This window comes from Neisseria lisongii (assembly GCF_028463985.1).
In the GTDB taxonomy this organism is placed as follows: domain Bacteria; phylum Pseudomonadota; class Gammaproteobacteria; order Burkholderiales; family Neisseriaceae; genus Neisseria; species Neisseria lisongii.
Genome location: NZ_CP116766.1, coordinates 1,148,473 through 1,262,055 on the forward strand (window position 1 = coordinate 1,148,473; position 113,583 = coordinate 1,262,055).

106 protein-coding genes, 5 tRNA genes, 3 rRNA genes, 1 pseudogene and 1 riboswitch (2 of these 116 cut by a window edge) are annotated in these 113,583 nt (G+C 51.9%); of the genes and pseudogenes, 48 read left to right on the forward strand and 67 right to left on the reverse strand.

What is annotated here, in order from left to right; genetic code table 11:
• Window positions 1–3,915, forward strand: partial view of a phosphoribosylformylglycinamidine synthase gene (gene purL / locus PJU73_RS05135; RefSeq protein WP_237090624.1) — the 3' portion only. It extends 18 nt beyond the left edge of the window; the window shows 3,915 of its 3,933 coding nt (coding positions 19–3,933); its start codon lies off the left edge, out of view; its stop codon occupies window positions 3,913–3,915.
• 162 nt (window positions 3,916–4,077) lie between these two features.
• The gene (locus tag PJU73_RS05140; protein WP_237090625.1) at window positions 4,078–4,653 is read left to right on the forward strand and encodes a hypothetical protein; all 576 of its coding nucleotides are present in this window, start codon (window positions 4,078–4,080) and stop codon (window positions 4,651–4,653) included.
• Window positions 4,654–4,715: 62 nt separating this feature from the next.
• Here the strand turns inward: PJU73_RS05140 and PJU73_RS05145 are convergent, their stop codons facing one another.
• On the reverse strand, window positions 4,716–5,075 hold the full coding sequence (locus PJU73_RS05145; protein ID WP_237090626.1) for a hypothetical protein: 360 nt from the start codon (window positions 5,073–5,075) through the stop codon (window positions 4,716–4,718).
• A 221-nt stretch (window positions 5,076–5,296) separates the two neighbouring features.
• Here PJU73_RS05145 and trxB point away from each other — a divergent pair, with 221 nt between their 5' ends.
• Window positions 5,297–6,244, forward strand: coding sequence for a thioredoxin-disulfide reductase (gene trxB / locus PJU73_RS05150; RefSeq protein WP_237090627.1), 948 nt, complete (start codon window positions 5,297–5,299; stop codon window positions 6,242–6,244).
• A 207-nt stretch (window positions 6,245–6,451) separates the two neighbouring features.
• On the opposite strand, the gene PJU73_RS05155 is transcribed toward trxB, so the two are convergent.
• Window positions 6,452–7,114 carry a murein hydrolase activator EnvC family protein gene (locus PJU73_RS05155; RefSeq protein ID WP_371871477.1) on the reverse strand — a complete coding sequence of 221 codons (663 nt, stop codon included), beginning with the start codon at window positions 7,112–7,114 and terminating at the stop codon, window positions 6,452–6,454.
• A 75-nt stretch (window positions 7,115–7,189) separates the two neighbouring features.
• Window positions 7,190–7,525, reverse strand: coding sequence for a DUF4298 domain-containing protein (locus tag PJU73_RS05160; RefSeq protein ID WP_237090628.1), 336 nt, complete (start codon window positions 7,523–7,525; stop codon window positions 7,190–7,192).
• Window positions 7,526–7,636: 111 nt separating this feature from the next.
• Here PJU73_RS05160 and PJU73_RS05165 point away from each other — a divergent pair, with 111 nt between their 5' ends.
• From PJU73_RS05165 to accD, 3 genes are all read left to right on the forward strand, one after another.
• Complete coding sequence (locus tag PJU73_RS05165; protein ID WP_237090629.1) at window positions 7,637–8,113, forward strand: FxsA family protein; 477 nt, start codon at window positions 7,637–7,639, stop codon at window positions 8,111–8,113.
• 216 nt (window positions 8,114–8,329) lie between these two features.
• Entirely contained in the window at window positions 8,330–9,115 is a 786-nt protein-coding gene (gene trpA, locus PJU73_RS05170) for a tryptophan synthase subunit alpha (protein ID WP_237090630.1), read from the forward strand.
• 38 nt (window positions 9,116–9,153) lie between these two features.
• Window positions 9,154–10,026, forward strand: coding sequence for an acetyl-CoA carboxylase, carboxyltransferase subunit beta (gene accD, locus PJU73_RS05175; RefSeq protein ID WP_237090631.1), 873 nt, complete (start codon window positions 9,154–9,156; stop codon window positions 10,024–10,026).
• A gap of 91 nt (window positions 10,027–10,117) precedes the next feature.
• On the opposite strand, the gene PJU73_RS05180 is transcribed toward accD, so the two are convergent.
• From PJU73_RS05180 to gloA, 6 genes are all read right to left on the reverse strand, one after another.
• Window positions 10,118–10,912, reverse strand: a complete 795-nt coding sequence (locus PJU73_RS05180; RefSeq protein ID WP_237090663.1) for a thiazole synthase — start codon at window positions 10,910–10,912, stop codon at window positions 10,118–10,120.
• Between the two features lie 14 nt (window positions 10,913–10,926).
• A complete protein-coding gene (gene thiS / locus PJU73_RS05185; protein WP_237090632.1) occupies window positions 10,927–11,121 on the reverse strand; it encodes a sulfur carrier protein ThiS in 195 nt (64 codons plus the stop codon).
• A gap of 95 nt (window positions 11,122–11,216) precedes the next feature.
• Entirely contained in the window at window positions 11,217–12,314 is a 1,098-nt protein-coding gene (locus PJU73_RS05190; RefSeq protein WP_237090633.1) for an FAD-dependent oxidoreductase, read from the reverse strand.
• 47 nt (window positions 12,315–12,361) lie between these two features.
• The gene (thiE, locus tag PJU73_RS05195; protein WP_237090634.1) at window positions 12,362–13,036 is read right to left on the reverse strand and encodes a thiamine phosphate synthase; all 675 of its coding nucleotides are present in this window, start codon (window positions 13,034–13,036) and stop codon (window positions 12,362–12,364) included.
• Window positions 13,037–13,211: 175 nt separating this feature from the next.
• A complete protein-coding gene (gene thiD, locus PJU73_RS05200) occupies window positions 13,212–14,069 on the reverse strand; it encodes a bifunctional hydroxymethylpyrimidine kinase/phosphomethylpyrimidine kinase (RefSeq protein ID WP_237090635.1) in 858 nt (285 codons plus the stop codon).
• Window positions 14,070–14,229: 160 nt separating this feature from the next.
• A riboswitch (TPP riboswitch) is annotated at window positions 14,230–14,328 on the reverse strand.
• Between the two features lie 135 nt (window positions 14,329–14,463).
• Window positions 14,464–14,880 carry a lactoylglutathione lyase gene (gene gloA, locus PJU73_RS05205; protein WP_237090636.1) on the reverse strand — a complete coding sequence of 139 codons (417 nt, stop codon included), beginning with the start codon at window positions 14,878–14,880 and terminating at the stop codon, window positions 14,464–14,466.
• A 904-nt stretch (window positions 14,881–15,784) separates the two neighbouring features.
• On the opposite strand from gloA, the gene PJU73_RS05210 reads away from it, so the two are divergent.
• The 3 genes from PJU73_RS05210 to PJU73_RS05220 all read left to right on the forward strand — a co-directional run bounded on the left by PJU73_RS05210 (window position 15,785) and on the right by PJU73_RS05220 (window position 17,826).
• Entirely contained in the window at window positions 15,785–17,080 is a 1,296-nt protein-coding gene (locus PJU73_RS05210) for an MFS transporter (protein ID WP_237090637.1), read from the forward strand.
• Between the two features lie 126 nt (window positions 17,081–17,206).
• Window positions 17,207–17,473 carry an AbrB/MazE/SpoVT family DNA-binding domain-containing protein gene (locus PJU73_RS05215; protein ID WP_237090638.1) on the forward strand — a complete coding sequence of 89 codons (267 nt, stop codon included), beginning with the start codon at window positions 17,207–17,209 and terminating at the stop codon, window positions 17,471–17,473.
• Entirely contained in the window at window positions 17,473–17,826 is a 354-nt protein-coding gene (locus PJU73_RS05220; protein WP_237090639.1) for a type II toxin-antitoxin system PemK/MazF family toxin, read from the forward strand. Before PJU73_RS05215 ends, PJU73_RS05220 begins: the two co-directional genes overlap by 1 nt.
• 130 nt (window positions 17,827–17,956) lie before the next feature.
• On the opposite strand, the gene secF is transcribed toward PJU73_RS05220, so the two are convergent.
• The 3 genes from secF to yajC all read right to left on the reverse strand — a co-directional run bounded on the left by secF (window position 17,957) and on the right by yajC (window position 21,152).
• A complete protein-coding gene (secF, locus tag PJU73_RS05225; RefSeq protein ID WP_237090640.1) occupies window positions 17,957–18,892 on the reverse strand; it encodes a protein translocase subunit SecF in 936 nt (311 codons plus the stop codon).
• Between the two features lie 3 nt (window positions 18,893–18,895).
• Window positions 18,896–20,752, reverse strand: coding sequence for a protein translocase subunit SecD (gene secD, locus PJU73_RS05230; RefSeq protein WP_237090641.1), 1,857 nt, complete (start codon window positions 20,750–20,752; stop codon window positions 18,896–18,898).
• Between the two features lie 148 nt (window positions 20,753–20,900).
• Window positions 20,901–21,152, reverse strand: coding sequence for a preprotein translocase subunit YajC (yajC, locus tag PJU73_RS05235; protein WP_307727534.1), 252 nt, complete (start codon window positions 21,150–21,152; stop codon window positions 20,901–20,903).
• Between the two features lie 218 nt (window positions 21,153–21,370).
• Between yajC and PJU73_RS05240 the strand changes: the two genes are divergently transcribed.
• The 4 genes from PJU73_RS05240 (at window position 21,371) to PJU73_RS05255 (ending at window position 25,807) form a co-directional block, all read left to right on the forward strand.
• Window positions 21,371–22,435, forward strand: a complete 1,065-nt coding sequence (locus PJU73_RS05240; protein WP_237090643.1) for a histone deacetylase family protein — start codon at window positions 21,371–21,373, stop codon at window positions 22,433–22,435.
• Between the two features lie 326 nt (window positions 22,436–22,761).
• Complete coding sequence (locus tag PJU73_RS05245; protein WP_237090644.1) at window positions 22,762–23,667, forward strand: DMT family transporter; 906 nt, start codon at window positions 22,762–22,764, stop codon at window positions 23,665–23,667.
• A 361-nt stretch (window positions 23,668–24,028) separates the two neighbouring features.
• On the forward strand, window positions 24,029–25,621 hold the full coding sequence (locus PJU73_RS05250; RefSeq protein WP_237090645.1) for a peptide chain release factor 3: 1,593 nt from the start codon (window positions 24,029–24,031) through the stop codon (window positions 25,619–25,621).
• A 45-nt stretch (window positions 25,622–25,666) separates the two neighbouring features.
• A complete protein-coding gene (locus PJU73_RS05255) occupies window positions 25,667–25,807 on the forward strand; it encodes a hypothetical protein (RefSeq protein WP_237090646.1) in 141 nt (46 codons plus the stop codon).
• On the opposite strand, the gene argH is transcribed toward PJU73_RS05255, so the two are convergent.
• Entirely contained in the window at window positions 25,801–27,183 is a 1,383-nt protein-coding gene (gene argH / locus PJU73_RS05260) for an argininosuccinate lyase (protein WP_237090647.1), read from the reverse strand. The two genes, PJU73_RS05255 and argH, sit on opposite strands and share 7 nt — an antisense overlap.
• Window positions 27,184–27,352: 169 nt before the next feature.
• Complete coding sequence (locus PJU73_RS05265) at window positions 27,353–28,201, reverse strand: YicC/YloC family endoribonuclease (protein ID WP_237090664.1); 849 nt, start codon at window positions 28,199–28,201, stop codon at window positions 27,353–27,355.
• A gap of 276 nt (window positions 28,202–28,477) precedes the next feature.
• Between PJU73_RS05265 and PJU73_RS05270 the strand changes: the two genes are divergently transcribed.
• The 4 genes from PJU73_RS05270 to PJU73_RS05285 are packed head-to-tail and all read left to right on the forward strand — an operon-like array spanning window position 28,478 to window position 30,690.
• The gene (locus PJU73_RS05270; protein ID WP_237090648.1) at window positions 28,478–28,726 is read left to right on the forward strand and encodes a pentapeptide repeat-containing protein; all 249 of its coding nucleotides are present in this window, start codon (window positions 28,478–28,480) and stop codon (window positions 28,724–28,726) included.
• Window positions 28,727–28,763: 37 nt separating this feature from the next.
• Window positions 28,764–29,501 carry a ribonuclease PH gene (gene rph, locus PJU73_RS05275; protein WP_237090649.1) on the forward strand — a complete coding sequence of 246 codons (738 nt, stop codon included), beginning with the start codon at window positions 28,764–28,766 and terminating at the stop codon, window positions 29,499–29,501.
• Complete coding sequence (gene pnuC / locus PJU73_RS05280; RefSeq protein WP_237090650.1) at window positions 29,501–30,181, forward strand: nicotinamide riboside transporter PnuC; 681 nt, start codon at window positions 29,501–29,503, stop codon at window positions 30,179–30,181. Before rph ends, pnuC begins: the two co-directional genes overlap by 1 nt.
• The gene (locus PJU73_RS05285) at window positions 30,136–30,690 is read left to right on the forward strand and encodes an AAA family ATPase (protein ID WP_237090651.1); all 555 of its coding nucleotides are present in this window, start codon (window positions 30,136–30,138) and stop codon (window positions 30,688–30,690) included. Before pnuC ends, PJU73_RS05285 begins: the two co-directional genes overlap by 46 nt.
• A gap of 165 nt (window positions 30,691–30,855) precedes the next feature.
• Here PJU73_RS05285 and PJU73_RS05290 read toward each other — a convergent pair whose 3' ends face one another.
• Window positions 30,856–31,818, reverse strand: a complete 963-nt coding sequence (locus tag PJU73_RS05290; protein WP_443094070.1) for an IS110 family RNA-guided transposase — start codon at window positions 31,816–31,818, stop codon at window positions 30,856–30,858.
• Window positions 31,819–32,122: 304 nt separating this feature from the next.
• On the opposite strand from PJU73_RS05290, the gene PJU73_RS05295 reads away from it, so the two are divergent.
• Window positions 32,123–32,995, forward strand: coding sequence for a LysR family transcriptional regulator (locus tag PJU73_RS05295; protein WP_237091534.1), 873 nt, complete (start codon window positions 32,123–32,125; stop codon window positions 32,993–32,995).
• 76 nt (window positions 32,996–33,071) lie between these two features.
• Here the strand turns inward: PJU73_RS05295 and PJU73_RS05300 are convergent, their stop codons facing one another.
• The gene (locus PJU73_RS05300; RefSeq protein WP_237091533.1) at window positions 33,072–34,613 is read right to left on the reverse strand and encodes an RNA-directed DNA polymerase; all 1,542 of its coding nucleotides are present in this window, start codon (window positions 34,611–34,613) and stop codon (window positions 33,072–33,074) included.
• A complete protein-coding gene (locus PJU73_RS05305; RefSeq protein ID WP_237091532.1) occupies window positions 34,594–35,883 on the reverse strand; it encodes an ATP-binding protein in 1,290 nt (429 codons plus the stop codon). Before PJU73_RS05305 ends, PJU73_RS05300 begins: the two co-directional genes overlap by 20 nt.
• Before the next feature lie 294 nt (window positions 35,884–36,177).
• On the opposite strand from PJU73_RS05305, the gene PJU73_RS05310 reads away from it, so the two are divergent.
• The 4 genes from PJU73_RS05310 to PJU73_RS05325 all read left to right on the forward strand — a co-directional run bounded on the left by PJU73_RS05310 (window position 36,178) and on the right by PJU73_RS05325 (window position 39,728).
• Complete coding sequence (locus tag PJU73_RS05310; RefSeq protein ID WP_237091531.1) at window positions 36,178–37,395, forward strand: aspartate kinase; 1,218 nt, start codon at window positions 36,178–36,180, stop codon at window positions 37,393–37,395.
• Between the two features lie 68 nt (window positions 37,396–37,463).
• The gene (locus PJU73_RS05315; RefSeq protein ID WP_237091530.1) at window positions 37,464–38,177 is read left to right on the forward strand and encodes a phosphoglycolate phosphatase; all 714 of its coding nucleotides are present in this window, start codon (window positions 37,464–37,466) and stop codon (window positions 38,175–38,177) included.
• A gap of 94 nt (window positions 38,178–38,271) precedes the next feature.
• Window positions 38,272–38,739 (forward strand): recombination regulator RecX, encoded by a 468-nt coding sequence (gene recX, locus PJU73_RS05320; protein ID WP_237091539.1) that lies wholly within the window; start codon window positions 38,272–38,274, stop codon window positions 38,737–38,739.
• 245 nt (window positions 38,740–38,984) lie between these two features.
• A complete protein-coding gene (locus PJU73_RS05325) occupies window positions 38,985–39,728 on the forward strand; it encodes a pseudouridine synthase (protein ID WP_237091529.1) in 744 nt (247 codons plus the stop codon).
• A gap of 66 nt (window positions 39,729–39,794) precedes the next feature.
• Here PJU73_RS05325 and PJU73_RS05330 read toward each other — a convergent pair whose 3' ends face one another.
• Window positions 39,795–41,252 carry a TrkH family potassium uptake protein gene (locus PJU73_RS05330; protein ID WP_237091528.1) on the reverse strand — a complete coding sequence of 486 codons (1,458 nt, stop codon included), beginning with the start codon at window positions 41,250–41,252 and terminating at the stop codon, window positions 39,795–39,797.
• A gap of 352 nt (window positions 41,253–41,604) precedes the next feature.
• Between PJU73_RS05330 and PJU73_RS05335 the strand changes: the two genes are divergently transcribed.
• Window positions 41,605–41,880, forward strand: a complete 276-nt coding sequence (locus PJU73_RS05335; RefSeq protein WP_237091527.1) for a type B 50S ribosomal protein L31 — start codon at window positions 41,605–41,607, stop codon at window positions 41,878–41,880.
• Entirely contained in the window at window positions 41,880–42,005 is a 126-nt protein-coding gene (gene ykgO, locus PJU73_RS05340) for a type B 50S ribosomal protein L36 (protein WP_237091526.1), read from the forward strand. The genes PJU73_RS05335 and ykgO overlap by 1 nt, the downstream gene beginning before the upstream one ends.
• Before the next feature lie 111 nt (window positions 42,006–42,116).
• On the opposite strand, the gene PJU73_RS05345 is transcribed toward ykgO, so the two are convergent.
• From PJU73_RS05345 to PJU73_RS05400, 12 genes are all read right to left on the reverse strand, one after another.
• The gene (locus PJU73_RS05345) at window positions 42,117–42,548 is read right to left on the reverse strand and encodes a cyclophilin-like fold protein (protein WP_237091525.1); all 432 of its coding nucleotides are present in this window, start codon (window positions 42,546–42,548) and stop codon (window positions 42,117–42,119) included.
• A 9-nt stretch (window positions 42,549–42,557) separates the two neighbouring features.
• A complete protein-coding gene (locus tag PJU73_RS05350; RefSeq protein ID WP_237091524.1) occupies window positions 42,558–43,115 on the reverse strand; it encodes a sugar O-acetyltransferase in 558 nt (185 codons plus the stop codon).
• A gap of 86 nt (window positions 43,116–43,201) precedes the next feature.
• Complete coding sequence (gene greB, locus PJU73_RS05355) at window positions 43,202–43,693, reverse strand: transcription elongation factor GreB (protein ID WP_237091538.1); 492 nt, start codon at window positions 43,691–43,693, stop codon at window positions 43,202–43,204.
• 93 nt (window positions 43,694–43,786) lie between these two features.
• Window positions 43,787–45,322 carry an amidophosphoribosyltransferase gene (gene purF / locus PJU73_RS05360; protein WP_237091523.1) on the reverse strand — a complete coding sequence of 512 codons (1,536 nt, stop codon included), beginning with the start codon at window positions 45,320–45,322 and terminating at the stop codon, window positions 43,787–43,789.
• A 122-nt stretch (window positions 45,323–45,444) separates the two neighbouring features.
• A complete protein-coding gene (locus tag PJU73_RS05365) occupies window positions 45,445–45,951 on the reverse strand; it encodes a CvpA family protein (protein WP_237091522.1) in 507 nt (168 codons plus the stop codon).
• On the reverse strand, window positions 45,944–46,954 hold the full coding sequence (gene ftsN, locus PJU73_RS05370; RefSeq protein WP_237091521.1) for a cell division protein FtsN: 1,011 nt from the start codon (window positions 46,952–46,954) through the stop codon (window positions 45,944–45,946). The genes PJU73_RS05365 and ftsN overlap by 8 nt, the downstream gene beginning before the upstream one ends.
• 26 nt (window positions 46,955–46,980) lie before the next feature.
• A complete protein-coding gene (gene folC, locus PJU73_RS05375; RefSeq protein ID WP_237091520.1) occupies window positions 46,981–48,249 on the reverse strand; it encodes a bifunctional tetrahydrofolate synthase/dihydrofolate synthase in 1,269 nt (422 codons plus the stop codon).
• A gap of 131 nt (window positions 48,250–48,380) precedes the next feature.
• On the reverse strand, window positions 48,381–48,797 hold the full coding sequence (locus PJU73_RS05380) for a protein YgfX (RefSeq protein ID WP_237091519.1): 417 nt from the start codon (window positions 48,795–48,797) through the stop codon (window positions 48,381–48,383).
• Between the two features lie 2 nt (window positions 48,798–48,799).
• Window positions 48,800–49,159, reverse strand: coding sequence for a hypothetical protein (locus PJU73_RS05385; protein ID WP_237091518.1), 360 nt, complete (start codon window positions 49,157–49,159; stop codon window positions 48,800–48,802).
• Window positions 49,160–49,229: 70 nt separating this feature from the next.
• Entirely contained in the window at window positions 49,230–49,958 is a 729-nt protein-coding gene (locus tag PJU73_RS05390; protein WP_237091517.1) for an amino acid ABC transporter ATP-binding protein, read from the reverse strand.
• A 38-nt stretch (window positions 49,959–49,996) separates the two neighbouring features.
• On the reverse strand, window positions 49,997–50,776 hold the full coding sequence (rsmA, locus tag PJU73_RS05395) for a 16S rRNA (adenine(1518)-N(6)/adenine(1519)-N(6))-dimethyltransferase RsmA (protein ID WP_237091537.1): 780 nt from the start codon (window positions 50,774–50,776) through the stop codon (window positions 49,997–49,999).
• 99 nt (window positions 50,777–50,875) lie between these two features.
• Window positions 50,876–51,478: a Maf family protein gene (locus PJU73_RS05400; protein ID WP_237091516.1), complete on the reverse strand. Its 603-nt coding sequence runs from the start codon at window positions 51,476–51,478 to the stop codon at window positions 50,876–50,878.
• 143 nt (window positions 51,479–51,621) lie between these two features.
• On the opposite strand from PJU73_RS05400, the gene rnhA reads away from it, so the two are divergent.
• The 3 genes from rnhA to PJU73_RS05415 all read left to right on the forward strand — a co-directional run bounded on the left by rnhA (window position 51,622) and on the right by PJU73_RS05415 (window position 53,822).
• Entirely contained in the window at window positions 51,622–52,059 is a 438-nt protein-coding gene (gene rnhA / locus PJU73_RS05405) for a ribonuclease HI (RefSeq protein WP_237091515.1), read from the forward strand.
• 111 nt (window positions 52,060–52,170) lie between these two features.
• Window positions 52,171–52,593, forward strand: a complete 423-nt coding sequence (locus PJU73_RS05410; protein ID WP_237091514.1) for an HIT family protein — start codon at window positions 52,171–52,173, stop codon at window positions 52,591–52,593.
• Window positions 52,594–52,628: 35 nt separating this feature from the next.
• Window positions 52,629–53,822: an LD-carboxypeptidase gene (locus PJU73_RS05415; protein WP_237091513.1), complete on the forward strand. Its 1,194-nt coding sequence runs from the start codon at window positions 52,629–52,631 to the stop codon at window positions 53,820–53,822.
• Window positions 53,823–54,092: 270 nt separating this feature from the next.
• Here PJU73_RS05415 and PJU73_RS05420 read toward each other — a convergent pair whose 3' ends face one another.
• From PJU73_RS05420 to PJU73_RS05430, 3 genes are all read right to left on the reverse strand, one after another.
• Complete coding sequence (locus tag PJU73_RS05420) at window positions 54,093–55,475, reverse strand: TolC family protein (RefSeq protein ID WP_237091536.1); 1,383 nt, start codon at window positions 55,473–55,475, stop codon at window positions 54,093–54,095.
• 53 nt (window positions 55,476–55,528) lie between these two features.
• Window positions 55,529–57,463 (reverse strand): MacB family efflux pump subunit, encoded by a 1,935-nt coding sequence (locus PJU73_RS05425; protein WP_237091512.1) that lies wholly within the window; start codon window positions 57,461–57,463, stop codon window positions 55,529–55,531.
• Window positions 57,464–57,600: 137 nt separating this feature from the next.
• On the reverse strand, window positions 57,601–58,776 hold the full coding sequence (locus PJU73_RS05430) for an efflux RND transporter periplasmic adaptor subunit (RefSeq protein WP_237091511.1): 1,176 nt from the start codon (window positions 58,774–58,776) through the stop codon (window positions 57,601–57,603).
• 391 nt (window positions 58,777–59,167) lie between these two features.
• On the opposite strand from PJU73_RS05430, the gene PJU73_RS05435 reads away from it, so the two are divergent.
• Window positions 59,168–59,368, forward strand: a complete 201-nt coding sequence (locus tag PJU73_RS05435) for a hypothetical protein (RefSeq protein WP_237091510.1) — start codon at window positions 59,168–59,170, stop codon at window positions 59,366–59,368.
• Window positions 59,369–59,586: 218 nt separating this feature from the next.
• Complete coding sequence (locus PJU73_RS05440; protein ID WP_237091509.1) at window positions 59,587–60,045, forward strand: type IV pilin protein; 459 nt, start codon at window positions 59,587–59,589, stop codon at window positions 60,043–60,045.
• A 110-nt stretch (window positions 60,046–60,155) separates the two neighbouring features.
• On the opposite strand, the gene PJU73_RS05445 is transcribed toward PJU73_RS05440, so the two are convergent.
• Both PJU73_RS05445 and ybeY read right to left on the reverse strand, forming a co-directional pair.
• Window positions 60,156–60,998: a CorC family transporter gene (locus PJU73_RS05445; protein WP_237091508.1), complete on the reverse strand. Its 843-nt coding sequence runs from the start codon at window positions 60,996–60,998 to the stop codon at window positions 60,156–60,158.
• Window position 60,999: 1 nt separating this feature from the next.
• Window positions 61,000–61,509, reverse strand: coding sequence for an rRNA maturation RNase YbeY (ybeY, locus tag PJU73_RS05450; protein ID WP_237091507.1), 510 nt, complete (start codon window positions 61,507–61,509; stop codon window positions 61,000–61,002).
• A 157-nt stretch (window positions 61,510–61,666) separates the two neighbouring features.
• Between ybeY and hemC the strand changes: the two genes are divergently transcribed.
• A complete protein-coding gene (hemC, locus tag PJU73_RS05455) occupies window positions 61,667–62,602 on the forward strand; it encodes a hydroxymethylbilane synthase (protein WP_237091506.1) in 936 nt (311 codons plus the stop codon).
• A gap of 372 nt (window positions 62,603–62,974) precedes the next feature.
• Here hemC and pheA read toward each other — a convergent pair whose 3' ends face one another.
• Complete coding sequence (gene pheA, locus PJU73_RS05460) at window positions 62,975–64,078, reverse strand: prephenate dehydratase (protein ID WP_237091505.1); 1,104 nt, start codon at window positions 64,076–64,078, stop codon at window positions 62,975–62,977.
• Between the two features lie 165 nt (window positions 64,079–64,243).
• Window positions 64,244–65,473 carry a multidrug effflux MFS transporter gene (locus PJU73_RS05465; protein WP_237091504.1) on the reverse strand — a complete coding sequence of 410 codons (1,230 nt, stop codon included), beginning with the start codon at window positions 65,471–65,473 and terminating at the stop codon, window positions 64,244–64,246.
• 208 nt (window positions 65,474–65,681) lie between these two features.
• Here PJU73_RS05465 and PJU73_RS05470 point away from each other — a divergent pair, with 208 nt between their 5' ends.
• Entirely contained in the window at window positions 65,682–67,208 is a 1,527-nt protein-coding gene (locus tag PJU73_RS05470) for a helicase HerA-like domain-containing protein (protein WP_237091503.1), read from the forward strand.
• 536 nt (window positions 67,209–67,744) lie between these two features.
• A complete protein-coding gene (locus PJU73_RS05475) occupies window positions 67,745–68,029 on the forward strand; it encodes a hypothetical protein (protein WP_237091502.1) in 285 nt (94 codons plus the stop codon).
• A 63-nt stretch (window positions 68,030–68,092) separates the two neighbouring features.
• On the opposite strand, the gene recR is transcribed toward PJU73_RS05475, so the two are convergent.
• The 7 genes from recR to rnr form a co-directional block, all read right to left on the reverse strand.
• On the reverse strand, window positions 68,093–68,698 hold the full coding sequence (recR, locus tag PJU73_RS05480) for a recombination mediator RecR (protein ID WP_237091501.1): 606 nt from the start codon (window positions 68,696–68,698) through the stop codon (window positions 68,093–68,095).
• A gap of 98 nt (window positions 68,699–68,796) precedes the next feature.
• Window positions 68,797–70,629 carry a SurA N-terminal domain-containing protein gene (locus PJU73_RS05485; RefSeq protein WP_237091500.1) on the reverse strand — a complete coding sequence of 611 codons (1,833 nt, stop codon included), beginning with the start codon at window positions 70,627–70,629 and terminating at the stop codon, window positions 68,797–68,799.
• Window positions 70,630–70,774: 145 nt separating this feature from the next.
• Window positions 70,775–71,059 (reverse strand): PepSY domain-containing protein, encoded by a 285-nt coding sequence (locus PJU73_RS05490; RefSeq protein WP_237091499.1) that lies wholly within the window; start codon window positions 71,057–71,059, stop codon window positions 70,775–70,777.
• Window positions 71,060–71,290: 231 nt separating this feature from the next.
• On the reverse strand, window positions 71,291–71,638 hold the full coding sequence (locus tag PJU73_RS05495) for an arsenate reductase (protein ID WP_237091498.1): 348 nt from the start codon (window positions 71,636–71,638) through the stop codon (window positions 71,291–71,293).
• Between the two features lie 14 nt (window positions 71,639–71,652).
• Window positions 71,653–72,372 (reverse strand): tRNA (guanosine(46)-N7)-methyltransferase TrmB, encoded by a 720-nt coding sequence (trmB, locus tag PJU73_RS05500; RefSeq protein WP_237091497.1) that lies wholly within the window; start codon window positions 72,370–72,372, stop codon window positions 71,653–71,655.
• A gap of 167 nt (window positions 72,373–72,539) precedes the next feature.
• Window positions 72,540–73,544, reverse strand: coding sequence for a YeiH family putative sulfate export transporter (locus PJU73_RS05505; protein ID WP_237091535.1), 1,005 nt, complete (start codon window positions 73,542–73,544; stop codon window positions 72,540–72,542).
• A gap of 280 nt (window positions 73,545–73,824) precedes the next feature.
• Complete coding sequence (rnr, locus tag PJU73_RS05510) at window positions 73,825–76,266, reverse strand: ribonuclease R (RefSeq protein ID WP_237091496.1); 2,442 nt, start codon at window positions 76,264–76,266, stop codon at window positions 73,825–73,827.
• Window positions 76,267–76,362: 96 nt separating this feature from the next.
• Between rnr and PJU73_RS05515 the strand changes: the two genes are divergently transcribed.
• From PJU73_RS05515 to PJU73_RS05525, 3 genes are all read left to right on the forward strand, one after another.
• A tRNA-Leu gene (locus PJU73_RS05515) sits at window positions 76,363–76,449 on the forward strand.
• Window positions 76,450–76,472: 23 nt separating this feature from the next.
• Window positions 76,473–76,559, forward strand: a tRNA-Leu gene (locus tag PJU73_RS05520).
• A 190-nt stretch (window positions 76,560–76,749) separates the two neighbouring features.
• A tRNA-Ser gene (locus PJU73_RS05525) sits at window positions 76,750–76,840 on the forward strand.
• A gap of 583 nt (window positions 76,841–77,423) precedes the next feature.
• Here the strand turns inward: PJU73_RS05525 and PJU73_RS05530 are convergent.
• Both PJU73_RS05530 and PJU73_RS05535 read right to left on the reverse strand, forming a co-directional pair.
• Window positions 77,424–79,412, reverse strand: a complete 1,989-nt coding sequence (locus PJU73_RS05530) for a DNA topoisomerase IV subunit B (protein ID WP_237091495.1) — start codon at window positions 79,410–79,412, stop codon at window positions 77,424–77,426.
• A gap of 103 nt (window positions 79,413–79,515) precedes the next feature.
• Entirely contained in the window at window positions 79,516–80,064 is a 549-nt protein-coding gene (locus PJU73_RS05535; RefSeq protein WP_237091494.1) for an RNA pyrophosphohydrolase, read from the reverse strand.
• Window positions 80,065–80,536: 472 nt separating this feature from the next.
• Here PJU73_RS05535 and PJU73_RS05540 point away from each other — a divergent pair, with 472 nt between their 5' ends.
• Window positions 80,537–81,682, forward strand: a complete 1,146-nt coding sequence (locus PJU73_RS05540; RefSeq protein WP_237091493.1) for an extracellular solute-binding protein — start codon at window positions 80,537–80,539, stop codon at window positions 81,680–81,682.
• Between the two features lie 264 nt (window positions 81,683–81,946).
• On the opposite strand, the gene PJU73_RS05545 is transcribed toward PJU73_RS05540, so the two are convergent.
• The 6 genes from PJU73_RS05545 to PJU73_RS05570 all read right to left on the reverse strand — a co-directional run bounded on the left by PJU73_RS05545 (window position 81,947) and on the right by PJU73_RS05570 (window position 87,678).
• The gene (locus PJU73_RS05545) at window positions 81,947–82,234 is read right to left on the reverse strand and encodes a ComEA family DNA-binding protein (protein ID WP_237091492.1); all 288 of its coding nucleotides are present in this window, start codon (window positions 82,232–82,234) and stop codon (window positions 81,947–81,949) included.
• 158 nt (window positions 82,235–82,392) lie between these two features.
• Window positions 82,393–82,506, reverse strand: a 5S ribosomal RNA gene (gene rrf, locus PJU73_RS05550).
• A gap of 120 nt (window positions 82,507–82,626) precedes the next feature.
• Window positions 82,627–85,511: ribosomal RNA gene (locus tag PJU73_RS05555) — 23S ribosomal RNA — on the reverse strand.
• 374 nt (window positions 85,512–85,885) lie between these two features.
• Window positions 85,886–85,961: transfer RNA gene (locus tag PJU73_RS05560), tRNA-Ala, on the reverse strand.
• 5 nt (window positions 85,962–85,966) lie between these two features.
• A tRNA-Ile gene (locus PJU73_RS05565) sits at window positions 85,967–86,043 on the reverse strand.
• A 94-nt stretch (window positions 86,044–86,137) separates the two neighbouring features.
• Window positions 86,138–87,678: ribosomal RNA gene (locus PJU73_RS05570) — 16S ribosomal RNA — on the reverse strand.
• The 16S, 23S and 5S rRNA genes sit together here with 2 tRNA genes alongside, the layout of an rRNA operon.
• A gap of 630 nt (window positions 87,679–88,308) precedes the next feature.
• On the opposite strand from PJU73_RS05570, the gene thrB reads away from it, so the two are divergent.
• Window positions 88,309–89,235 carry a homoserine kinase gene (thrB, locus tag PJU73_RS05575; RefSeq protein ID WP_237091390.1) on the forward strand — a complete coding sequence of 309 codons (927 nt, stop codon included), beginning with the start codon at window positions 88,309–88,311 and terminating at the stop codon, window positions 89,233–89,235.
• Between the two features lie 72 nt (window positions 89,236–89,307).
• Here thrB and PJU73_RS05580 read toward each other — a convergent pair whose 3' ends face one another.
• Together PJU73_RS05580 and PJU73_RS05585 are read right to left on the reverse strand one after the other, a co-directional pair.
• Window positions 89,308–91,179 carry a lytic transglycosylase domain-containing protein gene (locus PJU73_RS05580; protein WP_371871503.1) on the reverse strand — a complete coding sequence of 624 codons (1,872 nt, stop codon included), beginning with the start codon at window positions 91,177–91,179 and terminating at the stop codon, window positions 89,308–89,310.
• A gap of 123 nt (window positions 91,180–91,302) precedes the next feature.
• Window positions 91,303–91,863 carry an adenine phosphoribosyltransferase gene (locus tag PJU73_RS05585; protein ID WP_237091391.1) on the reverse strand — a complete coding sequence of 187 codons (561 nt, stop codon included), beginning with the start codon at window positions 91,861–91,863 and terminating at the stop codon, window positions 91,303–91,305.
• Window positions 91,864–91,998: 135 nt separating this feature from the next.
• Here PJU73_RS05585 and gmk point away from each other — a divergent pair, with 135 nt between their 5' ends.
• From gmk to rpoD, 7 genes are all read left to right on the forward strand, one after another.
• A complete protein-coding gene (gene gmk / locus PJU73_RS05590) occupies window positions 91,999–92,616 on the forward strand; it encodes a guanylate kinase (protein ID WP_237091392.1) in 618 nt (205 codons plus the stop codon).
• A gap of 62 nt (window positions 92,617–92,678) precedes the next feature.
• The gene (gene rpoZ / locus PJU73_RS05595; RefSeq protein WP_237091393.1) at window positions 92,679–92,885 is read left to right on the forward strand and encodes a DNA-directed RNA polymerase subunit omega; all 207 of its coding nucleotides are present in this window, start codon (window positions 92,679–92,681) and stop codon (window positions 92,883–92,885) included.
• 23 nt (window positions 92,886–92,908) lie between these two features.
• Window positions 92,909–95,065 (forward strand): RelA/SpoT family protein, encoded by a 2,157-nt coding sequence (locus tag PJU73_RS05600; RefSeq protein WP_237091394.1) that lies wholly within the window; start codon window positions 92,909–92,911, stop codon window positions 95,063–95,065.
• 487 nt (window positions 95,066–95,552) lie between these two features.
• A complete protein-coding gene (rpsU, locus tag PJU73_RS05605; protein WP_003680926.1) occupies window positions 95,553–95,765 on the forward strand; it encodes a 30S ribosomal protein S21 in 213 nt (70 codons plus the stop codon).
• Window positions 95,766–95,897: 132 nt separating this feature from the next.
• Complete coding sequence (locus tag PJU73_RS05610) at window positions 95,898–96,344, forward strand: GatB/YqeY domain-containing protein (protein ID WP_237091395.1); 447 nt, start codon at window positions 95,898–95,900, stop codon at window positions 96,342–96,344.
• Between the two features lie 63 nt (window positions 96,345–96,407).
• Window positions 96,408–98,183, forward strand: coding sequence for a DNA primase (dnaG, locus tag PJU73_RS05615; RefSeq protein WP_237091396.1), 1,776 nt, complete (start codon window positions 96,408–96,410; stop codon window positions 98,181–98,183).
• A 200-nt stretch (window positions 98,184–98,383) separates the two neighbouring features.
• Window positions 98,384–100,333 carry an RNA polymerase sigma factor RpoD gene (gene rpoD, locus PJU73_RS05620; protein WP_237091397.1) on the forward strand — a complete coding sequence of 650 codons (1,950 nt, stop codon included), beginning with the start codon at window positions 98,384–98,386 and terminating at the stop codon, window positions 100,331–100,333.
• A gap of 237 nt (window positions 100,334–100,570) precedes the next feature.
• On the opposite strand, the gene PJU73_RS05625 is transcribed toward rpoD, so the two are convergent.
• A complete protein-coding gene (locus PJU73_RS05625; protein WP_237091437.1) occupies window positions 100,571–100,927 on the reverse strand; it encodes a winged helix-turn-helix transcriptional regulator in 357 nt (118 codons plus the stop codon).
• A gap of 168 nt (window positions 100,928–101,095) precedes the next feature.
• On the opposite strand from PJU73_RS05625, the pseudogene PJU73_RS05630 reads away from it, so the two are divergent.
• Window positions 101,096–101,256 (forward strand): annotated as a pseudogene (locus PJU73_RS05630) (pirin family protein); the annotation flags it as partial.
• A gap of 31 nt (window positions 101,257–101,287) precedes the next feature.
• Here PJU73_RS05630 and PJU73_RS05635 read toward each other — a convergent pair.
• A complete protein-coding gene (locus tag PJU73_RS05635; RefSeq protein WP_237091398.1) occupies window positions 101,288–102,949 on the reverse strand; it encodes an electron transfer flavoprotein-ubiquinone oxidoreductase in 1,662 nt (553 codons plus the stop codon).
• Window positions 102,950–102,964: 15 nt separating this feature from the next.
• On the opposite strand from PJU73_RS05635, the gene PJU73_RS05640 reads away from it, so the two are divergent.
• The gene (locus PJU73_RS05640; protein ID WP_237091399.1) at window positions 102,965–103,246 is read left to right on the forward strand and encodes a hypothetical protein; all 282 of its coding nucleotides are present in this window, start codon (window positions 102,965–102,967) and stop codon (window positions 103,244–103,246) included.
• Here PJU73_RS05640 and PJU73_RS05645 read toward each other — a convergent pair.
• The 7 genes from PJU73_RS05645 to PJU73_RS05675 all read right to left on the reverse strand — a co-directional run bounded on the left by PJU73_RS05645 (window position 103,215) and on the right by PJU73_RS05675 (window position 107,780).
• The gene (locus tag PJU73_RS05645) at window positions 103,215–104,171 is read right to left on the reverse strand and encodes a metal ABC transporter solute-binding protein, Zn/Mn family (protein WP_237091400.1); all 957 of its coding nucleotides are present in this window, start codon (window positions 104,169–104,171) and stop codon (window positions 103,215–103,217) included. The genes PJU73_RS05640 and PJU73_RS05645 overlap by 32 nt on opposite strands.
• 143 nt (window positions 104,172–104,314) lie before the next feature.
• Entirely contained in the window at window positions 104,315–105,190 is an 876-nt protein-coding gene (locus PJU73_RS05650) for a metal ABC transporter permease (RefSeq protein ID WP_237091401.1), read from the reverse strand.
• 98 nt (window positions 105,191–105,288) lie between these two features.
• A complete protein-coding gene (locus PJU73_RS05655; RefSeq protein ID WP_237091402.1) occupies window positions 105,289–106,014 on the reverse strand; it encodes a metal ABC transporter ATP-binding protein in 726 nt (241 codons plus the stop codon).
• Window positions 106,011–106,136, reverse strand: coding sequence for a hypothetical protein (locus tag PJU73_RS05660; RefSeq protein WP_255758773.1), 126 nt, complete (start codon window positions 106,134–106,136; stop codon window positions 106,011–106,013). The genes PJU73_RS05655 and PJU73_RS05660 overlap by 4 nt, the downstream gene beginning before the upstream one ends.
• 397 nt (window positions 106,137–106,533) lie before the next feature.
• Window positions 106,534–106,827 carry a hypothetical protein gene (locus tag PJU73_RS05665; protein WP_237091403.1) on the reverse strand — a complete coding sequence of 98 codons (294 nt, stop codon included), beginning with the start codon at window positions 106,825–106,827 and terminating at the stop codon, window positions 106,534–106,536.
• Window positions 106,824–107,219, reverse strand: a complete 396-nt coding sequence (locus PJU73_RS05670) for a phage holin family protein (protein ID WP_237091404.1) — start codon at window positions 107,217–107,219, stop codon at window positions 106,824–106,826. Before PJU73_RS05670 ends, PJU73_RS05665 begins: the two co-directional genes overlap by 4 nt.
• A 126-nt stretch (window positions 107,220–107,345) precedes the next feature.
• Window positions 107,346–107,780 carry an ElaB/YgaM/YqjD family protein gene (locus PJU73_RS05675; protein ID WP_237091405.1) on the reverse strand — a complete coding sequence of 145 codons (435 nt, stop codon included), beginning with the start codon at window positions 107,778–107,780 and terminating at the stop codon, window positions 107,346–107,348.
• A gap of 314 nt (window positions 107,781–108,094) precedes the next feature.
• Between PJU73_RS05675 and scpC the strand changes: the two genes are divergently transcribed.
• Window positions 108,095–109,621, forward strand: coding sequence for a succinyl-CoA:acetate CoA-transferase ScpC (gene scpC / locus PJU73_RS05680; RefSeq protein WP_237091406.1), 1,527 nt, complete (start codon window positions 108,095–108,097; stop codon window positions 109,619–109,621).
• A 167-nt stretch (window positions 109,622–109,788) separates the two neighbouring features.
• Here scpC and PJU73_RS05685 read toward each other — a convergent pair whose 3' ends face one another.
• The gene (locus tag PJU73_RS05685; protein ID WP_237091407.1) at window positions 109,789–110,286 is read right to left on the reverse strand and encodes a lipoprotein; all 498 of its coding nucleotides are present in this window, start codon (window positions 110,284–110,286) and stop codon (window positions 109,789–109,791) included.
• Window positions 110,287–110,505: 219 nt separating this feature from the next.
• Between PJU73_RS05685 and PJU73_RS05690 the strand changes: the two genes are divergently transcribed.
• Window positions 110,506–110,958, forward strand: a complete 453-nt coding sequence (locus PJU73_RS05690) for a PM0630 family protein (protein ID WP_237091408.1) — start codon at window positions 110,506–110,508, stop codon at window positions 110,956–110,958.
• Between the two features lie 120 nt (window positions 110,959–111,078).
• Here the strand turns inward: PJU73_RS05690 and guaA are convergent, their stop codons facing one another.
• The 3 genes from guaA to smpB all read right to left on the reverse strand — a co-directional run.
• A complete protein-coding gene (gene guaA, locus PJU73_RS05695) occupies window positions 111,079–112,644 on the reverse strand; it encodes a glutamine-hydrolyzing GMP synthase (RefSeq protein ID WP_237091409.1) in 1,566 nt (521 codons plus the stop codon).
• A 134-nt stretch (window positions 112,645–112,778) separates the two neighbouring features.
• Window positions 112,779–113,117 (reverse strand): hypothetical protein, encoded by a 339-nt coding sequence (locus PJU73_RS05700; RefSeq protein WP_237091438.1) that lies wholly within the window; start codon window positions 113,115–113,117, stop codon window positions 112,779–112,781.
• Between the two features lie 183 nt (window positions 113,118–113,300).
• Window positions 113,301–113,583 carry the 3' portion of an SsrA-binding protein SmpB gene (smpB, locus tag PJU73_RS05705; RefSeq protein WP_237091410.1) on the reverse strand. Its footprint extends 164 nt past the window's final position, so only the last 283 of its 447 coding nucleotides appear in the window; its start codon lies off the right edge, out of view; it ends in the stop codon at window positions 113,301–113,303.

The window sequence follows — 113,583 nt, forward strand, 5'->3', positions numbered from 1 at the left end:
TTACGCGGCGTTACCGCCCTGTCTGATTTCCGCATTGAAAAACTGCTGCAAAAAGCCGCCGCACTGGGCTTGCCGCCGGCGCAGCCGAAAAGCGAATTCTGGTATTTTGTCAGCAGCCCGAACCCGCTGAATCCGCAAACCGTAGAAAAACTGCAAGCCTTATTGGATGCCCGAAGTGTTGATGAAACGCCGAAAGCCCGCAACGGCTTGCATTTGTTTTTGATTACCCCCCGCATCGGCACTATTTCCCCTTGGGCATCCAAAGCCACCAACATCGCCGAAAACTGCGGCATTGCAGGCATTGAACGCATCGAACGGGGCATGGCGGTCTGGATTGAAGGCGAACTGAACAACGAACAATACCGCCAATGGGCATCGCTGCTGCACGACCGCATGACCGAAAGCGTTTTGCCCGATTTGGATTCGGCAGCGCAACTGTTCCGCCATATCGAACCGGAAACCTTCGGCAGCGTGGACATTTTAAACGGCGGCAAAGCAGCTTTAGAGCAAGCCAACACCGCCATGGGTTTGGCGCTCTCACCCGACGAAATCGATTATCTGGTAACCAATTATCAGGCGCTGAACCGCAATCCGAGCGATGTCGAACTGATGATGTTTGCCCAAGCCAACAGCGAACATTGCCGCCATAAAATTTTCAATGCCGATTTTATCCTCAACGGCGAACAGCAGCCGAAATCGCTGTTCGGCATGATTCGGGATACCCACAACGCCCATCCGGAAGGCACGGTGGTCGCCTATAAAGACAATTCTTCGGTAATCGAAGGGGCGAAAATCGAACGTTTCTACCCCGATTCGGCAGAAAACCAGGGCTACCGCTTCCACGAAGAAGACACGCACATCATCATGAAAGTGGAAACCCACAACCACCCGACCGCCATCGCCCCGTTTGCCGGTGCGGCGACGGGTGCAGGCGGCGAAATCCGTGATGAAGGTGCGACCGGCAAAGGTTCCCGCCCGAAAGCAGGTCTGACCGGCTTTACCGTTTCCAATTTGAATATCCCCGATTTGCAACAGCCTTGGGAACAGCCTTACGGCAAGCCCGACCACATTGCTTCGCCGCTGGATATTATGATTGAAGGTCCGATTGGCGGCGCAGCGTTCAACAACGAATTCGGCCGCCCCAACCTCTTGGGCTATTTCCGCACTTTTGAAGAAAAAGTGGACGGCCAAGTGCGGGGTTTCCACAAGCCGATTATGATTGCCGGCGGCTTGGGCAATATTCAGGCGCAGCAGACGCATAAAGACGAAATCCCCGAAGGCGCATTGTTAATCCAACTCGGTGGTCCGGGTATGCTGATTGGTCTCGGCGGCGGCGCTGCTTCCTCAATGGATACCGGCACCAACGACGCTTCGCTCGACTTCAACTCCGTGCAGCGGGGCAACCCCGAAATCGAACGCCGTGCGCAGGAAGTGATCGACCGCTGCTGGCAGCTTGGCGATCAAAACCCGATTATCTCGATTCACGACGTGGGTGCAGGCGGTTTATCCAATGCTTTCCCCGAATTGGTCAATGATGCCGGACGGGGTGCAAAATTCGCCCTGCGTTCCGTACCTTTGGAAGAACACGGCCTTACGCCGCTGCAAATCTGGTGCAACGAATCGCAAGAGCGTTATGTGTTGGCAATTTTGGAACAGGATTTAGACACCTTCCGCACCATCTGCGAGCGGGAACGCTGTCCGTTTGCCGTAGTCGGCACCGCCACCGACGACGGCCATCTGCAGGTGCGGGACGATTTGTTCGACAACAGTCCGGTTGATTTGCCGCTGAACGTGTTGCTCGGCAAACCGCCGAAAACCACCCGCAGCGACCAAACCGTGAAGCCGTCTGAAAACCACGTTTTCAATGCCGAAAACATCGACCTGAAAGAAGCGGCATACCGAGTATTGAGTTTGCCCGCCGTTGCCGCCAAAAACTTCCTGATTACCATCGGCGACCGCAGCGTGGGCGGCATGACCCACCGCGACCAAATGGTCGGCCGCTACCAAACGCCGGTTGCCGACTGCGCCGTAACCATGATGGGTTTCAACACCCACCAAGGCGAAGCGATGAGCATGGGCGAAAAACCCGCCCTCGCCCTGTCGGACGCACCGGCTTCCGGCCGCATGTGTATCGGCGAAGCCCTAACCAACATTGCCGCCGTCAATATCGGCGACATCGGCAACATCAAACTCTCCGCCAACTGGATGGCCGCCTGCGGCACGGCGGGCGAAGACGAAAAACTCTACCGCACCGTTGAAGCCGTTTCCCAAACCTGTCAGGCATTGGGCGTAAGCATTCCGGTGGGCAAAGACAGCCTGTCGATGAAAACCGTGTGGCAGGAACAAGGGGAACAAAAATCCGTTGTTTCGCCTTTGAGCCTGATTATTTCCGCCTTTGCGCCGGTGAAAGATGTCCGCAAAACCGTTACGCCGGAACTGAAAAATGTTGAAGACAGCATTTTATTGCTTGTCGATTTGAGCTTCGGCAAAGCCCGCATGGGCGGCTCGGCGCTGGCGCAGGTGTACAACCAAACCGGCGGTGCAGCCCCCGACATCGACGCAGGCCGTCTGAAAGCGTTTTACGATGTGATTCAGCAGCTGGTTGCCGAAGACAAACTCTTGGCATACCACGACCGCAGCGACGGCGGCCTGTTTGCCACGCTGGCGGAAATGGCCTTTGCCGCTCGAATCGGCATTCTCGCAGACCTCGACAGCCTGACCCAAGCCACAGCCGCCGCCAATCCCGAACTGCATGAACGCAAAGATTTGCTGTCCCGTGTTTTGTTTAACGAAGAACTGGGTGCCGCCATTCAAATCCGTCAGGCGGACTTGGCAAGCGTTACCGCCGCTTTTGCCGCACACGGTTTGGACGCAGCACTGCACACCGTCGGCAAACCCAATACCGGCAAGGAAGACGAATTTGCCGTCTGCAGCGGTTCGGGCAAATACTTCTTGGCGGAAAACATCATTGAAATGCAGAGCGTGTGGCAATCCACCAGCCACGCCATTCAAAAACTGCGCGACAATCCCGACTGCGCCGACAGCGAATTTGCCCAAATCGCCGACAAAAAACGCAGCGCCCTGTTTGCCGATTTGACCTTCGATGTCGATCAAGACATCGCCGCTCCGTTTATCAACAGCGGCGTGAAACCGAAAATCGCCGTATTGCGGGAACAAGGCGTAAACGGCCAGCTTGAAATGGCGGCGGCGTTTACCCGTGCCGGATTTGATGCCTACGATGTCCACATGAGCGACCTGATGGCCGGCCGTTTCAAACTCGACAGTTTCCAAATGCTCGCCGCCTGCGGCGGTTTCAGCTACGGCGACGTATTGGGTGCGGGCGAAGGCTGGGCGAAATCGATTCTGTTCCACCCCGCCCTGCGCGACCAGTTTGCCGCCTTCTTTGCCAACCCGAACACCCTCACTTTGGGCGTGTGCAACGGTTGCCAAATGGTCAGCAACCTTGCCGAAATCATTCCGGGCGCAGAAGCGTGGCCGAAGTTCAAACGCAACATCAGCGAACAGTTTGAAGCCCGTTTGAGCATGGTCAATGTGCCGAAATCGCCATCGCTGATTCTGGCGGAAATGCAAGGTTCGAGCCTGCCGGTGGTGGTCAGCCACGGCGAAGGCCGTGCCGATTTCGCCCTCAAAGGCGGCAATGTGCCGGATGATTTGAATATCGCCCTGCAATATGTGGACGGCACCAACCAAGTTACCCAAACTTATCCGTTCAACCCCAACGGCTCGCCGCAGGGCATTGCCGGCGTAACCAACTGCGACGGCCGCATCACCATTATGATGCCGCATCCGGAACGGGTGTACCGTGCCGCCCAGATGAGCTGGAAGCCCGAAGGCTGGAACGAGCTTTCCGGCTGGTACCGCCTGTTTGCCGGCGCACGCAAAGCCTTGGGCTAAACAGCGCTGCAAAACCATGCCGTCTGAAAATCCGGTTTTCAGACGGCATACTTGCACACCCGCCGCCTTGATAAAGCGGCAATCCGCCACTATATCAACGGCAACGGTCGCTTTCAGCCATAACAGCGGCCATTCAGTCCCATTTTTACCCACGGAAAAAATATGAAAAAAATCATTGTCCTGACCGTATTATCCACGTTCGCCCTCGCCGCCTGCAAAGACGAAACGCTGGCGCAACTGGAACAACAACAAAAACAAATCGAGCAGCTTCAACAACAACTGGCACAGCAAACCGGCGAACAGGCCGACAACACCGTTTATCAGCTCGCCCCCGAAGCCGTTGCCGAAACCATTCCCGCCGATGCACAGAAAAACGGCAACAACGGCCAACCGGTAACCGGTAGCGACGGCCAGCAATACATTTACGACCAAGCCACCGGAAGCTGGCTTCTGCAAAGTCTGGTCGGCGCAGCCGCAGGTGCCTTTATCGGCAACGCCTTGGCCAACAAATTCATGAAATCGCCGAACCAAGACACTCAGGTTGCCCGCCAAGCCCGCAACAATTATTACCAGTCGGCACGCCCGAACGCCCGCACCAGCCAGCAGCTCAACACCCGCAGCCTGCCTGCGCAAAACCGTGCCGCCGCCCAACCGAACTACCGCCCTTCGCAGGCAACCCAACCCAACTACCGCCGCAACACCCCCATCCGCCGCAGCGGTTTCGGCCGCCGCCGTTAAACGGGTAAAACAAGCCGTCTGAAAACCTGTTTTCAGACGGCCTGAAATAAACAATGAATTGATTAAAAATTGGCAATCTGCGCACGATTATTTCGGCACGCAACATTGGCAAGCGTTTTGCCGCCTTTGGTTACGGTAACGCCCAAATCTTCACCCCAATAGGCAATATTATAATCTACGCCTTTATGGGTCAGCGTTACGCCGCACTCATATTTCCCGCACATTGGTTGAACCTGCCTCTTGCTGTTGGTAAATACCAAATCCGGTTTGCCGGGAAAACCGTAGCTGTAACGGTAATGGCTGCCGCCATCCACCACCGCCAAGGTTTTACCGCTGTTGGTTACGCAGGAAAACGCCGTATGCTCCGCCAGCGCAGGTTGTGCCAAAATCAGTACCAAGACGGCAAAAATACTTTTTTTCATCTGAATCCTCCGTTTGATTCGGTTGCAATCATCTCCAAATTATAACGGTAGAACACCAGAGCGCCAGCTACTGACAGTAGGAAAAAACCCCGAAAAGTGGCCGCAACCGCCGCAGTCGGTTTGCAGTTGAACATTATCCCAATCACGCCGTTTTTCAGTACAATATCGTGAATACGCAATAGCCGTCTGAAAATGAGCAAACACCACAAAGGAAAGCTGTTATGAGCAACCATCACAAACTGATTATTTTAGGTTCCGGCCCTGCGGGTTACACCGCCGCCGTTTACGCCGCCCGTGCCAACCTCAATCCGGTGATTATCACCGGTATCCAGCAAGGCGGTCAGCTGATGACCACCACCGAAGTGGACAACTGGCCTGCCGATGCCGACGGCGTGCAGGGGCCCGAACTGATGGCACGTTTCCAAGCCCACGCCGAGCGTTTCGGTACAGAAATGATTTTCGACCAAATCCACACCGCCCAACTGCAGCAGCGCCCGTTCAAACTCATCGGCGATATGGGCGAATATACCTGCGATGCGCTGATTATCGCCACCGGCGCTTCCGCCAAATATCTGGGGCTGCCGAGTGAAGAAACCTTTGCCGGCAAAGGCGTATCCGCCTGCGCCACCTGCGACGGCTTTTTCTACCGCCAGCAAGATGTTGCCGTGGTCGGCGGCGGCAATACCGCAGTCGAAGAAGCACTGTATCTGGCGAACATCGCCAACACCGTTACCCTGATTCACCGCCGGGACACGTTCCGTGCCGAAAAAATCATGGTCGATAAATTGATGCAGCGTGTTGATGAAGGCAAAATCATCTTGAAAACCAACGCTGTATTGTCCGAAGTATTGGGCGACGACAGCGGCGTAACCGGCGCCCGCCTGCAACACAACGACGGCTCGGTTGAAGACCTTGCCGTCAAAGGCGTGTTTATCGCCATCGGCCACAAACCGAACACCGATATTTTCAAAGGCCAGCTCGATATGGACGAAACCGGCTATCTGATTACCAAAGGCGGTAACGGCGACAATGTCGGCGCAACCAATATCGAAGGCATTTGGGCCGCCGGAGACGTAAAAGACCACACCTACCGCCAAGCCATCACCAGCGCCGCCTCTGGCTGCCAAGCGGCACTCGATGCCGAGCGTTGGCTGGATCAGCAAAGCTGAAACGCTTGCAAGCGATATTGTTGAAATAAAACGAAGCCGTCTGAAAATTGGGTTTTCAGACGGCTTGCTTTTTGGGTTTAGGTTGGGTCTCGACCCTACATTGATTTAAATCACTTTGAAACATAAAGTTTTGCCGGGTTGCGCTTGTGCCTCGCTAACCACAGCCTACGACAGATGTTGTATGAAAAATTAAGTATTTTCGCTGTATCACCGCAAATACGGCATCGGATTGACTGCTTTGCCGTTTACCCGCACTTCAAAATGCAGTTTGACCCGATCGCTGTCGCTGCTGCCCATGGTAGCGACGGTTTGTCCGGCCCGCACGGTTTGGTTTTCGGCAACCAGCAGGCTGTCGTTGTGGGCGTAGGCGGTAATCAGCGACGGGCTGTGGCTGATGAGCAGCAGTTTGCCGTAGCCCCTTACGCCCTCGCCTGCGTATAAAACTTTGCCGTCGGCGGCGGCTTTGACGTTTTGCCCGCGTACGCCGATGATGTCTATGCCTTTGTTGCTGCTGCCGTTATATGATTGAACGACATGGTCGCCGCCGTTGTCCACCGGCCATTGCATTTTCTGCCGAACTGCTGCTGTATTGGTGTTGGCGGTATGGGCGGGGGTATGGCTGCGGGCATTCTGCACTTTCAAAACCTGCCCGACTTCGATTTTGGCGGCATCGCTCAAATGATTCCATTGCACCAAGGTCTGCACGCTTTGGCCGTAGCGTTTGGCAATGCGGTAGAGCGTATCGCCTGCCTGAACCCGATAATATCCGGCGGGTACGGCTTTGCTGCCCGGTGCATGGCTGCCGGAACAGGCGGCCAATGTAGCGGCAAACAGGGTGCAGATGATTTTTTGCAGGGCGGATTTCATCATGTGGTCGGTGTCCTTATGCGTCTTGCTGTTCAATCGGGCATAAGGATACCAAAGAGCCGACGGAAAGACCACTTTTCAGACGGCCTGCTGCGGCTCTTCGCTTTGCTGCGGATTGTGTTCCGTATTGTCTAAAATCTGCTGCAATTCGGTACGCAAACTGTGCTGCTCCGTCAGAGCATTCCACACGGCATCTTCCGATAAAACGCTGTAATTTCCTTGCGAATCAATGGTAAATTCATCGGCACGTTCGTACAGTGCCAACCATTCGGGCGAGCTGTAAAATGCGTCCAACTGTTTCATAATCTCTGCACCGCGCTGCCAGTCGGCGATGCTTTTTTCCAAGTGTGGTAGCAGTTTCTGCCATTCTCCGTATAAATCCTGCATTTTTTGAATATATTGTTGCGTATCCATATTGTTTGCCTCCGGTTTGGGTGGAAATTACCGATTTTGACACTTTTTTGCCTTGTCAGTCGGCGGATTTGGCTTTATTTTATAGTACCTGTTAATAATAAGGAACGGATTATGCAAGTTTTCGGTATCGGTTTTCTGGTGCTGCTGTTTTTTGAAATCATGTCGATTGTCTGGGTTGCCGACTGGCTCGGCGGCGGTTTGACGCTCTTGCTGATGGCGGCAAGTTTTGCTGCCGGTGTGATGATGTTGCGCCACACCGGCCTGTCGGGCATTTTGCTGGCGGGTGCAACGCTGCGCAGCGGTCAGAATATTTCGCTTTACCAAATGCTGTGGCCGATCCGTTATGCGCTGGCGGCGGTGTTGCTGATGAGTCCGGGCTTTATTTCTACCGTGATTGCCCTGCTTCTGCTGCTGCCGATTAAAGGCAAACCGGTTGCCGCCATGCAGCAGACACCGTTTCAAACGCAGCGTACAACCCGCAGCGGCACTCGGGATGATGATATTATCGAGGGCGAATACACGGTAACCCGCCCAAACGGCAAACCGCAGGACTATATCGAGCATCAATCTGACGAGCATTCACGGTAAAACACACTATCGTGAACCGCTGCAAGGCCGTCTGAAAACAAAATTTTTCAGACGGCCTGACTATTTCCGCTACGTCAATGCTATACTTACAGCTAAATCATTCAATTTACCATACGGTGCTGATTTGCCCTGTATGGTAAATTCATTACACCTTTCATATTTTTGAATTTCCGACAGACGGCAAACCGCCGCCCGTTATGCAAAAACGAGAAAAAGATGAGCAGAATACAGCAGACTTTTCAAAACCTGAACGGTAAAAAAGCCCTGATTTCCTACATTACCGCCGGTGATCCCGACCTGAACACTACGGTTGCACTGATGCACAGTCTGGTCAAAAACGGCACCGATATTCTGGAGCTGGGCATTCCCTTTTCCGACCCGATGGCCGACGGCCCGACCATCCAGCGTGCGGTAGAACGTGCCTTGGCCAACGGCGTTTCCCTGCGCGATGTATTGGATACGGTTCATACTTTCCGGGAACACGACACCGAAACGCCGGTCGTTTTGATGGGCTATCTCAATCCGGTTCACAAAATGGGCTATGCCGAATTTGCCGAAGCCGCCGCAAAAGCCGGTGTGGACGGCGTTTTGACCGTCGATTCCCCGATTGAAACCATCGCCCCGCTGCAAAACGAATTAAAAGCACACCATATCGACTGCATTTTCCTGATTGCCCCGACCACCACCGAAGAACGCATCAAAACCATCGCCGGTATGGCGGGCGGTTTCATCTATTACGTTTCCCTCAAAGGCGTAACCGGTGCGGCCAGCTTGGATACCGAAGCAGTTTCCCGTAAAATAGAGCTTTTACGTCAATATACCGATTTACCGATCGGCGTCGGCTTCGGCATCAGCAATGCCGAAAGCGCCAAAGCCATCAGCCAAGTGGCAGATGCCGTTATCGTCGGCAGCCGCTTGGTGCAGGAAATCGAAAACCACGCCGGCAACGAAGCCGAAGCCGTCGGTGCATTGGCAAAAACATTAAAAGACGCCATCAGCTGAACAAGGCCGTCTGAAAATCCCAGATTAAGGAGTTCTTCATGAGCTGGTTAGACAAAATCCTCCCACCGAAAATCAAAAACCGAGACAGCAGCGGCAGTGCGTCCAACGTACCCGCCGGCCTGTGGCACAAATGCCCCTCCTGCGCCGCCACCATCTACTCAACCGAGCTGGCGCAAAACGATATGGTCTGCCCCAAATGCAGCTACCACAACCCGCTGACCGCCCAAGACCGCCTCAACCTGCTGCTGGACGAAGGCTCCGGCGAACGCATCGGCAACCACATCAAACCGACCGACATCCTGAAATTCAAAGACAGCAAAAAATACCCCGACCGCCTGAGCGCCGCCCGTAAAACCACCGGCGAAGATGACGCACTGGTGGTAATGAAAGGCACGATAAACGGCCTGCCCGTTGTTGTCGCCGCCTTTGAATTCCGCTTTATCGGCGGCTCGATGGGTTCGGTTGTCGGCGAACGCTTCGTACAGGGCGTACGCCGAGCCGCCGCCGACAACTGCCCGTTTATCTGCGTGGCCGCTTCCGGCGGGGCCCGTATGCAGGAAGGCCTGAATTCGCTGATGCAGATGACCAAAACCAGCGCCTCGCTGCATTTGCTGTCTGAGAAAAAACTGCCGTTTATCTCCGTGCTGACCGACCCGACCATGGGCGGCGTTTCTGCCAGCTTCGCCTTTTTGGGCGACGTTGTCCTTGCCGAACCCAACGCCCTGATCGGCTTTGCCGGCCCTCGTGTAATCGAACAAACCGTACGCGAAACCCTGCCCGAAGGCTTCCAGCGTGCCGAATTCCTGCTGGAAAAAGGCGCAATCGACCAAATCGTGGACCGCCGTGAAATGAAACAGCGGATTACCGACTTAATCACCCTCTTGTGCCGCAAAAGCAAAATCAGTGCCTGAAACGGCTGAAAGACAATCTGTAAAATAAAGCCAAGCCGTCTGAAAACCGATTTTCAGACGGCTTGGCTTTATTCAATCCCAACCTTAATAATCAATAATCCTCGCTGTGCCAAAACGGCTGGCCGACTGTCGGCGTGCTGGCACGGGTTTGGCTACTGGGTACCATCGGTTCGGCGGCGAAGGCGGTGCGACCGGCGGCGGTGGCTTGGGCAAATGCCTGTGCCATCAAAACCGGATTGCCGCTGCGGGAAACGGCGCTGTTGAGTAATACGCCGTCGTAGCCCCATTCCATCACGGCGGCGGCGTGCGACGGCAATCCCAAACCGGCATCAATCAACAGCGGCACATCGGGCAGGCGTTCCCGCAATACTTTCAGGGCATACTCATGCACCACGCCCAAACCTGTGCCGATGGGTGCCGCCCACGGCATTAGGGCTTGGCAACCTGCGTCCAGCAGGCGGCGGCAGGCAATCAGGTCTTCGGTGCAATACGGCAATACTTTGAAGCCGTCCCGAATCAGGATTTCGGCGGCTTCGCACAGTTGGAACACATCGGGCTGCAAAGTAGCATCGTCGCCGATTAATTCGAGCTTGATCCAGTCGGTTTCAAACACTTCCCGTGCCATTTGGGCGGTGGTTACGGCTTCCTGCACGCTCAAACAACCGGCGGTATTGGGCAACAGCGGTATCTGCCATTGGCGCAGCAGCGCCCACAAACCTTCGCCGTGGGCGGCATCCATTGCGCCCTGCCGCCGCAGGGCAACGGTAATCATCGCCGGTTTCGCCGCCTGCACGCTTTGGTGCAGAATGTCCAAAGTCGGGTAGCCTGCCGTTCCCAGCAGCAGTCTGCCGTCAAACTGTTCGCCATATAAATGTAGTCCGTCCATCATTTTTCCTCCTTTCAACCGCCGACCACCGGCCGCACGATTTCCACTTGATCGCCCTCTTGCAACAGGGTTTCGGCGTAGCGGCTTTTCGGCACAAAGCGGGTATTGACTGCCACGGCAAACGGCGGCTGCATCGCCTGCTGCGTTAATAAGGTCTGCAAACTGCCGCCGTCAAACAGGGCGGGTTTTCCGTTTACGATAATGTTCATGGTGTTCCTTTTCAGTATCTTCTGCCAAACCGTGTTTTCGCTGCGCAGAAACTCACTTCGCTCGTTTTAGCGAAACCTGCGGTTTTCAGACGGCCTCAAATCTGCGTAACCATGCTCTGCCGTTCTTTGTTCATGCCGTCTGAAAATGCCTTGCCTGCCGCAAGATTATTCATGCCCTGCAACAGGGTTTCGCACACAGCGGGGGCAATCATAAAGCCGTGGCGGAACAGGCCGTTGATTTCGATGGTCTGCGTATCGGGAAGACAGCGGATTTCGGGGTTTTCGTGTTGCAGAGTCGGGCGCAGGCCGACGGCGGTTTCCAGCACTCTCGCCTCGCCGAATGCGGGACACACGGCATACAGGGCGGAAAACAGCTCCAAGCTGCTGCGTACCGATACTGCGCCGCCGTCTTCGCTTTCAAGCTGGGTTGCGCCGATTACAAACACATGGTTTTCTTTCGGGCAAATGTAGAGCGGATAACGGGGGTGCAGCAGGCGTACGGGGCGGTTGAGCGACACTTCCGGCGCAAACACCCTTGCCACTTCGCCGCGAATCCCCCGCAGGCGGCTTTGCGAACGGGTATTCCACGTTTCTTTGGCGGCAAAACCCCGACAATCCAACACCCATTGCGCCTGCTCACGAGCGGTTTCGGGGTCGGCGGCTTCACCGAAACGGCATTCGGCACCTGCCTGTTGCGCCGCCGCCAGCAGCGCCGCCAGCGTTTGGCGGTTGTCCAACTGCCCTTCCTGCGGCAAATACAGGCCTTTGCGGAAACGTCCTGCCAGTTGAGGTTCTTGTGCGGCAATCTCGTGCTGCGTCCATTCCTGCCACACCGTTTCGCCGTCGTGCGCCCGCAGCAGATGCCGTCTGAAACGCTCCGCCAGCGGCTCGTCCTGCGTGTGCCACACCATCAGGCTGCCGTTTTGCTGATGAAAAACGGGTTGCCCGATTTGTGCCAGATACTGCTGCCATAAAGTCAGGCTTTGATAACCGAGCGACACTGCCAGCGGCGTGGCATCGATGGCTTCCGCCAAAGGTGCCAGCATGGCGGCGGCAACGTAGGCGGCACTGTTTTCGCCCAGCGGCGACGATGCTTCGTACAACACGGTTTTCCAACCCGACTGCGCCAAACGCCACGCCGCCATACGCCCGAACAGGCCGCCGCCGATAATCGCAATATCGTATTTTTTCATCAGAATTCCTTTCGGAGAAAATTTACCGCCGCAGCGGAAACATTCCGCTATTTTGCCAACAACGCCCGCACGGCCGCCGCCACATCTTCCGCCTGCGTGATGGCGGAAATCACGGCGATGCCGTCTGCACCGGCGGCACGGATTTCGGCGGCGTGTGCCGCTTTAATGCCGCCGATGGCGACCAGCGGCTGAGTAATTCCGGCGGCACGGATGCGCCGCACCAAATCAATACCCACCGGCGCTGCGGCATCGGGCTTGGATTGGGTGGGAAACAGCGGCCCGCAGGCGAAATAGTCGGCACGGTTGATTTGGCGGCTGTTGAGAATATTGTCGAAACTGTTGTTGGAAATGCCGATAAACAGCCGGCCTCGGCATAAATCCGCCGCCTGCGCCAGCGGCATGTCTTTCTGCCCGATATGCACGCCGTCTGCGCCCCATTCGATGGCGGCCTCGACATCGTTGTTCAACACAAACGGTACGCCGTATTGACGGCACAATGTCCGGCATTCCGCCGCCAGTTGCTGAATCAAGGCCTTATCCTGCAGCGAACCGGCACCTTTTTCCCGCAACTGGTAACAAGTGATGCCGCTGCGCAAAGCCTGTTCCAATACCGACAGCAGATTCTGCTGCGGCGTGCCGCCCAGATGGCGGCAATCCTGCGTACCGGCGACCAGATAAAGATTAAGCATGTCCCGCATGGTTTGCGGCTGATTCGGTTTCATGGTGATGTTCCTTGTGAGGCCGTCTGAAAATCAAAAGCGGTTTTATCGTGGCAAATTTAAACCTGTACGGCGTTGCCTCGCCTTGCCGTATTACACATACTGTCTGCGGCTTCGTCGCCTTGTCCTGATTTAAATTTGCCACGATAACTGTATAAAAATCTGCTTTGCCCGTTTTTCAGACGGCCTGTTTGTCCTGCGGCACTTGCGCCGGATAGCCGCCGTTGCTGCTGTGATACGCCCAATGATTGACCGGACCGTGTCCCGAGCCGATGTTCAGCGGGTGGCTGATGGCGGCGGTGATAAAGCGTTTTGCCGTCTGCACTGCCGTTGCGGTATCCGCCCCTTTTGCCGCTTCTGCCGCCACGCAGGCGGAGAAGGTGCAGCCGGTGCCGTGGGTGTGTTGCGTCGGGTAGCGTTCCGCCGCCAGTTCGATGATGTCGTTCTGCAAAAACAGCCAGTCGGTGCATTGGCGGCTTTGGCTGTTGTCGAGATGGCCGCCTTTAATCACCACATTTTTTGCACCCGCTTCCTGCAATAAGCGTCCGGCACGCTCAACATCGCTGCGGGTGCGGATGGCCATGCCGGTGAGTGCTTCGGCTTCGGGAAGGTTCGGGGTCAGAATATCCGCCAGCGGCAACAAATGCCGTTTCATGGCGGATACTGCCGAATCCTGCAACAGCGGTGCGCCGCCTTTGGCAATCATCACCGGATCGAGCACCATGATGCCGAACGGTTTGTCCGCCAGCGCCGAGGCCACGCATTCGATGATTTCCGCTGTTCCCAGCATACCGATTTTAAAGGCTCGGATTTGGAAATCTTCCCGCACGGCTTGGATTTGCGCCTGCACGATGTCGGTTGTCAGCATCTGCACTGCCGACACGCCGGTGGTATTTTGGGCGGTTACGGCGGTCAGCACGCTGGTGCCGAACACGCCGCACATTTGAAAGGTTTTCAAATCCGCCTGAATGCCTGCCCCGCCGCCCGAATCCGATCCGGCAATGGTCAGCGCCTGTGCAAAAGAAAAAGCGTTCATCGATATTGTTCCTTGTGGCAACGGCGCAGGCATGTGGATAAGACCATGCGGCCGGGCTTTGCAGAAATTCTGCTTTGCCCGTTTTCAGACGGCATCAGACAGCAAAAACGGCACACATTCCGCCTGAAAAGGGGAATGTGTGCCGAGAAAAACGGGTTGCCTGTGCTGTTCATGAGTTTCCTACGCCAGTATTAACTGTATCAGGTTCACGGGTATCATCTCAGCAGACTTGTTGTCGTCTGCACCCCGACTGCTAAGGCAACATATTAACGCAAATCTGCCACCGATGACAAACACTGCGGCAAAATAAACGAGGCCGTCTGAAAATGATGCAGAAATTCCGCTCCGCTTAAATTTTCAGACGGCCTAACCGATTGCATTTCAAGCACAAGGTTTAGTTTTCGGCATATTGAACCGAATCGCTGCCGCTTTTTTTCTGGATAAACTCGATTTTGTAGCCGTCTGGGTCTTCCACAAAAGCAATCACGGTGGTACCGTGTTTCATCGGACCGGCTTCGCGTACGACTTTGCCGCCTTTTTCTTTGACTTTTTCACACGCCTGATAAGCATCGTCCACTTCAATCGCAATATGGCCGTAGGCATTGCCCAAATCGTAGCTTTCAGTATCCCAGTTGTGGGTCAGTTCCAACACGGTATGGTCGGCCTCGTCGCCGTAGCCGACAAACGCCAGCGTAAAGCGGCCTTCGGGATAGTCTTTGCGGCGTAAGAGCTGCATACCCAAAACATTTTGGTAAAAGTCTAAAGATTTTTGCAGATTGCCGACACGCAGCATAGTATGAAGCATTCTCATGGTGTGTATTCCTTAATGATAATTTCTTTAATAGTGTTGATTTTATTCAGAATAAAACAATCCGCAGCCGCAAGCTGCGTTTGGACATATTTTACCACGCCCGCATAAGCCTTTCCATTTTCAGACGGTATGCCGTCTGAAAATGAGATAGTGAATTCACTTTAAAAGCATTACTGCATTGGCCCGCCTTGTCCTATTTTTAAATTAAATTCACCAGTAAGCAGGTTTCTGAATAAAGAAAACCGCCCTTTCCCACAAATTTCACGCAAAAAAAATGCACACATTCGCAAGAATGTGTGCCAAGTCTACAAAGGAGAAATAGAGGAGAAACTATTAACTGACTACTCGAACCAGCTAACGAAGCGAATTATGCCGCAATCCCTGCGGCAATGCAAGATTTTTTCTTGTAAAATTTCTTAAACATATCGATTACATTTTTTAATGTAGTAAAATTTCAATATAATATTCACTGTTTATTATTTTTTCCTGTTCACACTAAAGCCGTTTTGCCGTGATTTCCCACCCTATTCCGGTAAAAATTCTGTCTATTATTCACTTAATAACAAACACTATCGGCGATTTCCCTGTTATCCGCTTACAGCGTATTTTGCAGTTTTACGTTTAACTTTTTCTAAAAATACGCCGTTTTCCAGCCGTTTTCGTCTGAAATAAAAAAAGAGTGATTATACTAAAGCAATATGATTTGTAATTTGACTAAATACAAAAAACTGCACCGAGGCCGTCTGAAAATCGGGTTTTCAGACGGCTTAAATGAATCTGTTTCATCATCAAACCGAATTTTTCGCATTTGCCTGAATGCGGCAATATGATTATAGTGTAGCCCTTTTGCCGTACGGTTCAAGCTGTGCGGCATAACAAGGCAAACAAAATAAGAAAGGGATTTATGGATTTACGACAAAAAATCGCCGATCACCCGATGAGCGGCTATCAATGGCTGGTGGTGGGGCTGACATTTTTACTGAATATGTTGGACGGTTTCGATGTGTTGGCGGTGGCGTTTACCGCCAAAAGCATTCAGGCGGAATTGGATCTCGGCGGCGCACAAATCGGTACGCTGATGAGCACCGGGCTGTTCGGCATGGCGGCGGGGTCGGTATTACTGGCACCGCACGCCGACCGTTTCGGCCGTCGGCCGCTGCTGATTTTCTCAACCCTGCTCTCTGCTGTCGGCATGTTGATGACGTATTTTTCCCACAGCTTGGAAAGCATTGCCTGCTGGCGGGTGATTACCGGCTTGGGTGTCGGCGGGATTTTGCCCTGCACCAATGTATTGGTCAGCGAATATGCCAACCGCAAATGGCGGGGGCTGGCGATTGCAATATATGCTTCGGGATTCGGCATCGGCGCTATGTTGGGCGGTATGTCGGCGGTATTGCTGCAGGGGAATTACGGCTGGCGTTCGGTGTTTTTGGTCGGCGCAGCGCTGACCTTTTCCGCTGTGGCGGCACTGATTGCCCTGTTGCCCGAATCGGTGGATTTTTTATTGGGCAAACGCCCGCCGCACGCCCGCGAACGGTTAAACAAAATTGCCGCCAAAATCGGTTTGCACGGCGAATGGGCATTCCCGGAAACCGACCGCAGCGTCAAACAGAAAGTATCGCTGCTGCGCCTGTTTGAACCGGCCTACCGCAAAACCACATTGCTCTGCTGGCTGGCTTTTGTCTGCGTGATGTCTGCCTATTATTTTGTCAGCTCGTGGACACCGGCGCTGCTGGAACAGGCCGGTATGGCCAAAACCCAGAGCCAGTCTTTGGGCATGGCGGTTTCCATCGGCGGCGCACTGGGTTCGCTGCTGTTCGGCCTGTTGGCAAGCCGCCGCTCAGCACGCAGCGTATTGGCGGCCTTTGCTGTCTGCTCTGCCGCAGCCGTGTTCTGCTTTTTATCCGCCCAAACGCTGGCGCTGGCATTTGTGTTTGCCGTGATTATCGGTGCATTGATGAACGGCTGTATCGCCGGACTCTACACCATCAATCCGACCCTGTATGCCGCCGATTTCCGCAGCACCGGCGTGGGCATCGCCATCGGTGTCGGCCGCTTGGGTTCGATTGTATCGCCGATTGCCGCCGGTTTGCTGCTGGATCAAGGCTGGGCGAAAAACGATCTTTACGCCGGTGCCGCCGTAATTATTCTGATTGCCGCCGTAGCCGTCATTGGTTTGAAAGCCAAAACAGAAGCGTAACGGAAAACGTTGAGGCCGTCTGAAAATATGGTTTTCAGACGGCCTTGGCATTTTTGTTTTGATTGACTTCCAAGCTGTCTTACCCTACACTCCATGTATCACTAAATGATACATGGAGTGTATCCTATGCGAATTGAAATCAAAAAATGGGGTAACAGCAAAGCAATCCGCCTACCCAAATCTCTAACCGATTCTTTACCCATGAACCTTGGTGATTATGTTGAGTTTGAGCAAATTGATGATTGTTCCGTCAAACTCAGCATTATTCCGAAAGAAACACACCGCAAACCACGTTTATCCCTTTCCGAACGAATCAACATGACCGATTTGGAACAACTGCAACCCGACCCTGCTTGGGAAAATATGCCGCCTGCCGGAAAAGAGAGTTGGTAATGAGTACCCGTATTTTTGACCGTGGCGACATTATCCGAATCAATCTGAATCCCACCGTCGGTAAGGAAATTCAAGGCAACTACCGCCCTGCTTTGGTGTTAAGCAGCAAAGTATTTCACCGCTTGGGCTTTGCAATGGTTGCGCCAATTACCCAAGGAAACGCCGACCTTGCACGCAATAACGGATTTGCCGTATCGCTACTCGGTACACCTTGTGAAACCCAAGGCATTGTATTGGGTCATCAGGTACGGATTGTTGATTTTAGAGAACGTTCGGCACAAAAAATTGAAACCGCTCCCACTTATATTGTCGAAGAAGTGCAAGATATAGTGGACTCGATTTTGCACGACTGAGCAGCCGACATTCCATATCGTTTTTTCTTTCCGACAGTAGAAACCCGATTTTCAGACGGCCTCAATATGATTATTCCCAAAACAAAAAGGACACAGCCTCAAAAGCTGTGTCCTTTTTGTTTTGTTCAAACTATACCACCACTTCTTCTTTTTTCTTCGGCGGTTTGGAAATGTTTTCCCGATTCAGGCCGAACATTAAGAGCAGCGGGCTGGCAACCAATACCGACGAGTAAATGCCGAATACGATGCCGATGGTCAGTGCCATAGAGAAGCCGTGCAGCGCTGCGCCGCCGAAAATCAGCATGGACAATACCATTGCTTCGGTCGAGCCGTGGGTGATGATGGTACGGCTCATGGTCGATGTAATGGCGTTGTCGATAACCTGCGGTACGCTGTGGCCGCGCATCGATGGTTTGCGGAAGTTTTCCCGGATGCGGTCGAACACCACCACCGATTCGTTTACCGAATAGCCCAATACCGCCAAAATGCCCGCCAATACGGTCAGCGAAAATTCCCATTGGAAGAAGGCGAAGCAACCGAGAATAATCACAATGTCGTGCATATTGGCGATGATGGCGGATACGGCGAAACGCCATTCAAAGCGCATGGAAAGGTAGATGATGATGCCGGCAACCACCACGCCCAAGGCGAGCAGGCCGTTGGTTACCAATTCTTCGCCGACCTGCGGGCCGATAAATTCGACTTGGCGCAGGGTTACGTCAGGCTGCTGCTGTTTCAAGAGATCCATCACCTGATTCGACAGCTGCGCCGAGCTGATGCCTTCTTTATTCGGCAAGCGGATCATGATGTGTTTGTTGGAACCCAGTGCCTGAACCTGCACATCGCCGATCTTCAGCGTGTCCAGTTTTTCACGGGTTTTATTGACATCCGTCCCCTGTTGGTACTGCACCTCCATCACCGTACCGCCGGTGAATTCTACCGAGAAATTCAGGCCTTTGGTAACGAGGAAAAAGACGGCGGCGATAAAGGTAACCAACGAAATAAAAGTCGTCAGTTTGCCGTAGCTCATAAACGGAATATCCCGTTTGATTCTGAATAATTCCATGTTTTACTCCTTATCCGCCGCAGCGGTTTCGGCTTTCGGCCGCCATACCGCACCGATGGAAATGTTTTGCAGCTTGCGGCGGCGGCCGTACCACAGGTTCACCAATGCACGGGACACGACAACCGATGAATACATCGAAGTCAAAATACCCAAGCAATGCACCACGGCAAAGCCCCGCACCGGGCCTGAACCAAACACCAGCAAGGCGATACCGGCAATCAGCGAAGTCAGGTTGGAATCGACAATCGTTGCCCATGCGTGTTGGTAACCGAGGTTGATCGCCTGTTGCGGCGGCACACCGGCACGCAATTCTTCACGGATACGCTCGTTAATCAATACGTTGGAGTCGATGGCCATACCCAGCGTCAGCGCCAGCGCCGCAATGCCCGGCAAGGTCATGGTCGCCTGCAACGCCGACAGAATCGCCACCAGAAACAGAATATTGGTGGTCAGGGCGATAGTAGAAAACAGACCGATCAGGCGGTAGTAAACCACCATAAACAGCGCCACTACGACAAAACCCCACAGCGTGGAATGAAAGCCTTTTTCGATGTTTTCTTTACCCAAAGACGGGCCGATGGTGCGTTCTTCGACAATATTCATCGGCGCTGCCAGCGAACCGGCACGCAGCAGCAGTGCCGTATCTCTGGCTTCCGCCTGATTCATGCTGCCGGAAATCTGCACCCGTCCGCCGGTAATGGCACTGCGGATTACCGGAGCGGTAACCACTTCGGATTTTCCTTGATCAATCAATACCATGGCCATGCGTTTGCCGACATTTTGGGTGGTCAGTTCGCCGAAAATGCTGCCGCCGGCACTGTCCAGATTAATATCGACCGCCGGTGCGCCTTTGTCGTCAAAACCCGGTTGGGCATCGTTGATGTTGTCGCCGGTCAGCTCGACCTGTTTATTCACCAACGTGGCGCTGCGGTGTTCGCCGGCACTGTACAGCAATTCGTAACCGCTCGGCACATTGCCGTTCAAAGCCGCTTCGACTTTGCTCGGATCGTCTTCCACCATGCGCACTTCCAACGTAGCGGTGCGACCGATGATGTCTTTGGCCTTGGCGGTATCCTGTACGCCCGGAAGCTGAACCACAATGCGGTCTGCACCCGACTGCTGAATCACCGGCTCGGCAACGCCCAATTCATTGACACGGTTGTGCAGCGTGGAAATATTCTGTTTCACGGCATCGGTACGTACTTTGTTTACGGCATCTTCCGACAGCGTCAGCACAATATGGCTACCCTCGCCGTTAATCGTGGCTTCGGGGAAATGTTTGCGCAACACCGGCAAGGCTTTGCCGACATCGGCTTCGTCTAAAAACGGCACATTCAAAGCGTTGTCGGTTTGGCGGATGGCACCGATACGGATTTTCTGGCGGCGCAACTCCCGACGGATGTCGCCCGCATAGCGTTCAAACGTTTTCTGCATTGCCGCTTTCATGTCCACCTGCATGGTGAAATGCACACCGCCGCGCAAGTCCAAGCCCAAAAACATCGGGTTGGCTTTAATGCGGGTCATCCATTCCGGACTGTCCGCCAGCAGGTTTAAGGCGGTAATGTAGCCTTCACCCAAAGTGTTTTCAATCACATCACGGGCTTTGAGCTGGGTTTCAGTATCTTTAAAGCGGACTTTCAGCGAATTGTCGGCGATAAACATGCCGTCGGTTGCGATGTGTGCCGACTGCAGGGCGGATGCCACTTTGTTCTGCGTCTGCTCGTTGATGGTAATCGACTGGCGGTTGGTCGAAACCTGCACCGCCGGCGTTTCACCGAAAAGGTTGGGTAGGGAATACACCACCGCCAGCACAATCGTCAGTGCAATCAGCAGGTATTTCCATAAGGGATAACGGTTCATAATCTTTTTCCGTTTCAGATTCAGTCAAACAGTCGGCATACCCGATTTTCAGACGGCCTCAAACTGTGCGGCACGCCGTATCTGACTTTAACCAAGACAAACAGCCGCACTCTTGCAGACAGAGGCGGCTTATTTCCCGCTTGCGGGCTTATTCCACTTTGCTGGCGATGGCGTTGCGTTCTACTTCTACACGCACGTTGTTGCCGATTTCAACGGTGAAAAACTGTTCGCCGACTTGGGTGATTTTGCCTTTGAAACCCGCAGCCAACAACACCTTGTCGCCCGCTTTCAAATCTGCCAGCATGGCTTGGTGCGCTTTGAATTTCTTTTGTTGGGGACGCATAATCAGGAAGTAAAACACCAGCAAAATCAAAACCAGCGGTGCAAATTGGGTCAGCATATTCTGTTCCATCGTTTTTCCATTCTTTCAAGTAGTAAATTTCAGAAAATCGGGCTGCGCCGGAAATATTGCAGCAATTTCCGGTTGGTTCAGCCCAAAAATTAGGTTATTCTAAAGGTCGGGCGGAAATTTTCCAAGTATTTCCGCATTTATTAACCATAATTAGCAGTCAGGCCGTCTGAAAACGGCACTTCAGAGCCGCCTCCGTGTTCCCGTTCATGAAGAAAACCATTCAGCGTTTACGCACTTTCCTGCGCCGCCTTTTCGGCCGGCACGCCCGCATGGCTTGGGTTTCGCACCCCATTTTCATGCAGCACAGCCCCGGCAAAGACCACCCCGATTCGCCGCAGCGGATTGCCGCCATTCAGACGGCGCTGAAAGAACAGAAAATCTGGCCGTATCTGCAAAACATCGAAGCAGTCGAAGTTCAAGACAAACAGTTGGCGCTGGTACACCCCCGCAATTATCTGAGCCGACTCGAAGCCAACCAGCCGCAGGAAGGCAAAATCTACCGCATTGACGATGATACGGTGATGAGCCACCAATCGCTTTCGGCGGCACGTTTTGCCGCCGGAGCCGTGGTGCAGGCGGTGAATCTGGTGATTGCCAAAAAAGCCCACCACGCCTTTTGCGCCGTGCGTCCGCCCGGCCACCATGCCCACAGCAGCAAATCGGGCGGCTTTTGTCTGATCAACAACATCGCCGTCGGTGCCATGCACGCCATCGCCGAATACCGTCTGAAACGGGTTGCCGTGGTCGATTTCGATGTCCACCACGGCGACGGCACCACCGAGATTTTCAAAGACGACCCCCGTATCCTGTTTCTCAACACTTTTGAAACCGATTTGTTCCCGTTTCCCGAAGGCAATATCGAGCGGGGAACCAATCCGAACATGCTGCACACGCCGCTGCTGCGCGGCACCGGAAGCCGCCGTTTCCGCAAAATCATCCGCACCCAATGGCTGCCGGCGCTCAAACGCTTCCAGCCCGAACTGGTTTTGATTTCCGCTGGTTTCGATGCCCACCGCCAAGACGAAACAGGCCGTCTGAATCTGCATGAAGCCGATTATGCGTGGCTGACGCACAAAATTATTCAGGCTGCTTCGGAATGCAGCGGTAAAATCGTTTCGGTATTGGAAGGCGGCTACACGCTCGAACCCTTGGCAAAATCCGCCGCCGCCCATATCGGCGTATTGGCGGGTCTGCCCAAAGCACAATATGCCACAGCCTACGACCAATATCTCAACGCTTCGCGCAAACGGTTTCCCAAACTGTTCCGCTAAACAGCAGCATCAGGCCGTCTGAAAATAGGCCGTCTGAAAATCCGAATACGAAAAATATAGGGCAACATAAAAAAAATCCAAAGCCATTTATAATATTAATGAATATATAGTGAATATACTGAATAATTCATACGTTTTTTAAACAGGGCGTAGGTTGGGTCTAGACCCAACACAATTGGAAACACCTTGAAACATAAGATTTTGTTGGGTTACGCTCGTACCTCGCTAACCACAACCTACGCCTGCTTTTGTATAGAAAATTCGGTGTTTCACCTATAGTGAAATAACCCTATAAACGATAAAAATTTCTACACAAGGAGAACAACATGAACAGGCAAACCCTCGGTATGCTGCAGATTATTGCCGCTGCCGTCTGCTGGGGCGCACTCGGCTTTTTCGGCACGATGTTAAACCGTGCCGGTTTCGACGGCATTCAGATTGCCATGCTCAGAATCTTGATTGCCGCCCTGATTCTGCTGGCGGCGTTTCCCTATTTCCGGCCGCTGCTGCGTTCCATCAACCGCCGACAAGTGCCGGTATTGGTGGCGCAATCCTTAATCGGCGTATTGGGCATGAGCCTGCTTTATTTTATTGCCATCACCCGTGTCGGCTCGGCGCTGGCGGTCGCCCTGCTCTACACATCGCCCGCATGGAGTCTGCTGTTCAGCCGCATTTTGCTGGGCGAAGCCATCACCCCCAAAGCCGCCCTGCTCACAGCGGTGGCCGTCAGCGGCGTGGCGCTGACGATGAGCGGCGGTATCCGTTTGGATTTATTGGGCATTATCATCGGCTTGGGTTCGGGCATCTGCTACGCTTTATACGGCGTACTCGGTAAAGCCGCCATGAGCGGCGTGCAGCCGATGGCGGTCTTGTTTACTTCGATTGTGGTTTCGGGCTTGGTGCTGCTGCCCTTCCCCGCCACACATCAGACATTCCGACAACTGGCCGCCGCCGAACCGCATATCTGGCTGACCGCCGTTTCCCTGTCCTTTATCGGCACACTATCCGCTTTCACCCTGTTTATCAAAGGCTTGGAAAAAATGCCTGCCGCCCGTGCCGCTGTGTTTACCGTGATTGAGCCGTTTACCGCCGTCCTGCTTGCCGCCACGCTGCTGGGCGAACAGTTGAGCCTGCCGCAATATCTCGGCGTACTGCTGATTATCGCAGCAGCAGCTTTGAATGCGGGCGGGCGGCGTAAACCGAGTGTTGCCGCCCAAGGCAAGGCCGTCTGAAAACGAACACGGTGAATTTCTGCGGGGCTATAGTGGATTCACTTTAAAAGTAGTACAAGGCGGCGAGCCGAAGACAGTACAGGTAGTACGACAAGGCGAGCCAACGCTGTAATACTTTTAAAGTGGATTCACGATAGTGGAATAAGCCCAAAACAATACAAGGCGAGCCGAAGACCGGACACATAGTACGGCACGCTGTCGTGCTTTGAGCTTATTTCACGATAAAATCCACCCCGCCCGTTTTCAGACGGCCTTATCTTGCCGAACATTGAATTTTCAAGCATTTTTTTGTACAATGCCTGCCCTGCCGCCGCCTTTTTCAGACGGCAATACCACATTTATTTTCAGATAAGAACCACTTATGTCAAACATTCCTGAACAAGTGCGCCAGCGCCGCACGTTCGCCATTATTTCCCACCCCGATGCCGGTAAAACCACGCTCACCGAAAAACTGCTGCTGTTTTCAGGTGCGATTCAGAGCGCCGGTACGGTCAAAGGCAAAAAAACCGGCAAATTCGCCACCTCCGACTGGATGGAAATCGAGAAACAGCGGGGCATTTCCGTGGCCTCGTCCGTCATGCAGTTCGAATACCAAGACCACACCGTCAATCTTCTGGACACCCCCGGCCACCAAGACTTTTCCGAAGACACCTATCGGGTATTAACCGCCGTGGACAGCGCCCTGATGGTGATTGACGCTGCCAAAGGCGTGGAAGCGCAAACCATCAAACTCTTAAACGTCTGCCGCCTGCGCAACACGCCGATTGTTACCTTTATGAACAAATACGACCGTGAAGTGCGCGACTCGCTGGAACTCTTGGATGAAGTGGAAAATATTTTAAAAATCCGCTGTGCGCCTGTTACCTGGCCGATCGGCATGGGCAAAAACTTCAAAGGCGTGTACCACATTCTCAATGATGAAATCTACCTCTTTGAAGCGGGCGGCGAACGTCTGCCGCACGAGTTCGACATCATCAAAGGCATAGACAATCCCGAACTGGAACAGCGTTTTCCATTGGAAATCCAACAGTTGCGTGATGAAATCGAATTGGTGCAGGCCGCTTCCAACGAATTTGATTTAGACGAATTTCTGGCGGGCGAACTCACGCCGGTGTTTTTCGGCTCGGCCATCAACAACTTCGGCATTCAGGAAATCCTCAACTCCCTGATCGACTGGGCGCCTGCACCCAAAGGGCGGGACGCAACCGTGCGTACGGTTGAGCCGACCGAAGAAAAATTCTCCGGCTTCGTGTTCAAAATCCAAGCCAATATGGACCCGAAACACCGCGACCGCATCGCCTTTCTGCGGGTTTGCTCCGGCAAATTCGAGCGGGGCATGAAAATGAAACACCTGCGAATCAATCGGGACATCGCCGCCTCCAGCGTGGTAACGTTTATGTCGCACGATCGGGAACTGGTCGAAGAAGCCTACGCCGGCGACATCATCGGCATTCCGAACCACGGTAATATCCAAATCGGCGACAGCTTTTCCGAAGGCGAACAACTCGCATTTACCGGCATTCCGTTTTTCGCACCGGAACTTTTCCGCAGCGTCCGCATTAAAAACCCGCTGAAAATCAAACAACTGCAAAAAGGCCTGCAGCAACTCGGCGAAGAAGGCGCAGTGCAGGTGTTCAAACCGCACAGCGGTGCCGATTTGATTTTGGGCGCAGTCGGCGTATTGCAGTTTGAAGTCGTTACCGCACGACTGGCGGCGGAATACGGCGTAGAAGCCGTGTTCGACAACGCATCGATTTGGTCGGCACGCTGGGTTTCGTGCGACGACAAGAAAAAACTGGCGGAATTTGAAAAAGCCAATGCCGGTAACCTCGCCATCGATGCCGGCGGCAACCTCGCCTACCTCGCCCCCAACCGTGTCAATTTAGGGCTGACCCAAGAACGCTGGCCGGACATCGTGTTCCACGAAACCCGCGAACACGCCGCCCATCTGTAAATCTTGGGGTGAATAGTCCGCCGTAAAATAAAAAGCCATAAACTGATGTTTCGTTTATGGCTTTTTTTAGTTTCAGGCCGTCTGAAAACGAGCAAAGCGAGTTTCTGCGCAGCTAAAATCCGCTTTCCCGATTTTCAGACGGCCTGTATTATCAAACGCAAACGGCGTTCGGTGATTTTTTACTGAGCCAGCAACGCTTTCCAGCGTGCTACTTGCTTCAGCACTTGTTCCGGCGCTGTGCCGCCTAAGTGGTTGCGGGCGTTGAGGCTGCCTTCGGGGGTGAGTACTTCATACACATCTTCGGCAACCAAGCTGCTGAAGCCCTGCAATACGTCGAGCGGCAAATCACTCAAGTCCACGCCGTGTTGCTCGGCATGGCGTACGGCTTGGGCGACAACTTCGTGCGAATCTCTGAACGGTATGCCTTTTTTCACCAGATAATCTGCCAAATCGGTGGCGGTGGCAAAACCCTGCATCACGGCGGCACGCATGTTTTCCGGTTTCACGGTTACGCCCCGCATCATGTCGGCATAAATCCGCAGCGTGTCAATCAGCGTATCCACGGTGTCAAACAGCGGTTCTTTGTCTTCCTGATTGTCTTTGTTGTACGCCAGCGGCTGCGATTTCATCAGCAGCAACAAGCCGCTCAGATGGCCGATAACCCGGCCTGCTTTGCCCCGCACCAGTTCCGGCACGTCGGGGTTTTTCTTCTGCGGCATGATGGACGAGCCGGTGCAGAAGCGGTCGGCAATATCGATAAAGCCGAATCGGGGCGACATCCACAAAATCAATTCTTCGCTCAAGCGGCTTAAATGAATCATCAGCAAACCGGCAGCAGCGGTAAATTCGATGGCGAAATCACGGTCGGACACGGCATCGAGCGAGTTTTGGCAGATTTGTTCAAAACCGAGCAACTCGGCGGTGATTTCACGCTGAATCGGGTAAGTTGTTCCCGCCAGCGCCGCTGCGCCCAAAGGCATACGGTTTACCCGCTTGCGACAGTCTGCCATACGCTCGAAGTCCCGTCCGAGCATTTCGACATAGGCCAGCATGTGATGGCCGAAGCTCACCGGCTGCGCCACTTGCAGATGGGTGAAGCCGGGCATGACCACGGCGGCGTTTTTCTCTGCCAGCTCGACCAGCGCCGATTGCAGGTTTTGAATCAGGTTTTGAATATCGCTGATTTGGTCGCGCAGCCACAGGCGGATATCGGTAGCGACTTGGTCGTTGCGGCTGCGGCCGGTGTGCAGGCGTTTGCCGGCATCGCCGATTTTGTCGGTCAGGCGGCGTTCGATGTTCATGTGGACATCTTCCAAATCCAGCGACCATTCGATTTTGCCCGCTTCGATTTCGGCAAGGATTTCCGTCATGCCTTGGCGGATTGCCGCCAAATCTTCGCTGCTCAACACGCCCGCCTGCGTCAGCATTTGGGCGTGTGCCAGCGAGCCTTGGATATCCCATTTTGCCAGCCGTTGGTCGAAATCGATCGATCCGGTATATTTTTTAACCAATTCGGACACCGGCTCGTTAAAGCGGCCCGACCATGTTTTGTCTTGACTCATATTTGTCCTTTAATGATTGGATATTCATTGCCGATACCGTCTGAAAACCGTAGGTTTCGCCAAAACGAGTGCAGCGAGTTTCTGCGAAGCTAAAACTGCTTTTCAGACGGCCTTTAAAATGCAGAACCTGCCGCCCCGAAGTGCCGCAGGTTGCCTGCCTGCGCCGTATTTATTCGATGTTTTGCACCTGTTCCCGCATTTGTTCGATTAACACTTTCAGTTCCACCGAAGCCTGCGTGCATTCGGCGGCAATCGCTTTGCTGCCCAAAGTATTGGCTTCACGGTTTAATTCCTGCATTAAAAAGTCCAAACGCTTGCCGATGCCGCCTTTGCCTTCGCCGACAATGCGGCGCACTTCGGCAATATGGGTTTTCAGACGGCTGAACTCTTCATCGACATCGGCTTTTTGGATAAACAGGGCAAATTCCTGCTGCAAACGCTCGTTGTCGATATTGCCGACCGCTTCTTTCAGACGGCTGCGGACTTTTTCCATATGCGTTTCCAACAGTTGCGGGAAACGGCCGCTCAAACCGTCCACGATTTCGGTCATCGCCTCCAGACGCTGCAGCAAATGCTGGCCCAGTTTTTTGCCTTCCCGCAGGCGGGCGGCATCAAAATCTTTCAAAGTGCGTGCCAGCAAATCTTTGACCGCAGCCGCCAGCGTTTCCGTACTTTCGCTTTTTCCCGCCAACACACCCGGAAAGTGCAGCACTTCGGCCACGCTCAATTTCGCCAAACCGTATTGCTTGCGCCACTGTTTGTTCAACTGCGCCAGCTGCGCCACCAAATCCTGATTCACGCTCTGCTCGGCGGCGGCAATATCCTGCACCTGAATCCGGCATTCCAACTTGCCCCGTGCCACCGCAGCGGCAATCAGTTCCCGCAATTCACCTTCGAGAAAACGCAGCTCTTCGGGCATTCTGAACTGCACGTCCAAATAACGGTGATTAACCGCCCGCAGTTCCAGATTAATCCGTTTCTGCACGGTTTCTGCGGCTTGATTGGCAAAACCCGTCATGCTGCGGACGTTGCCGGCAACGGGCTTTTTAGCGGCGGGCTGTTTCACCGCTTTTTCAGACGGCTTCGCCGCCGTTTTGCGGACGGCGGTTTTTGCCGCAGGTTTTCTTGCAGCGGTTTTCACCGGCTGCTCAACCGCCGCTTCGGCGGTTGGCTCGACTGCAGCAGTTTTTCGGGTAGCCATATTTCTACACTCCGTGTGGGACTCAATAATGTGTTAAATATAACACAAAATGCCCGCCAAAACCCGCCCCAAACGCCGCCGGAAACGGATTTTTTGCCGGACGGTTTATCATGCCGTCTGAAAATGAGTGAAACGAATTTCTGCGAAGCTAAAACGAGCAAAGCGAGTTTCTGCGAAGCTAAAACGAACAAAGCGAGTTTCTGCGAAGCTAAAACGAACAAAGCGAATTTCTGCGAAGCTAAAACGAGCAAAGCAAGTTTCAGCGAAGCTAAAACGAGCAAAGCGGATTTCTGCCGCCAAGCAAAACGCTTTTCAGACGGCCTGCCGCTGTTTAGGCTATAATTACCGCCATTCGATTGATTTTCCCAAAGGAACACCCATGTCCCAACGCACCGCCCGCTCCGCCGACAGCCTGCGCCCGATCAGCATTACTGCGGATTTTCTGCCGCACGCCGACGGCTCGGCGCTGATTTGTTTCGGCAACACCAAAGTCATCTGCACCGCTTCGATTGATGAAAACGTGCCGCCGTTTCTGCGGGGCAAAGGTCAGGGCTGGGTTACGGCGGAATACGGTATGCTGCCCGCCTCCACTGCATCCCGCATGAAACGTGAAGCCGCAGCGGGCAAACAGTCCGGCCGCACGCAGGAAATCCAGCGTTTAATCGGCCGCTCGCTGCGTGCCGTGGTCGATATGGAAAAACTGGGCGAACGCCAGATTCTGATTGACTGCGATGTGATTCAGGCGGACGGCGGCACCCGCACCGCTTCGATTACCGGCGCATTTGTCGCCCTGCAAATGGCGGTGGACAAGCTGTTTTCAGACGGCCTCATCAGCGAAAACCCGATTCGGGAAGCCGTGGCCGCCGTATCGGTGGGCGTGGTCGGCGGCGAAGCGCTGCTGGATTTGGATTATCCCGAAGATTCCGGCTGCGACAGCGATGTCAATATTGTGATGACCGCCTCGGGAAAAATCATTGAAATCCAAGGCACGGCGGAAGGTGCGCCGTTCAGCGTCGAAGAATTGGGCAAACTGATTGCGTTGGGACAAAAAGGCATTGCCGAATTGGTGCAGCACCAGCAGGCGGCGCTGTCCGCCCGCTTACCGAGCGTTCGATAATGGCTTGGCTCGACACGCTGTTTGCCCAATATCAAGGCGTTTCCGCCTCGCTGATTGTATTGGAACTGGTCGCCGTGATTTTCGGCATGGCCAGCGTGGTTTTGGTCGGCAAAGGCCGCCTCGCCGCCTTTCCCGTCGGTATCGTCAGCACCGCCGGTTTTGTCTGGCTGCTGTGGGTGTACGGCCTTTACGGCGATATGCTGATTAACGCCTATTACACTGTGTTGAGCATTTACGGCTGGACGCAGTGGTCGCAGCAGCAGGCGCAGCAGTCGGCGTTTTCTGTGTCGCCGTTTACCCGCAAAGACGCTAAAATCTGCGCCGGATTGAGCCTGTTCAGCCTGCTGTTTGTCGGCGCAGTGTATTGGTTCAAACCTTATCTGCAAAACGGTTTCAGCTTCAGCGGCGTGGAATTGGGCTGGGCGCAGTTTGTGTGGACGGACTACACCGACATCTTCACCACCGCCCTGTTTCTGGTCGCCATGTGGCTGATGGCGGAACGCAAAATCGAACATTGGCTGGTGTGGATTGTTGCCGATGCCGTATCCGTCCCCCTTTATTACCACAAAGGCCTGCTGTTCAGCGCCTTGCAGTATTTCGTTTTCACCCTGATTGCCCTACGCGGATACCGCCAATGGAAAACCTACTTGCACAATCAGGCGGCAACGCCGTCCGCATAGCCGTAGTCGGCCCCGAATCCACCGGCAAAACCACCCTCTGCCAAGCCCTCGCCCGCCATTTCGACAGCCAATGGGTGCCGGAATACATGCGCCGCTACTGCCAGCAAAAATGGGACGAACAGCGCCAAAGCTGCGGCTGGGACGACATTTTACCCATCGCCCTCGGTCAAATCGCAGAAGAAAACCGGCTGGCGCAACAAACCGATAATTTTCTGTTTTGCGACACCTGCATGATTGAACTGGCGGTATATTCCCAACTCTACCACGGCAAATGCCTGCCCGAAATCCAAGCCGCTGCCCTCAACCACCGCTACGGCATGATTTTCCTCACCGATATTGATGTGCCGTGGGTCGCCGACGACCTGCGGGACAAACCCAACGAGCGGGAACACGTTTTCCAATGTTTCCAAACCTTTCTCGACAACCACCGCATTCCCTACACTTTGCTGCAAGGCAACCACCGGCAACGCATGAACACCGCCCTCGCCGCCCTGCAACAGTTATCGTGAAACAACAAGGCCGTCTGAAAACTCAAATATAGTGGATTAACTGAATAATCCATACAATTTAATCCGATACTTGTAGCAACTGTATTTTTCACCCCGTCGGGCAAAAATACAAAAACGGTTAGTCTGAAGGCCGGTCTGAACAAAACCGGCAATACTTCAACATGATCAAACAGCACTCACTGCCGCCAAACGATCCCGCATCATCGCATTCAGAATCGTCAGCAGCTTACGCATACAGGCCGTTACCGCCACTTTGTACGGCTTACCCCGCAAACGCAGACGTTGGTAGAAGTCCTTAATCCTCGGTTCGTAGTGTGCCGCCACCATCGCCGCCATATACAGCGTTTTGCGTACAGCACTGCGCCCGCCGAAACAGCGGCTTTTAAACTTCATTGTGCCGCTTTCTTTCACATAAGGGGCGACACCTACCAAACCGGCAATCTGTTTATGCGATACTCTGCCCAATTCCGGCAACATCGCACATAAGGTCGCCGCAGTGGTCGGACCGATACCTTTGATGCTTTGCAGCAGACTGCTTTTGTCGCCAAAATGAGTGTCGTTATGTTCTTCGATCTGTTTGTCCAAAGCAGCAATCAGTATGTCGAAATGTGCGATCAGTGCTTCAACACTTTGAATCTGTGTTTCATGTACCTGCTGCAAACGGTTTTTTTCGGCACTGCGCATTTCAACCAGTTGAGTGCGGCGGCTGATTAAGGCTTCGAGGATTTCTTCTGCCTCACTCGGCGGCGTATAGAGCTGCCGTTCCCAATCGGGCTTTTGTGTGATTACCTGTGCGTAAAACGCCAACATTTTGGCATCGGCCGCATCGGTTTTGGTGAGTGATTGCGACTGTGCGAATTGGTGCGTCTGACGGGGATTGGCAATGATGACTTTGAATCCTGCCCGGTGCAGTGCTTTGGCCAATGGGATTTCCAGTCCGCCGGTGCTTTCCATCACAACCAGTGAGACCTGATGTTTTTTCAGGTATTCGATGGTGTGGAGAAAGCCTTTTTGGTTGTTGGTCTCGGTTTTGGTCTTTTTGGAAGACGTGATGCCGATAACGAAGTTTCGTTTGGCAATGTCGATACCGTCGTAGTTTTGGGCACTCATCATAAACCTGTCTTGCATTCGGTTGTGTTGTCGGGCAACTGTCCGGTTGTGTTGATGGGTTGCCCGGCTTCCCTAAGCTACACAGCGGTTGTTGAACCTTGGGTGCGCACGGGTGGCGGCCGGGCGGGTGTTGCTTGTTATGATACTGGAAGTTGGATATACAAGGGTGTAGGGTTCAAATAAGGGGGCATATTTCGGATTCATTTCATTTACCTCACATTGTTTTTTTGATGGTGTGTAGTATATTTCATTCCAAAAATTTGATTAACTAGCCATAATTCCACTTATTATGGAAAATAATTCCATAATTAAGGTGAAAAAAATGCAGGACAAATTTGCAGGTATTGAAGAATTTTTGGCGACCGTAGAAACGGGCAGTTTTAGCGGGGCGGGCGAAAAGCTGGCAATGACAGGCTCGGCTGTGGGCAAAAGTATTACCCGTTTAGAAGAACGGCTCGGCACGCAACTTTTTCACCGATCTACCCGCAAGCTGACCCTGCCCCGTGAAGGCGAAGTGTGGCTGGCGAGTTGTCGGCGGATGATGGACGAAATGGAACAGGTGCAAAGCCTGCTGTGCAATGAACAGCAAGAACCCGTTGGCGAAGTGCGGATTGATTTGCCCAACATTTACGGGCGGATTCATCTGTTGCCCAAACTGCTCAAACTGGCAAACCAGCACCCGAAATTACGGCTGAATGTGAGTTTTGAAGAACGCAAAACCGATTTGATCGCCGAACAGATTGACCTGAGCGTCCGCTTTGGCTTGCTTGGCGATTTGAGCGACATCATAGCCCGCCAAATCGGGCAAAATCAAAACCGCATCTGTGCCGCCCCCGCTTATCTCAACCGCCACGGCACGCCTCAAACGCCCACACAACTGAGCCAGCATAGCTGCATCAGTGGCAACCAAACCCACTGGCTGTTACACAACGAAAAAGGCGAATCCACGCCCTTTGCCGTGAACGTGCGACACCAAATGAACGACGGCGACGCTCGTCTACAATCCGCCCTGACAGGCTTAGGGCTGGTGCAACTCCCCGACTGGCTGGTAGAGCCCTACATCCAACAAGACTTGCTTGTCCCCGTACTCACCGACTACGAACCTGATTCAGAGCCGATTTATGTCCTGTGGCAGAAAAAACAGCATTTACAACCGAAAATCAAGGCGGTGGTGGAGGTTTTGAGTGGGGAGTGAAAGAGCGGGGGAGTTTTTTGAGAGTTTTTGGGAAGGGGAATGCCGTGTGAAATGATTTTCAGACGGCATTGATGATTTATTGATAAGTAAAAAGATCAATTTCTTCATTAGAAATAATATTATCTAATTCGTTAAATTCATCTTTTAGAAAAATATCAGTGTTTTCTATAATACTCTTAATCCTTTGAGATTTTATCCACTCATTATTCCATAATTCAGGTTTTTGATTTGAAACAAACAAGCACATTTTTTCTGAGAATTTAAACCTATCCACATCCGATTTCAACATACGCTGTAGCCAAATTTCAGCAAATCCAGAGTTAGGCATTTTAATTAACTTGTTGTAAACCAATTCTGATAATTCATTATCTTTAGATTCTTGTAATAACTTACTGATAATTGAACAGCAAACAGGTAGTGTTTTAGGATTATTGTAGGCGATATCTGCAGCAATGCTAATTAGTTGTTTTGTTGAGTGAATTTTTCTATTTTTCTTTATTAATCTTTCTATCTTCTTATCTAGTTTGTTTAGTTCAGTAGTTACGCTGCCCGAATTTGGGAAATTTATACTATGTTGTCTAATCAACAAAAGCTGTTTTTGCAAATTTCTATGATAACCCCCAAAAGATAACCAAAGCATCTTATCCTTTTTAATTGATTGAGTAATTACATCATTATTTTCTTTTGTTTTACTTGAGTTTAGCTTCAGACCAAAATCAATCATTATTTGGGATAGTAATTTTAAAATATTTTCCCCATCATTTTTGTTATTTACAAAAATCCTGTAATCATCTCTATACCGTAAAATTTTATAATCCGTAATTTCATTATAGTTGTTTTTTAATTCATGAGTTAAGATGCGATCAATATAGCCTAAAACAATTTCAGCAATAAAATCCATTAACACAGAACCCTGCGGAATCCCATTTGTTTGTTGATATTGAGCACTTTGAACCTTTTTATCTATATAATTTCCAAGAAGACTATCCGAATGATTTGTTTTAGCAACGCACTTAGATTCAACCGCCCAAGCGATTGAATGAGTATAAATAGAGCCGTAACAATCTGCTATATCTGTATCAAACACATAATTATACTCTAAAGATAATGCAATAGATTTTTGTTCTACATTTTCCCACCAATGCAAGATTTGTTGTGCTTTATCTTTTTTCTTATTTTTAGAACATACAGGAATACTTAAGCATTCAATTTTTTTATTTTGTTGAAATTTAGAAAATCTTGCTTTTAATTTTTCCCAATTATCTTCTTCTGTAATTTTATGAACCAAATCAACATAAACCAAAGGATGTATAATCTGTAAAGGTCGCCAAGACAATCTTCCATCTTTATTGGCATAAATAAAGTAATTTACATTATCAAGTTTTCCTATGGCATTTATGTCATTTTTGGAAACTGAAATATTTGATAAATTTTTATTCTGCATAGCTTTAGATAATTTCTCTAATAATTTGGAAAACGAAAAATATTGTGGTAAATCTATATTGCAATAACTTTCGTGTTTTAAGAAAAAAGATCTTGCCTCATCACAATCTAGGTCTAAAATATTAGTTTTACACATATTGTTACCTACCTTACTATTATTTAAATCTACACCCATACAACGGCACATTCACCAGCCAGTCTTGCTCTCTAAAATCCGCCATTGAAAAGCGGATGGCTTGTTCGGGTTGGAACTGTTCCACATAGACTTTCAAACTTTTAGCTTTGAGATTTTCTTCGGCTTTGACTTCAATCGGAATAACCGATTGTTTGCGCTGTAGCACAAAATCCACTTCCGCCGTGCCTTTTTCCGTCGCCCAGTAGAAAACGGGGTTTTCTTGGTTGGTAATCAGCTGTTGCAGGACATATTGCTCGGTTAAAGCCCCTTTAAATTCACTGAAAATACGGCTGCCGTCTAACAGTACACTGGCATCCAAATGGCTTTGCGCTCCAAGCAATCCCACGTCCAAACTGTATAATTTGAAAGCGTTATCTTGATAGGCGGAAAGGGGCAAATGGGGCTTTTTAATGCGTGGCACGCTATGCGCCAAACCGCTGTCTTTCAGCCATTGCAGGGCGATTTCGTAGTCTTTGCTTCTCGCCCCTTTTTGCAGTTGTGAATAAATGAATTTCTTATTTTCTTTGGCAAGCTGTTCGGGAATAGATGCCCAGATTGAGCGGACTTTTTGCACCGTCTGCCCATCGCCGATATGCTTAGAAAAATCCTGTTCATACGCCATCAGTAGATTACGTTGCACTTGGCGAACCGCATCAAAATTCTGCATATCAATGAAAGTCTGCACGGCCTCAGGCATTCCGCCGACAAAATAATACTGGCGCAACAAATCAATATAGGTCGTTTTCATCGCGCTAATCAACGCCCAGTCTTGCATTTCAAGCAGTTGTACCAAATCCTGTTTGCCGAGTGCGGTTAAAAATTCGTGAAAATCCATCGGATACATCGGCAAAAAATCCACTTTACCCACAGGAAAAGAAACCTGATGATGTAGCGAAATACCCAGTAGCGACCCCGCCGACACGATATAAAACTGCGGTGCATTTTCGTAAAAGTATTTGAGCGACGATAGCGCCTGTGGCACTTCTTGCACTTCATCAAAAATAATCAGCGTATTTTCTGCTTGAATATTCACACCGCTTTCAATTTTCAAGCCAAGGATCAGGCGGTTGATGTCGTAATCGCCCGAAAATAGCGTCCGCATTCGGGAATTGTTATCAAAATTGATATAGGCGACCTGCTCAAATGCTTGCTCGCCAAAATGTTTCATCGCCCATGTTTTTCCTACCTGTCTTGCCCCTTGGATAATCAAGGGTTTGCGGTTAGGCTTTTGTTTCCATTTGGCTAAGGATTGAATGATTTTTCGTTGCATAAAGATACTTTTTCTAAGGAAATTTGGGTGTATTATCACATTTTTTCAAAGGAAAAAGTAGAATAAAGTACATTTTTTCAAAGGAATGTTTGTAAGGGAAGAGATAGATATGCCGTCTGAAAACCGATTTTCAGACGGCCTGTTTTGTCGACAATCTGTCTGATTGCAAGTCTCTGCCGATAATTCCGTTTCACGGCTTGAACTTTGTGTAAAAACTGGTAATAATACAGCGAGAATTTTCACCCGAGCAGCCTTGGGCTGCCGTTTGCGAACCTGAAACAGAAAGCACGAAACATGGCATTAATCGTACAAAAATATGGCGGCACCTCGGTCGGTTCCGCCGAACGCATTAAAAATGTCGCCAAACGTGTTGCCAAAGCCCGTGCCGAAGGGCACGATGTCGTGGTAGTGGTTTCCGCCATGAGCGGCGAAACCAACCGCTTGGTAGCGTTGGCGCACGAAATGCAGGAAATCCCCGACCCGCGCGAGCTGGACGTGGTGTTGGCCACCGGCGAACAAGTTACCATCGGCCTTTTGGCAATGGCGTTGAAAAACATCGGCGTACCGGCAAAAAGCTACACCGGCTGGCAAGTGGCGCTGCGTACCGATACCGCCCACACCAAAGCCCGTATCGAAAGCATCGATGATGAAAAAATGCGTGCCGATTTGGCGGAAGGCAAGGTTGTGATTGTTGCCGGTTTCCAAGGCATCAGCAGCGAAGGCAATATTTCCACGCTCGGCCGGGGCGGTTCGGACACTTCCGCCGTGGCGCTGGCAGCGGCGCTGAAAGCCGATGAATGCCAGATTTACACCGATGTGGACGGCGTTTATACCACCGATCCCAGAGTCGTGCCGGAAGCATGCCGTCTGAACACGATTACATTTGAAGAAATGCTGGAACTGGCGAGCTTGGGTTCTAAAGTTTTACAGATCCGCTCCGTTGAATTCGCCGGCAAATATAAAGTACGCCTGCGCGTATTGAGCAGCCTGCAGGAAGGCGGCGACGGCACATTGATTACCTTTGAAGAGGACGACAACATGGAAAAAGCAGCCGTAACCGGCATTGCATTCGATAAAAATCAGGCAAGAATCAACATTCGCGGCGTACCCGACAAACCGGGCGTGGCCTATCAGATTTTAGGCACTGTGGCCGATGCCAATGTCGAAGTGGATATGATTATCCAAAATGTCGGCAACGAAGGCACTACCGACTTCTCGTTTACCGTACCCCGCAGCGATTACAAACAAACGCTGGATTTACTCAACAATCTGAAAGAGAGCATTGGTGCGGCCGACATTGCCGGCGACGACACCGTATGCAAAGTCTCCGTAGTCGGCATGGGTATGCGTTCGCACGTCGGCGTGGCCTCCAAAATCTTCCGCACGCTGGCGGAAGAAGGCATCAATATCCAAATGATTTCCACCTCCGAAATCAAAGTTTCCGTATTGATTGACGAAAAATACATGGAACTGGCCACAAGAGTGCTGCACAAAGCCTTTGATTTAGGCTAAACCACACGGCGGCAGCGGCAACCACCCTGCCGCCGGTTTGTTTGACACACTAAGAGAGAGAAACCATCATGGCCCTGCCCGCTATCGAACACGTTCAGGCTGTCGCATTCGACCTGGACGGCACATTATGCGATTCCGTACCTGATTTGGCCGCCGCCGCCAACTCCATGCGTCTCTATTTGGGCATGGATGAATTACCGCAGCAAACCGTAGAAAGCTATGTCGGCGACGGCATCGCCAAACTGGTGCACCGGGTCATCACCAACGATCGGGAACGAGAAGCCGATCCGAAAATCTGGGAAAAAGGCTTTATCTACTATATGCACTATTATCGGGCGCATTTGAGCGACCTCACCCGCCCTTACCCCGAAACCGAAGCCGGCCTCGCCCTGCTCAAATCCCTTGGCATTCCGCTGGTCGTCATCACCAACAAAACCGAAATTCTCGCCGTCGAGCTGCTCAAACAGCTCAAACTGGCAGACTACTTCAGCCTGATACTCGGCGGCGACAGCCTCAGCGAAAAAAAACCCAACCCCCTCCCCCTGCGCCACGCCGCAGAAGTATTGGGCATCGCCCCCGAAAACATGCTGATGGTCGGCGACTCCCGCAACGACATCCTCGCCGCCAAAGCCGCCGGTTGCCTCAGCGTCGGCGTAACCTTCGGCTACGGCGACATGCCCCTGCTCTCGCAAGACCCCGCCACCAAACCCGACTGGCTGATCGGTGCGCTACCCGAAATCTACGAACACCTGCAACCGCAAAAACCGCAGGAAAACAATTAAACCGGAACTATAGCGGTTGGGTTGGTTTTATTTTTCCCAAAACCAACCCAACCACTGCGGTATATTATTTTCAGACGGCCAAATAACCACCCCCATGAACCGCCACACCCCCAAACCCACCAAATCCCTGCGCGCCAGAGCCATGGACATACTCTCCCGCCAAGAAATCAGCCGCAGCGGTCTCAAAAAAAAACTCGCCCCCTACGCTGAAAACGAAGCCGAATTAGAAGCCGTATTAAACGAATTTGCCGAACAAGGCTGGCAATCCAACAGCCGCTATGCCGAAGCCTATATCCACAGCAAATCCGCCCGCCACGGCAAAAACCGCCTCAAACAAGCCCTTGCCCAACAAGGCATAGACCCCGACATCAGCCGCCACCTCCTGCCCGACAGAGAAACCGAACGGCGAAACGCCGTCAATGTCTTGCAGAAAAAATTCAAACACCCCGCCCAAGACCTCAAAGAAAAACAAAAACAAATCCGCTTCCTCGCCTACCGGGGCTTCGATATGAACACCATACAGGCCGCCCTCAAATGCGATTGGGACGAAGATTTTTTCTGATTTCCGTTTTTTAACCTAAACCAACAAAACTAGGCCGTCTGAAAATGAGTGTAACGGGTTATGCTCAGCTAAAATAGGGTTTTCAGACGGCCTCAAATGTTCAATTTCTGCCTGTTTCCAATATCTGTTCCTTGCTATAGTGGAATAACCCAAAGCAATACAAGGAGGCAAGCCGGAGACAGTACAGATGTAGTGCTTTGAGCTTATTTCGCTATATAATCGCCATACTTTAAGAAAGAGCCACTATGACAATATATGAACAGGAAACCATGCGTCTGTCCAAGCGTATGGCGCAATTAGGATTATGCTCACGCCGGGAAGCCGACAGTTATATCGAACAGGGCTGGGTGAAGGTGAACGGGAAAACGGCGGTATTGGGCGAAAAAGTGTGTTTGAGCGACCGCATCGATCTCAACCGTCAGGCGCATGAGCAGCAGGCACGGCGGGTAACGGTTTTATTAAACAAGCCGGTTGGTTATGTCAGTGCGCAGGCGGAAAAGGGGTATCGGGCCGCTGCGGATTTGATTACGGCGGAAAATCATTGGGAAGGCGACGACAGCCGCATTGTTTTTGACGAAAAACACAAATTCGGCCTTGCGCCTGCGGGGCGCTTGGATATTGATTCGGTGGGGTTGCTGGTTTTGACGCAAGACGGCCGTATTGCCAAGCAGCTGATTGGGGAAAACAGTAATAGTGAAAAAGAATATTTGGTGCGGGTGCGGGGCAAACTCGATGAAAAAGGCCTCGCCCTGCTCAATCACGGTTTGAGTTTGGACGGTGAAAAACTGCGTCCTGCCAAGGTGGAATGGCAAAATGAAGACCAGCTTCGTTTTGTTCTGAAACAGGGGAAAAAACGCCAAATCCGCCGTATGTGCGAACTGGTCGGGCTGCGGGTGGTCGGTTTGAAACGCATCCGCATGGGCAAGGTCAAGCTGGGCAAGCTGCCGCCGGGAAAATGGCGTTATTTGCGGGCAAATGAATCGTTTTAAGCGAACAAACCAAATCGAGGCCGTCTGAAATCGGGTTTTCAGACGGCCTCGATTTGGTTTGGCATTTTATTTCCGCCAATATGCGGGGGTAAACAGTATCAAAACGGTAAAAATTTCCAGCCGTCCGAGCAGCATGACCATGACGCACAGCCATTTTTGGATTTCGTTCAGCTCTGAATAATTATTGCTCGGGCCGATTTCGCTCAGGCCGGGGCCGGCGTTGGTAATGCAGGCGGTAACGGCGGTGAAGGCGGAAATAAAGTCCAGCCCAGATGCCATCATCAGAAAGCTGAACAACACGACCACCATAAAATAAATAAAGATAAACGACATCACTGTCAGCGCCATGCGTTCGGGAATGCTACGGTTATTGACCTTAACGGTGCGTACGGCACGGGGGTGCAGCAGAATCATCATTTCGCGCAGGCTGAATTTGAACAATACTAAGGCACGCACGTTTTTAATGCCGCCGCCCATCGAGCCTGAGCTTGCCAACACGTTGGCCAAAAAAAACATCCACAGCGACACCAGCAGCGGCCATTGGGCAAAATCGGCATTGGTAAAACCGCTTGCCAGCCCGACCGATACCAGATTGAAGCCGGTAAAGCGCAACGCATCGGAAAAAGAAGGATAAAAGCCGGTGTACCACAAATAAACGGCGGCGGCGGCTATGCTGCCCAACAGCACCAGCAGCAGCACCCTGCATTCTTCGTCCTGCCAATAGACTTTCAGCGAGCGGTTGGACACGGCGGCAAAATGGCTGGCGAAATTGATTGCGCCGAACAGGGTAAACAATACAATAATCCATTCCACTGCCTGCGAATTGAAATAGGCGATGCTGCCGTCGTGCGTGGAAAATCCGCCCAGCGAAACGGCGGACATGGCGTGGCAAACGGAATCAAACCAGCTCATGCCCGCCCAATGCAGCGACAGACAGGCGGCAATTGTGGTCAGGCTGTATGCCGCCCACAGTTTTTTGGCCACTTGGGAAATTCTCGGTGCCATTTTGCTTTCTTTGTCCAAACCCGGAATTTCGGCCTTAAAGAGCTGCGTGCCGCCGACACCGAGCATGGGCAAAATGGCCACCGCCAACACGATAATCCCCATGCCGCCGAGCCAGTTGAGCATGTGCCGCCAGAAATTGACGGACGGACTGAGCGTATCCAGATTGTCGATAACGGTTGCACCCGTGGTCGTCAGCCCCGACATCGCTTCAAAAAATGCGTCGGTAACGGTCAGATTCGGCAAATGCAGATACAGCGGCATAGCGGCAATCACGGCAAACGACAGCCACAGCAGCATCACCAGCGTAAAGCCGTCTCTTGGCCGCAGTTCCCGCTGAAAACGCTTGGTCAGCAGCCAGACGGTACACGATCCGAAAATCGTTACCAGCGCCGTGCGGGCGAATGCTTCAAACGCACTGTCTGCCAGCAGATACGAAATCAGCGTGGGTATCAGCAGCAAAACGGAAAACAAAATGCCCAGCTTGGACAAAATATGGATAATCGGTATGACTTTATACATACGGTTCTATCATGAATATGGGATTTGGCTTGCGGCTGCAAGTTTATCAGGAATTGCCCGCTGCTGCTTTTGTCTTTTATCGGGGTGTAACACAAAGGTAACAATGTCGTAGAACATTATTTTCACTGCGAAGGCCGTCTGAAAACGGGGATGACGGGTTGCGGCGATACAAAACTCTTATTTAAGGTTTGATACAGCAAAACCTACTCAATCAATTTGGCTCTTTACCCCAGTTTCATTTCAAATAAAAATAAGTTTGTTCAATAAGTTATAAAAATACCGTCGAAAATATTTGCCAATCATCAGGAAAGCTGTATAATGTTATATTATAACATTATAGGTTGAGAGAAACATGAAAAAAGATATCCACCCGCAAAATTACCGCACTGTTTTATTTTACGACAGCGGCGCAGATGAAGGCTGGCTGATTCGCTCATGCGCCGAAACCCACGGCAAAACCATGGTTTGGAAAGACGGCGTAGAATATCCGCTGTTTGCACTCGATACTTCGGCCGCCTCCCATCCGGTTTACACCGGCAAACAGCGCAATGTAAACACCGAAGGACGAGCCAGCAAGTTTAACCAACGTTTCCAATCTATGATGACTTCGTTTAGAAAGGAAAAATAATGCAGGTTTTGTCGTCTTTGAAAAGCGCCAAACAGCGCCATCGGGATTGCCAGATTGTCCGCCGCCGCGGCAAAGTATATGTTATCTGCAAAAGCAATCCGCGCTTTAAAGCCCGCCAGCGTTAAGCTGTAAAGGCGTGCAACAGAATTTACCGTTTAAAGCCTCATCCGGCTTTAATAGTGGCCTTAGCCGCACCTGATGGTGCGGTTTTTTTGTTGCCGTATCTTTTGCGTTAATCATTTCAGCGTAAAACTGACCGTTGCCGATCCTGCACCTAACGCATTTTTAAGTTGCTCGCTTTGGGTGATTTTGCCGATACGGGTGTAGCGGTAAGGCGTGGAAAAACTTTCGTAAAACACCACAAGCGTATCCCCTTGAAACAGCAAAACGTCGCCCACTTCAATCCGCTCGACCGCTTGATCGTTGCGTGGCAAGGTTTGGGGCAAGCTGGCGTATTTTTCATTGCGGTGTAAATCCGTCATCGTTAGCGTGAGCGGTAGTAATTTTCTTAATTCGGCAACGGTTGGGTTATCCACTAACTCGGCTTGAAATTGCTGAGTGCCTATCTGAATGTTCATATTTTCTCCTTGCTTAACGGCGGTTTTGGGTTCTGCTTGGGTGCAAGCGACGAAAACCAAACCGAGTAGTGCGAGAATGAGTTTTTTCATTGTATCGCCTTAAAGCTGTTTGATGATTTTTGCTGGTACGCCCGCCACCACGCAATTCGCCGGTACGTCTTTATTGACGACAGCCCCCGCCGCCACAATCGCATTTTCGCCTACTGTAACACCGGGCAAAATCGTGGCATTTGCTCCAATCCACACATTGCGTTTAAGATGAACTGGTGCAAGCAACACACCATGCCGTTCTACTGGGTCGGACGGGTGATTGACACTGATAATATTGGCACGTGGTCCGATTTGCACGCCGTCTTCAATCACAATCCCGCCCAAATCGGTAAACATTACGCCCACATTGATAAATATGTTTTTACCAAGCTGAATATGGCGACCAAAATCGCTGTAAAGCGGTGTGTTAAATACTACGCTGTCGTCCACGCTTTCGCCGATAATTTCGCTCAGCAAAGCTCGGCGTGCTTGTGGCTCGTGATAACCTTGATTTAAACGGGCAAGCCGTTCGCTGTTTTCAGCCACGATGTGATGAATTTCATCAAAAAGCGGACTGTTCCGAGAAATAAACCCCTGTTTTGCAGGTTGAGATAAAGCGTATTTCATTATTTTTTCCTTATTTCACTATACAATTAGCTCTGCCACGAAAATAATCGTTTCCATCATCCAACCCGATTTTTAGACGGCCTGTTTCAATCAATCTTGATATATTCCACCGCCAAAATTTCGATGGTTTCCCTGCCCTCCGGCCCGTTGAGTACGACTTCGTCGCCCTCCCGGGCTTTTATCAGACAGCGGGCCAGCGGAGAAATCCATGAGATTTTGTTTTTGGCGGTATCGATTTCGTCCACACCGACTATGCGTACCGTCTGCTCGCTGCCGTCGCCCCGCAGCAGGGTTACGGTGGCGGAAAAAAAGATTTGGTCGGTGGCTTCCCGCTGTTCGGGATCAACGACCACGGCGGCTTCCAAGCGTTTGGTCAGAAAACGGATACGGCGGTCGATTTCCCGCATCCGGCGTTTGCCGTAGAGATAGTCGCCGTTTTCACTTCTGTCTCCGTTACCGGCTGCCCAGTTGACGATTTGTACAATTTCGGGGCGTTCTTTATTCACCAGTTGGTACAGCTCGTCTTTCAAAGCCTGCCAGCCGCCGGGGGTGATGTAGTTTTTAACTTCGTTGCTCATTTTGGTGTGCGATATATTTTGAAAAATCATGCAGCGATGCCGTCTGAAAATGCGTGTGCCTTTTCAGACGGCATGTTGTGGCTGCGTCAAATTTTATTCTTCGTCGTTGCTGATGCTGATGCTGTGTTCCACTTTGCTCGGGTGGACTTTCAAACCGCCGCAGCCGGCTTTTTCGGCTGACAGCCGCTGAAGATAGGCTTCATCGATGTCGCCGGTTTGATACACACCGTTGAAGCATGATGAGTCAAACGACTGGATTTTCGGATTCAGGGCTTTGACTACGGTTTCCAAGTCGTCCAGATTTTGGAACACGACACCGTCGGCACCGATTTCCGCTGCGATTTCGGCGGCGCTTCTACCGTTGGCAATCAGCTCTTCACGGGTCGGCATATCGATGCCGTACACATTCGGGTAGCGGACTTCGGGCGCTGCCGAGGCGATATAGACTTTGCGTGCGCCTGCTTCCCGCACCATTTCGACAATTTCACGGCTGGTTGTTCCCCGCACAATGGAATCGTCCACCAGCAGTATGCTTTTTCCTTTGAATTCGGTATCCATCGGGCTGAGTTTTTGGCGCACCGATTTTTTGCGGGTCGCCTGCCCCGGCATGATGAAGGTGCGGCCGATATAGCGGTTTTTAATCAGGCCTTCCCGATACGGTTTGTTTAAATGCATGGCCAATTCCATGGCACTCGGACGGCTGGTGTCGGGAATCGGCATAATCACATCGATGTCGTCCAGCGGCAATTCCCGCTTGATTTTTTCCGCCAGCGATACGCCCATATCCAAACGTGCCTGATAAATCGACACGCCGTCAATCACCGAATCGGGGCGGGCAAAATAAACGTATTCAAACAGGCACGGGCTTAATGTGGTTTCGCCCTCGTAACGGCGGGAAAAGATTTGCCCGTCCAAACTGATAAACACGGCTTCGCCCGGCTCGATGTCCCGTTCCAAATCAAATGCCAAGGCATTGAAGGCCACTGATTCAGACGCAACGGCATAGGCTTTTTTGCCGTTTTCCGCAAGCTGACTGCCCAATACCAGCGGCCGGATACCGTACACATCACGGAAAGCGACCATACCGTAACCGGCAATCATCGCCACCACGCCGTATGCGCCCCGTACTTTTCGGTGAACTTGGGTTACGGCGTTGAAAATATTGTCCACCGTTAATCGGCGGTCGGCGTTGCCGGTTACCTGCTGGCGCAATTCGTGGGCAAATACGTTGAGCAAAACTTCGGAATCGGAGCTGGTGTTGATGTGGCGCAGGTGCTGGTCGCACACATTGCGGTACAGCTCTTCGGTATTGGTCAGATTGCCGTTGTGCGCCAACACGATACCGAACGGCGAGCTGACGTAAAACGGCTGCGCTTCGGCGCTGCTGCCCGCATTGCCCGCTGTCGGGTAACGGACGTGGGCAATACCGGCATTGCCCTGCAAATCCCGCATATTGCGGGTGCGGAATACTTCCCGCACCATGCCTTTGCCTTTGTGCATATGGAACATGCTGCCTTCGACCGTAACAATCCCGGCTGCGTCCTGCCCCCGGTGCTGCAGCATTTGCAGTCCGTCATACAATAATTGGTTTACCGGCTCGAAGCCGACCAGTCCTAATACGCCGCACATGTGTTTTCTCCAAAACTAAGATGTTGTGAAATTGCGTTGAGTAAATAATATAAAGTACATTCACGATAGCAAAATGAAACCGGTTTCAGACCGGCCGCATAAGCCGTCTGAAACCGGTTTGTCTATTCCGGCACGCCCGACGATTCGGGTTGCAGGTGTTCTGCCACATAAGGCACCAATAAATGCGCCGTCTGCTCGAAAAACGGCATGCTGTACGAAGTCTGCCATGCTTCGGTTTGTGGGAGATCGGTAAACGAACACACCGCCGCAGCCAAAGTCATCACCAATATGCCTTTCACCGCACCGAATACGCCGCCCAACAAGCGGTTGAATCCGCCCAAACCGACCGCCGACACCGCCATCGTCAGCATCGAACGGATAAAACGCTGTACCAGCCATGCGGCAAAAAACAGCAGCAGAAATGCCAGACAAACGGCCAGCGCCTGCGGCTCGACCGAGGCAAAAGCCACGCCGGCGAAGGGTACAGCAAACCACTTGGCGGCGAAAAAGGCGACCACCCAAGTAATCAGCGAACACACTTCCGCCACCACGCCCCGCATCAGCGACATTACGACGCAGGCACCCACCACCAAGGCGGCCAGCAAATCGGCAACAGGCAGACTATTCACGGGTAATCTGCCCCGCAATGCCGTGAACCCGCAACTTGTTCAAATCACGTTCTGCTTCACGGGCATTTTTATACGGCTCGGATTTGACCCGATATACCGTGCCTTTGTCGGTCGGAATGGCGATAATGCCGGCATTGATGCCCGCCGCCTTCATTTTTTTCTGCAGGCTCAAAGCACGCTCTTTTTCGGCGTAACCGGCCTGAATCGCTGCTTTGCCGCCTGTGGTTTTCTCGGCGGTTTTGGCCTTGTTTTCAGACGGCTTGTCTGCTTTTTTCTTATCCGCAGCGGCAGTTTCGGTTTTCGCTTTGGCTTTTACTTGCGCCGCTTCGCTGTCTTTTTCTGCTTTTCTGCGTTCTGCAGCGGCGGTTTCTTTTTCTTTGGCTTTAGCGGCTTCACGCTTGGCTTTGGCGGCGGCTTCCTGTTTAGCATCTGCCTGTTTTGCCTTGCGCTCGGCGGCGGCTTTTTCGTTGCGGGCAATCCGTTTCTGCTCGGCTTCTTTGGCCTCAGCCGCTTTACGCTGTTCGGCTTTACGGGCGGCACGCTGCTCGGCAATCCGACGGCTGCGCTCTTCGGCGGCACGAGCGGCTTCCGCTGCTTTAGCCGCTTCGATTTCCTGCAGTTTTTCCGATTCTTCCAAGCCTTTAATGTTGCTGTCGGCCAGTTTGTCGTCTTCAATCACCAGCGGTGCGCCCACGTCTTCCGGCGGGGCGATGGTTTCCGGTTTCAGGATTTCCACTGAATCAGACGGCGCTGCCTTCGGCGTTGCGGCTGCCGTTTCGGCTTTGTTTCCATTTTCAGACGGCTTCGCCGACGGTTCGGACGGCTGTTTTCCTTCCTGCACTACCACTGCTTTTTGCGGCGGCGTGTCTTCGTTGCCGCTGTTCACGGCAAGCAGCGTCAGCACAGCGGCGGCAACCGCACCGGAAACGATAAACAAACGGCGGCGGTTGCTGCGTTTGAGGGCTTCATAACCCTCCAAATCTAATTTTTTCTCGTCTGACATGGGATTTCCCTATAGTTGAACGATGGTTACAATGTCGCCAAAACACCGGCAACCGTATGAAACGAACCGAAGACGACAATTCTATCATTTTCGCCCGATTTCGCCAAAGCGTCCCGATATGCCGATGCAATGTCGGCAAAACAGGTAACACGGGTAATGCCGTGTTCCGCCAGTTTCTGCTGCAAGGCTTCCAAACTCATGCCTCTCGGTACATCGAGCGGGGCGATATGCCATTCGTCGAATTGGTCTTTTACGGTGTCCAATACGGTATCGATGTCTTTATCCGCCAGCATACTGAACACGGCGGTGCGTTTTTGGGCGAATGCCAGATTAATCAAGCTGCGGCGCAATGCCCGTGCGGCGTGGGGATTGTGGCCGACATCCAGCACCACCAGCGGCCGCCCCGGCAATACTTGGAAACGCCCCGGATTTTCCACCAGCAGCAAGCCCCGTTTGACTGCACCGATGTCCACCGGCAAGCGGTCGTTCAAGCAGGTTAATGCGGTTAAGGCACAGGCGGCGTTGCCGATTTGGTATGCGCCCCGCAGCGCCGGAATCGGTAAGGCATTGCGGTTTTTCGCTTCGCTAGTTTGCGGGCGGTAGCGGTAATTCCATTGCAGGTTGTCGGTTACGCTGAAATCGAAATCCCTGCCGTTGAGCAGCAGTTCGGCACCGATTTCTTCGGCGTGGCGGCGCAGCGATTCGGGCGGCGGATTTTGGCCGCACACCGCCGGTTTGCCGCTGCGGAAAATGCCGGCTTTTTCAAAAGCGACGGCTTCGACCGTGTCGCCCAAAAATGCCTGATGATCCAAATCGACACTCGTTACCACCATGCAGTCGCCGTCAAACACATTGACAGCGTCCAAACGGCCGCCCAATCCGACTTCCAAAACCATCACGTCCACTTGTTCGCGGATAAAAATATCCACCGCCGCTAAGGTGTTGAATTCAAAATAAGTCAGCGACACGTCTTGTCTTGCCGCTTCGATGCGTTCAAACGACGCTACGATTTGTTCATCCGACACCGGCTGCGTATTGACCGTAATCCGTTCGTTGAAACGCAGCAGGTGCGGGCTGGTCAGCGTACCGACTTTATAGCCCGCCTGCGTGTAGATATGCGACAGATAGGCGCACACCGAACCTTTGCCGTTGGTGCCTGCCACCACAATCACGGGACATTCGGGGTTCAGCCCCATCTGCTCTTTTACGGCCCGGACACGGGTCAGCCCCATATCGATCACGCCGCCGCTGTGGGCGGTTTCCAAATGGCTCAGCCAATCTGATAGTGTTTTCATGATTTGTTCTCTTTATAGTAAATCCATTTTAAAAAGATTACGGTGCTGGCTCGCCGCCTTGTACTCTTTTTAAAATGAATTCACTATCAACCGTATCCGAGGCCGTCTGAAATCTGCAATCGGCCTGATTTTCAGACGGCCTGCCGACACCAGCGTGCCCATACTTTCAAACGGCGGCAACTTTCCTGATCCAGCATATCTGCTGCCACCAACTGGCGGATTGTCCGCTCTTCGGTGCGCCAGTGTAGAAACAGAAAACGGCGGCCGACCACGGAAGAATCCAGCAATTCGGCGGCAAACGGTTTACCGTTTATCCAAATGCCTGCCCGCATTTTGCTGTCGATTTCGATTTTGCGCACCGAGTCGGCACGTTTCAGGGCTGCCGTCCGCCATGCACGGGCAAACGAAACCGCCAATGCTGCCAAGCCTGCCCACATCATTATGCCGTAAAAACAACCAATACACACGGCACACGCCGCCACATGCAGGCCGATAATCAGCCCCTGCCATGTTTTTGAAGGGCGCAAGGCCGTCTGAAACGGGCGCATGGTTACATCATATTGTCAAAAACCGGGCTGACGCTTAAATCGGCTTCTTCCATATCCAGCACCATATCGTGGACTTCGATATCGAAAAAGTCCCAAAACACGTTCAAGCCCATGTCTTGCGGCCAGTCTTTTTGATCGATGTCCCAGCTTGCCAGCTCGGCTTCAAAAATCTGCCGGTAGCGTTCGTCAAAATATGCCACCACCGCTTCGGGCGTGTCGCTTTCGGGTACGAGAAACACCGAACAGTTGCTGCGCAGCTGTTCCAGCGTCAGGTCGGGCATATTTTCATCCGCCGCTTTGAGCCATTCCAAAAAACGGGCGGTCGGTTTGAGTACCACGGCGCTTCTGTCAACAAAATACATGATTATCCTTTCTTTTGCCAAGCCGTCTGAAAACGGATGAAACAATTTTCAGACGGCTTGGCGGAATCTGTTAATGCGTCATCACCTGCTGCAAAAACTGCTTGGCACGCTCGTGCTGCGGGTTGGTGAAAAAGTCTTCCGGCGCAGCTTCTTCGATGATTTTGCCGTGATCGACAAAAATCACTTTGTCCGCCACTTCTCGGGCAAAACCCATTTCGTGGGTAACGCACATCATGGTCATGCCGCTTTCGGCCAAGTCTTTCATTACTTTCAGCACTTCGCCGACCATTTCGGGGTCGAGCGCCGAAGTCGGCTCGTCAAACAGCATCACACGGGGTTCCATCGCCAAACCTCTGGCAATCGCCACCCGCTGCTGCTGGCCGCCGGAAAGCTGGCTCGGCAAAGCGTCTTTTTTATGCGCCAAACCGACACGTTCCAACAACTCCATCGCTTTTTTCTCCGCCTGCGCACGGCTTTGCTTTTTCACTTTCATCGGCGAGAGAATGATGTTTTCCAACACGGTCAGATGCGGATAAAGATTGAACCCTTGAAACACAAAGCCGACTTCTTCCCGCACTTTGTTTAAATCGGTTTTCGGGTCGGCAACGTTGATGCCGTTTACCCAGATTTCGCCGCTTTCGATATTTTCCAACTGATTGACGGTACGAATCAGCGTGGATTTACCGCTGCCCGACGGGCCGCACACCACCACCACTTCGCCCTGTTTCACTTCCAAATCGACCCCGTTAATCACATGCAGATCTTTGAAATGTTTATGTACGTTTTTGAATTTAATCATTGTTTTCTTCCACTGTAGCACAAATACCCGCCCTGTTTTCAGACGGCTTTGCCCACCAGATAATTGCTCAATTCGACATAGGTTTCGGGGGCGATTTCTTCGGCACGCTGCTGCGGATCGATACCGACCGCCACCAAATCTTCATCGCCCGCACAATCTTTCAGATTGTTGCGTATGGTTTTGCGCCGCTGGTGAAACGCCTGTTTGACCAGCTTGGCGAAATGCTCGAAATCTGCCGCTTCGCCGATACGGTGTTTCACCGGAATCATGCGCACTACTGCCGAATCGACTTTGGGCGCAGGATCAAAGGATTCGGGCGGCACTTCAATCAGCATTTCCATATCGAAGAAATACTGCAGCATCACGCCCAAACGCCCGTAATCGTTGGTTTTCGGCTCGGCAACCATGCGTTCTACCACTTCTTTTTGCAGCATAAAGTGCATATCGGTTACATCGTCCGCCACTTCGCTCAAACGAAAAAGCAGCGGCGTGGAAATATTGTAGGGCAAGTTGCCGACAATTTTCTTTTTACCTGCAATGCTGTTGAAGTCAAACTGCAAAACATCGCCTTCGTGAATTACCAGTTTGTCGGCAAACGGCAAAGTTTTCAATCGTTTGACAATATCTCTGTCGATTTCGCACACATGCAGGCATTTGAGTTTTGCCGCCAGCGGTTCGGTAATTGCCGCCAAGCCGGGGCCGATTTCGATAACGGTATCGTCTTCCTGCGGCCGCACGGCGTGGACAATATCGCTGATAATGCGTGTATCCTGTAAAAAATTCTGCCCGAAACGCTTACGGGCTTTGTGTTCTTTCATCACGGTAGGCAACCCAGTTGATTATTGCCGCCTATTGTAACTGAAAATCTGCCGCTTGGAAAAACGGCGGTAACGCATTTTCAGACGGCCTCAACGCCTTTACCGAACAAACGGCGGCACATTTAAGCCGAAATCCCGCAGCAGCGCCACGGTTTCAAATACCGGCAAGCCCATCACGCCGGTAAAACTGCCCTGCAAATGCTCGACAAATACGCCGCCCAAACCCTGAATGCCGTATGCACCGGCCTTGTCCATCGGCTCGCCGCTGCGGATATAGTCCGCAATTTCGCCCTTATCCAGCGGTTTGAACGCCACATCGCTCTGCTGCACCGTGCAGCGGGTTTCGCCCTGCCAATACACGCAGACCGCCGTCAGCACCTGATGGGTGGTTCCCGACAGCAGCGACAGCATTTCCGCCGCCTGCGTTTCATGTTCCGGCTTGCCCAAAATGCGGTTTTGATAGGCGACCGTGGTATCGGCGGTGAGCAGCGGATAAGCGGGAAAACCGCCGTGCTGCGCCTGCCATGCGGCTACGGCGGCGGCATTTTTTTCTTCCGCCATACGCCGCACATAATCTGCTGCCGCTTCGCCCGCCTGCGGCGTTTCATCGATTTCCGCCGCCAAACGTTCGACCCGATAGCCGAGGTTTTCCAGAATTTCACGGCGGCGGGGGCTGCCGGAAGCCAGATAAATGCTGTTCATCAATCGTTTTCCTGTTTGTTCGACGGGCTTATCATACCCGATTTTTCCGCTGCCTGAAGCCGTTTTTCAGACGGCCTTTGTGCTGTAAAAAGCAGACTGTGCTATGATGATGCCGTCTGAAAATCCACTCTGAAACGCCATTTATGGAAAAAACCGTTTTTCTCTACACCGACGGTGCCTGCAAGGGCAATCCCGGCGCCGGCGGCTGGGGCGTGCTGCTGCGCTACGGAAGCCATGAAAAAGAACTCTTCGGCGGCGAGGCGGAAACCACCAACAACCGCATGGAACTCACCGCCGTTATCGAGGGATTAAGCAGCTTAAAACGCCGCTGTACGGTAGTAATCTGCACCGATTCGCAATATGTGAAAAACGGCATGGAAAGCTGGATACACGGTTGGAAAAAAAACGGCTGGCAAACTTCCGCCAAAAAACCGGTTAAAAACGATGATTTGTGGAAGGCTTTAGACGAACTCGTCGGCCGCCACGATGTCCGCTGGCAATGGGTCAAAGGCCACGCCGGACACGCCGAAAACGAACGTGCCGACCAACTGGCCAATCAGGGAGCAGCGCAGTTTGCCTGAATCGAACAGGCCGTCTGAAAACGCTTAACCCGTCAAAACACTGCCGCAACACCATTTGGGGAAGAACCTCTTTTCACTATACAATAGGCTATATTATTTAAGGAATCTGCCATGAACCACTGCCCCATCTGTTATGCCGAAAATGAAGAAATCCTGCTGCAAACGCCCAATCTGCGGGTGATTGCCGTGCATAACGAAGCCGGTTCGCCTGCGTTTTGCCGGGTGATTTGGCAACAGCATGTTGCCGAAATGACCGATTTGTCTGCGCCGCAGCGTACCGAACTGATGGAGGCGGTGTATCGGGTCGAAGCCGCCATGCGTCAGGTGTTCCGCCCTGCCAAAATCAATTTGGCGAGTTTGGGCAATGTCGTGCCGCACCTGCATTGGCATGTGATTGCCCGTTTTGACAACGATGCCAGTTTTCCGGCACCGATTTGGGCTGCTGCGGTGCGCAAACACGGCATGACGCTGCCCGACAACTGGCCGCAACAGATAAAAACGCTTTTGCAAACTGCATTTTCAGACGGCCTGTAATGCCGTCTGAAAACCGAAATAAGGAAATACGATTGATGACTTGGCAACCTTCCCGCCGCCATTTTTTACGGGCTTCCGCCGCCGCTGCCGGTGCCGGCCTGCTCCAAGCCTGCGGTACGCCGACTGCGCCGCAACCGTCCCAACCTGTCAAAGGAAATACCGTGCCTGCCCGCCCTGCCGCTTCCCGACCCGCCCACACTTCCGGCCATACCGGCGACAATCTGCTGCGTGTGGTTGCGCCGTCGGGTTTTGCCGAATCGTATGAACGGGTTACACTGGGTCTCAACCGCCTCTACCAAGCCGGTTTTACCGTAACCAACCAGCAGGCCGGTTCCCGCCGCTACCAGCGTTTTGCCGGTACTGATGCCGAACGCATCGCCGATTTTCAAGACGTGGCTTCGGGGCGGGTTGCCACGCCGAAAGTTTTGATGGGGCTGCGCGGCGGCTACGGCGCTGCCCGCCTACTGCCGCACATCGATTTCGCTTCGCTGGGCGCACGGATGCGGGAGCGGGGAACGCTGTTTTTCGGCTTCAGCGACGTGAGTGCCGTCCAACTGGCGCTGCTGGCAAAAGGCAATATGATGAGTTTTGCCGGCCCGATGGTGTACAGCGAATTCGGCAAACCTGCGCCGAGCGTTTACACCATGGATTCTTTTATCCGAGGCACGACCGAAAGCGTCAATACCATCGCCGTCGATACCATTCAGCGCCGGGATGTGCAGGCGGAAGGTACATTATGGGGCGGCAATCTCAGCGTTTTGGCTTCGCTTGCCGGTTCGCCCTACCTGCCCGATATTGCCGGCGGCATTCTGTTTTTGGAAGATGTCGGCGAACAGCCCTACCGTATCGAGCGTATGCTCAACACGCTCTATCTCGCAGGCGTGCTGCAGAAACAGCGTGCCATCGTCTTCGGCGATTTCCGCATGGGTACGGTTCGGGATACTTATGATTCGAGCTACGATTTGTCTGCCGTTATCAACCATATCCAGCGGGCAACCCGTGTTCCCGTGCTGACCGGTTTCCCGTTCGGCCACATCACCAACAAAGCCACATTCCCGCTGGGCGCACACGCCGCAATCCGCAGCAGCGGCAACGGCGGTTACAGCGTTACCTTCACCGGCTACCCGACCCTCAACGCCGCCGCCCTCACCCTCGACACCCTGCTGCCGCCGCCCGTTTCAACGTTTGATGCGGTAGTGGAAAGTATCGGTAATGAAGTAACGGAATAATCTGCCGGATAAAATATCCCCGCTGTTTTTGAGTATTTAGAAACAGCGGGGATATTTATCGTGAAATAACCAAAAAGATATCACAACCTAAGAGAACCACCCTTCCCCTAACCCCTTCCCGCCAGCGGGACGGGGAACGGTGTGTAGCGTGCTTGCCTAAGCATGCACGTGTTCTTCAAATTCCACATGAAGGCCGTCTGAAAATGAGCGAAGCGAGTTTCTGCGCAGCTAAAATCTGATTTTCAGACGGCCTGTTTCACGCTTTCGGCATTATTTGCGGCTGTACCGCCCTGCCATCGCCTGATATATCCGGTTTTCCGCTTTCAGGGTTTGGTAGCGTTGATTGAGCAGGTTTTGCGCCGTGCCGTATTCAGTGTTGAGTGCTTCGAGCCAGTCTTTGAGTTCGTTTTTGCCGTATTGATAGCGCACTTGGTAATAGCGGCTGTTTTTCTGATCCAAAACATAACGTTGGCGCAGGTTGCCCAAGGTGGTTTCGGCGTTGCGGTAGTCGGCGTAATAGGTGTGGACTTCGTTTAATGCCGAAGTCAGGGTCTGTTCGAAATTCAGGCGGGCGCTGTCGAAGTCGGCTTCAGCGGCTTTGTCTTTCCATTTTAGGGTTTTCCAGTCCAAAAACGGTAGATTGAGCTGCACTGAACCGCCTAAAAACGGTACGTCAAACAAGGTGCGGGCTTTGTCGGACGAGCTGCTCAGGCTGGCACCGACAGTAATGCTCGGATACCAGCTGAGTTTCTGCGCTTCCAGCGATTGCAGTGAAGACTGCAGACGGTATTCGGCGGCACGCAGATCGGGGCGGTTGGCCAATGTGGAAACGGGGACATTCAAATCCACGCCTTTGGCTGCGGCCAAACGGTAGTCGGTCGGATCGGCGGCGGGAGCTTCGTTCGGTTTGAGATTGAGCAGGTTGCGTAAGGTCTGCTGCGCTGTGTTGCGGCTGTTTTGCAGTGTCAGCAGATTGTTTTTTGCAGCGAGCAAGGCTTGCTGCGCCTGCACCGGCACGTTGGCATTGACTTTGCCCAAGCGGTATTTGCTGGCGGAAATGCGGTTGATTTCTTCGTATCGGGCAATGGATTGTTCCGTTAAATCAATCGCTTCGTTAAGATAGGCAATTTGAAAATACACATCGGTAATGTTGTTGAGCAGCGTCAGGCGGGTTTTTGCCAAATCTTCCGCCGTTGCCTGATATTCCCAGATTTGGGCGCTGGCGGTTTTGCTCAAACGCTGCCACAAATCCAATTCGTAGCTCACGCCCAAGCGGCTGCTGAAGCTGTTTTGGCTGTCGCCCGACTTCAGGTTTCGGCTGTCGGAAGCACCCGCCGAACCGTTGAACGACGGTACTAAATTCGCACCCAAAATATTCGCCTGATACAGGGCTTTGTTCACATGAATAGCGGCTTTTTTCAGGTCGATATTGTTTGCCAATGCCTGATTGACCAAGGCATTCAGCTTGGAATCGCCGTAAATCTGCCACCATTCGCCATCGATATGGTAGCGGTCGGCGGTGTCCGCTGCGCTGCTAAGATGCGGATTGCCCTCAAGTGCAGAAATATGGGTTTGCGGCAAACCTGCGCAGGCACTCAGGGTCAGCGCCATCATGCTGATAAATAAGGTTTGTTTGATTGGTTTCATGATGATTCTTTCTCTGTTTTCAGACGGCCTGATGCCGTCTGAAAACGGGCAAAACGGTTTTAATCCTGCGCCAAAGCGTCAATCGGGTTCAGCTTGGCGGCACGGTTGGCGGGCATAAAGCCGAACGCCACGCCAATAATGCTGGAACACACCACCGCCCCGACAATGGAAAAAGTGGAAAAACTCATCGGGAAATCTTCCACCAGATAGCTGAATACTGCGCCGATCAGCCCCGACAGTGCCACGCCGATCAAGCCGCCGATCAAACAGATTAACACGGCTTCAATCAGAAACTGCTGCAGAATATTGCCCCGTCGTGCGCCGATGGCCATGCGTACGCCGATTTCTTTGGTGCGCTCGGTTACCGACACCAGCATGATGTTCATCACGCCGATACCGCCGACCACCAGCGAAATCATGGCGATACAGGAAATCAACAGTTTCATTGTGCCGGTGGCGCTTTCCACCGTCTGCTTGATGCTGTCGCTGTTGCGCATGAAAAAGTCTTCCGTGCCGTGGCGGGCGGTTAAAAGCTGAGTTAGCCCTTTTTCCGCCACTTGAGAATCGATGTTGTCTTTGATTTTGACCACAATCGAATTGGTGTGGCTTTCGCCGGTAATCTGGTGCATCACTGTGGTATAGGGCGACCACAGCATCAGGCTGTCGGAGCCGCCGAAATTGTTTTTTTCATCAGCCATAATGCCGATAACGGTCAGCGGCCGTTTTTTAAACAGCACCACTTTGCCCAAAGGGTCGGTATCGCCGAACAGTTTGTTTTGCGTGTTTTTATCGATCACCACCACTTGCGCATCGGAATGCACTTCGCTTTCGTCAAACAGCCGCCCCCGCTCCAGCTTCAAACCCCGCACATCAAAATACTGTTCTCCCACGCCGTATAACACCGCCCGCAAATCGGTATTCCGATAAGTCAGCGTTTTGCTGGTCGAAGTTTGCGGCGTGGCGGAATCGACATAGCTTTGTTTGGCAATCGTCAGCGCATCGTCGATGGTCAGCGTTTTGATGCGTGCCGAACGCCGGTCGCCGAAACCTTTGCCGGGGAAAATGCTGATGGTATTGGTTCCCATGGCATTGATGTCGGCGAGGATTTTTTCCTGCGAACCGTTGCCCAGTGCCACCACCGATACCACCGAGGCAATGCCGATAATGATACCGAGCATGGTCAGCAGCGAACGCATTTTGTGCGCCACAATCGCATGTACCGACATTTTGAAGGCTTCGACAAACTGGTCGAAATAAAACGACCACGAGGATTGTTCCTGCGTGCTTTTAACATCGCTGCGGGCAATTTTTTCTGTTTTGCTGGTGTCGGAAATGATTTCGCCGTCCCGGATTTCAATCACCCGGTTGGCATTGGCGGCAATCGAAGGGTCGTGGGTTACCATAATCACGGTATGCCCCTGCCGGTGCAGGCGGTGGATGATTTCCATCACGTTTTTGCCGCTGGCGGTATCCAGCGCACCGGTCGGCTCGTCGGCAAAAATGATTTCGCCGCCGTTCATCAGCGCCCGTGCAATCGAAACCCGCTGCTGCTGGCCGCCGGAAAGCTCGCTCGGCTTATTGCCTTCTTTGCCGCTCAAACCCAAATCCGCTAGCAGTTTTTGCGCCCGCTCGTTGCGCTCTTTGCCCGCCATGCCGACATACACCGCCGGCAACGCCACATTGTCTTTTGCTGTGAGCGAACCGAGCAGGTTGTAGCGTTGGAAGATAAAGCCGAAACGGCTGCGGCGCAGGGCGGCCAGTTCATCAGGATTCATGGCGGCGGTTTCCACGCCGTCTATGGTGTACGACCCCGAAGTCGGCGTATCCAAACAGCCCAAAATGTTCATCAGCGTGGACTTGCCCGAACCGGACTGCCCGATAATGGCGACAAAATCGCCTTTTTCTACCGACAAACTGACGTTTTTCAAAACGTGGACACGGTTTTCGCCGCTGCCGAAATAGCGGTTGAGGTTTTTACATTCAATCAAACTCATAGGGTTTTGACCGTTTTCTAAAATGGTTGCGCCATATTTGTTACCATCAAACACGGCTTATTGTCTGCCTGCCCGAATCAGGCCGTCTGAAAATGCCTGTTGCCGAAACCGCATTTTCAGACGGCCTTACCGCTGCCTTACATCGGCGGACCCATGCGTTTACCGCCGCCCTGCGGCGTTTCGCCCGCTTCCAATTCGGACAGCACCACTTGTTCGCCTTCTTTCAATCCGCTTTTAACTTCCACATTCATATTGTCTTTCAAACCGGTGGTAATCATGCGTTCTTCCGCCTTGCCCTCGGCATTCAGCACACGCACCACGGCCTTGCCGTTTTTGCGTTTCACCGCCAATACCGGCACGGTCAAGACATTTTCTGCGCTGCTGATTTCAATCGTATTCTGCGTGGTCATGCCGATGGCGAGCTTGCCCTCAGGGTTGGGTACCAGCGCCCGTGCATAATAATAAATCGCATTTTCGGTGGTATCGGTTTTCTTGCTGTAGCTGCCCTGCGACAAAGTCGTCAGGCCGGGGTCGATGCTGTCGAGCGCCGCCTCAAACGGCTTGTCCGCCTCCGACAAAATGGTAAACGATACCGGCTGCCCTGCTTTCACTTTGGTAATATCGCCCTCGGCAATCTGCATTTTGTTTAACATCGTTTCCAGATTCGCCAGTTGGATGATGGTCGGTGCAGTTTGGTTGGCATTGACCGTCTGCCCCTCTTCCACCGGAATCGACACCACCGTACCGGCAATCGGTGCCGCAATGCGGGTATAGCCCAAATCGGCCTCGGCGGTATTGATGGCAATCTGCATTTGTCTGATCGACGATTTCAACTCGGCCACTCTGGCTTTGGCCGCTGCCAACGCATCTTCCGCTGTTTCCAATTCTTCTTTGGACGTGGCTTCTTCACGCCACAGCGCCGCTTCGCGCTGATGTTTTTTCCCGGCGCTGCGCAACGCAATTTCCGCCGACACCAACTGCGCCCGCAAGGTATCCAGTTTGGCACGGTTGGTATTCAGCGTATTGATTTGTGTGGTCGAATCGATTTCGGCAATCAAATCGCCTTTTTGGATAAACTGCCCGATTTTGACATGCAGTTTTTTAATCTGCCCCGAAGCCTGCGCCCCCACGTCCACCATATTCGACGGCGAAATCTCGCCCGTTGCCGATACCGTCTGCCGGACAGTGGAACGTTTCACCGGCTCGGTGAGATATTTCGGCGGCACTTCCTGTGGAAAAAAATACTTCCACGCCGCAAACCCCGCCGCCGCAACCAATACTGCGCCGATCGCCCATTTGATCATTTTCGCCATAAGACTTACCTGATGATTGAGAAAAATTTATCTGTTTGTACGCCATAAATAACAGCATTCACGATTGTTTTTTGTGAATTTCACTATATCAAGGGTAAAACAGGCGGATTCTACCCCCAATCCGCCGTACTGAAAAGGCACAGGCCGTCTGAAAATCAATGCAAATATATGTTTTAAAAATATTTTTACAGATTTTATTTAAATAATATTGCCAATCATTAACCTATTCTTCCACACCCCGGCTTGCCCGCTTTCCCCGTTTGCCCACATCATGATTTACATTTATTAACACTCAAAACCGCAAAATATTGTATTTGGTAAGCAGCATGGCGGCCACAATGCCGCTTGTGATAAGATTCCCGCAACCGATTATTTCCAAGGAAACCGCCCAATGTTTTGGTACATCATCAGCTTTTTCGCCTTTATCGCCGCCCTGCTGGCACTGTTTGTCAATGCCAGCGCTTTCGGTATGAGCGACGATGACACGCCGCCTTCCGAATACGAAAAAATGCTGGGCTTGGGGACAAAATTAAAAGACAAAAAACTGGCGGAACAAGAACGCCAAGCCATGCGTGTCCACCCCGACGACTGAAACAGGCCGAGACCTTTGCAAAACCCTAGATTTGAGTACAGTTCAAAGTTATAGCAGCGAAAAAATCGAAGACATATCATAAAGATAGGCAAGATTTTGAGCAGCGCATAACGAAGAAATGTACCAAAGATAGGGAATTTGCAAAGGTCTCAGGCCGTCTGAAAAACGGGTTCTGCGCAGCCAACCTGAATAAATATAACCACAAAGCGAGAAAAATCATGCCCACCCCTGCACAACTGCGGGGCTTTACCCTGCTGCAACTTTTGTCGGCGCTGCTGATACTCAGCCTGCTCACGCTCGCCGCCTATCCCGCCTACCGCCACCATGTCCGTGCCGCCAAACTGCGTGCGGCGCAGCAGGCGCTGCTGGCCGATACCCATTTTTTGGAACAGTTTTACCTGCAAAACGGTTCGTTCAAAGCCAATTCCACCACTTGGCCCAAACTGCCCCACACCGCCACCGACAGTTTCTGCATCGGTCTGCACGGGCAAGCTAAAGGCGCATTGGACAACGAATTTACCGTCAAAGCCGCCGCCTTTTCGCCCGAACACGAACCCCGTATCCTGAAAATCAACGAATCTCTGATTACGCTGGTTTGCGAACGCTCCGAAAGCCGCTGCACCGATGAGGGCATCAGCAACGGCAAAGACGAACAATGCACGGTTTACCAACCGTAAACCGTGCATATCGTAAATTCGCAATACCGATAAAACAGGCCGTCTGAAAACCGGAGTTTGGCAAAACCTGCGGTTTTCAGACGGCCTGAAACAATGCTTCCGCCGTTTTTTTAAACGGCGTTTTCTTCGTTTTTCACCCGTACCGCCATCAGGGTATGCAGGCGGCGGTTGTCGGCACGGGCAACGGTAAACTGCAGCGGGCCTAAGATGAATTTTTCGCCCCGCACCGGCAAATGGCCGCATTCCTGAATAATCAGGCCGCCGATGGTGTCGGCTTCTTCGCTGCTGTATTCGGTGTGGAAAAAGGCGTTGATGTCTTCGATTTCGGTTACGGCGTTGATCCGCCAGCGTTCGCTGGAAACGGCAAAGATGTTGTCGGCGCTTTCGTCTGCGTCAAATTCGTCTTCGATTTCGCCGACGATTTGTTCGATGATGTCTTCAAAAGTAACCAGCCCCGACACGCCGCCGTATTCGTCCACCACAATCGCCATGTGGTTGCGCTGTTCGCGAAATTCTTTGAGCAGGGTGTTGAGGGATTTGCCTTCGGGAACGAATACGGGCGGGCGCAATACGGCTTTGAGACTGAATTGTTCGGGTGAGACGATGTATTTGAGCAGGTCTTTGGCGTGCAAAATGCCCAAGACTTCGTCTTTGTCGCCGCCGATAACGGGGAAACGGGAATGGGCGGTTTCGATGATGTAGCCGACAATCCGCTCGATGCTGTCGTTTTCTTTGATAACGTTCATCTGGCTGCGGGTAATCATGGCATCGCGTACTTCCAAATCGGGGAAGTCCAATACTTTTTCCAGACGCAGCAGGGTGTCGGCATCAAACACTTCCTGCCCGTGCGCCTGCCGCAGCAGGCCGATCACGTCTTCGGCGGAATCGGGTTCGCCGGCAAAACGGGCGATAAGGCGTTCAAAAAAATTGGGTTTCGACTGCGTGTCGTCCATATCAGTATTCGTCCTGTCGGTAAGGGTTGGGGAAGCCTGCCTGCTGCATCAGCCGGATTTCCAGCGCTTCCATTGCTTCGGCTTCATCGTCTTCAATATGATCGTAACCCATCAGGTGCAACGTGCCGTGCATGGTCAGATGGGCAAAATGCTGTTCGGGCGTTTTGCCCTGCTCGGCGGCTTCTTTCTGCACCACTTGCGGACAAATAATCAAATCGCCGCAGAGCGTGTCGCTGCTGCCGGCGAAATCCTCGCCTTCGTTCAGGGCAAAACTCAATATATTGGTGGCATAATCTTTGCCCCGATAATCACGGTTGTAGGCACGGGCTTCTTCTTCGTCAAGCAGCACCAAGCCGATGTCGGCACGGCGGTATTCGTTTTTCAGCGCCGCCCATGCCCAGCGGTAGAAATCACGTTCGGCCGGCACATCAAGGCTTGAAGCGTTTTCAAAGCCCAAGCGGAAACGTCGGCGCTGCAGGGTTAAAAACGGATATTTTTTTGCACGTTTCATAAAATAGTCAAGAATAGGTTTGCAGGCGGACATTATAGCCGAAATACGCTGTTTTCCATATATCGCAAAATGCGTTTTTCAGACGGCCTGTTCCCGAAAAAAGCCCGCCGATTTATGTTAAACTTGGGGTTTTCTATTTCCTTCAGCGATACCCGACATGATTCCTGAAAAACTCATCATCGCCAGCCGTGAAAGCCTGCTTGCCATGTGGCAAGCGGAACATATCCGAGACCGTCTGCAACAGCTTTATCCGGGCTGCACCGTCGAAATTTTGGGCATGACCACCAAAGGCGACCAGATTCTCGACAAAACCCTGTCCAAAATCGGCGGCAAAGGCCTGTTTATCAAAGAGTTGGAACAGGCATTACAGGAAGGCCGTGCTGATTTGGCGGTACATTCGATTAAAGACGTGCCGATGGATTTGCCCGACGGCTTCCGTTTGGCCGCCATCGGTGAGCGTGCCAATCCGTTTGACGCATTCGTTTCCAACCGTTACGCCCGCTTGGAAGACCTGCCGCAAGGCGCAGTTGTCGGCACGTCCAGCCTGCGGCGCGAGGCTCAACTTCGGGCAAACCACCCGCATTTGGTCATCAAACCGCTGCGGGGCAATGTGCAAACCCGACTGCGCAAACTCGACGACGGCGAATACGATGCGATTATCCTCGCCGCCGCCGGTCTGCAACGCTTGGGCTTGGACGAGCGCATCCGCACTATTCTGCCCGCCGCCGACAGTCTGCCCGCCGCCGGTCAGGGCGCACTGGGTATTGAAATCGCCGACCACCGCCATGATTTGCTTGAGATTCTGCAACCGCTCAACCACCCCGTTACCCATGCCTGCGTAACCGCCGAACGTGCCTTGGCAAGAGCCTTGGGCGGCAGCTGCCAAGTGCCGTTGGCCGCCTACTGCACCGAACAGGACGGCCTGCTCACGCTGCACGGCTTGGTCGGCCACCCCGACGGCTCGGTGATTCTGCGTGCCGACGCCCAAGCCCCTGCCGAATACGCCGATGCCCTCGGCCGTGCCGTTGCCAAAAAACTGGCGGACGACGGCGCAGTCGAGTTGATTGAAGCGGTTTTGGCGGAACAGGCATAAACAGCCGAAAAAAGGCCGTCTGAAAACTGACAAAACAGGTTTTCAGACAGCCTTGAACACAATAAAACCCTGTTTTTCCATATTGGGAGAACAGGGTTTGCTGTTATCGTGAAATAACCGCAGAGCAATACAAGCAGACAGTATATATAGTAAATACACTGAATAATTCATACGGTTTTTAAACAGGGCGTAGGTTGGGTCGAGACCCAACACGATTGAAAACACCTTGAAACATAAGGTTTTGTTGGGTTACGCTCGTGCCTCGCTAACCTCAACCTACGCCTGCTTTTGTATGGAAAATTCGGTGTTTTAACTATAGTGCTTTGCGGTTATTTCACTATAAAACCTGCTGAATGCGGCACTTTACAGCATCTACAAAACCGCCGCCGGATAAGCGCCGATAATTTTCACAAACGATGCCCGTTCGCCCAGCAGCCGCAAGGCTTCCTGCACTTTGGCATCTTTTTGATGGCCTTCGATGTCGATGAAAAACAGGTATTCCCACAATGAAGATTTGCTCGGGCGGCTTTCGAATTTGGTCATGGAAATGCCCAAGTCGGTAAACGGCTGCAACAAGCCCATCACGGCACCGGCACGGTTGGGCGTGGAAATCACCAGCGAAGTTTTGTCGTTGCCGGTCGGCTCGGTTTCCTGATGTCCCATTACCAAAAAGCGGGTGGTGTTGCTCGGTTCGTCTTCAATGCAGCGGGCGCTGATTTCCAAGCCGTAGATTTCGGCGGCGGTTACGCCGGCAATGGCGGCGATGTTTTCATCATCAGACTGCGCCACCAGCCGTGCGGCTTCGGCATTGCTGGAAACGGAAATCCGTTCGGCATTGGGCAGGTTGCGGCCGAGCCAGTCGTTACATTGCGCCAACGCCTGCGCATGGGCATAAACTTTGGTGATGCTGCCGAACGGGCGGCCGGTTTTGCCCATCAGATTGTGATGCACCCGCACCACCACTTCGCCGCAGGCCTGCAAAGCGGAAACGGCGAGCAGGTCCAAACTGCGGCCGACCGAGCCTTCGGTGGAATTTTCCACCGGCGCAACCAGATAATCTGCCTGTCGGGTTTCCACCCGTTTGAAACAGTCGTCTATCGTCATGCACGCCTGCGTGTGGGCGGCGTGGCCGAAATGTTTGATGGCCGCCTGTTGGGTAAACGTGCCTTGCGGGCCGAGATAGGCAATCGTCAGCGGCCGCTCCACCGCCAGACATTCGCTCATCACTTCCCGAAACAGGCGGGCAACCGATTCGTTGGGCAACGGCCCGTGGTTCAGACTCTGAATGCGGCGCAATACGGCGGCTTCCCGCTCGGGGCGGTACACTGCGCCCGTGCCTTTCAATTCGCCGATGGCACGGGCATGGGCGGCACGTTCGTTTAAAAGTTTGAGTACCGTAGCGTCGATTTCGTCAATCGCATTGCGATGGGGTTTGAGCTGTTCGTCAAGCTGTTGGGAAGGGGTTGGCTGTTTCATTTTTATGCGTCCACAAAACAGGAATGAAATATTTATCCGATGATACCATCAAACACGCTGTCCGAACGGTTTTCAGACGGCCTCAATCTACCAAATAAAGCATTTATTTCTGATTTTGAATTTATTTTAAAACCTTATTTCAATATATCGGAAAAATTAGCCTGTTCAGCCAAAATTTCCGTAATTTTGGCGGTTTCCCCGCCAAGCCTCGCGGGAACACAGCCACAGCAACGAAATGCCGCACACGGTTGCACTCAGCATCATGCCCGCCATTACCGTCAGCGAGCCGTTGTGCAGCCAAGTCGTCAAAAGCCCCATGGCGGCGGCAATCACCGATTGGCATACGCCCAATACGGCGTTGGCGCTGCCGCTTTCGTTTTTGAAATAAGCCATAAAGCAAGACTGCGTATTGGCACCGACCAAGCCCTGCGTGCCGACCGAAAACATCACGCAGCCGACCACCAGCCACAGCGGCGGTTGGCCGAAACACGCCAGCAGCACCAACAGCAGATTGGCGGCAAACTGTACCGCAATGCCCCACATCAGAATCTGCTGCGGATGAGCGCCGGTTTTCAAACGCCATGCGGTTATCCGGTTAAATAAGGCCATGGTCAGAATGTTCAGCGCAAACACCCAAGCATAGCCGTGCGGCGACACGCCGTAGAGATTCATATAGACAAACGAAGATTCGGTGAGAAAGGCAAACATCGAGGCGAAACTGAATGCCTGAAAAAACAGATAGCCCAGAGCGGCACGGGTTTGCAAGACTCGCTTAAACCGCCCCGCCACCACCGATATGATGTCCGCACCAATCGGGCTGCTTGCAGCGGGTTTCGGCAAAAAACGCCACACCAACGCCAACAGCAACAGTGCATAAACAAACAAAAAAACAAAAATCAGCCGCCAGCCGCCCAAACTCTGCAAAGCCGCACCCATCATCGGCGCAATCAGCGGCACAATCATCATCATAATCCCGATCAGGGCAAACATCTGCGCCGCTTTTCGGCCTTCGTAATGATCCCGCACCAATGCGCCGACAATCACCACCGTCATGCCCGCACCAAACGCCTGCACCGCCCGCAGCGACAATAACTGTCCGGCATTCTGCACCAGCGACAGCCCGAACACGGCGGCGGCGTACACCAGCAAACCTGCCAAAGCCACCGGTTTGCGGCCTTTGATGTCGGACACCGAGCCGCCGACCACCTGCCCGAATGCCACGCCGAACATAAACATGCTCAAACTCTGCTCAATCCGGTGGATATTCGACCCCAGCGTTGCGGCCATTTCGGGAATGGCGGGCAAATAAGCGTCCACCGAAAACGGCATCAGCGCCACCAACATCGCCATCAGCAGCGCCATCTGTTTTTCAGTCAATGCCTTACGCTTGTTCATCAAATGGATTCCTACAATAAAAATAACCGCCTGCGGCGGTCGATACAACGGTTTAAACACTCAAGCCGTGATTATACCCTGTTTTCAGACGGCCTCAAAGCCGCCGCAGACAGGCCGTCTGAAAATGTACTGCTTCCCGATTGCGCTAAGGGCATTTTCATAAGACAATAAACCGTTTTCCGTTATCAACATTTATTGCGCAAACACCATGACCACCACATTCCCCATCGCCCGCTGCAACGACAGCGACTTAGTCATTCACGGCAAAATGGCCAACCGCCACGGCCTGATCGCCGGCGCTACCGGCACCGGCAAAACCGTTACCCTGCGCCGCATGGCGGAAGCCTTCAGCAGCCAAGGCATTCCCGTTTTTATGGCCGACGTAAAAGGCGACCTTTCCGGCATTTCCCAAACCGGCAACAACAGCGGCAAAGTGGCCGAACGCATCAGCGAATTTGCATTAGGCGACGACTGGCTGCAAAGTTTTCCGGTACGCTTTTGGGACGTATTCGGCGAAAGCGGCATTCCCGTGCGGGTAACCGTTTCCGCCATGGGTCCGATGCTGCTCGCCCGCCTGATGAATCTCAACGACACGCAGGAAGGCTTGTTGAACTTAGTGTTCCGTGTTGCCGACGACAAAGGTTGGCACATTCTCGACCTCAAAGACCTGCGCAGTATGCTCAAACACGTTGCCGACCACGCCGCCGACTACCGCACGCAATACGGCAACGTTTCCGCAGCCAGCATCGGCGCAATTCAACGCCAACTGCTGACCCTTGAAAACGAAGGTGCAGAACGCTTTTTCGGCGAACCCGAACTCAACCTCGCCGACTGGATGCAGACCGACAACGGCAAAGGCGTTATCAATATTCTCAACGCCGAAAAACTGATGCGCTCGCCCAGAATGTACAGCGCCTTTTTACTGTGGATGCTCGCCAAACTCTTTGAAACCCTGCCCGAAGTCGGCGATTTGGACAAACCCAAATTCATCATGTTCTTTGACGAAGCCCATTTAATGTTCGACAACGCCGCCGGCGCATTGGTCGAACAAGTCGAACAAGTCGTACGCCTGATTCGTTCCAAAGGCGTGGGTGTCTATTTCGTTACCCAAAACCCGCTCGATTTGCCCGACACCATTTTGGGCCAGCTCGGCAACCGTGTCCAACACGCCCTGCGTGCCTTTACCCCGCGCGACCAAAAAGCCGTACGCGCCGCCGCCGAAACCTTCCGCAGCAACCCGAATATCAATGTTGCCGAAGCGATTGCCGAACTCGGAGTCGGCGAAGCATTGGTGTCCTTCCTTGATGAAAAAGGCATGCCCGCACCGGTCGAACGTGCCATGATTCTGCCGCCGCAATCCAATCTGACCCCGCTTACCACCGAAGCACGCAACGCCGCTTTCCAAAACGACGACCTCTATCCGGCCTACAAAGACATGGTGGACAACTATTCCGCCTTTGAAGCCTTGTCGGAAGAAGAACAGCGACAAGCCGAAATCAAAGCCGCCGCAACCGCCGCCAAACAGTCTGCAACCGCAGCCCAAAGCCAAGCCCAAACCGACAGCCAACCCGGCCTGCTCGAAGGCTTTATCGGCGGCTTGACCGGCGGCCGCAAAAAATCAGGCCAAGGCTTGGGCTACAACGTCGCCGACTCCATCGGCAATCAAATCAACCGCCAAGTAACCCGTGCCATCTCCCGCAGCGTCTTGGGCGTGATTAAAAACCTGTTGAAATAAATCCGGCAACCAACCGCCAGAAAAAAGCCGTCTGAAAATCGGAAATCGTGATTTTCAGACGGCTTTTTTATTCCAACCAAGGTCGGCTTGGCTTTCCCAGCGTACATATCCAAAGTATGCACAGGTTTATCGATGAAGCAACACCAATCCACAGTCCCCACTAAAATCATCCCCCTGTTCCCGCCTTAAAATATGCCGTCTGAAAATCGGTTTTCAGACGGCATCAGTAGGCAATTCAAATAATCAAAGAGAACAGTGCGTAGACCTGATCGAGACCCAATACGATTGAAAACATCTTGAAACACAATATTTTGTTGGGTTACCCTCGTACCTCACTAACCTCAACCTACGACAGATGTTGTATGAAAAATTAAGTATTTCCCACCATAACCATTTTTGCCACAAAACTGTAAAAACAGGTTCTGCTGCGGCAAGAATCGGTAAAAATTCCCAAAATGCTTGCATAAAACGGCAATCTTACTTATTCTAGGCGCAACGGTATGTTCTGCATACCCTCCAAACAAGGAAACACAACAATGACGATGAAAAAACTTTTGGCTTTATCCGCAGTTGCCGTGGGCTTGGGCTTCGGTGTCAGCGCTTATGCCAAAGAAATCAATATCAGTGCCAACAATACGCCATACTCGGCTGATGATGCGCAAAAACTTGCCGCCACTGCCTTGGGCATGGGCGTGAAAGAGCCGGTGAGCCTCAACCACAATGGCGGTAGCGTAACCGTTTCCGGTAGCAATGCCACGGTATGCACGTTTAAGGTCGGTAGCGGTGCTGCCCCGCAAATTCAGGGCGTAAGCTGCAAATAATTGCCGGTAATACTGACAAAGCCGTCTGAAAATCGGATTTTCAGACGGCTTTGTGTTTATCCGCTATTCTTTCACCATTCTGCGTTCATACACTGCCTGCGCCAAGGTTCCGGCATCGACATATTCGAGTTCGCCGCCCAAGGGAATGCCTCGGGAAAGGCGGCTGACTTTATACGGTAGGGTTTTAAAGAGTTCTGCCAGAATATAGGCGGTGGCATCGCCCTCGGCGGTGAAGTTGGTGGCGATGATGATTTCTTCGACATCGCTCTGCTGCAGGCGTTCGACCAGTTTATCCAGCGCAATCGCCGAAATATCCATGCCCTGCGCCGGATTGACCTGCCCCATCAGCACGAAATACAGCCCGTCGTGGCAATTAGCGGTTTCCATATTGGATACGTCGGCGGGCATGTGGACAATCATCAGGCGTTTGCCGTCCCGACTGCTGTCGGCGCAAATGTCGCACAATTCGTTTTCGCAAAATGTGTTGCACAAGCGGCAATGGTGGATTTGTTTCAACGCATTCTGCAAAGCGTCCACCAATTCCTGCGCTTCTTCCCGGCGGTATTGCAGCAGTTGGTAGGCCATGCGCTGCGCCGATTTCGGGCCGACATTCGGTAGGATTTTCAAGGCATTAATCAAACGTGTAAACGCATCGGGGTTTTTACTCATGGTTTTCAGACGGCCTCATCCGAGATAAATGCGGGAAAAAGCGGCCGGATTGATGGTGAAATAACCCGACCGCTTTTCTGTTTTTGATACGGCAAACTTTATTGTTCGCTGTTCACCTTCTGCATACCCTGTTCCTGCTTAATCTGTTTTTGCAGATAATGCAGCAACTGCTCAAACACATTGGCGGATTGCTGTTGTACCAATTCCTGTTTGGCGGCCGGTAACATTTGCGTCAGGTTTTCAGGCGCAGTGATTTTCTGCACTTCGACCAGCGCCGGAAGCGGCAAGCCTTCGAGCAGCACATAAGCCGGTTTGCCTGCCGCAGGGCGGGCTTTCACCAACTGGGCGGCGGCTTGCGGCGGCATGGCGCGCACTTGCTGGGCGTTCAATTCTTCCACTGCGCCCCAAGCCGCTGCATCGGCTTTGCCGCCTTTCACAGCAGCCAGCGTTTCCTGCGCTTTTTTCTCGGCCAGTTTGTACGATTCGCTGCGCAGATAATTTTGGCGCACATTGTCTTTCACTTCGGTAAACGGCGCTGTTTTTTCTTGGCGCACTTCTTTGGCACGCACCACCCACACGGTTTCCGGATTCACGCTTACCGGCTCGGAATTGTATTTTTTCTTCAACACATCATCACTGAACACCGCTGCAATCAGCTCTTTCGGCATACCGGCCGCTTCGCCGCCGCTTTGGGTCAGCCATTCATCGGACGACTCAATGCCCACGCCCAGCGTTTTCGCCGCTTCTTTCAGGCTTTCAGGGTGATTGATAGCATCTTCCGCCAGTTTTTCCTTGGCTTCGTTAAACACTTTGCCTGCTTTGCGGATTTTCAGCTCTTCGGCAATCCGTGCTTTATCCTGTTCAAACACCGGTTTGTCAGCGCTGTCCAAAACCTGAATGATGTGATAGCCCGACTGGCTTTGCACCACGCCGCTGATGCCGCCTTTTTTCAGGGCAAATGCGGCGTTTTCCAGATTTTTGTCGATACCGCTGTTTTGCTCAACCCAGCCCAGTTGTCCGCCATTCGCCGCTGAAGCAACGTCTTTGGAATGTTTTTTCGCCAAAGCGGCAAATTCAGACGGCTTGGCCTGCGCTTTTGCCGCAACCTGATCGGCTTCGGCTTTTACCGCTTTGCGGGTGGCTTCATCGGCATTTTCTGCTACAGGAAAAAAGATATGGGCAACATTGCGGCGGGGTACAGCCGGTTGCGCATCAAAGGCTTTGCGGATTTCTTCTTCGCTGACCGTCTGTTTGGCGGCAATGTCTTTCAGATTCAACGCCACATATTCGATTTTTACCGCCTGCGGAATCAGGTAGTCTTTTTTGTGGGCATCGTAGTACGCCTGCAACGCAGAATCATCGGTTTTTACTTGAGAAACAAATGCTTCCGGATTAAACATGGCGACACGGACGGTGCGGCTCGCCTGTCCGATTTTCAGCAGCTGCTCTGCCTGCGCATCGCTGACCAATGTGCCGTTTTGCACCAGATTGAGCAGGTTTTGGAAGGCAAACTGCTGGCGGATGTCTTCGACAAACTGGTCTTCGCTCATGCGGCGTTGGTCGAGATACTGGGTCAGCAGCGCTTGGCTGAATTTACCGTCGGCATCGTGGAAATTCGGGTCGTCCACGATAATCTGCTTGATTTGCTCCGGGGAAACGGCAATGCCCATCAGCTTGGCACCCTGCGTCAGATACGCACGCTGCAGCAGCGATTGAAACACGGCATCGCGCGAAACCTGTCCGCCGTCGCCCTGCATATTCTGCACGGCGGAATTAATGTCGTGTTCGCTGACTTTCTGGCTGCCGATTTTCACAATATAATCTGCGCCCGGCGCAGTTGCGGTGCTGACACCGAAACCGACAAACGTCAAACCGATCAAACCCAAAATAATTTGGGCGGGCGTTTTGTATTTTTCTACGATATGAAACATTTTCGGAACAAATAAAGAAGTTGATGGCAAACGCACATTGTAGCGTGTTTTTGCACAATCTGCACTGATTAACGCTGTAAAAACAGCCATGCCGTCTGAAAATTCAATTTTCAGACGGCATGGTTTCAATCATTTTAACGGTCGATTAGTCATCAATACCTTCACTGATAATTCTCAAATCAGGGTAAGACAGACGGATGTCGTATTCACGGCCGTTTTTATAGGCTTCGGCTTCCAAAACCGGTTTGCCGAAATGGTCGTCGGCTTCGATTTTTTGTACGGTATAACCGCGGCTTTGCAGCAGTTTCATGGCTTTGGCCTGATTTTGTTCGTAGTTTTTATCGCTGTAGATTTGATGTTCGATGTAATCGTTGGCAAAAGCGGTTGAAGCGGTCAAAGCAACGATTGCGGTCAAAAGAATTTTTTTCATTTGGGTTTCCTTGTTATGATTCAATTTCCCAAACCGCCCGTCTCTTCAGCAGCAAATTTGGAACAGCGGCGATTGTAGCGGCTTTTTTCTGCCGCCGCCATGGAGATTTACAATTTTTGCAAAAGCAAACAAAAAGCTGCAATTCGGCGGCGTTCCTTTATCGGAAACGCCGCCGTCTTTACATTTCAGGCACGTTATGGATATTAACAAACCTGCTCTGCGATGCGTATATCAGGCAAAAATTCCCTGATAATTTTCCGCCGAAAAACCGACAAAAAACTGCCCGTCTTTATCCAACACCGGCCGCTTAATCACGCTCGGCTGCGCCGCCATCAATGCCAGCGCACCGGCTTGGTTTTCGGCCGCCGCTTTCTCTTCATCGCTCAATTTGCGCCATGTCGTGCCTTTTTTGTTCAACAGTTTTTCCAGCGGAATTTGGGTCAGCCAACTGCCAATGAGTTCCTGAGTCGGTGCATTGTTTTTGAAATTGACAAATTCATATTCCTGCCCGTTTTCCGTCAGCCACACACGGGCTTTTTTGACGGTGTCGCAGTTGGGAATGCCATATAGCTTTAACATTTTAATATTCCTGATTATTTTATTTTTTTGAATACCAAATCCCAGACACCATGCCCCAGCCGTTTGCCCCGTGCTTCAAATTTGGTTTCGGGGCGGTAAGCCGGCGTGGGGGCATAATCGGCGGCGGTGTTTTGCAGGCATTTAAAGCTGCTCAACACGTCCAACATCTGTTGGGCGTATTCCTCCCAGTCGGTCGCCATGTGGATATAGCCGCCGGTTTTCAGCTTGGGCAACAGTTTTTCGATAAACGGCACTTGCACCAGACGGCGTTTGTGATGGCGTTTTTTATGCCACGGGTCGGGGAAGAAAATATGAATGCCTGCCAAGGCTTCGTCTGCCAGCATATTTTCCACCACTTCCACTGCGTCGTGGCGCATTACACGGATATTACTGATGTTTTCCTCTTCAATCAGCTTGAGCAGATTGCCCACGCCCGGGCCGTGTACGTCAATCGCCAGAAAATCATGATCGGGCAAGCGTTTGGCAATTTCGGCGGTGGCCGTTCCCATGCCGAAGCCGATTTCCAAAACCTTAGGCTGGTCGCTGCCGAAAATCTGATTCAAATCGGCGGTTTGCGCTTGATAATCCAAGCCGAACTGCGGCCACATGGTATCAATGGCACGCTGCTGCGCTGCGGTCATGTGTCCCTGCCGCAATACAAAACTGCGGATAGAACGCAGATGTTCTTTCGCTGCGCCGCCGTCTTCTGTTTGAGGATTGATTGTGTCTGTCATGGTCGTTATCCGTCTGTATCGTGGCATGATGCCGTCTGAAAATGCTGCTCCCCATCGGGAAACGGCACAAAACGGCGATTATAGCAAAATTCATCTAAAATCGGCATCGCAGGCATGGCGGAAAATCATTTTATGCACCATATCGCAAATGAAATCGACAATAGATCTTAAAGCCGGAATACGCTTTGCATTCCCCAATTAATCACAAACCCACCCGCCACCAGCCAAACAAAAACAAGCGCACCGAGCAACAGCGGTTTGATGCCCGCTTTCCGCACGGCGCTGATTTGGGTGGTCAAACCCAGTGCAGACATGGCCAGCATTAATAAAATGCCGTCTAACTGAGTGAGCCATTTCACCCAATTTGCCGGCAACAGATTCAGGGAATTAAATAACGCCACCATAATAAACAACACGGCAAACCAAGGAATCGCAACTTTGCCTTGATTTCCCTGCTGATCTTTTTGTAACCACCAAGAAAGCATAACCAAAAACGGCGCCAGCATCATCACCCGAATCATTTTGGAAATCACCGCAGTATCGGCAACTTCAGGGCTGATATTGCCGCCCGCCGCATAAACCTGCGCTACTTCGTGGATAGATGAACCGGCATAAATACCGAATTGGTGTGCCGAAAGATAATGATGTAAATAAGGGTACAACATCGGGTATAAAAACATACTCAGCGTGCCGAAAATAACGACCAACGCCACCGCAACCGCCACCTTATGCGACTCCCCTTTCACCACCGGCGCTGCCGCCATAACCGCCGCCGCCCCACAAATACTGCACCCCGATGCGGCGAGATAGACAATTTGTTTATCGATTTTCAGCAAATAAATGCCCAATGCACAAGTAATCAGAAAGGTTGAAATCAACATCACCGCATCAGTCGCAACAGCGTTCACACCAACGGCACCAATATCTTGCAAGGTAATGTTAAAGCCATACAGAATAATGCCCAAATACAAAACTTTCCCTTTAGCAAAAGCAATGCCCGCCGCCACATGATTTTCAATTTTACGGTACAGCGTATTACCCAGCACCATGCCCAACACAACCGCCAAGGTTAATGCACTGAAATGAAATTGCTGCGCCAACTCCGTTTGACTTAACTGCAGTGCAAGAAAAGCAATCACGCCGACCAATACACCGCCCAAGATACGATTCATTGTAGTTTCCCTTACATTTTTATTTGCGACACAAAACCCAAATTTTCCTGACTGCTGCTTTAAAAAAAATGAGATAGTGATTTGTTTTATAGTGAAATAACCCCGCACTACATCGCTGGCCTCGCCTTGCCGTACTATTTGTACCGTCTCCGGCTTGCTGCCTTGTATTGCTTTGGGCTTATTCCGCTATACAACGATAATCTATTACCGTTTACATTAAAGCGTACCCGATCCGCAGCAAACAGGCCGTCTGAAAATCAGATTTTCAGACGGCCTTTACTCAGGCTTTGGGTTTGCTTCTGCCTTTGCGTTTGGTTTCGGTTTGGCCTACTGCCTTACTTTTTACTTTGATACTGACTCCTTTTTTCTTGGCGGGTTTGGCCGGTTCGGTGGTTGTTTTCAGACGGCCTGCCGGTTTACTTGTCGGTGTTTTTTTCGTTCCTCTGTTCATTAAGGTGTCGATTTCTTTAGGCGACAGTTTTTTGCTGCGGGTTTTCTCGGTTTTTCCGGCGGGTTTGGCGGTGTTTTTCGCTGCTTTGCTGCGTTTTTTGCTGCCACCGCTGACCAGCATCAAATCGATTTTGCTGCTTTCCAAATCGGCACGGGCGACTTTTACGGCTACTTTTTCACCCATGCTGAAGCGCACGCCGCTGCGTTCGCCTTCAATCGCCATGATTTCGGGACGGAAGTTGAAATAGTCTTCGCCTAAGTCGCTGATATGCACTAAGCCGTCGATGTGGATGTCGTCCAGCGTAACAAAAATCCCGAAATTCGCCATGCCGGAAATTTTGCCGTTGAACACTTCGCCGACTTTGTCCTGCATATAATAGGTTTTCAGCCAGTTTTCTACATCCCGGCTGGCATCGTCGGCACGCCGCTCGCAAAACGAGGTATGCACGCCCAATGCCTGCCAAGTTTTTTCGGGCTGGTACTGCTGCCCTGCCAACACGGCTTTAATCGCTCGGTGAACCGTTAAGTCGGGATAGCGGCGGATCGGCGAAGTGAAATGGGCGTAGGCATCATAAGCCAGCCCGAAATGGCCGTCGTTGTGCGGCTCGTACACGGCCTGCTGCATGGAACGCAGCATCATCACCTGCAACAGTTCGGCATCGGGGCGGTCTTTAAACTGTGCTGCCAGTTCGGCATAATCTTTCGGTGTCGGTTTGTCGCCGCCGTTCAAACGCAAGCCCAGCAGGCTTAATTGTTCGCGCAATACTGCCAGTTTTTCCGGTGTCGGGCCCAAGTGGTTGCGAAACAGCGCCGTATGGCGGTTTTCCAACAGAAATTCTGCGGCGCACACGTTTGCGGCCAGCATACATTCTTCAATCATTTTGTGGGCATCGTTGCGGCTGACGGCAACGATTTTTTCGATTTTGCCGCAATCGTCAAAGAGCATTTGCGTTTCGTTGGTTTCAAATTCGACTGCACCTCGCTGAAAGCGTTTTTTCTGCAGAATTTGGAACACTTTGTACAATGTGTCGATTTGCGGTTTGAGCGGGTGGACTATGCCGTCTGAAATCCACTGCCACACTTGGTTGTAGGTCAGTCGGGCGTGCGAACGCATTACTGCCGGATAAAAACGGTATTCTTTGATATTGCCGGCAAAAGTAACCACCATGTCGCACACCATACACAGGCGCTCGACTTCGGGATTGAGCGAACAAATGCCGTTGGACAGATTTTCCGGCAACATCGGAATCACCCGACGGGGGAAATACACGCTGGTACTGCGTTCCTGAGCGTCAATATCGATGCCGTCGCCCGGTTTCACATAATGGCTGACATCGGCAATCGCCACCACCAAACGGTAGTTTCTGCCGATTTTTTCGGCAAACACCGCATCATCGAAATCCCGTGCCGTTTCGCCGTCTATCGTAACCAGCGGCAAATCCCGCAAATCAACCCGCCCTTTCAAATCGCTTTTGCGCACGTGATCGGGAATTTTGGCCGCTGCTTTCAAACAGGCTTCGTTAAACTGATGCGGCAAATGGTGTTTGCGCAATGCAATTTCGATTTCCATACCGCTGTCGGCATAATCGCCCAATACTTCGGTAATTTTCGCCACTGCAGGGCGGTTGCTGTCGGGATAGGTTTCGATTTCTGCCACCACCACCTGCCCTGCCTGCGGTCGGTGTTCCGCCACGCTTTGCGGTTCCAAAACGATATTGTGAATCAAGCGTTTGTCTTCCGCCTCCAAAATCGCCACGCCGTGTTCCACATAAAAACGGCCGACCACCTGAACCTGCGCCCGCTCGACAATATCCAGCACCACGCCTTCACGACGGCCTCGGCGGTCGGTTCCCGCCGGACGAATCATCACAATATCGCCGTGCATCGCACCTTTGGTCTGGCGTTCATACACCACAAAATCACCGCCTAAATCCGCTTCCAGCGGCACGGCAAAGCCGAAACCGTCCCGGTGCATTTCCATACGGCATTTCACCAAATCCAGCTTATCCGCCGTACACACCGCTCCTCGGCGGTTGATTAAAATCTGCCCGTCTCTTGCCATGGCTTTCAGACGGCGTTCAAAAAACGCATATTCCGCTTCACTAATCGACAAATCTTTCGCCAACGCCGCCATTTTCAGCGGCACGCCTTTACGTCCCAATAATTCGATAATCCACTCACGGCTGGGCAAAGGCTGCTCGTAACGCTGTTTCTCACGAGCCAGAAACGGGTCTTTTTCCCGTAAACTTAAAAACTTAGTATTTTTATTCATTCTTTATCTTGACAATCTTTCGTAAAAATATATAATGACCGCTTCTGAATTGCGGCACAGTTTCAGACTGTACCCCAAAACGGGAAATAAAGCAAAGCCCAGGTGGCGGAATTGGTAGACGCGCTAGCTTCAGGTGCTAGTATCCTCACGGGTGTGGAAGTTCGAGTCTTCTCCTGGGCACCAAACTTTGCTGAATATGAAAATTTGCCCAGATGGCGGAATTGGTAGACGCGCTAGCTTCAGGTGCTAGTATCCTCACGGGTGTGGAAGTTCGAGTCTTCTTCTGGGCACCAGATTTTAAAAATATCCGGATTACCGGATATTTTGCTATCCGATAAACGGTTTGACCGATGACAAATCAACCGTATAGTGGAATAACTCCAAAGTAATACAAGGCGGCAAGCCGAAGACAGTACAAATAGTACGGCAAGGCGAAGCCAACGATGTAGTACTTTGAAGTTATTCCACTATAAAATCAAACACAGAGAGGTGGATGAGTGGTTTAAGTCGCACGCCTGGAAAGTGTGTATACGTTAATAGCGTATCGAGGGTTCGAATCCCTTCCTCTCTGCCACAAACCAATCCCAAGCTGCTATGGCTTGGGATTTTTTATTGCTTTTTTCTCTGAAAATTTCCTGCATTATCTTCTCCGAAATATGGTGAATTAACCGAAAAAATATAGTGAATTAACCAAAAAAATATTACAACCCAAGGGAATCACCCGTCCCGCCAGCGGGACAGGGAACGGCGTGTAGCGTGCTTGCCTAAGCATGCACGTGTTCTTTAAATTTCACATGAAAGCCGTCTGAAAACGAGTAAAGCGAGTTTCTGTGAAGCTGAAATCAGATTTTCAGACGGCTTCGGCATAAAACTCACAGAACAGGTGCGTGCTTTGGCAAGCACCCTACAATTATCGGATTAAATTGTATGGATTATTAAGTGGATCCACTATATCACAGTATAACAAGCCGCCCTTCCCATACAGAACAGAGAACAATTCGCAGGGTAGCGAAACTTGTTACCCAATCATATACAGACCATCATCAGCTTGCCGATTTGTGCAGAAAATTAAGTATTGCTACTAAAATAAAACAGCAAGGCCGTCTGAAAATCGGATTTTCAGACGGCCTCGTTTTCCATCATTCTGCCAAACTTGCTTAAATATCCACTTCCGCTTTGTCGCCCTCGGCTTCCATCCAAGCGCGGCGGCTGGCGGCTTCGCCTTTGCCCATCAGTTTGACAAAAATATCGCGGGTTTCTTCAACAGCCGTTTCGGGGATTTGCACCTGCAGCAGGCGGCGGGTGTCGGGGTCCATGGTGGTGTCTTTGAGCTGGTCGGGATTCATTTCGCCCAAGCCTTTGAAGCGGCTGATGCTGTATGCTGTTTCTTTTACGCCTTCCAGTTTCAGGCGTTCGAGAATGCCGTCCAATTCGTTTTGGTCAAGGGCGTAGAGCTTGCGTGCCGGTTTGCTTTTGCCTTGTGCGTTGACATCGACACGGAACAGCGGCGGCTGGGCAACGTAGATATGCCCGTTGGCAATCAGTTGCGGGAAATGGCGGTAAAACAGGGTCAGCAGCAAGACTTGGATATGCGAACCGTCCACATCGGCATCAGACAAAATGGCGATTTTGCCGTAACGCAGGCCGCTTAAATCGGGACTGTCGGTAACGCCGTGAGGATCAACGCCGATGGCGACGGAAATATCGTGGATTTCGGCATTGCCGAACAGTTGGTCTTGGTGGACTTCAAAACTGTTCAACACTTTGCCCCGCAGCGGCAAAATGGCTTGGGTGGCTTTGTTGCGTGCCAGTTTTGCCGAACCGCCTGCCGAATCCCCTTCGACCAGAAACAGTTCGTTTTCCCGAATATCTTCGCTTTCGCAATCGGTCAGTTTGCCCGGCAACACGGCCACACCCGAGCCTTTTTTCTTTTCGATTTTTTTTACCGAACGCATCCGTGCCTGTGCCTGACGAATCGCCAGTTCAGCAATTTTTTTGCCGTATTCGACATTTTGGTTGAGCCATAATTCAATCGGATCACCGGCAACGGCTGCGACCAGTTTCAGCGTATCTCGGTTAGTCAGTTTGTCTTTGGTCTGGCCTTGAAACTGCGGGTCAAGCACTCTGGCGGACAAGACAAACGCTGTTTTGCCGAACACATCATCGCTCTGCACTTTCACGCCGCGCGGCAACAGGTTGTGTAAGGTAATGAAATTATTGACGGCATTAAACACTGCCTGTTTCAAACCGGCTTCGTGTGTGCCGCCAAGCGGCGTGGGAATCAGATTGACATAGCTTTCGCTGGCGCACGAACCTTCTTCCAGCCATGTCAATGCAAATGCTGCCCCCTCGCCGACGCTGAAGTCGCTTTCATGGCCGTCTGAAATATAGTTTTCACAGGAAAATACCGGCACAGCTTCCTGAGCTTCGCCGATTAAGGCGGTCAGATAGCTTTTCAGACCGTCGGGATAATGCCACACCTGTACCAGCGGTTCGCTCTGCCCTTTTTGCGGACGGGTCAGGCGGACGGTAATGCCGGGCAACAATACGGCTTTGGCACGCAGCAGGCGTTCCAGCTCGGGAATGCTGTAATCCACCTGCTCGAAATACGAACTGTCGGGCCAGACACGGATTTCACTGCCGGTTTCTTTTTTCGGACATTTGCCGATAACGCTCAACGGCTCGACAACATCGCCGCCGGAAAACACGATGCGGCTAATTTGCCCGTCCCGCTTAACGGTTACTTCCAAGCGTTTCGACAATGCGTTGGTAACGGACACGCCCACGCCGTGCAAACCGCCGGAAAAAGAATAGGCACTGCCGCCGTCTTTCTTGTTGAACTTGCCGCCGGCATGAAGGCGGGTGAAAACCAGTTCCACCACCGGAACGCCTTCCTGCGGGTGGATACCGGTGGGAATACCCCGCCCGTTGTCCCGTACCGACAGCGAACCGTCTTCGTGAATCACAACGTCCACTTCGGTGGCAAAGCCCGCCAATGCTTCATCGGTGGCATTGTCAATTACTTCCTGACAGATATGGGTCGGGCTGTCGGTGCGGGTGTACATGCCCGGCCGCTCTTTTACCGGCTCTAAGCCTTTTAAGACGGTAATGCTGGATTCGCTGTATTGTTGGTTTTGATCAGTCATGGCGCAATGCTTTGCTGGCGTTAATCGGAAAATAGGCGGAAACGTGCCGCCTCAGAAATCAAACAACGCTTTCAGACGGCCTAAAAGCGTTGCGGTAAGTTTGCTATTTTACAGGTAAATCCGGTTGGCGGGCGGCATATTGGCCGTAACTTTCCAACTCGGGCAAAAAGCGGGAAAGCTCGCTCAATGCACCCAAATAAACGTTGCGTTTGAAATCGATAACTTCATCGACCGGCGCCCAATATTCGTGCCAGCGCCAACCGTCGAATTCGGGGTGGTGGCTGGCCCGCAGATTGACATCGCTTTCCCGCCCGACCAGCCGCAGCAAATACCAAATCTGCTTCTGCCCGCGGTACGAACCCCGCCACTCCCGCCGCACCCAATGGCTCGGTACATCATAACGCAGCCAGTCTCGGGTACGCCCCAAAATCTTCACATGCTGCGGCAACAGGCCGACTTCTTCCAAAAGCTCGCGGTACATCGCCGTTTCAGGGCTTTCGCCCGGTTTGATGCCGCCCTGCGGAAACTGCCACGAATATTCGCGCACCCGCTTGCCCCAAAATACTTCGTTGCGACTGTTTGTCAGAATAATACCGACATTGGGGCGATAGCCTTCTCTGTCTAACACGGGTCGCCCTTCCAAGAAATTCAATCCTGCGATTTTCCCACAAATCAACCTGTTTTGACAAATCCTGAAGCCGCCAAAATCCTGTCTGTTTGCAGATTTTCGGCAACGCTGCAGAAAAAAGGTGCAGATTTTTTTGTTTATGATGAAAAACCTAGCGCAAGGCCGTCTGAAAACTGCTGTTTTTTACCGCTTAAGGTCTTGCATTTACAAGGCTTTTGCCGTTTAATGCGAACTTGCTGAATCAAGGGCGGTATTTTACGGTTATAGTCAATTCACTATATTAAAAGTAGTACAAAGCGGCGAACCGAAGACAGTACAGGTAGTACGGCAAGGCGAGCCAACGCAGTAATACTTTTAAAGTAAATCCACTATATCATGCCGCCCCCACAGTTTCCCTTTTGTATGTGGCGCTCTGCCACCGCTGCAATTTTATCTACCCAAGCAATGCCGCCCGCACCTGCGCCGACGGCAATCCCTAGACAAAAGGACTGTATTCATGAAAAAAACTTTGATTGCAGCGACACTCTGTGCCATGGTTTTAGCCGCCTGCGGCAAAGAAACCGCTCAAGAAACTGCCGAAGACCAACCCCACCAAGCCGCTGCGCCTGCCCGTTCCGGTGAATTAAACATCTACAACTGGTCGGATTATGTCGATCCGCAAACGCTGGCGGCGTTTGAACAAAACAACAGCATCAACGTCCGCTACGATTACTACGACAGCAACGAAGCCTTGGAAGCCAAACTGCTGACCGGCAAATCGGGCTACGACCTCGTTGCTCCGTCGATTTCCAATGTCGGCCGCCAAATCAAAGCCGGCGCTTATCAGAAAATCGACAAAAGCCAGCTTTCCAATTACAGCAATATCGACCCCGATCTGCTCAATATGATGGCAAGCGTCGATCCGGGCAACCAATATGCCGTGCCGTATTTCTGGGGCATGAACACCCTTGCCATCAACCAAGACTTGGTGAAAAAAGCACTGGGTAGCGAGCAGTTGCCGGAAAATGAATGGGACTTGGTGTTCAACCCTGAATATACCGCCAAACTGAAATCCTGCGGCATCAGCTATTTCGACAGCGCCACCGAACAAATTCCACTGGCGCTGCACTATTTAGGTAAAGACCCCAACAGCGAAAACCCCGACGACATCAAAGCCGCTGTCGAAATGATGAAAAAAGTGCGTCCCGACATCAAACGCTTTACCTCGTCAGGCTATATCGACGATATGGCCAGCGGCAACCTCTGCGTCGCCATCGGCTACGGCGGCGATTTAAACATCGCCAAAACCCGTGCCGAAGATGCAAAAAACGGCATCCATATCAAAGTATTGACCCCGTCCAACGGCGTAGGCATCTGGGTAGATTCATTTATGATTCCACGAGATGCCGACAACGTTGCCAATGCCCACAAATACATCAACCATACACTGGAAGCCAAAACCGCTGCCCAAAACGGCAACTTCGTTACCTACGCTCCCGCCAGCCAACCGGCACGCAAACTGATGGAACCCCGCTACGCCGATGATCCGTCCATCTTCCCAAGCAAAGAACTGATGGCAAAAAGTTTCGTTATTTCACCGAAATCCTCCGACATCAGCAAACTCAGCGTCCGCCTGTGGCAAAACCTGAAAATGAGTCAATAATTTGGGAGTAAATGAAATTTGAGACTTTTGTGATAAAGGTTTTAGAAATTTCTACAAATAACCCGTTCTATCATTATGTAAAACCGACCAATCGTTTTTAAATGATTGGCCGGTTTTTTGATTCCTCATAACCCCTCAAGCAGCCCAGCAATCCCCATTTTCCAGACGTCCCCCCTTTGTGGCAACGCAAAGCCGCCCGGGCTGTATAGTCCGGACGGCTTTACATTACGGTTTGATATTCCGGCGTTTACCCCGCCACCCTTCCTACTTTTTCAAAGCAGGGCCGGCCTTTTTAGCAGGCGGGGTGGAAGTAACGGCCTCCCCTTTCAGTTTCGAGAAGATGCCCTCCCCGATGCCTTTGACGTTTTTCAGCTCTTCGGGGGATTTGAACGCACCGTTGAGTTTGCGGTACTCTACAATGGCTTTTGCTTTGGCCGGGCCGATGCCGGGTAAGGCAGTCAGTTCGGTTTCGGAAGCGGTGTTGATGTTGACGGCTGCGGCGGCAAATGCGGTGGCAAGCATCAGTGCGGCTGCGGTAAGCAGTTTTTTCATGGTTTTTCTCCTTTGTGTGGGTTGTTTTGATTTGATGATACGGATTTTTTTGCAGCGGTTCAAGTTTTGGTGATGGGTTTTGGGGATTTGCTGTATCGTTTTGAGTGTTTATCAAATGAAGTAAGCCCCCGAGGAATCCTCAGGGGCTTGGAATGGGTGTTTGGCGGTGACCTACTTTCACATGGAAGAACCATACTATCATCGGCGCTGAGTCGTTTCACGGTCCTGTTCGGGATGGGAAGGCGTGGGACCAACTCGCTATGGCCGCCAAACTTAAACTGTACAAATTGTTAAGCCGTTATGCAGTTTCCTGCAGTTATTTATTGTTTAATCAACTGTTGGTGATGATTGAATCATCAGTAAGCTTTTATCTTTGAAGTTCTTCAAATGATAGAGTCAAGCCTCACGAGCAATTAGTATGGGTTAGCTTCATGCGTTACCGCACTTCCACACCCCACCTATCAACGTCCTGGTCTCGAACGACTCTTTAGGAGGATTAAATCCTCAGGGAAGTCTCATCTTCAGGCGAGTTTCGCGCTTAGATGCTTTCAGCGCTTATCTCTTCCGAACTTAGCTACCCGGCGATGCGACTGGCGTCACAACCGGTACACCAGAGGTTCGTCCACTCCGGTCCTCTCGTACTAGGAGCAGCCCCCGTCAAACTTCCAACGCCCACTGCAGATAGGGACCAAACTGTCTCACGACGTTTTAAACCCAGCTCACGTACCACTTTAAATGGCGAACAGCCATACCCTTGGGACCGACTACAGCCCCAGGATGTGATGAGCCGACATCGAGGTGCCAAACTCCGCCGTCGATATGAACTCTTGGGCGGAATCAGCCTGTTATCCCCGGAGTACCTTTTATCCGTTGAGCGATGGCCCTTCCATACAGAACCACCGGATCACTATGTCCTGCTTTCGCACCTGCTCGACTTGTCGGTCTCGCAGTTAAGCTACCTTTTGCCATTGCACTATCAGTCCGATTTCCGACCGGACCTAGGTAACCTTCGAACTCCTCCGTTACTCTTTGGGAGGAGACCGCCCCAGTCAAACTGCCTACCATGCACGGTCCCCGATCCGGATTACGGACCTGGGTTAGAACCTCAAAGACACCAGGGTGGTATTTCAAGGACGGCTCCACAGAGACTGGCGTCTCTGCTTCTAAGCCTCCCACCTATCCTACACAAGTGACTTCAAAGTCCAATGCAAAGCTACAGTAAAGGTTCACGGGGTCTTTCCGTCTAGCAGCGGGTAGATTGCATCTTCACAACCACTTCAACTTCGCTGAGTCTCGGGAGGAGACAGTGTGGCCATCGTTACGCCATTCGTGCGGGTCGGAACTTACCCGACAAGGAATTTCGCTACCTTAGGACCGTTATAGTTACGGCCGCCGTTTACTGGGGCTTCGATCCGATGCTCTCACATCTTCAATTAACCTTCCAGCACCGGGCAGGCGTCACACCCTATACGTCCACTTTCGTGTTAGCAGAGTGCTGTGTTTTTAATAAACAGTCGCAGCCACCTATTCTCTGCGACCCTCCAATGCTTACGCCGCAAGGGCTTAACATCGAAGGGCATACCTTCTCCCGAAGTTACGGTATCAATTTGCCGAGTTCCTTCTCCCGAGTTCTCTCAAGCGCCTTAGAATTCTCATCCTGCCCACCTGTGTCGGTTTGCGGTACGGTTCTGATTCAACTGAAGCTTAGTGGCTTTTCCTGGAAGCGTGGTATCGGTTACTTCGTGTCCGTAGACACTCGTCATCACTTCTCGGTGTTATGAAGACCCGGATTTGCCTAAGTCTTCCACCTACCGGCTTAAACAAACTATTCCAACAGTTTGCTAACCTAACCTTCTCCGTCCCCACATCGCATTGAATCAAAGTACAGGAATATTAACCTGTTTCCCATCGACTACGCATTTCTGCCTCGCCTTAGGGGCCGACTCACCCTACGCCGATGAACGTTGCGTAGGAAACCTTGGGCTTTCGGCGAGCGGGCTTTTCACCCGCTTTATCGCTACTCATGTCAACATTCGCACTTCTGATACCTCCAGCACACTTTACAATGCACCTTCTTCGGCCTACAGAACGCTCCCCTACCATACCTTACGGTATCCGCAGCTTCGGTTATAGATTTGAGCCCCGTTACATCTTCCGCGCAGGACGACTCGACCAGTGAGCTATTACGCTTTCTTTAAATGATGGCTGCTTCTAAGCCAACATCCTGGCTGTCTGGGCCTTCCCACTTCGTTTACCACTTAATCTATCATTTGGGACCTTAGCTGGCGGTCTGGGTTGTTTCCCTCTTGACAACGGACGTTAGCACCCGCTGTCTGTCTCCCGAGGAGCAACTTGATGGTATTCTTAGTTTGCCATGGGTTGGTAAGTTGCAATAACCCCCTAGCCATAACAGTGCTTTACCCCCATCAGTCTCATACTCGAGGCACTACCTAAATAGTTTTCGGGGAGAACCAGCTATCTCCGAGTTTGTTTAGCCTTTCACCCCTATCCACAGCTCATCCCCGCATTTTGCAACATGCGTGGGTTCGGACCTCCAGTGCGTGTTACCGCACCTTCATCCTGGCCATGGATAGATCACTCGGTTTCGGGTCTACACCCAGCAACTAGTCGCCCTATTAAGACTCGGTTTCCCTACGCCTCCCCTATCCGGTTAAGCTCGCTACTGAATGTAAGTCGTTGACCCATTATACAAAAGGTACGCAGTCACACCACAAGGATGCTCCCACTGTTTGTATGCATCAGGTTTCAGGTTCTATTTCACTCCCCTCCCGGGGTTCTTTTCGCCTTTCCCTCACGGTACTGGTTCACTATCGGTCGATGATGAGTATTTAGCCTTGGAGGATGGTCCCCCCATGTTCAGACAGGATTTCTCGTGTCCCGCCCTACTTGTCGTACGCTTAGTACCATTGATGAGATTTCGAATACGGGACTATCACCCACTATGGTCAAGCTTCCCAGCTTGTTCTTCTATCTCAACAATTATTACGTACAGGCTCCTCCGCGTTCGCTCGCCACTACTTGCGGAATCTCGGTTGATTTCTTTTCCTCCGGGTACTTAGATGGTTCAGTTCTCCGGGTTCGCTTCTCTTATCCTATGTATTCAGATAAGGATACACATTGCTGTGTGGGTTTCCCCATTCGGACATCACCGGATCATAGCTTTATTGCCAGCTCCCCGATGCTTTTCGCAGGCTTACACGTCCTTCGTCGCCTATCATCGCCAAGGCATCCACCTGATGCACTTATTCACTTGACTCTATCATTTCAAGAACCTCTTTGACTTCGCTTTGCTCCCGTTGACTAGGAAACTCGGCTTAAGGTTTTTACTTTGATAAAGCTTACTGCTTTGTTGTGTGTTGCTCCTGCCTTTTGTGTTTCAGGAGCAACTCGATACAATCATCACCCAAATACTGTGGTTTACTTCTTGGTAACGTTTAGTGTTTGCAAACATTAAACGTTAAAGTAAACCGACATTGTCTTTGTTTGTTGATTTCGGCTTTCCAATTTGTTAAAGATCGATGCGTTTGATATTGCTATTACTCCGCAAATCAAAATGAGCTGGGCATTCTATCAGCTTCCTATCTTTTGTCAATAGGATTCTGTTTCCCAACTTGCTTTGATTTGTGAAGTTGGTGGAGGCAAACGGGATCGAACCGATGACCCCCTGCTTGCAAAGCAGGTGCTCTACCAACTGAGCTATGCCCCCATTCTTGGTGGGTCTGGGAGGACTTGAACCTCCGACCCCACGCTTATCAAGCGTGTGCTCTAACCAGCTGAGCTACAAACCCAGATTTAACTCTTAAGCCTTCACTCAAGTGTTATCCGCATCTCTATCTACAGTTTACCGATAAGTGTGAGTGCTTAAAGCCTCTTCTTCTCTAGAAAGGAGGTGATCCAGCCGCAGGTTCCCCTACGGCTACCTTGTTACGACTTCACCCCAGTCATGAAGCATACCGTGGTAAGCGGCCTCCTTGCGGTTAGCCTACCTACTTCTGGTATCCCCCACTCCCATGGTGTGACGGGCGGTGTGTACAAGACCCGGGAACGTATTCACCGCAGTATGCTGACCTGCGATTACTAGCGATTCCGACTTCATGCACTCGAGTTGCAGAGTGCAATCCGGACTACGATCGGTTTTGTGAGATTGGCTCCACCTCGCGGCTTGGCTACCCTCTGTACCGACCATTGTATGACGTGTGAAGCCCTGGTCATAAGGGCCATGAGGACTTGACGTCATCCCCACCTTCCTCCGGCTTGTCACCGGCAGTCTCATTAGAGTGCCCAACTTAATGATGGCAACTAATGACAAGGGTTGCGCTCGTTGCGGGACTTAACCCAACATCTCACGACACGAGCTGACGACAGCCATGCAGCACCTGTGTTACGGCTCCCGAAGGCACTCCTCCGTCTCTGGAGGATTCCGTACATGTCAAGACCAGGTAAGGTTCTTCGCGTTGCATCGAATTAATCCACATCATCCACCGCTTGTGCGGGTCCCCGTCAATTCCTTTGAGTTTTAATCTTGCGACCGTACTCCCCAGGCGGTCAATTTCACGCGTTAGCTACGCTACTAAGCAATCAAGTTGCCCAACAGCTAATTGACATCGTTTAGGGCGTGGACTACCAGGGTATCTAATCCTGTTTGCTACCCACGCTTTCGAGCATGAACGTCAGTGTTATCCCAGGGGGCTGCCTTCGCCATCGGTATTCCTCCACATCTCTACGCATTTCACTGCTACACGTGGAATTCTACCCCCCTCTGACACACTCTAGTCAGCCAGTTCAAAACGCAGTTCCCAGGTTGAGCCCGGGGATTTCACATCTTGCTTAACTAACCGTCTGCGCTCGCTTTACGCCCAGTAATTCCGATTAACGCTCGCACCCTACGTATTACCGCGGCTGCTGGCACGTAGTTAGCCGGTGCTTATTCTTCAGGTACCGTCATATGCAGTCGATATTAGCAACTGCCCTTTCTTCCCTGACAAAAGTACTTTACAACCCGAAGGCCTTCTTCATACACGCGGCATGGCTGGATCAGGCTTGCGCCCATTGTCCAAAATTCCCCACTGCTGCCTCCCGTAGGAGTCTGGGCCGTGTCTCAGTCCCAGTGTGGCGGATCATCCTCTCAGACCCGCTACTGATCGTCGCCTTGGTAGGCCTTTACCCCACCAACTAGCTAATCAGATATTGGCCGCTCGAATAACGCAAGGCCCGAAGGTCCCCTGCTTTCCTCCTCAGAGCGTATGCGGTATTAGCTAATCTTTCGATTAGTTATCCCCCATTACTCGGTACGTTCCAATATGTTACTCACCCGTTCGCCACTCGCCACCCAAGAAGCAAGCTTCTCTGTGCTGCCGTCCGACTTGCATGTGTAAAGCATGCCGCCAGCGTTCAATCTGAGCCAGGATCAAACTCTTATGTTTAATCTCTAACTTTTTTAACTTCTGGTCTGCTTCAAAGAAACTGACAAGTCAATGTTAAAACATTTGTCTTGTCTGTCTTTTCAACAGTGTGAGGCTTTATGCACTCACACTTATCGGTAATCTGTCTGTTAAAGAGCGAAAACGAATTATCAGACTATTTTTCTTCGCTGTCAACTTTTTTCATCGAAATCTCTTTCAATCAATCCGGCCAACTGCTATAATCTTCTGTTCGTCTTTTTCTTCACCGCCGAAGCAGCGAAGAACCGAACTATACCCCTCCCAACCAAACCAGTCAACACCAAAAATCGACTTTTCGCAGACAAAATCTGCAAATGCCTATCGCTAAAGGAAATTTTGTTTGAAGATTTTTGAAGTTTTTTCTGAAAAAAGAAATTCCCCTCTGCTCTAAATCAAACAGTAAAACTTAGGCCGTCTGAAAATCGGGGTTTTTCAGACGGCCTAATCAAAAATTACTGCCTCAAATATAAAATCCTTGTTTCGCTGCCCTGCCGACTTCTAATGCTTTGTTTCCTTTCGTGCCGTGTTTTTTGGTATGATGGCGTTATTCTTAAAACATCTGCCGCCGATTTGGCGGCATCTTGATTATCTTTTGATTCAGGCGTTGTGATTATGTCCGTTTATACCCATGTATCCGATGAGGCGATCCGTTCTTTTCTGACCCATTATGATTTGGGGGAATTTGTGTCCTTGCAGGGCATTGCTCAGGGGATTACCAACAGCAATTATTTTTTGACTACTTCAACCGGCCGTTATGTATTGACGGTTTTTGAAGTATTAAAACAGGAAGAATTGCCTTTTTTCTTGGAACTGAACCAGCATTTAAGTGAAAACGGGGTTGCCTGTGCTGCGCCGGTTGCCAGAACGGACGGGCGTTTGGATTCGGAACTGGAAGGCAAACCCGCCTGTGTGGTTGCCTGCTTGAGCGGTGCGGATACCAGCTGGGCAACGGAAAAGCAGTGTTTCAATACCGGCGCTATGCTGGCCAAAATGCACTTAGCCGGACAAAGTTTTCCGCTGGCGATGGATAATCCCCGTGCCGAAAAATGGTGGCGGGAAGCCTTTGTTCAGCTCGAACCGGTTTTGGAAACCGATGATGCAGCACTGTTGAAAGACGAAATTGCGTTTTTGGACAACCACCCTGCCGATCATCTGCCGTCCGGCATTATTCATGCGGATTTGTTTAAAGACAATGTGTTGCTCGATGGGGAAAACGTCGCCGGATTTATTGATTTTTATTATGCCTGCAACGGCAATTTTATGTATGACTTGGCGGTGGCGGTCAATGACTGGGCGAGAACGGCGGACAATAAACTGGATTCGGCATTAAAAGATGCCTTTATCCGAGGCTATGAATCCGTACGACCGATTTCGGAAGCGGAACGCTCTTATCTGCCGGTGGCGCACCGTGCCGGCTGCATCCGTTTTTGGGTTTCCCGCCTGCTGGACTTCCATTTCCCGACTTCGGGTGAAATGACGTTTATTAAAGACCCGAACGCTTTCCGGGATTTGCTGCTGACTTTCCGCAACGCAGTATAGCAAATCCGCTTTAAACCCAAAGGCCGTCTGAAAATCGATTTTCAGACGGCCTGTTTTATCTACCCGTAGCGATTATTTTGCCGGAATTACGCCCATGCGTTGTTTGAGCGAGGTTTTGGGTTCGTTGAACAGTGAAGCGTAGTAAGTGGCGTTGGCCATTACTTTTTTCACATAATCACGGGTTTCGTCAAACGGTATGGTTTCGGCGTAGATTGCGCCTTCAAGCGGAATATCTGCCTGCCAGTTGCGGGCGCGGCCGGGGCCGGCGTTGTAGCCTGCGGTCGCCATGACTTCGTTATTCTGCAAGCGGCGGCGGGCATCGGCCATATACCATGTTCCCATGCGGATATTGCCCTCGGTTGTATAAAGTTCGCTGCTGCTCATGCCGATTTTGGAAGCGATTTCCCGTGCGGTGGCGGGCATGACCTGCATCAGTCCTTGTGCGCCGACGCTGGATTGCGCCCCCATCACGAAGCGGCTTTCCTGACGGATCAAGCCATACACCCAAGCCGGATCAACACCAGCCAAAGAAGCGTAGCGGACGGTGGTGTCTTTAAACGGCGACAGGTAACGCAGTTGGTAATTGAGTTTGTGGTCGGTGCGGTCGGCGCTGTTGATCGCCATATCGTAAAACTGATGATCGTAGGCGACTTGGGCGGCGGTCAGCAGATGATCTTCGCTGAATCCCCGTGTGGCAAAACGCCATTCTGCCTGCGCTTGGCGGCGCATTTTGGCATCGCCGTTTAATTTACTGTTTTGAAACAGGGTCAATGAGCGTTTGATTGCGCCGTCGTTTGCCATGCGGCTGACTTCGCTGCGGGCTGCGTCGGCAACATTGTTTTGCGTGCTGACACGTCTGCCCAACTCTTCGCCCGCCATCAGGGCGTAGAAATTGCGGCCCGAAGCGGCGGCTTGTTCGTATAAAGGTCTGGCCCGGCTGTGATTGCCTTGGGCGGCGTAGCTGCGTGCCAACCAGTATTGCCAAGTCGGGTCTTTCTGCAACTTGGACGGCATGGCGGCAATCACGCCTGCCAATTCGTCCCAGCGTTGCAGACGCAATGCGGCACGGGCATACCATTCGAGCTGCTCATCGCTTAATTGGCTACGGTCGGCGGCACGGCCGTAATAGCTCAAAGCGATCGCCATGTTTTGGTTTTTCGCCTGATAATGTCCCAACACGCCCCATGCAAAACTGCTTTGCGCACGGCTCAAACCGCCTTCCATTGCCGACAGCGTGGCGGCGGCCGAAGCCGATTTGCGGGCATCTTTGCCGATAACGCTTAATAATGAATATTCCTGCGCACCTTGTCCGCCACCGTCAAACGGGCTGCCCAAGGCGGCTGCCAGATTGCGGGCATCGGTGGTTTGGCTGTTGCTCAACAAGCCCCGCACCCGCCGCCATGCAGCGTCCGAATTCAGACGGCCTGCCGCTGCTGCGGCTTCTACCAAGCGGGTGCAGCCCGGTGCCAAGCGTTTGGTTTCCTGCACCAAATCGGCCGCCATGCTGTAATCCCCGCTGTTTAAGGCGGCGTAACACTGCACTTCCTGCGAGCGGCCGGCGGCTTCCAGTTTGCGGTATTCCTGTTGGAACGTTGCCCACTGTCCCCGCAAAGCCAGACTTTTCAGCCATTCGTTGCGCACGCTCTCGGCCATGGCACTGTTGCCTGCCTGCGCCAAAAACTGTTGCGCCGTCATATCGTCGCCGCGTTTGGCGGCATCGAAGGCCGTCTGAAAAAAAGCATAATCGGCCAAGGTTTTGGCTTCGCTTTCAGCAGCACGGGACGGCACGGGCGCAACCGCAGTCGGGCCCGCATTGGAAGCGGCCGCAGAAGCCGCCGGTTCGGCCGGTTGGTTGGAAGACGAGCAGGCGGAAATCAGCGCCGCCGCCAAGATTGCGAGCGGCCACGAATGTGTCTGTTTGGTCATCATCGGTTTGTTCTTCATCATATCCGTTTCAAAAACAATTCCGCCAATCTTAAACGATTGGCGGACAATCTTCATCTGTTCCAACGCTTTTTTACATTTTCAGACGGCCTTGAGGGTCTTGTCTGCGAACAATATCCGGCGTTACATACAGCCTTCGTTTTGGCACAGGGTAAACAGCGGCACGCCGCTTTCACGGATTTTTTTGCCGCCGTCCAAATCGGTAAATTCCAAAATCGCCGCCACTTCGATAATATCGCCGCCCAAACGGCGGATCAGTTCCATACCCGCCATCATGGTGCCGCCGGTTGCCACCAAATCGTCCACCAGCAGCACACGGTCGCCCTTGCCGATGGCATCGGTATGGATTTCCACCGTTGCTTCGCCGTATTCCAAAGCATAGCTTTGCGATACAGTATCAAACGGCAATTTGCCTTTTTTGCGGATCGGCACAAAGCCGACATTCAGCTGATACGCCAGCGCCGCACCGATAATAAAACCCCGTGCGTCCAAACCCGCCACTACATCGATTTTTTGTCCCATATAGCGGTACACCATCAAATCGACCAGCAGACGGAAATATTCGGCACTCTGCAAAACCGGCGTAATATCGTGAAACAAAATGCCTTTTTGCGGCCAGTTTTCGATTTTGCGGATTTTTTCCGCCAACACATTCACACCCACCGCTTCCGGATGAACCAACATTTTTATTGTCCTAATAACAGTCAAACGGTTGATTGTAACAAATTTATGCCGTTTGTGGCGAAGCCGTCTGAAAATCGAAAAGCACACACAGCTGTGATATAATGCGGGATAAAATTTTTCTATGGCAAACCGATTATGCAAAACCCAGAAAAAGGCAATATTTTCATCATTTCCGCCGCCTCCGGCACCGGCAAAACCACGCTGGTTTCCCGATTGCTGCAAAACCACAACACGCTGCGGGTTTCCGTATCCCACACCACCCGTGCGCCCCGCACCGGCGAAGAAAACGGCGTGCATTACCACTTCGTTTCCAAAGAAGAATTCGAACGCCTGATTGCAGCAAATGCCTTTTTGGAACACGCCGACGTGTTCGGTAACTATTACGGCACCGGCATCGAAAGCGTGCAATCGCTTTGCGCACAAGGCTTTGATGTGATTCTCGAAATCGATGTCCAAGGGGCGGAACAGGTCCGCCGCAAACTGCCCGAAGCCTGCAGCATTTTCATTCTGCCGCCTTCCGCCGAAACTCTGGCGCAACGCCTGAAAGGGCGGGCAACCGACAGCGAAGATGTGATTCAGACCCGTCTGGCGAAAGCCCGCCACGAAATCAGCCGCTCGGTCGATTTCGACTATGTCGTTATCAACGACCAACTCGACACCGCCGAAGCCGAGCTATACGCCGTTATCCGCTCACGCCGTCTGAAAACGGCGGCTCAATCGGCATTTATCGAGAATCTATTGGACAATTTCTAAAAAACAGCGAAAATAATATTTTTTCCGTTTCCCTTTCATTTCAACACAAGCGAGTAAACAATATGGCACGCATTACCACTGAAGACTGCACCGGCAAAATCCCCAACCACTTCGACCTGACACTGGTCGCCGCCCGCCGCGCCCGCCAGCTCGAAACCGGCAACACCCCTCTGGTTGACGATATCCGCAACAACAAACCGACCGTAACCGCTCTGCGCGAAATCGCCGCCGGCCATATCGGTACCGAACTCTTGTCGCGCAACAAATAACCTGAGCAGGAGGCCGTCTGAAAATGCCAGCCCCATTACCCACCGCCCCATACGATCCGCTGACCGCCAAAGAGCGGGAACTGCTGTTCCGCGCCGCCGCCTATCTGAATCCGCAGGAGTCGGCCGAGCTGGAAAAAGCCGTTGCCTATGCGTTTCACGCCCACGACGGACAAACCCGTAAAAGCGGCGAGCCTTACATTACCCACCCGATTGCCGTTGCCACCCAACTGGCCATCTGGCACATGGATATCCAAGGCTTGTGCGCCGGTGTGATGCACGACGTATTGGAAGACACCGGCGTAACCAAAACCGAAATGGCGGCAAATTTCGGCGAAATCATCGCCGAAATGGTGGACGGCCTCTCCAAGCTGGAAAAACTCAAATTCGAAGACCATGCCGAACATCAGGCGGAAAGTTTCCGCAAACTGATTCTCGCCATGACCAAAGACGTGCGGGTGATTATCGTCAAACTCGCCGACCGTCTGCACAATATGCGCACTCTAGGCTCGATGCGTCCCGACAAACGCCGCCGCATTGCCAAAGAAACGCTGGAAATCTACGCCCAAATCGCCAACCGTATCGGCCTGAACAATGCTTATCAGGAACTGCAGGACTTATCGTTTCAAAATCTGCACCCGAAACGCTACGAAACCCTGCAAAAAGCCATGAACAACAGCCGCAAAAACCGCCGCGACGTTGCCGGCAAGGTTTTGCGTGCGTTCGGACAGCGGCTGGTCAGCGCCAATATCGAAGCCAAAATCAAAGGGCGCGAAAAAAACCTCTACAGCATTCACCAAAAAATGCTGGCCAAAAAACTGCGTTTTGCCGAAGTGATGGACATCTACGGCTTTCGGGTCATTGTCAACAGCATACCCGCCTGTTACGCCGCACTGGGTGCTTTGCACAATCTCTACCAGCCCAAACCCGGCCGTTTCAAAGACTACATCGCCATTCCGAAAAGCAACGGCTACCAAAGCCTGCACACCACGCTGGTCGGCCCGTACGGCCTGCCGATTGAAGTGCAGATCCGCACCCGTGAAATGGACGCTGTCGCCGAAGGCGGCGTGGCCGGACACTGGATCGACAAATCCGGCCGCCACACCACCGATCAGGCGATGCTGCACACCAACCGCTGGCTGAAAACCATTTTGGATTTACAGGCCAGCAGCGCCAATGCCATCGAATTTTTGGAACACGTCAAAGTCGATCTGTTCCCGAACGAAATCTACGTTCTCACCCCCAAAGGCAAAATCCTCACCCTGCCCAAAGGTGCAACCCCGATTGATTTTGCCTATACCGTGCATACCGACATCGGACACAAAACCGTCGCCGCACGCATCAACAATACCATGATGCCGCTGCGTACCAAGCTCAAAACCGGCGATTCGGTGGAAATCATCACTTCCGAACACGCCAAACCGAATCCGACTTGGCTCAGTTTTGCCGTATCCGGCCGCGCCCGCAGCGCCATCCGCCAATACATCAAAAACATGAACCGCCAAGATGCCATCGCCTTGGGCGAAAACCTGCTGCAAAAAGCCCTGTCCAGCCTGCTCCCGCAAGATGTGTTACTTTCAGACGGCCTCAGAGAAAAATACCTCTCCGAACTAAGCGGCCAAAACATCTCGTTTGAAGAGCTGCTCTACAATGTCGGTACCGGCAATACCCTGCCGGTTTCCGTGGCCATGCACATCGCCGAACTGGCGGGCGAACACTTCGGTAGCGAAGTCAAACTCAGCCCGGTCAAAGTCAACGGACAGGAAAGCGGCCGTATCCATCTGGCGGAATGCTGCCACCCGATTGCCGGCGATGCCATCCGAGCCGTCTTAATCAAAGACAAAGGCATGATTATCCATCGGGATACCTGCCCGACCCTGCTCAAAACCGCCCCCGAGCAGCAACTCGATGCCGATTGGGACAGCATCAACAACCAAAATTACCGTATCGGCCTGCATATTCAGTCCGAAGACACCCACGGCCTGCTGGCGCAAATGGCGCAAGCCATTTCCGGTGCAGGGGCGGATATTTCCTCGGTGGAAACCCCGTCCAAAACCCAAACCGGCACCGAAGGTTTTGTCGAGTTTCTATTTATGATTAAAACCAAAGACTTGGCGCAACTCAATCAAATTATTCATGATTTGCACACCATTCCGCACGTCCGCAAAGTGATTCGTGTGTAAACTTGATTGCGATATAGCGGGTTCAATTCAAAAGAGGACAAGGCGGCGAGCCGAAGACAGTACAGGTAGTACGGAACAGGTTTTGTCCGGATGGTTGTTTCATTCGGTTACAAAAACCGTTCTCTTTGAGCAAGGCGGGCCAACGCTGTGGTCTTTTGAAGTGAACCCGCTATAAAAATCTGCCAAACGGCAATCCGAACTAAAGACACGGATTGCCGTTTTTCATCTTCAACCATCAAAAATCTTGACAAACGCCTAAAAAATCACGCATAATCGCAAAATTCATTTATTTGCAAAGCAGCCGTTGTTGCTGCCTGATTAAAATTTGTTAGGAGGTGATGTTTTTCACCCCGGTGAGTGTCCCGCCCGCTTCAAGCAAAAGCGATACGCAAAACCCTATTTTTTAAACGAGGCCGTCTGAAAACCATCATCAGCCAACCATTATGCTGATTTTTACGGCCCGAACCAGAATTTTGAAGGAAATAAAATGCCTGCAATCCGTGTAAAAGAGAATGAACCATTTGAAGTTGCCATGCGCCGTTTCAAACGTGCTGTAGAAAAAACCGGTCTGCTGACCGAGCTGCGCGCCCGCGAAGCCTACGAAAAACCGACTACCGAGCGCAAACGCAAAAAAGCTGCTGCAGCCAAACGTCTGCAAAAACGCCTGCGCAGCCAACAACTGCCTCCTAAAATGTACTGATTACAGGCCTAACCTGTGATTGAGCAAGACACACCGTAAGGCCGCAAGCCCTACGGTGTTTTTGCCTTTATCGCCAAAACCGTCTGGCGATTCCCCGACCCAATACCGTCTGAAAACCCAATCGGAGCCGATATGAGCCTGAAAGCCAAACTGACCGAAGACATGAAAACCGCCATGCGTGCCAAAGACACACTCACTTTAGGCACCATCCGCCTGATTAACGCCGCCATCAAACAATACGAAGTGGACGAGCGCAGCGAAGCCGACGATGCCAAAGTAACCGCCATTTTGGGCAAAATGCTCAAACAGCGCAAAGACAGCGCCAAAATCTACACCGAAGCCGGCCGCAGCGACTTAGCGGACAAAGAAAACGCCGAAATCGACGTGTTAAACCGTTATCTTCCTCAAATGATGTCGGAAGACGAAATCCGCAACGCCGTGGCCACCGTTATCACCATGACCGGCGCTTCAGGCATGGCGGACATGGGCAAAGTAATGGGCGTATTAAAAACCCAGCTTGCCGGCAAAGCCGATATGGGCGAAGTCAATAAAATTTTAAAAGCCGCTTTGAGTGCCTGATTTTTTCACCATTTTCAGACGGCCTCTGCTCCCCATGCCGTCTGAAAAACACCCGACCAGCCTATGATTCCCGCCGATTTCATTGACGAGCTGCTTGCCAAAATCGATATTGTCGATATTATCGACGAACAGGTGCCGCTGAAAAAAAGCGGTGCCAACTATATGGCCTGCTGTCCGTTTCATAAAGAGAAAACCCCGTCGTTTTCCGTCAGCCCGACCAAGCAGTTTTACCACTGCTTCAGTTGCGGGGCGCACGGCTCTGCGATCGGGTTTATGATGGAACACCAAGGTTTGTCGTTCCCCGAAGCGGTGCAGCAGCTGGCGGATCGTGCCGGTATGAAAGTGCCGCAGACACGGGGACAGAATGAAAATCCGGAAGTCCGTGCCGAACGCAAGAAAAAACAGCAAACGCTGGAAGAAACCACCGAAGCGGCAGCACAGTTTTATGCGCAGCAGCTTCCCTTACACGCCGCCGCCCATACTTATTTCCAACAGCGGGGCTTGAGTGCAGAAGTGATTGCCCACTACGGCTTGGGTTATGCGCCCGAAGGCTGGCAGCCGCTGGCGAAAGTGTTCCAGCCGTATCCGAACACGGCGCTGGTGGAAAGCGGTATGGTGGTTGATAACGAAGGCAAATATTACGACCGTTTCCGCCATCGGGTGATGTTTCCGATCCGCAATCCTCGAGGGCAGGTCATCGGCTTCGGCGGGCGGGTACTGGACGATTCCAAGCCCAAATATTTAAACTCTCCCGATACCCCGCTGTTTGACAAGGGAAAAAACCTCTACGGCCTGTACGAAGGCCGCTCGGCGATTAAAGAAGCCGGTCGGATTTTGGTGGTCGAAGGCTATATGGACGTAGTCGCACTGGCGCAGTTCGGCATCGGCTACGGCGTGGCCTCGCTGGGTACGTCCACCACCGCCGAACACGTTAAAATCCTGATGCGGCAGGCAGACAGCATTTATTTCTGTTTCGACGGCGACAGTGCCGGCCGCAAAGCGGCATGGCGGGCATTGGAAAACGCTTTGCCGCAACTGAAAGACGATAAAGCGCTGCATTTTCTGTTTCTACCCGAAGAACACGATCCGGACAGCTATATCCGTGCGTTCGGCAAAGATAAATTTGAAGATATGCTGCTCAGCCAGAGCAAGCCGCTGTCGGAATATTTCTGGCAGCATCTTTCAGACGGCCTCAACCTCCACACGCAGGAAGGCAAAGCCGAATTGGTAAAAACCAGTTCGCCGCTGCTGGCGCAAATCACCGCCCCCGCCCTCGGCTTTTTATTGAAACAGAAACTCAGCGAGCTGGTGGGCATTGATCCCGCCGACTTGGCGCAACTTTTGGGGCAGGAAGCACCCAAACGCAGCGTAAAAGCCAAAAGCTACAAATTGCCGAGTGCCACCGCCAAGCAGCCCGCCATGCTGACTTTGGTGCAAAAGCAGATCCGCAGCCTCTTGATAAATCCGAATTGGGCTGCATATATAGATTTGCCTGAATATCTGGTCTTAGACGGCGACTTTGCCTGCTTGGCCAATCTGGCAGAATGGATCAACAGCCAGCCCGCCGCACCGAGCAGCGCCCAAATTTTGGAATATATGCGCCACTCGCCGCACCAAGCCCTGCTGAACCTGATTTTCCAATCAGCATCCGGCATATCGGAAGCCTTGGAAGGCAGCAGCGAAGAAGATTTGGAAAACTTCCGAATCGGCATGAAAAAGCTGTTGGACGAATTAAAATACCGCCAAATCGAATCCTTAAAACAAAAAAATCTGCACAGCGGATTAAGCGATTACGAAAAAAAACTCCTGCTTTCGCTGCTGACGCTGAAAGCACATTGATTTTTATGCGTGAACGGCAACAACGAAACCGACCGTTCACATACCGGCCAAAGCCGTCTGAAAACACATACTTGCTGCGACAACCAACCATGCAGAACACACTTTTCCCATTTTCAGACGGCCTCGGCCCGCAACCGCTGTAAAACCCGTTGCCCGAAACCTTTACAGCAAAATACCAACGCCCAACCTTTGAGATTACCATGTCCAAAAACCCACTCAATCCACAAGATCAGGACGAAAACCGTCCGTTAAGCACAGCGGAACAGCGGGAACGCCTGCGCCAGCTCATCATCATGGGTAAAGAGCGAGGCTACATCACCTATTCCGAAATCAACGATGCCCTACCCGACGATATGTCGGATGCCGACCAAATCGACAACATCGTCAATATGATTGCCGGCTTGGGCATTCAAGTAACCGAACAGGCACCCGATGTCGAAGACATCTTATTGAGCGACAACGCCGCCTCCATCACCGACGACGACGCTGTCGAAGAAGCCGAAGCCGCCCTTTCCAACGCAGATTCCGAGTTCGGCCGCACCACCGACCCTGTGCGGATGTATATGCGCGAAATGGGACAGGTTGATCTGCTCACCCGCGAAGACGAAATCATCATCGCCAAAAAAATCGAACATGCCCTGAAAAACATGGTTCAGGCCATTTCCGCCTGTCCGGGTTCGATTGCCGAAATTCTGGCGCTGATCGAAAAAATCCGCAACGACGAAATCCGTGTCGATGAAGTGGTCGAAGCCATTATCGACCCCAACGAAGTTCTGCTCAACGAATTGGGCTTAAGCCACCTCGATTCAGTCGATACCGACGACGTTGCCGACAGCAGCGATGAGAGCGATGAAGACGAAGAAGATGCCGAAGATGACGACGACACCGCCACCGACGCCGAATCCATGTCCGCCGCCAATCTGGAAGAATTAAAACAAAAAGTGTTGGAACACTTCCAGCAAATCGAAGCCGACTACGCCAAAATGGTCGCCGAACTCAACGCCCACGACAGCCGCCACCCCGACTATCTGGCGCACCGTGATGCTATCGCCTCCAAACTTTTGGAAGTACGCTTCGCCACCCGCCAGATTGAAAGCCTGAGCAGCAACCTGCGCAACCGTGTCGATCAAATCCGCAAACTCGAACGGGAAATCCGAGACATTTGCCAAGACCGTGTCCACATGGATCGGGACTACTTCATCGCCAACTTCCTACCCAACATCACCAACCTCGCATGGGTAGAAGAAGAAGTTGCCAAAGGCGGCAAATGGTGCGATGCCCTCGACCGCTTCCGCCACGCCATCATCGAAAAGCAAACCGCATTGGCGGATATGGAAAAAGAAACCCGCATTTCCATCGAAGAATTAAAAGAAATCAACAAAGACATGGTCAAAAGCGAAAAAGAAACCGCTTCGGCCAAACAGGAAATGATTCAGGCCAACCTGCGTCTGGTGATTTCCATCGCCAAAAAATACACCAACCGAGGTTTACAATTCCTTGACTTGATTCAAGAAGGCAACATCGGCCTGATGAAAGCAGTCGATAAATTCGAATACCGCCGCGGCTACAAATTCTCCACCTACGCCACATGGTGGATCCGCCAAGCCATCACCCGCTCGATTGCCGACCAAGCCCGTACCATTCGGATTCCGGTTCACATGATTGAAACCATCAACAAAATGAACCGCATTTCCCGCCAATACCTGCAGGAAAACGGCGAAGAACCCGATTCGGCCAAACTGGCAGAACTCATGCAGATGCCGGAAGACAAAATCCGCAAAATCATGAAAATCGCCAAAGAACCGATTTCCATGGAAACCCCGATCGGCGACGACGACGATTCACATTTGGGCGACTTCATCGAAGATGCCAACAACATCGCCCCCGCCGATGCCGCCATGTATTCCAGCCTGCACGAAGTAACCAAAGAAGTGTTGGAAAGCCTTACCCCGAGAGAAGCCAAAGTCCTGCGTATGCGCTTCGGTATCGACATGAACACCGACCATACCTTGGAAGAAGTCGGCAAACAGTTTGACGTAACCCGGGAACGCATCCGCCAAATCGAAGCCAAAGCCCTGCGCAAACTGCGCCACCCAACCCGCAGCGACCGCCTCAAAAGCTTCTTGGACAGCGAAGACCACAAACTGTAACCCATAACGTGTGATAACAAAGCACAAACAAAAAGCAGACCCGAAACAGTCTGCTTTTATCTTTTTCTCGTCCTAACCTCACAGTGGAAATCTACCACAATCAACAGTTTCAGGCCGTCTGAAAATCGGAAATCGTGATTTTCAGACGGCTTTGTTTTGCTTCAACCACAGTCGGCATGCTTAACTTTTTCAGGGTATCACGGGTTTGGTGATAAACCCGTCAGTTTCTTACACTGTTCATTCCTGCACCAACTTTTTATGTTTGATACATTCCTCGGCGTATTGTATGCCCCATGCGTGTATGGCATCGATTACCGGTATCAGCGTTTTCCCGAATTCGGTCAGTGAATATTCCACCTTGGGCGGGATTTGCGGATACACTTCCCGATGCACAATTCCATCGTTTTCCAACTCACGCAGCTGCAGCGTCAGCATGCGTTGGGTTATGCCTGCAAGCAGTCGCTGTAATTCGTTGAAGCGTCGGGTTTCTCCGTTTAAATAATATAAAATCAATACCTTCCATTTTCCGCCGATAATATTTAACGTATTGACGACAGGATAGCAAGAGCTGTGGGCGTGTTCTGTTTCCGACATCATTGGCCTCCAAGCAATACTGTGTTTCCTAACCTTGCTGTATTATTTACCACAGTATAAAAAATGTACGTACTTGTGAAAAAATATGTACCCCATATAATACACTCATCAACACAACGCCAACAAGCAAAACAGGAGACATACGGCTTCACAAGAAGGAAATTCACCATGCGCCATATCAAACAAATCTATCGTACCGACAGCCAACATTGGGTCGGCGACGGTTTTCTCGTCCAACCGCTCTTTTCCCACATGTCAGACGATCGCAGCACCAATCTTTTTTGATGCTCGACTACGCCGCACCTAAAGCCATCTGCACAAACCAAGCCGTCTGAAAATCCGATTTTCAGACGGCTTGGTTTACATAGCGCCGTAATTCGGGCCGCTTCCGCCTTCGGGGCAAATCCAGACGATGTTTTGGGTCGGGTCTTTGATGTCGCAGGTTTTGCAGTGGACGCAGTTGGCAGCGTTAATTTGCAGCTTGGGCTTGCCCTCTTCTTCGACAATTTCATAGACCGCCGCCGGGCAATAACGGGTTTCCGGCGAGGCGTATTCACGGTGGTTGATGTCCATCATGACTTGGGGATTGTTCAGGGTCAGATGGTCGGGTTGGTTTTCATCGTGGGCGGTATTGGCGAGGAATACGCTGCTGAGGCGGTCGAAGGTCAATACGCCGTCGGGTTTCGGATAGGCAATCGGTGTGGATTGCGCCGCCGGTTTGAGCTGTTCGTTGTCTTTGCCGTGGTGGCGCAGCGTCCACGGTGCTTTGCCTTTAAACAGTAATTGGTCGATTCCGGTGTAGAGCATACCGGCATACACGCCCCATTTAAACGACGGGCGTACGTTGCGGGCGGCATACAGTTCTTGATATGCCCAGCTTTGCTCGAATAATTGCTGATATTGCGCTGCTTCTTTGCCGCTTTCGGGTTCGCCGCTTTCTTCCAGATTGTCCAGCAGCGGGAACACGGCTTCGGCGGCCAGCATGGCGGATTTCATGGCGGTGTGCGTGCCTTTGATTCTCGGCATATTCATAAAGCCGGCCGCATCGCCGACCAATACGCCGCCGGCAAAAGAGAGTTTCGGCAAACTCTGCAGGCCGCCTTCAATCAGCGCCCGTGCGCCGTAAGCAATGCGGCGGCCGCCTGCGAAGGTTTTGCGGATTTCGGGGTGGGTTTTAAAACGTTGGAACTCTTCAAACGGCGACAGATAGGGATTTTGGTAATCCAAACCGACCACGAAGCCGACGGCGACTTTGTTGTCGTCTAAATGATAGATAAACGAGCCGCCGTAGGTTTTGCTGTCCAGCGGCCAGCCTGCGGTATGCACGACCAAGCCGGGCTGGTGGTTTTCAGACGGCACTTCCCAGACCTCTTTAATGCCCAAGCCATAGGTTTGCGGCTGGCTGTTTTGATCGAGTTTGAAACGTTCGATGATTTGTTTGGAAAGCGAACCCCGGCAACCTTCGGCAAAAATGGTCTGCTGCGCCCATAATTCCATACCGGGCTGGAAATTGTCGGTGGCTTCGCCGTTTTTGCCCACACCCATATTGCCGGTGGCGATGCCTTTTACCGAACCGTCGGCATGATACAGCACTTCGGCGGCGGCAAAGCCGGGATAAATTTCCACGCCCAAACCTTCCGCCTGTTCCGCTAGCCAGCGCACCAACTGCGCCAAGCTGATGATGTAGTTGCCGTGGTTGTTAAAATTCGGCGTAACCGGCAAGTTAAAGGCTTTTTGTTCGGTCAGAAACAATACTTTGTCTTGGGTAACGCTGCGGGTCAGCGGCGCACCGAGTTCCCGCCAATCGGGAATCAGTTCGCTCAAGCTGATGGGGTCAATCACCGCACCCGATACAATATGCGCCCCCGCTTCAGAGGCTTTTTCCACCACGCAGACGCTGATTTCCCGACCGGCCGCTTCCGCCAGCTGCTTGAGTTTAATCGCCGCCGACAGCCCCGCCGGCCCTGCGCCGACAATCACCACATCATACTGCATACTGTCGCGTGCTATGGTTTGCGTCATGGTTTTTTATTCCTTATGATTTTTAGATTATTTACTTTAAGGGCGGATTATACGGCAAACTTTGGCGGCTACCAAACCTTACCGCTGTTGGCGCACCGTTTCTTGGTAAATGATGATGGATTTTCAGACGGCCTTAATAATCCGTTGTTACCGTTATCCCTCAATCATTATAACATTCAAGGCCGTCTGAAAACCAAGGCCAAGCGCCGCCAAACAAAAACCGCACCGGAAACATACGGTGCGGCTGTATTTACTGCGGGAAACCTTATTTTTTCATGGCATCGGTCAAGGCTTTGACATTGTAGCGGTACATACCGATATAGGTATCGGCCGGTGCGCTACCCAAAGCATCGGAATACAGTTTGCCGCTCACACGCACGCCGGTTTCTTTGGCAATACGGTCCACCATGCGGGTATCTTTAATGTTTTCGACAAACACGGCATTAATGCCCTCGCGCTTGATTTGGCGGATAATCGAAGCCACCTGTTTGGCAGACGGCTCGGCGGCGCTGCTCACGCCCTGCGGCGCAATAAAGCTCACATTATAACGTTTTGCCATATAAGAGAATGCATCATGCGCCGTCAGCACTTTGCGTTTGTCGGCAGGCACAGAACCGAATGCCGCCTGAGCATCGCTGTGCAGCTTTTTCAGCTGGTTTTGATACGCAGTCAAACGTTGCTGGTAGTAGGCTTTGCCTTCAGGGTCGGCCTGAATCAGGGCGTTACCGACATTTTGGGCGTAAGTTACCATTAATACAGGGTCGGTCCAAACATGCGGGTCAAACTCGCCGTGGTCGTGATGATGGTGGTGATCGTGGTCATGATCGTGGTCATGATCGTGGTCATGATCGTGATCGCCATCATGGTGATGATGATGGTGATGGCCGCCCTCTTCGGCTTTCAAGGCAGTAATGTTTTTCGTTGCTTCGGCAAACGGCACTTTGCTCTGTTTCACCGCACGCTGTACATCAGCACCTTCCAAGCCCAAACCGTTTAACAACACCAGCTTGGCAGAACGGATTTTTTTAATATCGCCGCTGGTCATGTGATACGCATGGGCATCTTGGTTGGCACCGACCAAACTCTGCACGGCAACACGCTCGCCGCCGACCTGTTTCGCCACATCACCCAAAATGCTGAAGCTGGTTACCACCGGCAACGGCGCAGCTTGAGCCGCACCCGCCAACAACGCTGCAATCACACCCAGTTTCCACTGTTTCATAGACCAATCCTTTTCTTGATATAACATAACATTTTATCAGTTTAAAACAGACCGCCAAGATAATCAAGCCATGCCGTCTGAAAAATGCTTTATCCAAACTACAAACCAAACAGCAGATGATTGATTCATCTGCTGTTTTCAATTCAAGCCGCACGATGGCGTTTGCGCCGCAGCCATTTGACCAAAATACCGCCTTCCCAACCGAATACGACCGAGAGCAGATAGACTGTGCCGCAGCATAAAATAATTGCCGGACCGGACGGAATTTCGATGTGGTAGGAAAACAGCAGTCCGCCCAAGCCGCACAGCAGCGCCAGTAAAACGGACAACAACATCAGTTGTCCCAAACTTCTTGCCCACAGGCGGGCGGTAATCGCCGGCAACATCATCAGACCGACCGACATCAGCGTACCCAATGCCTGAAAACCCGCTACCAGATTCATCACCACCAGAATCAGAAACACCACATGCCAAAAACCGCCCCGCCCCTTAACTGCCTGCAAAAACAGCGGGTCGATGCTTTCCAGCACCAGCGGGCGGTAAATCACTGCCAATATCACCAGCGTCAGACTCGCCACCGCTGCAATCAGTTGCAATGCCTGAATATCCACCGCCAGCACCGAGCCGAACAGCAAATGCAGCAAATCAACGCTGTCGCCGTTTTTGCTGACCAACACCACGCCGATGGCCAAACTGCTCAAATAAAAAGCAGCAAAATTGGCATCTTCCTTCAAAGCGGTAAACCGGCTGACCAATCCTGCCAGCAGCGCCATCAGCATACCGGCGGCAAATCCGCCTATGCTCATCGCCGGCAAGCTTAGTCCGGCAAACATATAGCCAATCGCAGCGCCGGGCAAAACCGCATGGCTGAGGGCATCGCCGACCAAACTCATGCGGCGCATCACCAAAAATACGCCCACCGGTGCGGCGCTCAATGCCAGACAGACGATAGACGCTAAGGCATAGCGCATAAAGTCGAATTCGATAAAGGGGGCAAAAACAAGTTCTTGTAAATTCATATATTTCTGAGATTAAATTGAGCAAAGCCCATTTTCAGACAGCCTATCGGCAACAAAAGCCGCACAACATTGCCCTGCTGCGGTTTGGTGCGTTCCCGCTATACCGCACACCAGTCGGCGGATTCCTGTTGCTGCATGGCCGCATTCGCCTGCAGCAGATAATCGTCCACCAATACCTGCTCGGTTGCACCGCAGGCGATTTTTTCCCGTGCAATCAACAGAGTTTTCGGGAAATACGCCCGTACCTGTTCGTAATCGTGCAACACGGCAATCACTGCCTGACCGTCGCCGTGGCAACGGCGCAATACGTCCAGCAACGCATAGGTTGTGCGGGCATCTACCGCATTAAACGGCTCGTCCAACAATAAAAATTTGGCATTTTGTGCCAACATGCGGGCAAACAATACCCTCTGAAACTGGCCGTTGGACAAATGCGCAATCTGCCGTCCGGCAAAATCGCTCATGTCCACCCGTTCCAAAGCCTGATGCACCCGTCGGCGCTGCTCGGCATTCACCCTGCCGAAAAAGCCGATTTCGTACCACAACCCCATCGCTGCCAGCTCGAATACCGTCATCGGCTGGCTGCGGTCGATATCCGACTGCTGCGGCAAATAGGCAATATCCTGACGGCGCAGCCCGTTTAGAGACACTTTGCCGGTATCCGTTTTCTGCAGCCCCATTACCGCCTTCAGCAGCGTGGATTTCCCCGCCCCGTTCGGCCCGAACACCGCCCACATCGAGCCGTCGGCAAATTCGGTGGAAACATGGTGGACCACCGGCCGGTGCTGGTAGCTGACTGTCAGATTTTCAACCACAATACTCATGCCGCCGCCCAAAAATAAACGCCCCACAGCAACGCCAATGCCGCCGAAACAATCAGCAGCCGCTGCCACAGGCCGGTCAGTAAAATAGAATTCATCGTAGAAAAAGCAATTTCAGACGGCATGAATGCGATGCCGTCTGAAAATCGTCAAAAGTCAAAACAGCCGTGATGATACTGTATAACATTTTGATTGTAAACGCTGCGGCAAACCTTTATGGCGCAAACGCTTTATTTACCGTGCAAAACAGGGCGCATTCCTGACGGACAAGCCTTTTCACTTTGCACCATGCAAAGGCCGTCTGAAAATCGGATTGAGACCTTTGCAAAACCCTAGATTTGAGTACAGTTCGAAGTTATAGCAGCAAAAAAATCGCAGACATATCATAAAGATAGGCAAGATTTTGAGCAGTGCATAACGAAGAAATGTACCAAAGATAGGGAATTTGCAAAGGTCTCAGATTTTCAGACGGCCTTCAAACTCAATATGTACTAAGCGATTGCGTGATTAAAATATGTTTAACTACCGTTTCCGCCCTGCCTGTTGCCAAAACTGCCATGCAGCGGCGGCAAGCAGTGCGCCGAAGCGGTGTTTTTTCGCCAACGGCATTAAGGCGGCGGTTTTGACCAAGCCGTCGGCCGACAGTTTGCTGCCGATTTCCGCCAGTTGCAGCAGTAGGTTTTCGATGTGCAGGCTGCGGGCGGACTTTTGTTCTTTCAGTTTTTTCTGTTTCAAATGCGATGCGGCGATTTTCAGCCGTGCCAGTTTGATTTCCAACTCCAGCAGTTCGCGTTCTTCTTGGGTTTGCTGACTCATTCGCCCTCTCCTTCTTTTTCTGCTTCGCCGCGCAGGTAGGCGATGTCGGTACGCATATCGCTCAGGGTTTGGGAAACGGCGTGGCTGCGGTTTTTCCAACTGCCGGCAATCGCTGCCAATACGCCGATAATCAGTACCACGCCGAGGGCGGCAATGCCGAAAAATACCCACACGGCGGTTTGGTCGTCCAATATTCTGTTTAATCCGAACAGCAGGCTGATTAAGCCGACAAACAGGAAAATCAGTGCCAACACCAAATAAACTGCCAGCCGCACGGCGTGTTCGGTCTGCTCGGCGATATTGACGCTCAACAGTTGCAGGCGCAGCAATAATAAATCTACGCCTTGATTCAATAAAATTTTTCCGTGACGGACGGTTTCTCCGATACTCATTTTTTATTCCTGTTTTATTTCTGACTGAATCGATTTGTTTGTTGGAACATATAATATAGTAAATTCCCGATACGCCAATGCCGTCTGAAAACCCTATCATTTTCAGACGGCATACTTCAGCTCAGATTAGCGGCGGTTCAGCAATGCGCCGACCACCAAACCTGCTAAAGCGGCAATGCCCATGGCGTAATAAGGTTTGTCCCGAATGGCATCGTCTGCCTGCGCCGCACGGTCGCGCACGCTTTGGCGGGCTTCTTCTTCAAATTCGGCGAAACGGCGTTTGCCTTCGTCAAAACGTTTGCCTGCTTCGTCTTTAAAGGTTTCGTATTTGTCCCGTGCCTGTTCTGCATGGTGTTTCACACGTTCTGCCGCCTCTTCTTCAAAGCGGATCAGTTTTTCTTTGGCGGCATCGAGTTTTTCCTGCAATTTTGCTTTCGCCGCTTTGGCTTCGTCGCTGCCTGCTTCAACGCCGTTTTGGTACAGTGATTCGACATCATTCATTACTTCGCGGATATCGTCCAACAAAGCCTGTTTGCGTGCGTCATAATCATGTTTGCTCATGGTATCTCCTTTTTAAGTAAATGAATTTTCAAGTGCAGCAGTTTGCGCTGCGAAACTGTTTATTCAGTATAAAAATTTTCATATTCACAAACAAGCCAAATCGATTAAAGTTTGTCGCCTGTCGTGTAAAGTTTTATTCAAACGGGTTAGCCTGCAAAGGTTGCCGGACAGAGCTTGAACTGCTTTACACATATAGCCCTTTATTATATATTTCCCCTATTCCGGCGAGATGATATGCCGTGCCGGATATAAATCCGATCATTGAAGCATATGGGCGCTGCCCTGCCTTCACCCGTTCAAGGAGGAGAATCCTGATGACTGCCAATACCGTAGAACGCATCCGCCACCAAGGTCTGCGTAACAAAATTATGTCTGCCGAACAGGCTGCCGAGCTGATTCAAGACGGCATGACCTTGGGCATTGCCGGTTTCACCGGCGCAGGTTACCCGAAAGCCCTGCCGACCGCCATCGCCGAACGTGCCAAAGCCGCACATAGCGCAGGCAAACCGTTTAAAATCAATATGATTACCGGCGCTTCCACTGCTCCGGACTGCGACGGCGTATTGGCCGCCGCCGATGCCGTAGCCTTCCGTGCGCCGTTCCAATCCGATCCGGGTATCCGCAACAGCATCAACGCCGGCAATATCCATTATCAGGATATGCACCTGTCGCATGTCGAGCAGCAAATCCGCAACGGTTTCTACGGCGATATTCATGTTGCCATCATCGAAGCCGCCGGCATTACCGAAGAAGGCAAAATCATTCCGGCCATGGGCATCGGCCACAATAATGAAGTGTTGAAAGCTGCCGATAAAGTTATTATCGAAGTCAATGCCAAGCAAAACGAAAAACTGGAATCCATGCACGATGTTTATTTCGATGTCGGCACGCCGCCGCACCGCCCTGCGATTCCGCTGCTCGAACCCGACGGCCGCATCGGTAGCCCGTATTTGGAATGCGATTTAAACAAAATCGCCGCCATCGTTTTGACCGACTCGTTCGACCGCAACAGCAAATTTGCTGATCCTGACGAAAACTCCAAACGCATTGCCGCCCAAATCATCGACTTCTTCGACCACGAAGTCAAAGCAGGCCGCCTGCCCGCCAACCTGCTGCCGCTGCAATCCGGCGTGGGCAACGTGGCCAATGCCGTATTGGCGGGTCTGCTGGACGCTCCGTTCGACAATCTGACCGGCTACACCGAAGTGTTGCAGGACGGTATGCTGGATTTGATTATCGCCGGCAAAATGAAATCGGCTTCCGCCACTGCCCTTTCGTTCAGCCCCGACGCATTGCAGCGCTTCAACGACAACATCGACTTTTTGCGCGACAAAATCATTTTGCGTCCGATGGAAATCACCAATAATCCGGAACTGATCCGCCGTTTGGGCGTGATTGGTATGAACGCCATGATTGAAGCCGACATCTACGGCAACGTCAATTCCACCCATGTTATGGGTACGAAAATGATGAACGGCATCGGCGGTTCGGGCGACTTTACCCGCAACGCTTTCTTCTCGTTCTTCGTCAGCCCGTCGGTGGCCAAAGACGGCGCTATTTCGTGTATCGTACCGATGGTTTCCCACCACGACCATACCGAACACGATGTGATGTTTATCGTAACCGAACAAGGCATGGCCGATCTGCGGGGCAAATCACCTCGCCAACGCGCCCGTTTAATCATCAACAACTGCGCCCATCCGGACTACCGAGACATGTTGAACGATTACTACGACCGTGCCGAAAAAGCCGCCGCCGGTCTGCACACGCCGCACATCCTGAGCGAAGCCCTGTCTTGGCACCAACGCTTTGTCGAAACCGGCGACATGCGCATTAAATAAAGTCTGAACAGACCGACAGGCCGTCTGAAAACGGGGTTGCTTCAATCACCCGATTTTCAGACGGCCTTATTTTGTTTTCAGATAAATAAAAGCAGCAGACGGAATATCCTGTCTGCTGCTTTTAATATCATGTTTTCAAATGCAATTTATCCGAAACCGATTCTACCTTATTTCAACGGTGTCATATTCATCACTTCCATCAGGAAGTTGGTGAACGCCGGATTGGTCGGCTTGCTGCCCATATTCGGCCAACGCAACTGCCAGCCTTTCAAGGCATTTTGAATATACAGTTTAGACTGCTCGGTTGTAATTTCGCCACGCTGGCTGTCCACCGCCGAACGCAGATACACTTCATACATGCTGTCATCCACATTATTGCGGCCGACCAGTTGGATACGGAAGCGGTTTAAATACTGCGCCGCCTGAACCTTGGTCAGTTTGCCTGAATCCACCTGAATTGCCAAACGGGTGGCTTCGTCACGAATTTTGGAAACATCGCCCCAATGGCTCTGTGCCAACTGGAAGCCGCCAGCAGGCGCAACCGCCGTTTCAATATTCGGCAAACCGATCGGCACTTGTTTCAGCGTGGGAATATAAACTGATTGACAGCCGGTTAAGGCTGCCAGCGTCAATAAAAAAGGAAGATATTTTTTCATAGCCGACATTATATAGTGAAAAGAATTTATTTTCCATATCGGGCGGCCGTCTGAAAACCGCATGGATAATTTATCGGCAAAATTACAACAATGTTCGGATAAATCCCTGTTTTCTATTCAAAAATCCCTCATCTCAAAAAACCGGAAATTTTTCCGCACAGCTACACCATACCGTCATTTTTCAGTATAATCAGCCTGTTTGAAACCCTATCGTGTAAGAAATTTCCCATGAAAACACCTGTATTGCTCACCCTGATGTTTGCCGCAGCCACAGCCGTTGCCGCAGACAAACCCGATACCCAAGCCGAAACCAATCCGCCTCAAATCATCTTCGGCACTGTTTCGCAAAACAGCAACACCCTTACCCCGACCACCGAAGTCAACCAAAAAGACGGCCGTTACTGCTGGGTAGCCGTTAATGTCAATGCCGGCAGCAAAGCGGCAGTTGAAGAATTCCAGCAAACACCGGCAGGCGGCTCATACACCGCCCCCAATGCCTCTATCGACAGCAACGCATTGCGTACCCAACACAAAATCAACTTCTACGCCACCCGCAACGAACGAGGCGAATACAACCACTGCTGGCTCTACGGCAACACCGATCCGCTCGGCGATTACGAAACCACCGTCCGCATCGGCGACATCCAGTTTCCGCCAATCAAGTGGAAACTGATTCGCTGATTGCCAATCATAGCCAATCCGCTGTAAAAGGCCGTCTGAAAATCGGGTTTCCAATTTTCAGACGGCCTCGATAACACCAATAAAAAAACCCCTGAATCATCAGGGATTTTTTATTTTGGGCTACTCCCATTCAATCGTGGCAGGCGGTTTGCCGCTCACGTCGTACACGACACGGTTAATGCCTTTGACTTCGTTGATGATGCGGTTGGACACACGGCCGAGCAGAGAATACGGCAATTCGGCCCAATGTGCAGTCATGAAGTCGCTGGTTACGACGGCTCGCAGGGCGACGACGTAATCGTAGGTGCGGCCGTCGCCCATTACGCCGACAGATTTGACCGGCAGGAATACGGCAAACGCCTGACTGGTGAGGTCGTACCAAGATGTGCCGTTTTCATCGGCGGTGTTGCGCAATTCTTGGATGAAAATATCGTCCGCCTGACGCAGCAGGTCGGCGTATTCTTTTTTCACTTCGCCCAAAATGCGTACGCCCAAACCGGGGCCGGGGAATGGGTGGCGGTACACCATTTCACGAGGCAGGCCTAAGGCTACGCCCAATTCCCGAACTTCGTCTTTAAACAAATCCCGCAAAGGTTCGAGCAGTTTGAGCTTCATGTTTTCGGGCAGGCCACCGACGTTGTGGTGGGACTTGATGGCATGGGCTTTTTTGGTTTTGGCACCGGCCGATTCGATTACATCGGGGTAAATCGTGCCTTGCGCCAGCCATTTAGCGTTGGTGAGTTTTTTCTCTTCGGCATCAAATACTTCGATAAATTCCGCACCGATGATTTTGCGTTTTTTCTCGGGGTCGGTTACACCGGCGAGTTTGTCCATAAACTGAGTTTCGGCATCGACGTGAATCACTTTTACGCCCAAGTTGCGGGCGAACATGTCCATCACCATTTTGCCTTCGTTGAGACGCAAGAGACCGTGATCGACAAACACGCAGGTGAGCTGGTCGCCGATGGCACGGTGAATCAAGGCAGCAGCAACGCTGGAATCCACGCCGCCGGAAAGGCCTAAAATCACTTCGTCGCTACCGACTTGTTCCCGGATTTTGGCAACGGCTTCTTCGATGTAGTTGGGCATGGTCCAGCTCGGTTTGGCACCGCAGATGTCTAAGACAAATCGGTTCAACAACGCCCGACCCTGCTTGGTGTGGGTAACTTCGGGGTGGAACTGGATACCGTAGAATTGTTTGTCGGCATTTTCCATCATAGCAATCGGGCAGGACGGCGTGTCGCCGATAACGGCAAAGCCTTCGGGCAGTTTGGACACTTTGTCGCCGTGGCTCATCCAGACATCAAGCGTGTTCGGTGCTTCGTCCTGAATGCCTCGGGTCAGTTCGCTGTCGATGGTTTTCACTTGGGCATAGCCGAATTCCCGTTGGTTGCCGGGGCTGACTTCGCCGCCTAAGTGGTGTGCCATAAACTGCATACCGTAGCAGATGCCCAATACGGGAATACCCAAATCGAACAGACCGGTATCGGCTTGGTAATCAGAGGCATATACGGAATTCGGGCCGCCGGAGAGGATAATGCCTTTCGGATTGAAGGCTTTGATTTCTTCCAGAGGCATATCGAATGAATGCAGCTCGCAGTAAACATGTGCTTCGCGCACACGGCGGGCGATCAGTTGGGTTACTTGCGAACCGAAATCGAGAATCAGGATTTTGTCTTGAGTCATGGTGTTGGCTTTTGCTGGATTGAACGGAAACGGAAAACCGGTTTAAGACGGCAGCGAACCGATTAAAAATCAGGCCGTCTGAAAATGACCTATTGTATCATTTTTCAGACGGCCTACCATAGCCTTGTTTGCAGTCAATATTTTGCGGACTGTCGGACTTTTTCCGGCACAAGGCTGCTGCGGGAAAGCAGCAACAGGCAGCCGAGTATCATCATGCCCAGCGCAATCAGCGGCGAAATGTTCAGCCAATAAGCGTGGTGCAGATAAACGGCAGCACCGATATACAGCAGAATCGGGCCGGAAACAATCGATTGTTTGTTAATCCCGTCCATAATCAACACGGCGCAGCCGGCGACAGCCAAACCGGCGGCAACCAGCGTGGCGGTAGCGGGCAGAATATCGGTAGTTTTAAGAAACCAGACTGCTCCGAAGATAATCAGAAACAGAGGCAGAGCAAGCGAGGCTTGGCGCATGGCAGCATTCCTTTCCAAACGTGTTTTCAGACGGCCTGCGGTGTGCAGGTTTCGCCTGCGATGATTGATTGCGGCAAAATATTCCAAACCGCAAACCGTATATGGTGGCTATTATCGGTTTGGCGGGCCGTTTGGCAAGTGCCTACTGTGCAATATTGTGTATATTCGGGTAAAGGAAAGGCTTTAGCGGGTAGTTTTCATCAGCCGCTGTTTTTCCCGCTTCCAATCGGCTTCTTTCAGACTTTGGCGTTTGTCGTGCTGCTTCTTACCTTTGGCCAGACCGATTTCTATTTTAATGCGGCCACGGTTGTAGTGCATATTGAGCGGCACAATGGTATAGCCCGAACGCTCGGTCTTTCCGATTAACTTATTGATTTCAGACTGATTCAGCAATAATTTCCGCTGGCGGACGGGATCGGGTTTGACATGGGTGGACGCAGTCGGCAGCGCCGTGATGTGGCAGCCG

What these genes read in the sequence shown, in the direction of transcription:
- PJU73_RS05140 (WP_237090625.1), top strand. Translation starts at nt 4,078, where the DNA reads ATGAAAAAAATCATTGTCCTGACCGTATTATCCACGTTCGCCCTCGCC.
- PJU73_RS05145 (WP_237090626.1), bottom strand. Translation starts at nt 5,075, where the DNA reads ATGAAAAAAAGTATTTTTGCCGTCTTGGTACTGATTTTGGCACAACCT.
- trxB (WP_237090627.1), top strand. Translation starts at nt 5,297, where the DNA reads ATGAGCAACCATCACAAACTGATTATTTTAGGTTCCGGCCCTGCGGGT.
- PJU73_RS05155 (WP_371871477.1), bottom strand. Translation starts at nt 7,114, where the DNA reads ATGATGAAATCCGCCCTGCAAAAAATCATCTGCACCCTGTTTGCCGCT.
- PJU73_RS05160 (WP_237090628.1), bottom strand. Translation starts at nt 7,525, where the DNA reads ATGGATACGCAACAATATATTCAAAAAATGCAGGATTTATACGGAGAA.
- PJU73_RS05165 (WP_237090629.1), top strand. Translation starts at nt 7,637, where the DNA reads ATGCAAGTTTTCGGTATCGGTTTTCTGGTGCTGCTGTTTTTTGAAATC.
- trpA (WP_237090630.1), top strand. Translation starts at nt 8,330, where the DNA reads ATGAGCAGAATACAGCAGACTTTTCAAAACCTGAACGGTAAAAAAGCC.
- accD (WP_237090631.1), top strand. Translation starts at nt 9,154, where the DNA reads ATGAGCTGGTTAGACAAAATCCTCCCACCGAAAATCAAAAACCGAGAC.
- PJU73_RS05180 (WP_237090663.1), bottom strand. Translation starts at nt 10,912, where the DNA reads ATGGACGGACTACATTTATATGGCGAACAGTTTGACGGCAGACTGCTG.
- thiS (WP_237090632.1), bottom strand. Translation starts at nt 11,121, where the DNA reads ATGAACATTATCGTAAACGGAAAACCCGCCCTGTTTGACGGCGGCAGT.
- PJU73_RS05190 (WP_237090633.1), bottom strand. Translation starts at nt 12,314, where the DNA reads ATGAAAAAATACGATATTGCGATTATCGGCGGCGGCCTGTTCGGGCGT.
- thiE (WP_237090634.1), bottom strand. Translation starts at nt 13,036, where the DNA reads ATGAAACCGAATCAGCCGCAAACCATGCGGGACATGCTTAATCTTTAT.
- thiD (WP_237090635.1), bottom strand. Translation starts at nt 14,069, where the DNA reads ATGAACGCTTTTTCTTTTGCACAGGCGCTGACCATTGCCGGATCGGAT.
- gloA (WP_237090636.1), bottom strand. Translation starts at nt 14,880, where the DNA reads ATGAGAATGCTTCATACTATGCTGCGTGTCGGCAATCTGCAAAAATCT.
- PJU73_RS05210 (WP_237090637.1), top strand. Translation starts at nt 15,785, where the DNA reads ATGGATTTACGACAAAAAATCGCCGATCACCCGATGAGCGGCTATCAA.
- PJU73_RS05215 (WP_237090638.1), top strand. Translation starts at nt 17,207, where the DNA reads ATGCGAATTGAAATCAAAAAATGGGGTAACAGCAAAGCAATCCGCCTA.
- PJU73_RS05220 (WP_237090639.1), top strand. Translation starts at nt 17,473, where the DNA reads ATGAGTACCCGTATTTTTGACCGTGGCGACATTATCCGAATCAATCTG.
- secF (WP_237090640.1), bottom strand. Translation starts at nt 18,892, where the DNA reads ATGGAATTATTCAGAATCAAACGGGATATTCCGTTTATGAGCTACGGC.
- secD (WP_237090641.1), bottom strand. Translation starts at nt 20,752, where the DNA reads ATGAACCGTTATCCCTTATGGAAATACCTGCTGATTGCACTGACGATT.
- yajC (WP_307727534.1), bottom strand. Translation starts at nt 21,152, where the DNA reads ATGCTGACCCAATTTGCACCGCTGGTTTTGATTTTGCTGGTGTTTTAC.
- PJU73_RS05240 (WP_237090643.1), top strand. Translation starts at nt 21,371, where the DNA reads ATGAAGAAAACCATTCAGCGTTTACGCACTTTCCTGCGCCGCCTTTTC.
- PJU73_RS05245 (WP_237090644.1), top strand. Translation starts at nt 22,762, where the DNA reads ATGAACAGGCAAACCCTCGGTATGCTGCAGATTATTGCCGCTGCCGTC.
- PJU73_RS05250 (WP_237090645.1), top strand. Translation starts at nt 24,029, where the DNA reads ATGTCAAACATTCCTGAACAAGTGCGCCAGCGCCGCACGTTCGCCATT.
- PJU73_RS05255 (WP_237090646.1), top strand. Translation starts at nt 25,667, where the DNA reads ATGTTTCGTTTATGGCTTTTTTTAGTTTCAGGCCGTCTGAAAACGAGC.
- argH (WP_237090647.1), bottom strand. Translation starts at nt 27,183, where the DNA reads ATGAGTCAAGACAAAACATGGTCGGGCCGCTTTAACGAGCCGGTGTCC.
- PJU73_RS05265 (WP_237090664.1), bottom strand. Translation starts at nt 28,201, where the DNA reads ATGACGGGTTTTGCCAATCAAGCCGCAGAAACCGTGCAGAAACGGATT.
- rph (WP_237090649.1), top strand. Translation starts at nt 28,764, where the DNA reads ATGTCCCAACGCACCGCCCGCTCCGCCGACAGCCTGCGCCCGATCAGC.
- pnuC (WP_237090650.1), top strand. Translation starts at nt 29,501, where the DNA reads ATGGCTTGGCTCGACACGCTGTTTGCCCAATATCAAGGCGTTTCCGCC.
- PJU73_RS05285 (WP_237090651.1), top strand. Translation starts at nt 30,136, where the DNA reads ATGGAAAACCTACTTGCACAATCAGGCGGCAACGCCGTCCGCATAGCC.
- PJU73_RS05290 (WP_443094070.1), bottom strand. Translation starts at nt 31,818, where the DNA reads ATGCAAGACAGGTTTATGATGAGTGCCCAAAACTACGACGGTATCGAC.
- PJU73_RS05295 (WP_237091534.1), top strand. Translation starts at nt 32,123, where the DNA reads ATGCAGGACAAATTTGCAGGTATTGAAGAATTTTTGGCGACCGTAGAA.
- PJU73_RS05300 (WP_237091533.1), bottom strand. Translation starts at nt 34,613, where the DNA reads ATGGGTGTAGATTTAAATAATAGTAAGGTAGGTAACAATATGTGTAAA.
- PJU73_RS05305 (WP_237091532.1), bottom strand. Translation starts at nt 35,883, where the DNA reads ATGCAACGAAAAATCATTCAATCCTTAGCCAAATGGAAACAAAAGCCT.
- PJU73_RS05310 (WP_237091531.1), top strand. Translation starts at nt 36,178, where the DNA reads ATGGCATTAATCGTACAAAAATATGGCGGCACCTCGGTCGGTTCCGCC.
- PJU73_RS05315 (WP_237091530.1), top strand. Translation starts at nt 37,464, where the DNA reads ATGGCCCTGCCCGCTATCGAACACGTTCAGGCTGTCGCATTCGACCTG.
- recX (WP_237091539.1), top strand. Translation starts at nt 38,272, where the DNA reads ATGAACCGCCACACCCCCAAACCCACCAAATCCCTGCGCGCCAGAGCC.
- PJU73_RS05325 (WP_237091529.1), top strand. Translation starts at nt 38,985, where the DNA reads ATGACAATATATGAACAGGAAACCATGCGTCTGTCCAAGCGTATGGCG.
- PJU73_RS05330 (WP_237091528.1), bottom strand. Translation starts at nt 41,252, where the DNA reads ATGTATAAAGTCATACCGATTATCCATATTTTGTCCAAGCTGGGCATT.
- PJU73_RS05335 (WP_237091527.1), top strand. Translation starts at nt 41,605, where the DNA reads ATGAAAAAAGATATCCACCCGCAAAATTACCGCACTGTTTTATTTTAC.
- ykgO (WP_237091526.1), top strand. Translation starts at nt 41,880, where the DNA reads ATGCAGGTTTTGTCGTCTTTGAAAAGCGCCAAACAGCGCCATCGGGAT.
- PJU73_RS05345 (WP_237091525.1), bottom strand. Translation starts at nt 42,548, where the DNA reads ATGAAAAAACTCATTCTCGCACTACTCGGTTTGGTTTTCGTCGCTTGC.
- PJU73_RS05350 (WP_237091524.1), bottom strand. Translation starts at nt 43,115, where the DNA reads ATGAAATACGCTTTATCTCAACCTGCAAAACAGGGGTTTATTTCTCGG.
- greB (WP_237091538.1), bottom strand. Translation starts at nt 43,693, where the DNA reads ATGAGCAACGAAGTTAAAAACTACATCACCCCCGGCGGCTGGCAGGCT.
- purF (WP_237091523.1), bottom strand. Translation starts at nt 45,322, where the DNA reads ATGTGCGGCGTATTAGGACTGGTCGGCTTCGAGCCGGTAAACCAATTA.
- ftsN (WP_237091521.1), bottom strand. Translation starts at nt 46,954, where the DNA reads ATGTCAGACGAGAAAAAATTAGATTTGGAGGGTTATGAAGCCCTCAAA.
- folC (WP_237091520.1), bottom strand. Translation starts at nt 48,249, where the DNA reads ATGAAAACACTATCAGATTGGCTGAGCCATTTGGAAACCGCCCACAGC.
- PJU73_RS05380 (WP_237091519.1), bottom strand. Translation starts at nt 48,797, where the DNA reads ATGCGCCCGTTTCAGACGGCCTTGCGCCCTTCAAAAACATGGCAGGGG.
- PJU73_RS05385 (WP_237091518.1), bottom strand. Translation starts at nt 49,159, where the DNA reads ATGTATTTTGTTGACAGAAGCGCCGTGGTACTCAAACCGACCGCCCGT.
- PJU73_RS05390 (WP_237091517.1), bottom strand. Translation starts at nt 49,958, where the DNA reads ATGATTAAATTCAAAAACGTACATAAACATTTCAAAGATCTGCATGTG.
- rsmA (WP_237091537.1), bottom strand. Translation starts at nt 50,776, where the DNA reads ATGAAAGAACACAAAGCCCGTAAGCGTTTCGGGCAGAATTTTTTACAG.
- PJU73_RS05400 (WP_237091516.1), bottom strand. Translation starts at nt 51,478, where the DNA reads ATGAACAGCATTTATCTGGCTTCCGGCAGCCCCCGCCGCCGTGAAATT.
- rnhA (WP_237091515.1), top strand. Translation starts at nt 51,622, where the DNA reads ATGGAAAAAACCGTTTTTCTCTACACCGACGGTGCCTGCAAGGGCAAT.
- PJU73_RS05410 (WP_237091514.1), top strand. Translation starts at nt 52,171, where the DNA reads ATGAACCACTGCCCCATCTGTTATGCCGAAAATGAAGAAATCCTGCTG.
- PJU73_RS05415 (WP_237091513.1), top strand. Translation starts at nt 52,629, where the DNA reads ATGACTTGGCAACCTTCCCGCCGCCATTTTTTACGGGCTTCCGCCGCC.
- PJU73_RS05425 (WP_237091512.1), bottom strand. Translation starts at nt 57,463, where the DNA reads ATGAGTTTGATTGAATGTAAAAACCTCAACCGCTATTTCGGCAGCGGC.
- PJU73_RS05430 (WP_237091511.1), bottom strand. Translation starts at nt 58,776, where the DNA reads ATGGCGAAAATGATCAAATGGGCGATCGGCGCAGTATTGGTTGCGGCG.
- PJU73_RS05435 (WP_237091510.1), top strand. Translation starts at nt 59,168, where the DNA reads ATGTTTTGGTACATCATCAGCTTTTTCGCCTTTATCGCCGCCCTGCTG.
- PJU73_RS05440 (WP_237091509.1), top strand. Translation starts at nt 59,587, where the DNA reads ATGCCCACCCCTGCACAACTGCGGGGCTTTACCCTGCTGCAACTTTTG.
- PJU73_RS05445 (WP_237091508.1), bottom strand. Translation starts at nt 60,998, where the DNA reads ATGGACGACACGCAGTCGAAACCCAATTTTTTTGAACGCCTTATCGCC.
- ybeY (WP_237091507.1), bottom strand. Translation starts at nt 61,509, where the DNA reads ATGAAACGTGCAAAAAAATATCCGTTTTTAACCCTGCAGCGCCGACGT.
- hemC (WP_237091506.1), top strand. Translation starts at nt 61,667, where the DNA reads ATGATTCCTGAAAAACTCATCATCGCCAGCCGTGAAAGCCTGCTTGCC.
- pheA (WP_237091505.1), bottom strand. Translation starts at nt 64,078, where the DNA reads ATGAAACAGCCAACCCCTTCCCAACAGCTTGACGAACAGCTCAAACCC.
- PJU73_RS05465 (WP_237091504.1), bottom strand. Translation starts at nt 65,473, where the DNA reads ATGAACAAGCGTAAGGCATTGACTGAAAAACAGATGGCGCTGCTGATG.
- PJU73_RS05470 (WP_237091503.1), top strand. Translation starts at nt 65,682, where the DNA reads ATGACCACCACATTCCCCATCGCCCGCTGCAACGACAGCGACTTAGTC.
- PJU73_RS05475 (WP_237091502.1), top strand. Translation starts at nt 67,745, where the DNA reads ATGACGATGAAAAAACTTTTGGCTTTATCCGCAGTTGCCGTGGGCTTG.
- recR (WP_237091501.1), bottom strand. Translation starts at nt 68,698, where the DNA reads ATGAGTAAAAACCCCGATGCGTTTACACGTTTGATTAATGCCTTGAAA.
- PJU73_RS05485 (WP_237091500.1), bottom strand. Translation starts at nt 70,629, where the DNA reads ATGTTTCATATCGTAGAAAAATACAAAACGCCCGCCCAAATTATTTTG.
- PJU73_RS05490 (WP_237091499.1), bottom strand. Translation starts at nt 71,059, where the DNA reads ATGAAAAAAATTCTTTTGACCGCAATCGTTGCTTTGACCGCTTCAACC.
- PJU73_RS05495 (WP_237091498.1), bottom strand. Translation starts at nt 71,638, where the DNA reads ATGTTAAAGCTATATGGCATTCCCAACTGCGACACCGTCAAAAAAGCC.
- trmB (WP_237091497.1), bottom strand. Translation starts at nt 72,372, where the DNA reads ATGACAGACACAATCAATCCTCAAACAGAAGACGGCGGCGCAGCGAAA.
- PJU73_RS05505 (WP_237091535.1), bottom strand. Translation starts at nt 73,544, where the DNA reads ATGAATCGTATCTTGGGCGGTGTATTGGTCGGCGTGATTGCTTTTCTT.
- rnr (WP_237091496.1), bottom strand. Translation starts at nt 76,266, where the DNA reads ATGAATAAAAATACTAAGTTTTTAAGTTTACGGGAAAAAGACCCGTTT.
- PJU73_RS05530 (WP_237091495.1), bottom strand. Translation starts at nt 79,412, where the DNA reads ATGACTGATCAAAACCAACAATACAGCGAATCCAGCATTACCGTCTTA.
- PJU73_RS05540 (WP_237091493.1), top strand. Translation starts at nt 80,537, where the DNA reads ATGAAAAAAACTTTGATTGCAGCGACACTCTGTGCCATGGTTTTAGCC.
- PJU73_RS05545 (WP_237091492.1), bottom strand. Translation starts at nt 82,234, where the DNA reads ATGAAAAAACTGCTTACCGCAGCCGCACTGATGCTTGCCACCGCATTT.
- thrB (WP_237091390.1), top strand. Translation starts at nt 88,309, where the DNA reads ATGTCCGTTTATACCCATGTATCCGATGAGGCGATCCGTTCTTTTCTG.
- PJU73_RS05580 (WP_371871503.1), bottom strand. Translation starts at nt 91,179, where the DNA reads ATGAAGAACAAACCGATGATGACCAAACAGACACATTCGTGGCCGCTC.
- PJU73_RS05585 (WP_237091391.1), bottom strand. Translation starts at nt 91,863, where the DNA reads ATGTTGGTTCATCCGGAAGCGGTGGGTGTGAATGTGTTGGCGGAAAAA.
- gmk (WP_237091392.1), top strand. Translation starts at nt 91,999, where the DNA reads ATGCAAAACCCAGAAAAAGGCAATATTTTCATCATTTCCGCCGCCTCC.
- rpoZ (WP_237091393.1), top strand. Translation starts at nt 92,679, where the DNA reads ATGGCACGCATTACCACTGAAGACTGCACCGGCAAAATCCCCAACCAC.
- PJU73_RS05600 (WP_237091394.1), top strand. Translation starts at nt 92,909, where the DNA reads ATGCCAGCCCCATTACCCACCGCCCCATACGATCCGCTGACCGCCAAA.
- rpsU (WP_003680926.1), top strand. Translation starts at nt 95,553, where the DNA reads ATGCCTGCAATCCGTGTAAAAGAGAATGAACCATTTGAAGTTGCCATG.
- PJU73_RS05610 (WP_237091395.1), top strand. Translation starts at nt 95,898, where the DNA reads ATGAGCCTGAAAGCCAAACTGACCGAAGACATGAAAACCGCCATGCGT.
- dnaG (WP_237091396.1), top strand. Translation starts at nt 96,408, where the DNA reads ATGATTCCCGCCGATTTCATTGACGAGCTGCTTGCCAAAATCGATATT.
- rpoD (WP_237091397.1), top strand. Translation starts at nt 98,384, where the DNA reads ATGTCCAAAAACCCACTCAATCCACAAGATCAGGACGAAAACCGTCCG.
- PJU73_RS05625 (WP_237091437.1), bottom strand. Translation starts at nt 100,927, where the DNA reads ATGTCGGAAACAGAACACGCCCACAGCTCTTGCTATCCTGTCGTCAAT.
- PJU73_RS05635 (WP_237091398.1), bottom strand. Translation starts at nt 102,949, where the DNA reads ATGACGCAAACCATAGCACGCGACAGTATGCAGTATGATGTGGTGATT.
- PJU73_RS05640 (WP_237091399.1), top strand. Translation starts at nt 102,965, where the DNA reads ATGATTTTTAGATTATTTACTTTAAGGGCGGATTATACGGCAAACTTT.
- PJU73_RS05645 (WP_237091400.1), bottom strand. Translation starts at nt 104,171, where the DNA reads ATGAAACAGTGGAAACTGGGTGTGATTGCAGCGTTGTTGGCGGGTGCG.
- PJU73_RS05650 (WP_237091401.1), bottom strand. Translation starts at nt 105,190, where the DNA reads ATGAATTTACAAGAACTTGTTTTTGCCCCCTTTATCGAATTCGACTTT.
- PJU73_RS05655 (WP_237091402.1), bottom strand. Translation starts at nt 106,014, where the DNA reads ATGAGTATTGTGGTTGAAAATCTGACAGTCAGCTACCAGCACCGGCCG.
- PJU73_RS05660 (WP_255758773.1), bottom strand. Translation starts at nt 106,136, where the DNA reads ATGCCGTCTGAAATTGCTTTTTCTACGATGAATTCTATTTTACTGACC.
- PJU73_RS05665 (WP_237091403.1), bottom strand. Translation starts at nt 106,827, where the DNA reads ATGAGTCAGCAAACCCAAGAAGAACGCGAACTGCTGGAGTTGGAAATC.
- PJU73_RS05670 (WP_237091404.1), bottom strand. Translation starts at nt 107,219, where the DNA reads ATGAGTATCGGAGAAACCGTCCGTCACGGAAAAATTTTATTGAATCAA.
- PJU73_RS05675 (WP_237091405.1), bottom strand. Translation starts at nt 107,780, where the DNA reads ATGAGCAAACATGATTATGACGCACGCAAACAGGCTTTGTTGGACGAT.
- scpC (WP_237091406.1), top strand. Translation starts at nt 108,095, where the DNA reads ATGACTGCCAATACCGTAGAACGCATCCGCCACCAAGGTCTGCGTAAC.
- PJU73_RS05685 (WP_237091407.1), bottom strand. Translation starts at nt 110,286, where the DNA reads ATGTCGGCTATGAAAAAATATCTTCCTTTTTTATTGACGCTGGCAGCC.
- PJU73_RS05690 (WP_237091408.1), top strand. Translation starts at nt 110,506, where the DNA reads ATGAAAACACCTGTATTGCTCACCCTGATGTTTGCCGCAGCCACAGCC.
- guaA (WP_237091409.1), bottom strand. Translation starts at nt 112,644, where the DNA reads ATGACTCAAGACAAAATCCTGATTCTCGATTTCGGTTCGCAAGTAACC.
- PJU73_RS05700 (WP_237091438.1), bottom strand. Translation starts at nt 113,117, where the DNA reads ATGCGCCAAGCCTCGCTTGCTCTGCCTCTGTTTCTGATTATCTTCGGA.